The organism is Xanthomonas sp. 60 (genome assembly GCF_011761925.1).
The window spans coordinates 524,935-613,932 of record NZ_JAASQW010000003.1 but is presented as its reverse complement, the minus strand read 5'-3'; the positions used below and the strand labels follow the sequence as shown (position 1 = coordinate 613,932).

Below are 88,998 nucleotides of genomic sequence, written 5' to 3'. Positions count from 1 at the left end.
CGGCCCGGGGGGGGCCGGGGGGGGGGGGGGGGGGGGGGGGGGGGGGGGGGGGCCCCCCCCCCGCCCCCCCCCGCCCCCCCCCCCCCCCCCCCCCCCCCCCCCCCCCCCCCCCCCCCCCCCGACCCGCCCCCCTCGCATCAACACCCAGCCGACGCCTCTGCTGTTGCTGTCGCTGTTGCTGTTGCTGTCGCCCCGCTCAAAGCGGGCCGCCGGGCCGCAGGCCCGGCATCCTCACCCCTCACCGCAGCGCGCGGCCCCAATACCCCAGATCGCGCCGTATCTGCAGATTACGAACCACACTCCCCAGCGGCTTGCGCCGCAGCGTACCCAACCGCCCCGCCAGGAAATCCTCCGTCGCCGCGATCACCCGCTCACTCGAACGCCCATCGCGGAACGGATGGATCGTCCCCGCATACCGCGCAATCTCCGCCTGCAGCGCAGGCTCCGGATGCAGCGCGCGCTGCAGCATCGCCGGCAGCGCCTGCGGATCATCGAAATCGATCATGTGCGGCTGCGGCACACGGTTGCGGAACGTCACCACCGGCTTGTGCTGCACGATGAACTCCGAAACGATCGACGACGTATCCGAAACCAGCACGTCCGCCGCCCGCTGCGCCGCCATCACCTGCTCGGGCTCCACGAACCGCGCATTTGCACCGGCCAGCGCGCGATAACGCTCGAACAGCGCCGGCGCGCACTTCGGGTGCAGCGTGAGCAGCCAGTACCGCCCGCCCGCCGCGATGTCCGCCGCGATCGGCTCCAGCAGATGCGGCGCCGCACTCAGGCGCTCGGTGAACGTGGAACCAAACAAGACCACCGGCCGGCCCTGCGCCGGCGCACGCAGCGCAGCGCTCTGGCCATCGTCATCGCGGAACAGCGGATCCAGCTTCGGCCAGCCCGTCTCCACCACCGCGAAATGTCCCTGCTGCGCCGCCATGGCCTGGAACGGCCCGGTGGTGGCCGGCCCCTGCGTGCAGTACAGATCGAACATGCCACGCACGCGGAAATGCCCACGCGCACTGTCGCGCTTCTGCACGTTGAAGCCATGGAACACCTGCACCTTCGCCCCGGACAGGAACGTCGGCACCCAGTTGGCGGCGCTGAGCACCGCCTGCGGACGCATCGCCAGCGCCTCGCGCAGGCCGACGGTGCGGACGCCCGGTAGTTCACTACCCGCCGCGCCACCTTCAAACCACGCCGCCACCGAATGACCGGATGCGTGCAACGCCTGCGCCAACGGGGCGAGAATAGGAAGCGCATAGCGCTCCGTCGCAAACAACAGGTACCCGGCCATCATGTCCTCCACGACCGTCCACACCGAACGGCCTCGCATCTCGGCCTGCATTATCGCGTTCAACGAGGCCGGACGCATCGGCGACTGCCTGGCTTCGCTGGCATTCTGCGATGAGATCGTGGTGGTGGATTCGCATTCCAGCGATGCCACCGTCGCCCTGGCCGAGGCCGCCGGCGCACGCGTGCTCCAGCGCCGGTTCGAGGGCTTCCGCAGCCAGAAAGCGTTCTGCGTGGAACAGGCCACGCATGACTGGGTACTGTGCCTGGATGCCGACGAACGGGTCAGCCCCGAGCTGCGCGCGGCCATCGAAGCGGCGCGGGATGGGGGATTCAGCGGCCACCACGGCTACCGCTTCGCGCGGCTTTCAGAGTACTTCGGCCGTTTCCTGCGCCACGGCAACGCCTATCCCGACCGCGTGCTGCGCCTGTTCGATCGTCGCCACGGCGGCTGGCGCGGCAAGCGCGAGATCCACGAAGCGGCCAGCATCGATGGCCCCGTGGGCACCCTGCGCGGTGACCTCATCCACTACCCCTACCGCTCACTGCAGCAGCAGCTGGCGAAGACCGAAAAGTACGCCAGGATGATGGCCGAGCACGAATACAGCCGCGGCAAGCGGGCCACCCTGGCCAAGCTGGTGCTGGCGCCGGCCTGGCGGTTCTGGCGGGGCCTGCTGCTGCGCGGCGGCTTCCGCGATGGCTGGCACGGGCTGGTGTACGCCTACGTGCGCGCCAACTACGTCCGCCAGAAGACCATCATGCTGTGGATGCTCCAGCACGGCCAGCCGGTGGCCGATCCACCGCTGGACCTGCCGACGGATCAGCCGGGCCGCGACGCGACGCGTTGATGGCGCAGCCCGTCCAGCCGTGACAGGCCGGCCAGCGCGCCGACGATGGAGGCGTAGAAGCTGGCCGTGATCTGGTGCGCGAACATGGACTGGGTCAAGCCGCACAGCACGTAGCACAGCACGATCAGCAGACCGGCAGCGGCCGGACCGCGGAAGGTGGCACGGCCGCTGCGCCGGTGCAGCCACAGGAACAGCGCCGCCGGCACGCCATAGACCGCCAGCAGCAGCAGCACGCCCGGCGCACCCTGCGTGGCCGCCCATTCGGCGATATCGTTGTGTGCATGGCCCAGATGGCAGCGCTGCTCGGCCGGATCCTCCCGGCACATCGGCAGGCGCTGCATGGCGTCGTCGAAGTGCCCGATCCCCACCCCCGTGAGCGGATGCTCGGTGAAGGTTTCCCAGGCCACCTGCAGGCGCTCCACGCGGGCGCCGGCGGACGAATCCGTATCTCCGCGCTCCATGCGCTGCACATCGCTCTGCAGCTCGGTCAGGCGCATCTGGTGACGCAGCTCGGGCATGGCCAGCACGGCGCCGGCGCCGCCAGCCAGCAGCAGCACCAGCAGGCCCATGCGCAGCCGCAGGCTGCCCCAGCGCACGCTGAAGACCAGCGCCAGCACCACCGCGAGCAGGGCGATGAACACGCCGCGGCTGCCGGTCAGCACGATGGTGGCGGCACCGGCGCAGACGCCGGCGATGACCGCCGCCCATGCCGCGCGCCCGGAAGGACGGCAGAACAGCAGCACCACCATCAGCATGACCACGATATCGGCCAGCACGATCGCATTGGTGTGCAGGTCCGCGCGCGGCGCGCCGCCAAGGACCTGGACCAGTGACAGTACGAACACCGCAAGCAGCCCGGCCAGCGCACCGCCCCACAGCCAACGCCCCTGCAGGCGCAGCGCACACACCCACAGCGCGATCCAGGGCATCACCACCAGGCGCGAGCGGTTGTCCACATCACGCAGGCCATGGTCGAAATACAGCACCGAAGCGACCGCGGCGGCGATCACCACCACGGTCAGCCAACCCAGCACGCTGGCGGCGCGGCCGGCCTCCGGGCGTGCCCGCCACAGCAAGTCCGGCACCAGCAGGGTGCTCAGCAGCAGCAGGACACCGAACGGCAGCAGGTTGGCCGGCGCCGTAATGGTCAGCGCGGCAAGACACACCAGCCCGACCTGGCCCATCCCGCGCGCGACGCGGCCACGCGTGCCTCCCGGGAGTGGCAGCACGGCAACGCGGGTGGCGAAGGAAGGATCGGGGGCGGTCACGGGCGCGGGGGCTGAGGTCGGGGCAGACGGCGGATTCTGTGGGCGGCAAGCATAACCGGGCCTGTCCGTCGCCGGCGTAACGCGTCGGCGTCAGTCGTCGGCATCGCGCGCGTGCAGTTTCTTCTCCAGCGCCAGCTCGGCCGCGCTTGGCACGCAGGGCCCGATGACCGCCTTCGCCGGCACCAGCCACCAGCGGCGACGGTTGGCGATGCCTGCCAGTTCGGCCTGCGTGCGGTCGATGCAGCCCAGCACGGCCGGTTCCTGCACCAGCAGCCAGCGGCGCTCGGGCGCCTGGGCCTGCCAGGCGACCGCATCGCGCAGCTGGACGCCCCATTTCACCTGGAAACCGAAGGTCACCGCCGGGCGGTCGGCCATCAGCAGGTTCTGCTCTTTCCAGGCTACCAGGGCCAGTTCCTCGTCCGCGCCGATCCGCTTGCCCACCGCCTGCATCAGGCCACGGGCCGAGCTCGAATCATTCAACAGCGGATAGCCGACCAGGCTGTACAGCAGCCAGATACCGGTCAGTGTGGAGATCACCGCGATGTGTGCGCGGCGGCGGCCCCAGCCAATCAGGCTCACAAGCCCCCACGCCCCCATCGCCACGGCGGCCCACGCCAGTGAATCGGTCACGGTGCGGTCAATGCCGCGCGAGCCGATGAGCCGTTCCTCGAAGCCCGGCTGCCCGGTGAGCATGGCAATGCCCAGGTACAGCGTGATCGCCACCAGCAGTGCGGCAAAGCCGGCCAGCACCCATTGCACGTCGCGCCGGCGCAGAAGACCCGGCAGCAGCGGTCCCAGCGCCAGGCAGAACATCGGCAGCGCGGGCAGGATGTACACATCGCGCTTGCCGTGCGGAATGGAGAAGAACAGCACGATCAGCGCCCACCAGGCGAGCAGCACGAGGTAGCGCGGGTCGCGCCGGCGCAGGCGCCGCCACCAGGCCGGCAGCGCCCATGGCACGACCAGGACCGCCGGCAGCCACATCGAGGGCATGGTCGCCAGGAAGTACCACCACGGCTGGTGGTGGTCCCATGACTGCGCATAGCGCTTGGCGGTCTGCCGGAACAGGATGTCGTTCATGTAGGCCCGGTACTCGCCCGAGCCGGTGGCAAGGGCCGTGACCACCATCGGCACCAGCCACAGCGCGATGGCCAGCAGGAACATCAGCGGCGCCACCCAGAACTTCCACGAGCGTGCATGCAGCGCGACCCTGCGCCAACCGCAGGCGGCGGCCACCACCGCCGGCAGGATCATCAGCAGCGCCAGCACGCCCACGCCCTTGGTGATGACGCCCAGCCCGGCGGCGAACCAGCCCAGCCACCACCAGCGCCAGGCCGGCCCGAGCAGCAGGTGGCGCAGCAGACCGTAGTTGGCCAGAGTGATGAAGAACACGATCAGGGGATCGATCTGCGCCTTCTTCGACTGGAACGTGAAATGCAGCGCGAACAGCAGCGCCCAGGCCGCATAGAGGCCGACGCGGCGGGTCCACAGCCGGCGCCCGAGATCATGCACGCAGGCCAGCGTGCCCAGCGCGGCGAGCATCGAGGGCAGCAGGAACGCGATCCGCCAGTTGCCGAACAGGCTGTACAACGTGGCCTGCCACCACATGAGCATGGGCGGCTTGTCCGAATACAGCTCCAGTCCGCGGTGCGGGAACAGCCAGTCCCCGCTTTCGACCATCTGCTTGGCGACCAGCGCAAAGCGCGGCTCGTCCGATGGCCATGGGTCGCGCAGGCCCAGCCCGGCGCCGAGGACCAGCAGCGCCATCACGATCAGAAGCCAGGTTTCGCGGGACGCGCGTGTCTTGAGCATGGGGACCGCGAGGAAAAAAGAAGGAATCAGGCGCTTTTTAGCAGACGCGCGTAGAAAAATCCGTCGCCCCCGTGCCCACCCGGCAGACGCTGGCGCCCCACGCCCTCACAATCCGTACCAAATGCGTCACCGAGCGCATCCGCTTCCGCATCGGCATGCCACTTCAGGAAGCCCTGCACCTGGTCCACGTTCTCGGCGCGCAGGATCGAGCAGGTGGCATACACCAGTACGCCGCCAGGACGCAGCATGTTCCAGCAGGCTTCCAGCAGGCGCGCCTGGATGCCGACCAGGGTCGCGATGTCATCGGCGCGGCGGTGGAACATCACGTCCGGCTGGCGGCGGATGATGCCGGTGGCCGAGCACGGCGCATCGAGCAGGATGGCATCGAACGGGACGCCGTCCCACCACGCACCGGGGTCGCTCGCGTCGGCGGCCTTGAGCTGCGCGTGCTCGCCCACGCCGGTGCGGTTGAAGGTGTCCTTGACCCGGGCCAGGCGCCGCGCATCGATGTCCAGCGCCAGCAGGCGCAGCGATGGATCGCGCTCCAGCAGGTGCGCGGACTTGCCGCCGGGCGCGGCGCAGGCATCCAGCACGCGTGCGCCGGCCGGCGGTGCCAGCGCGTCGGCCGCGCACTGGGCCGAGAGGTCCTGCACGGAGAGGGCGCCTTCGTTGAAGCCGGGCAGCTGGTTCACCGCAACGGGCGTGGCCAGCCGGACCGCATCGGGAGACACCTCGGTGCCTTCGGCGGCGATGCCCGCAGCCTCCAGCGCGGCCAGCATCTGCGCGCGGCCGCCCTGCTGGCGGTTGACCCGCAGCCACAGCGGCGCCGGCTGCAGGCTGGCGGCGAAGATGCCTGCGGCCTGCTCCGGCCAGTCACGCTCGATGGCTTCGGCCAGCCAGGCCGGGAAGGCATCGCGCGGCGGCTGCGGCGGAAATCCTTCGCGCTGCGCGCGGCGCAGGATCGCGTTGACCAGCCCGGCCTGGCGATCGCGGCCGAGGCCACGCGCGGCATCCACCGTGGCCGACAACGCCGCATGCGCGGGCAATTCGAGCGCATCAAGCTGCGCGAAGCCGACCATCAGCAGCGTGCGCAGGTCGGCGTCGCGCGCTGCCAGCGGCTTCTGCATCCAGGCGGCCAGCGCGGCGTCATAGGTGCTGCGACGGCGCAGGACCGAAAAGCACAGCGCTTCCAGCAGCGCCCGGTCGCGGGTATCGGCGAGCTTGGGCAGCGCCCAGGCCAGTTCGGCCTTCAGCGAGCGTCCGCGGGTGAATACCTGGGCCAGCACGCGCGCGGCCAGCATGCGCGTGGCGGCGCCGGGGGCAGCCTTGGACAGCTGCAGATCGTTCTCCTTCGCCACCTGGTCAGGCCCCTGCCTGCAGGTCACGGCGCGCGTTGAGGTAGTCGGCGGCGGTGATCGCCTTGCCGCCCTCGCGCTGCAGCACGCGCAGCCGCAGCGCGCCCTGGCCGCAGGCGATATCGATGCCTTCGCGGCCGGCGCCGATCACCGTGCCCGGTGCCTGGCCGCCATTGTCATCCAGCGCCACGGCCCCATGGATGCGCACGCGTTCGCCGGCCAGCTGCGCTTCGGCGATGGGCCACGGGTTGAAGGCCCGCACGGTGCGCGCCAGCGCCTGCGCATCACCGTTCCAGTCCAGCCGTGCCTCGGCCTTGTCGAGCTTGTGCGCGTAGGTCACGCCTTCGGCCGGCTGCGGCCGCGCGATCGGCTTGATGCCTGCGCGCAGCAGGCCCAGGCCATCGGAGAGCACCTGCGCCCCCAGTGCGGCGAGCTTGTCGTGCAGCTGGCCACCGGTATCGGTGGCGGCGATCGGCAGTGACTGGTCCAGCAGCACGGGGCCGGTATCCAGGCCGGCCTCCATCTGCATCAGGCACACGCCGGTCTGTACGTCGCCCGCCTGGATGGCGCGCTGGATCGGCGCGGCACCGCGCCAGCGCGGCAGCAGCGAGGCGTGCACGTTCCAGCAGCCGTAGGTGGGCATGTCCAGCACCGCACGCGGCAGGATCAGTCCGTAGGCCACCACCACCATCAGGTCCGGCTGCAGCGCGCGCAGCTGCGCCTGGGCGGCGGCGTCCTTCAGTGTTTCCGGCTGGAAGACCGGGATGCCACGCGCCACCGCCTCCAGCTTGACCGGCGAAGGAGCCAGCCCGCGGCCGCGGCCCGCCGGGCGATCGGGCTGCGTATACACCGCCACCACTTCGTGATGGCGCGCAGCCGCGCGCAACGATGACACCGCGAACTCCGGCGTACCGGCAAAGACAATCCTCATGGCTACCCCACTTGCAGATGGACGTGCAGACGAAACTTCGGCGCCGGTGAGCGGCGCCGGACAACCCACGCCGGCGGCATGGGCAGGGTGGCCGCGCGCGGCGGCCGTGCTGGAATCAGGCCACGTGCCTGCGCTGCTTGGCCAGCTTCTTGCGCACCATCTCGCGCTTCAGCGGCGAGAGGTAATCGATGAACAGCTTGCCGTCCAGGTGGTCCATCTCGTGCTGCACGCACACCGCGAGCAGGCCGTCGGTGGACAGCGCCTGCGCCTGCCCCTGGCGGTCCAGGTACTTCACGGTGATGGTGTCGGCACGGTGGACGTCGGCGAAGATGCCGGGGACCGACAGGCAGCCCTCCTGGTACACCTGGCCGCCGTCCTGGGCGACGATTTCCGGATTGATGAAGACCATCGGCTGGTCTTTGCCTTCGCTCACGTCGATGACCATGAAGCGCTTGTGCACGTCCACCTGGCTGGCGGCAAGGCCGATGCCGGGGGCGTCGTACATCGTCTCGAACATGTCATCGAGCAGGGTCTGGAATGCCGGCGTGGTCACCTCGGCGGCATCGATCGTCGCAGCCTTGGTGCGCAGGCGCGGATCGGGGAATTCGAGGATGGGAAGCAGGGCCATGGGGAGTCATCGTCTGGGGAGGGCCGGTCAGGACCGGCGGTACGGCGCAGATTCTATCGCCAACGCTTGCCCTGCGCCCCGGTTTCTGGACTATAGTGCGGCAACCTGTTGGGGAATCAGGGCTGACCACTCTTATGTTGCTACGTATCCGCACGGTCGTCGCCGCGGCGATGTTGACCGTTGCCGCCTATGCTACCGCTGTTGAAGTGAATGGCGGGCACCCCGCCACCTATGTCGTGCAGAAAGGCGACACGCTGTGGGACATCTCCGCGCGGTTCCTGGAGAAGCCCTGGCTGTGGCCGGAAATCTGGCAGGCCAACCCGCAGGTGGCCAATCCGCACCTGATCTATCCGGGGGACGTGCTGAGCCTGGCCTATCTGGACCGCGTCGTCGGTTCGGTGCAGCAGGGACCGCGCCGGGAAGCGCCGATCAATGCCATTCCGCTGTCGGAAGTCGAGCCGTTCCTGAAGGAGCTGAGCGTCGTGGACCGCATCGACCACCTGCCCTACGTGGCCGGGCTGGAAGATGACCGCCTGCGCGCCACCAGTGGCCAGGTCGCCTACGTGCGTGGCCTGGAACAGGCCCAGGTGGGCCAGCGCTACGCCGTGGTGCGACCGACCGTGAGCTATGCACTGCCCAAGCCGACCGAGGATCTCGACCCGAACGGTCGGGTGACACCGGGCAGCGGCAACCTGTGGAAGAACTACAGCGTGCCGGTGAAGCGGCCGGCGCAGCACCTGGGCTATGAACTGGCCAAGGTGAATGTCGGCACCGTCACCCGCCTGGCCACCGGCAACGCCGATGTGGTCTCGCTGGCGCTGCAGGCCAACGGCGATGGCCGCGAAGTCCGGCCCGGCGACCGGCTGGTCCCGGTGGAAGCCACCCCGTACGACCTGCAGTTCGTGCCGCACATTCCGGCGCCGGGCGTGGACGGCCTCGATGTGCGCGTGCTGGCGGTGACCGACATGTTCCTGTCAGGGGGCCCGCGCGATGTCATCGCGATTTCCGCCGGACGCGTGCAGGGCGTGGACAACGGCACCGTGTTCTCGCTCTGGCGCCAGGGCAGCCATGTCAACCACCGCATGAAATATCCGAACTCTTCGCGCATGGATACCTCGCGCGTGGACGGGGCGGGCCGTCTTTCGCTGCCGGACGAATACGCCGCGCACGCGATGGTGTTCCGTACCTTCGACGACGTCAGCTACGCGCTGGTGATGAAGGGCGTGAAGCCGGTGCTGGTGGGATACGGCGCACGCCATCCCGATGCGCAATGACGATGTGGCGTGACGCCGCCGTCCGGTAGGCCCCCGCCGGTGGCGGGCGCGTCCTGCCACCGACAGCACACTACGACGGCGCCCTAGGGCGCCGTCCTGGTTTGCGGCGCACGCTGGGTGCATGGACGACCGCGCTGCCCTGATCACTCTCATCCTCGCCAACGGCGCCCTGGGGCCCCGGCATCGCCTGGCTTTCCACGAGACGGGCCCGGTGCAGGCCCTGCGTGCGGGGCCCACGCTGTGGAAGGCCGTTGGCTGCACGCCGGCGCAACGCGCCCGGCTGGCCCAGCCCGATCACGCAGCCATCGACCGCACCCTGCGCTGGCTGGACCAGCCCGGCCACCACCTGCTGCCATTGCCCGCCCTGCCCCTGCCCCTGCGCCAGATGGCCGAAGCACCGCTGGCGCTGTTCGTGCACGGCGATCCCGGCCATCTGGCGCAGCCACTGGTGGCCGTGGTCGGCAGCCGCTCGCCCACCCCCAGCGGACGCGCGCTGGCGGGCGAGTTCAGTACCGCCTTCGCCCGCACCGGGCTGACGGTGCTCAGTGGCCTGGCGGCGGGGATCGACGGTGCCGCCCACGAAGCGGCGTTGAATGCCGGGGGCACCACGGTGGCGATCGTCGGCAATGGATTGGACGAGGTGTATCCGCCGCATCACCGCCATCTGCAGGCCACCATCGCCACGCGGGGCGCGGTGGTCAGCGAGTACGCACCGGGCACGTCCTCGCGGCCGGCGCACTTTCCGGCACGCAACCGGCTGGTGGCCGCACTGGGCCTGGCCACGCTGGTGGTGGAGGCGGCAATGCGCTCGGGCGCGTTGATCACCGCCCGGCTGGCGGCCGAGGCCGGGCGCGAGGTCTGCGCCATTCCCGGTTCAGTGCGCAATCCCCGTGCGCAGGGCTGCCACAGGCTGATCCGCGACGGCGCGGCCCTGGTGGAGACGCCGGAGGAGGTTTTCACGCTGCTGGCCCCGGCGCTGTCGCGTGATTTCCCGGCGCTGGCCGCAGGCGACTTGCAAAAACCGGTCACCGGCCCCACTGAACGGGGACGGCAGCACGCACTGCCGCCCTCCCTGGCTGGCAACGCCGACTACCAGTGCTTGTGGAAAGCACTGGATCACGACCCAACCCCTATGGATTGCCTGATCCGTCGCAGCGGATTGACGGCTGTGCAGCTGTCCTCCATGCTGCTGGCCATGGAACTGGCGGGGATCGTGGTCTGTGAACACGGCCGCTACTGTCGAAACCCGGGTTTCCCAACCTCCACAGCGTCGAAGACGCAGGCCGAGGGGCAATGAAAGAAAGCATTCTGGACGTCCTGCTGTACCTGTTTGAACACTATTTCAGCGAGGACGCCGACCTGATCAGGGACCGCGACTCCCTGCAGAACGGCCTGATCCAGGCCGGGTTCAGTCCGACCGAGATCGCCAAGGCATTCGATTGGCTCGATGTGCTGGCCGCGCAGCGCCCGGCCATGTCCGCAGGCCGTGTGGACGGTCCGGTGCGCGTCTACCACGGCCCGGAACTGGACAAGCTGGATGTGGAGTGCCGCGGTTTCCTGCTGTACCTGGAACAGCACGGTATTCTGGATGCGGACCAGCGCGAGCTGGTGCTTGACCGCGCGATGGCCCTGGACCAGGACGAGCTGGACCTGGATGACCTCAAGTGGGTGGTGCTGATGGTGCTGTTCAACCAGCCCGGCGCCGAAGCGGCGTACGCCTGGATGGAAACCCAGATGTTCCTGGACGAGCCAGAACCGCTTCACTGACCGTACACTTGCCCCCTTGCGCATACAGGGGGCGTTTTCGTGAGTGAATGGTTTCATGCCGAGGGCAATCGCCAGCTCGGCCCGGTGTCGCGTGAGGAAATCCAGGCGCTGTATACCGCTGGCCGGATCAGCCTGCAGACGCTGGTCTGGCGCGACGGCATGGCCAACTGGCAGCCGCTGCGCAGTGTCGCCGGTGAATTCGACCTCGTCGACCGACTGGTACCGCCGCCCCTGACCGACACGGCCGCGCCCGTGCCACCGCTGCCCCCGGCGGCGCCGGTCGCCGCGCCGCCGGCGCCGATGCCGGCCCCCGTTGCCGTGCCCAGGAAAGGGCTGTCCGGCTGCGCCATCGTCGCCATCATCGGCGGCGCGCTGCTGCTGGTGCTGGTGCCGATCGGCGCGATCCTGGCGGCCATCGCCCTGCCCGCTTACGACGATTACGTGGTCCGCGGCAAAGTGGCCGAGGCGGCCATCGCCGTGCAGATGCTCAAGCCCCAGGTGGAAACCTTCGCCGCCGCCGAGGGCCGCTGCCCGACCAGCGCCGATCCCGGTTTCCCCGAACGCGACGGCCTGCGGGCGCAGGGGGTCTCCAGCCTCCAGCTGGGCCGCTTCGACAGCGGCAACTGTGGCATCGAAGCGACGCTGGAGGTCGGCAAGCCGGCCGTGGATGGCGACCTGCTGTGGCTCGAATACGACGCTGATGCGGCACACTGGGCATGCAGCGGCGAAAGTGCCGACAAATACCTGCCTGCGGGCTGCAAGGGCTGATCCCTGCGCATCACCGCATGCAATGACGTTTTCCAAGGACGACCCACAGGGGATGATGATGAAAGAGTGGTATTACGCAGAAGGCCAGCAGCGACAGGGGCCCGTGGCTGAAGAGGAACTCCGGCACCTGTTCCAGCGCGGCCAGCTGACCCTGGATACGCTGGTCTGGAGCGAAGGGATGGCGCAGTGGGCCGAACTGCGCACCAAGGTCGAGGAACTGCAGCTGCAGACGCTGGCCACGGCCGCGACGGCGTCCGAGACCGGTGGTGGCATTGATCTGCGCGGTGATTACGCGGCCATCGACAACGCCACCGCGCCCCTGCCGGGCGCCGGCCCCCTGAGCAGCTCGCCCTACACCGCACCGGCGTCTTCGGTGGGCTATGCGGCAGGCCCGCTGCAGGGCGGCGCGGTGGTCTACGCCGGCTTCTGGAAGCGCGTGGCGGCCTACCTGATCGACTACGTCATCCTCCTGGCGGTGTCGATGATCGTCAGCGTCATCACGGCCGTCGGCGCACTGGCGGGCGGCTCGTCGTCGTCGGCGGAGATCGCCGGGCAGATCATCGGCGGCCTGATCGGCTTCGTCATCGGCCTGGCCTATTACGGTTGGTTCCATGCCAGCACCGGCGGTGCGACGCCGGGCAAGATGGCCATCGGCATCAAGGTGGTGCGCAGCTCCGGCGAACGCATCAGCCTGGCGCGCTCCATCGGCCGCTACTTCGCCACCATCCTGAGCGGCCTGATCCTGGCGATCGGCTACATCATGGCGGCCTTCACCGAGCGCAAGCAGGCCTTGCATGACATGCTGTGCGACACGGTGGTGGTCGACAAGTGGGCCTTCACCGACCAGCCGCACCTGCAGCGCCAGGAGCTGGGCACGGTGACCGTGGTCGTGCTGGTGATCGGCGGGATCGGCTTCTTCGGCCTGATGGCAGTGCTGGTGGCTGCACTCGGCATGATCGCCAGGATGGCGGGCTGAACCTGACCGCCACGTGTCGTGACCGCTTGACAGGGCGGTCACGGCGTGATTCCTCTAATAAAGAGAAAAGCTGAACGCCCGGCCCACCCCCGGGCGTTCGACTTATTCAAATCGTTACGGCTGCTTCACTAATGCGGCCATTTGCTCCACCCTAACGGCCCCTTCCCGGCCGTGCGCACAGAACCGGACCCCCATGCCCAAGCACCTGCTCATCGTCGAATCGCCCGCCAAGGCCAAGACGATCAACAAATACCTCGGCAAGGACTACACCGTCCTGGCCTCGTATGGGCACGTGCGTGACCTGATTCCGAAAGAAGGCGCGGTCGACCCGGACAACAACTTCGCGATGCGTTACGACGTCATCGACAAGAACGAAAAGCACGTCGACGCGATCGCCAAGGCCGCCAAAGGCGCCGACGACATCTTCCTGGCGACCGACCCGGATCGCGAGGGCGAGGCGATCAGCTGGCACATCGCCGAGATCCTGCGCGAGCGCGGGCTGGTCAAGGACAAGCCGATGCAGCGCGTGGTCTTCACCGAGATCACCCCGCGCGCCATCAAGGAAGCGATGAACCAGCCGCGCGCGATCGCCGCCGACCTGGTCGATGCCCAGCAGGCCCGCCGTGCGCTGGATTACCTGGTGGGCTTCAACCTGTCTCCGGTGCTCTGGCGCAAGGTGCAGCGTGGCCTGTCCGCGGGCCGCGTGCAGAGTCCGGCGCTGCGCATGATCGTTGAACGCGAAGAAGAAATCGAAGCCTTCATCGCACGTGAGTACTGGTCCATCGGCGCGGCCTGCGCGCATCCTTCGCAGCCGTTCAATGCCAAGCTGGTCAAGCTCGACGGGCAGAAATTCGAACAGTTCACCGTCACCGACGGTGACACCGCCGAAGCGGCGCGCCTGCGCATCCAGCAGGCCGCGCAGGGGTCGCTGCACGTCACCGACGTGGTCAGCAAGGAGCGCAAGCGCCGCCCCGCCGCGCCGTTCACCACCTCCACGCTGCAGCAGGAGGCTTCGCGCAAGCTGGGCTTCACCACGCGCAAGACGATGCAGGTGGCGCAGAAACTCTATGAAGGCGTGGCCATCGGCGAGGAAGGCACCGTCGGCCTGATCTCGTACATGCGTACCGACTCGGTGAACCTTTCGCAGGACGCGCTGGCGGAGATCCGCGATGTGATCGCGCGCGACTTCGGCATCGAATCGCTGCCTGACCAGCCCAACACCTACACCACCAAATCCAAGAACGCGCAGGAAGCGCATGAGGCCGTGCGCCCCACCTCTGCGCTGCGCACCCCGGCCCAGGTGGCCCGTTTCCTGACCGATGACGAGCGCCGGCTGTACGAGCTGATCTGGAAGCGTTCGGTCGCCTCGCAGATGATTCCGGCCACGCTCAACACCGTCAGCGTGGATCTGTCGGCAGGCAGCGAGCACGTCTTCCGCGCCAGCGGCACCACCGTGGTCGTGCCCGGATTCCTGGCCGTGTACGAGGAAGGCAAGGACACCAAGGGCGCCGACGACGATGACGAAGGCCGCAAGCTGCCGGTGATGAAGCCCGGCGACCGCGTGCCGCTCGAGCGCATCGTGGCCGACCAGCACTTCACCCAGCCGCCGCCGCGCTTCACTGAAGCGGCGCTGGTGAAGGCATTGGAAGAATATGGCATCGGCCGTCCCTCGACCTATGCCTCGATCATCCAGACCCTGCAGTTCCGCAAGTATGTGGAGATGGAAGGCCGCAGCTTCCGCCCGTCCGATGTCGGCCGTGCGGTGTCCAAGTTCCTTTCCAGCCACTTCACCCAGTACGTGGACTACGACTTCACCGCCAAGCTCGAGGATGAGCTCGATGCGGTGTCGCGCGGCGAGGAGGACTGGATCCCGCTGATGGCCCGTTTCTGGGGCCCGTTCCGGGACCTGGTGGAAGAGAAGAAGGAATCGGTGGACCGTGCCGAGGCCAGTGGCGCGCGCGAGCTCGGCACTGACCCCAAGACCGGCAAGCCGGTGAGCGTACGCCTGGGACGCTTCGGACCGTATGCGGCCATCGGCAGTACCGCCGAAGATGCCGAGGAAAAGCCGAAGTTCGCCTCGCTGCGCCCCGGCCAGTCGATGCACACCATCAGCCTGGAAGATGCGCTGGAACTGTTCCTGATGCCGCGCGCCCTGGGCCAGGACAAGGACGAGGATGTCAGCGTGGGCATCGGCCGCTTCGGTCCGTTCGCCAAGCGCGGCAGCACCTATGCCTCGCTCAAGAAGGAAGACGACCCGTACACCATCGATCTGGCCCGTGCCGTGTTCCTGATCGAGGAAAAGGAAGAGATCGCGCGCAACCGGATCATCAAGGAATTCGAAGGCAGCGAGATCCAGGTGCTCAATGGCCGGTTCGGCCCGTACCTGAGCGATGGCAAGTTCAACGGCAAGATTCCCAAGGACCGTGAGCCCGCCTCGCTGACGCTGGCCGAGGTGCAGCAGCTCATGGAAGAGACCGGCAAGCCGGTGCGCAAGGGCTTCGGTGCGAAGAAGGCGGCCAAGAAGACGGCCGCCAAGAAGGAAGCGGCGCCGAAGAAGGCCGTGGCCAAGAAGATCCCGACCAAGAAAGCTGCGAAGAAAGCGGTCAAGAAGGTGGCAAAGAAGGCTGTGAAGAAGGCCGTCAAGAAGGCGGTGAAGAAGGCCGCTCCCGCCACCGGCTGAGCTGCCCAGCTTGCCGGCCTGCGGGCCGGCACGGGCACCGCTACCGCGTGCGCCAGCATGGCGCGATAATGCGCGCCACCGGCCGGTTGCACCGGCTCTGCTGCGGGTTGCCGCGATGAAAGAACTGACACTCGACGCCGCCGTCCTCGCCCTGCGCGCGGGCGGTCTGATCGCCTATCCGACCGAGGCCGTCTGGGGGCTGGGCTGTGACCCCCGCCAGGGCCGCGCCGTGCAGACACTGCTGCGGCTCAAACAGCGTCCGGAGGCCAAGGGCATGATCCTGGTGGCTGCCGAGCTGGAGCAGCTGCACGGCTGGGCACGCCTGGACACGTTGCCCGATGCGCGCCAGCGCGAGGTCCTGGCCAGCTGGCCGGGCGCCAACACCTGGATCCTGCCGGCAGGGCCGCTGGCACCGTCCTGGGTGACCGGTGAGCACAGCGGCCTGGCCGTGCGCATCAGCGCGCACCCGGTGGTGGCCGCGCTGTGCCGTGCCTGGGGCGGACCGCTGGTGTCCACCAGCGCCAACCTCGCCGGCGAACCCCCTGCGCGAACCCGCCAGGCGCTGGATCCGCGCCTGTTGCCGGAACTGTCGGGATGGCTGGCGGGCGAGACCGGCGGCCTGGCACAGCCGACGCCGATCCGCGACGCGCTCAGCGGGAACGTGCTGCGGTTCTAGTCAGGGGCACCGGCCCGGCTCCGCGCCTCGCGGACTGGCGCGGACCCCGGCCGATGCCGCACGATGGCGGCATGGACCTGCCTCCCTTGCTTCTGGCCACGCTGGTCGCCCTTGCCGGGCCCGTGGCCGCGGCCCCGCCCGCGGCGGGCAATGTGCGCATCTACCGCTGCGTGAGCAGCAGCGGCGCCGTGGCGCTGCAGGACGCGCCGTGCACCGCCGGTCGCCAGGAACAGCGCGACATGCAGCGCCCACAGGATCCGCCCGCGCGCACGGCCAGCAGCAGCGAGCGTGCATCGCCGGCGGCGCCCACCTCCCAGGCACCGCGCGACATCCGCCATGTCTACGTCCAGCCCCCCCGCCCGATGTACGAGTGCATCCCCGAGGACGGCGAGGCTTACATCAGCGACAGCAACGAAGGGAACCCGCGCTGGGTGCCCCTGTGGACCACGGCCTGGGTTCCCGGGCACAGCGGTGGCGGCGGTTGGCAGGCAGCGCCGCATGGCCGTCCCGGCGGCGCGCACGGTCGACCACCGCAGGTGGGTATCGGGGTCGGGGTCAGCGTGCCGGCCGGCAACATCCTGGTCCGCGATGCCTGCCATGCCCTGCCCCAGCAGGAGGTCTGCGCGCGCCTGCGCGACCAGCGCTGGACGCTGGACCGGCGCTACAACAGTGCCTTGCAGGGCGAACGCGACGCGATCCTGCGCGAGCAGCGGGGCATTGACGCACGCCTTGGCCAGGACTGCGCCGGTGGCTGAGGCGTGGCAGGTCGATACAATCGCCCCATGACCCCGTGCATGCGCCCGCTGCTGCTGACCTGCCTGCTGCTTGGCGCCGCACGGCCGGCGAGCGCCGAGGAGGCCATCGTGTTCCGCTGCACCGACGAACAGGGCACGGTGACCGTGCGTGACCGCCCGTGCCCCTCCGGCCACGCGCAGATCATCCAGCGCCGCGGTGCGTCGGCCAACGCGACCACCACCACGGCGCTGGGCGAAGCGCCTGCCGCCGCGGTGCTGGACAGCCGGGCCCCGCCCACCGCCCCAGCGATGGACGTGGAGGGCGGCGCGGAGGGTCTGCTGGACAGCGATGTCCTGCGTGCACAGGAGGCCGCCCGCTTGGCCGACGGTCCGCCCCGCCCGCCGCTCCCGGAGATCTATCGCTGCGTTTCACGCGAGGGCAGCCAGTACCTGCACGAACGCGAGCCGGCACCCCCGCGCTGTGCGGACATGTCGATCAGTGGACTCGGCGGCAGTGTCGCCCCGGACAACGCGGCCAGCTGTGAAGTGGTCCGCGATGCGTGCGAAGCCCTGACCCTCGAGCAGCGCTGCGGCGCCTGGCAGCAGCGGCTGCGCGATGCACGGGGACGCGAGCGCTTCGCGCTGCCGGAGAACCAGATCGAGGCCGCCAATGAGCGCCTGCGGATCGAGGCCGTGCTGGGCGCCAGCAACTGCCCGGTGCCGTGACCGGCTGCGTGGCGGGCAGCGTCAGAACCCGTAGCGCAGGAAGCCGCCGTCCACGGCGATGCATTCACCGGTGACATAGCTGGCCGCCGGCAGGCACAGGAAGCCCACCGCCGCGGCCACTTCCTCGGGCTCGCCGATTCGGCCCATCGGGGTCCGCTCGATCACCTGCTCGTAGTAATCCGGGTCCGACAGCGGCCCGGAGGTCCGCCGCGTGCGGATGTACCAGGGCGCCACGGCATTGACCCGGATCCCGTCCTCGGCCCATTCCACGGCCAGGTTGCGGGTCAGCTGGTGCATCGCCGCCTTGGTCATGCCGTACACCGCGCCGCTGCGGACGTGGGTGAGCCCGGAGACACTGCCCACATTGACGATCGCCGAGGAGGCGTGCCGGGTCAGCAACGGATGCGCATAGCGCGAGAGCTCGAACGCGGAGAACAGATTGGTCTCGAAGATGCCACGCCACTCGTCCTCGGTGTACTCGATGGCCGGCCGGGTGATGTTGCCGCCGGCATTGTTGATCAGCAGGTGCAGCCCATCGGCGTGGTCTTCAACCCAGTCCAGGATCTGCCGGCGATCATCATCATCGGAAACATCCGCGGCCAGCGCGTGGATGGCGCGCCCGGGATGTTCATCGGCCAGCTCGTCGCGGGCGCTTTCCAGGGCATCGATGTCACGGCCGACGATCATCAGGTCCGCACCGAAGCCAAGCAGCTCCCGTGCGATGGCCAGACCGATGCCGGCACTGGCGCCGGTGATGAGGGCGGTCTGTCCATCCAGCCGCCAACGCTGCGCAGTCACGTGTGTCTTCTCCTGCGGGGCAATGCCCGTTTCAACCAGCGCAGAGCATAGCGCCGGACACAGGAAACGGAGGCAGAAAAAAGGGCGAAGGCCATGCACGGCCCCCGCCCTGTTTGTTCAATCCGGCATCAGAAGCCGCAGAAGCAGTACGCCAGCGACTTCACCGGGGCACCCTTGCCCTGCTCGCGCGCGGCGTTCTCGACAAAGCGCAGCTGCGTGTCGACCTCCGGCATCGCGCGTGCCAGGAGCGTGCGCGCCAGGCCCGATTCGGACAGCATCCAGGCACCGGCACGGCTGCCGGCGAAGCCGCCGAGGAACTGGGCGAACGGCGTGGCCGGCTTGTCGATGTAGCGCACGCGGAATTTGTCGGCGCCACCGAGTTTGGCGCGCGCGGCGGCATCGGCCACGGCGTCGGCCTGGCCACCGAAGGCATCGACCAGGCCGCGTTCCTTCGCCTGCGCACCGGACCACACGCGTCCGCGCGCCACGTCGTCCACCGCCTCGACCGTCTTGTTGCGGGCCTCGGCGACGCGACCGGTGAAATCGGCGTAGCCCTTGTTGATGACCGACTGGATCACCTGGCCGACCGCCGGGTCCAGCGGCTTGGTCATGTCGAACGCACCGGCGAACCGCGTCGTGCCGACGCCGTCGGTGTGCACGCCGATCTTGTCCAGCGCGCGCGTCACGTTCGGCACCATGCCGAAGATGCCGATCGAGCCGGTGATCGTCGAGGGGTCCGCATAGATGCGATCGGCATTCATGCTGATCCAGTAACCGCCGGAGGCGGCCAGGTCACCCATGGACACCACCACCGGCTTGCCGGCGGCCTGCAGGGCCACCACTTCGCGACGGATCTGTTCGGAGGCGAACACCTCGCCACCCGGTGAGTTCACGCGCAGCACGACCGCCTTGACGTCGCTGTCCTCGCGCGCTTCGCGCAGCAGGGCCGAGGTCGACTCGCCGCCGATCCGGCCGGCCGGCAGGTCGCCGCCGCTGATCTCGCCCGAAGCCACCACCACCGCCACCTGCGGACGCGCATCCACCGGGCTGCGGCGGGTGTCGACCACGCTCTGGTAGGCGTCCAGATTGATGCTGCGGAAGCCGTTGTCGGCATCGCTGTCGGCGACACCGCGTTCGGCCATCAGGTCTTCGAACTCTTCGCGGGTCTTCAGCGCCGTGACCAGTTTCTGCTGCAGCGCGAAGCGCGCCAGGTCGCCGCCGGCGGCCGCCACGCCTTCGGGCAGCGTGTCGATGCCGGCCGCCAGCTGCGCCGCATCCAGGCCACGGGCCTTGGCCACGTCGTCGAGGTAGCGCTGCCACACGTCGGTCATCCAGTACAGATCGGCTTCCTTGGCGTCGGCCGAAGCCGCGTCCAGCACGTAGGGTTCGGCAGCGGACTTGTACTCGCCCACCTTGAACAGGTGCACGTCCACGCCGAGCTTGTCCTGCAGGCCCGCGCGGAAGTACTGGCGGTAGCGGCCGAGGCCTTCCAGCAGCACCGCGCCCATCGGATCCAGGTAGATCTCGTCGGCCTGCGCGGCGAGCAGGTACTGCGCCTGGCCCATGCCATCGCTGTAGGCCACGATCTGCTTGCCGGAGGCACGCAGCGCCTGCAGCGAGGCGGCCACTTCACGCAGCGAGGCGAAGCCCGACGGCTGCAGCTTGTCCAGCTCCAGCACCACGCGCTCGATCTTCTTGTCCTCGCGCGCCGCGTCGATGACCCGGATCAGGTCACGCAGCTGGATTTCCTCGGCGTTGTTGTCGCCCATCGCCTTGGCGAAGGCGCGGCTGACCGGATCGGCGGTGAACTGCTCCACCAGGCGGCCTTCCGGCGCGATCACCAGCGTGGTGCGGTCCTGCAGCGACGTGCCGGACTTCGCACCCATGCCCGCCGCCACGACCAGCCCGATCAGGATCAGCAACAGCAGGCCGAAGAACAGCAGGTTGAGGATCAGCCTGCGGGTGAAGTTCATCACGTCCCACAGCCCGATGAAGAAGCTGGCGACAGGATTGCGGCGCGCCGGGGGCAGCGGTGGCACGGTGTGGGTCATGAAAAGCTCCGGTGGGCGGCTTGCCGTGGGGTGCAGGGAGAGGACGCCGGGAAACCCGTCGCCAGTGACGTCAGCATAGCGGTTGCCATGCCGCGCGGCATCGGACACAAGTCAGGGGGCCCTGCGATGCATCCCTCACAGCGGCGCGCCGGCGCCCCGGGGATGCGGATCGACCAGGCCCTGGCCGACACGCTGGCTGCTGCGCCGCAGCCGCCAGCCCATCATCACGGCGGCGGCGGTGAGGCCGACGATCAGGCCGATCCACATGCCCTGCGGCCCCATGCCCAGCCCGAGGCCGAGCCCGGCGCCCAGCGGCATGCCCAGACCCCAGTACGCGAACATGGCGATGAACATGGGCACGCGGGTGTCCTTCAGGCCCCGCAGAGCGCCGGCCGAGAGCACCTGGATGCCGTCCGGGAACTGGAACGTGGCCGCGTAGAGCAGCAGCGTGGACGCCAGTCCGGCCACGGCAAGATCCTCGGTGTACACCCCGACGATCGCATCGTGGCCCAGCAGCAGGATCAGAGCCGAAAGCGTCTGCGTGCCCATGATGATGGCGTAGCCGGCCCACGTGGCACGTCGCACGCCGACCCCGTCGGCGCGGCCCACCGCATGCCCGACACGCACGGTGGTGGCCTCGGCCACGCCCATCGGAATCATGAAGCACAGCTGTGCGACGTTGATCGCGATCTGGTGCGCGGCGGCCTCGTTGGCCCCCAGGCGCCCGATCAGCAGCGCCGTGACGATGAACAGGCCGCCCTCCATCAGCACGGTGATGCCGATCGGCAGACCGGTACGCAGCAGATCACCGATGGCGCGCCAGCGCGGCCCTTCGAAGTGGCTGAACAGCTGCAGGTGAGCAAAGCGCCTGGTACGCCACAGATACGCCGCAAAGCACAGCACCTGCAGCCACATCATCACCGCCGAGGCGATGCCCAGGCCTTCGGCGCCCAGCTCCGGGAATCCGAGCTTGCCGTTGGCCAGGACATACCCCATGGGTGCCAGCACGACCAGTCCGCCAAAGCCGATCAGCATCGTCGGCAGCGTCCAGTGCATGCCCTCGCTGAGATAACGCATGCAGAAGTACAGCGTCATCGCCGGCCCGCCCCAGCGCACCGCGTGCAGGAACGCGGTGGCGCCCGGCACGATGTCCGGCGCGATGCCGAAGGCGGGCAGCAGCGGCGGCACCACGGTGAGGAACAGGAACATGATCAGGCCCAGGCCGAGCGCCAGCCACAGCGCCTGGCGGAACAGCGGGCCGATCTCGCGTTCGCGGCCGCCGCCATGCAGCTGCGAGACCGAGGCGGTAAGCGAGATCAGCGTGCCGATCGGGATCAGCATCGGCAGCCACAGCAGCGCCGTGCCGATGGTCACCGCGGCCAGCGTATGGGTGCCATGGTGGCCGGCGATGACGTTGTCGACGAAGGAAATCAGGCCGGTGGAAACATGGCCGAGCACCAGCGGAAGCGCGAGGATGCCGGTGGCCCGCAGTTCCTTGCGGAAACGCGGGCTGGAAGACGCATTGGACATGATGAGGCGAAACGGCAACAACGGCTGCGCGCGAAGGGCACAGACACCGGGCTGCGGGGCGCCATCTTAACTGCGTGCGGGCGCAAAGCCCATGCAGGGACGCTCGCGCCACGCCGTGCCGCAGTGGCCTGCGGCACGTGCCATCACGCGCGTGCAGCCCTCAACGGCCGACCTGCTGCGTCAGCCAGGCATCACGCTGCGGGGCGGGTATGGCCAGGAACGTCGCGCGCACGCTGTCGCGCTGCTGGGGCGGGGTGCGCTGTGCGACAAGGGCCAATTGCGCCACCTGGGCCGGAGTGAGCTGCTGCAGCACTGCCAGCGTCGCCGCGCGCTGGTCTTCGGGCACGAACCCGAACATCCCCTGCAGGCGGCCGAAGTACTCACCCAGCAGCGGCCCCAGGCGCCAGCCGTCGCGGAACGACTGGTCCTGTGCAGTGAAACGTTCGCGCAGGGCCTGCTGCTGCGAAGGCGGCAGCGCGGCGAAGCGTGCAGCGGCCTCGCGCACGCGGCGCTGCGCATCCGGGCCCATCGCACGCCAGGCCGTGTACTGGGCGCGGCGCTGGCGCTTCTGCTCCGGACTCAGCTGGTCCCAGCGCTGCGCAGGCACCGCCATGCCCTCACCGGTGTCGGGCAGGCCGGGGCCGGGCAGTGCCAGCGCGGTACGGTCGGGGGCAGCCGTTGCAGCAAGGGGCAGCAGGGCGCAGAAAGCGAGGGAATAAAGAAGGGCGTGTCGCATCGTGCGTGAAGCATACACCGCGCAGGTCAGGGGGCTTTCCGCGCGCGTCCGGCGCGTGCCGACGCGGCGATCATTCGTCCGCCGCCGAGGTTTCCAGCGCCGCCGCCATGGGCTCGGGCCGGCTCGGGCGGGGTTCGGATTCGTCCACCGGCAGCGGACCGCCGGCGGCATACCATGCGTGCAGATCCGCATCGGCCAGCTGCGCATGGTCGGGATCAGCCAGCAGCGCGGCATCGTCGGCGGCCATCGCGTCGGTGCCCGCGGCGGCCACGGTGGGCGCCGGCGTATCAAGCACCTCGGTTCGTACCGGACCGGCCTCGCCCACCGCGCCGGCCGGCACGTCGGCGGGCGCATCGCTGCCACGCCCCTGCCAGTAGCGCCACCCCAGGCCGACCAGCAGCAGCACGAGCACGGTGCCCAGCAGGATGACCGGACCGCGCCAGCGCCGCTGCTGCGAAGGACGCCGGCGCGGACGCGACGGCGCCGATGCAGGCCGCTCCTCCGCCGGCGCCCGCCAGCTCCTGGCGGCCTCTTCGCGGCGCCCGGCGGCGACCGGCTGCTGCAGCTCCTTCAGCCGCTGCGCGGGCAGCTCACGGATCCGCTGCTGGACCTGTTCGGCCAGTGCGCGCCAGGCGGCGGCATCGGGCGCGCCGTCGGCGGTGCGTGGGCACGCCTCGGCCAGCGCCTGCTGATAGTCCTCGACATCGGTGCCCAGCACGCGCGCGGCGGTGTCCTCGTCCAGTCCCCCGCCGACGCGCAGCAGGAAGGCCAGGCGGATCGCCGGGGCCAGCGAGCCCAGATGCGCCAGTGGCCCGGGCCATTGGCCGGTGGGCGTCTCGCGCAAGGCCTGGCGCGCCGCCAGCAGGGTCCAGAAGCGGGCCGGCCACTGCGCCATGGTGAGGTCTGTCGCTACGGCGGCGAACGCCCGCATGACAGCGACCAGTGCCTGCTCGGCGCGCGCGGCGTCGCCTGTCTGCAATTCGGCGACCACCAGCGCACGGCGCTCGACGCCGCGCAGGAAGGCAGTCAAGGCACCAGCGGCGGTGGGTGAAACGGGTTCGGTCGGTGCCGTCATCAGGTGCTCCAGAAAATCACGCGGAATGATACCGGCTGGCTATCGGCATGGCGGGGCCCTTGCGCATTCCTGCGGTTCGTGGTGCACGTTGTGCACAGCGGCATGTCCGGGGCAGCCACGGCGAGCCTGCGCGGGGCCTTCACCGCGTTTCTACGGGGTTTAACATTCAAGCCTTTGAATCCGCTGGATTTTTTATTGTGGCGATTTTTTGACCATACCGGGCCCGGTCGTTTCGCAATCGACACTTGGCGGCTTCAACCTCCGCTAACACACAGAGTTATCCACACAAGATGTGGATAACCCCGAATCTCCAAGCGGGCTGCATATTTAGCGCAGGTTCAACTGGCGGGCACGCCTGTTCAGCCAGCCGGGCGGGGCGGGCTGGGAGGAAGGGCGGCCCGTTACACTGGGCCCATGCTGCCCTCCACCCTGCGCGTCGCCCTGCCCCTGCCCCTGCCCCAGGTGTTCGATTACCTGCCGCCAGACGGCGTCCCGCCGGGCGAGATCGTGGGCTGCCGGGTGCGGGTGCCGTTTGGCCCCCGGGAGTTGATCGGCATGGTGGTGGGGACCGGCGAGGCCCTCGAAGGGGTGAGCCTGCGCCAGGCGCTGGCCTGGCTCGATCCGGTGCCGCTGCTGCAGGGTGAACTCTGGCAAAGCCTGCAATGGCTGGCGCGGTACACGCACGCCGCGTTCGGCGACGTGGTGGCCACCTCGCTGCCGGGTCCGCTGCGCCACGGCGAACCGCTGCCGGATACGCATCAGTGGGGCTGGCAGCTCACCCCGGCCGGCCACGCGGGCCGGGAGGGACTGCGTGCCGGCAGCCGTCCGCGGCAGCTGGCCGAACTGCTGGCCGGGACGATCGTGGATGAAGAAGTCATCAGCGCGCGCATGCCGGACTGGCGGGCTGCCGCGCGCAGCCTGGCCAAGCGCGGGCTGGCCGAGCGCATGGCGCTGAGCGTGGCACCGCGCCTGCCGCACCCGGTCCCCGGCCCTGTGCTCAACGAGGAACAGGCCGCGGCCGTGGCGGCGATCACCGGCGCCGCGGGCTTTGCGCCGTTCCTGCTTGATGGCGTGACCGGCAGCGGCAAGACCGAGGTCTACCTGCAGGCCATCCTGCACTGCCTGCAGCAGGGGCGTCAGGCCCTGGTGCTGGTGCCGGAGATCGGGCTGACGCCGCAGACCCTGGCGCGCTTCCGCGGGCGCCTCGGGCTGCCGGTGCACGCGCTGCACTCCGGCCTGAGCGACAACGAACGCGCGCGGGTATGGGCGGCCGCCGCGCGCGGCAAGGCGCGGGTCATCGTCGGCACCCGCTCGGCCATCTTCACCCCGCTGCCCGAAGCCGGCCTGCTGATCGTCGACGAAGAGCATGACAACAGCTACAAGCAGCAGGATGGCATCCGTTACCACGCGCGCGATTTCGCCCTGGTGCGGGGCAAGGCACTGGGGGTGCCGGTGGTGCTGGGCAGCGCGACGCCGTCGCTGGAATCGCTGCACAACATGCACGCCGGGCGCTTTGCCCACCTGCGCCTGAAACAGCGCGCCGGCGAGGCACGGCCGCCGCGGGTGCGCATCCTGGACGTGCGCAAGCGGCCGCTGCGCGATGGGCTGTCTCCAGAGGTGCTGGAAGGCATCGCCGAGCACCTGCGCAACGGCCAGCAGGTGCTGGTGTTCAAGAACCGCCGCGGCTACGCGCCGGTCCTGCTGTGCCATGACTGTGGCTGGACAGCGCCGTGCCAGCGCTGCGATGCCCCGATGACCGTGCACGGCGCGGGTCGGCGACTGCAGTGCCATCACTGCGGCGCCCGGCAACCGGCACCGCTGGCCTGCCCGGCCTGTGGCAGCCTGGCGCTGCAGCCGCAGGGCATCGGCACCGAGCGCCTGGAAGAGCACCTGGTGCAGGCCTTCCCGGATGTGCCGGTGCTGCGCATCGACCGTGGCACCACCGCCCGCCGCGATGCGCTCGAGCAGACCCTGGCCTCGCTCGGTGAGCAGCCGGGGATCCTGGTCGGGACACAGATCCTGGCCAAGGGCCACGACCTGCCCAAGCTGACGCTGGTGGTGGTGGTGGGCATCGATGAAGGGCTGTTCTCGGCCGACTTCCGTGCCTCGGAGAAACTGGCGCAGCTGCTGATCCAGGTGGCCGGACGTGCCGGACGTGCGCGCGATCCCGGCGAGGTCTGGCTGCAGACCCACCACCCCGGGCACCCGTTGCTGGAGACACTGGTCAACGGCGGCTACCACCCGTTCGCGGCGGCAGAACTCACCCAGCGCCAGGCCGCCGGCTTCCCGCCGTTCGCCCACCTGGCGCTGCTGCGCGCCGAAGCGCAGCAGGTGGAGCATGCCAACGCGTTCCTGCTCGCCGCGCGCGCGCTGCTGGGCGAGCAGCCGCATCTGGACGCTTTCGGCCCGATGCCTGCGCCGATGCCACGGCGCGCCGGTTACCAGCGCACGCAGCTGCTGCTCTCCAGCGCGCAGCGGCCTGCGCTGCACGCGGTGCTGGACCACGTGGTGCCGCTGCTGCACGCGCTGCCGGAGGCGCGACGCGTGCGCTGGTCGCTGGATGTGGATCCGATGGATCTTTACTGAAGGACAGCGCGCGGCACCCGCGCGCGGCGCCTCAGCTCATGCCGGTCATCACGCCGCGCCGGTACGCGGGGCGCTGCTGCAACCGTGCATACCAGTCAGCAAGGTGCGGCAGGTCCGGCCGCTGGATCGGCATTTCAAACCACGCGTACACCAGCGAGCCCAGTGGAACATCACCCATCGCGAAGGTGTCACCCGACAGCCACGGTTGCCGCGCCAGCGTGGCATCGGCCATGGCCAGCAGATCCCCGGCCTTCACCAGCGCGGCGTTGATGCGGGCCTCGTCGCGGTCGGCGGGCGCGGTGCGCATCACGCCCCAGATCAGCTCGCTGTACAGCGGCGCCATGCGCGAGGTGGACCAGTCCATCCACTTCTCCGCCTGTGCGCGCTGCATCGCATCTTCCGGATACAGCGTGCCCAGCGCGTACCGGGCCGACAGGTACCGCACGATGGTGTTGGATTCCCACAACGGGAGCCCGTCGATCTCCACCACCGGCACCAGGCCATTGGGGTTCAACGCCTGGTAGTGCGCGGTGCCGGTGCCACCAAAGCGTCCGCCGACCTCGAACGATTCATACGGCACGCCCACCTCTTCGGCGCACCACAGCACCTTGCGCACGTTGCTGGAATTGCGGCGGCCCCAGATCTTCAGCATCGTTGTTTTCCTGCAGCAGCATGCGCCTGTGCCGGCGCGGTGGCGTTACGATACGCCGATCGGATTGCCGTGGTGCCTTGTGCACGCTGCCATGGTGATCAGCGCCCGGTTTTCTTCGGCAGTGCGCGCACGTAGGACGACTTTCCGTCCTTCTTCAACTCGAACAGTCCGATGGCGGCAAGCAGATCGCTGAGCTTGCCGTATCCGTAATTGCGCGAGTCGAACGAGGCCTGGTTGCCGATCTGGCTGCCCACCGGACCCAGGTGCGACCAGCCGTCTTCGCCTTCGGCTGACGCCACCGCGCGGCGCAGCAGGTTGACCAGCCGGGTATCCCCGCGCATCTCCGCGCCACTGCGGCGTGGCCGCGCTTCGGTGCCGCTCTCCGGGCCTGCGTCCTCGCCGGGCACGGCCTCGGCCAGCGGCGCATGCGGTTGCCCGAGTGCCTCCACGTAGGTGAATTTCGAACACGCGTTGACGAAAGGTTCGGGCGTTTTCTTCTCGCCGAAGCCGTAGACCTTCACGCCCTCGGTCAGCAGACGCATCACCAGGGGAGTGAAGTCCGCATCGCTGGACACGATGGCGAAACCATCGAGGTTGCGCGCATACAGCAGGTCCATCGCATCGATGACCATCGCCATGTCCGAGGCATTCTTGCCGCGGCTGTAGTCGAACTGCTGGATCGGGCGGATCGCGTACTCGTGCAGCACGGCTTCCCAGCTTTTCAGGTTCGGACTCTTCCAGTTGCCATACGCGCGGCGCACGTTCGCCACGCCGTGGCGTGCGACTTCGGCGAGCACTTCTTCGATCTTCGACGCGGGCGCATTGTCGGCATCGATCAGCAACGCGATGCGCTTTTCCGGCTCGGACATACCTGCTCCAGGCTGACGGGGAATCAGGGACAGTATGTTCCACCGGGGCGTGGCCGGGGATGGCATGCGATCATCCCCCTGCCCCCTTTTTCCATTGGAGCCACGCGACATGTCCCGCGAGCGCACCCCCCACCTGGTCATCGTCGGCGGCGGTTTCGCCGGCCTCTGGGCGACCCGCGCCCTGGCCAGCGAGCGCATCCGCATCACCCTGATCGATCGCCGCAACCACCATCTGTTCCAGCCGCTGCTCTACCAGGTCGCCACTGCGGGCCTGTCCGCACCGGACATCGCCGCGCCCCTGCGGCATATCCTGGGCCACCAGCACAATGTGGAAGTCCGGCTGGGCGAAGTCACCCGCATCGAAAAGCAGGCGCGCAGCGTGCACCTCGCCGATGGCAGCGTGCTGGCCTATGACAGCCTGTTGCTGGCCAGTGGCGCGACCCATGCGTATTTCGGCAACGACCAGTGGGCCAAGGATGCGCCGGGCCTGAAGACCCTCGATGATGCGATCGCGCTGCGGCGCAAGCTGCTGCTCGCGTTCGAATACGCCGAGGCCGAGCCGGATCCTGCGAAGAAGGCGGCGTGGCTGAGTTTCGCGGTGGTCGGCGGCGGTCCCACCGGCGTGGAACTGGCCGGCACGCTGGCCGAAATCGCGCGGCATACGCTGCGCAACGAGTTCCGCCATATCGATCCGGCCAGCGCCAAGGTGCGCCTGGTCGAAGCCGGGCCACGCGTGCTCTCCTCGTTCCCCGAAGTGCTCTCGCTGAAGGCACGGCGCCAACTGGAGAAACTCGGCGTGGACGTGCTGACCGGCACGCCGGTCAGCCACATCGACAACCAGGGCTTCCAGCTCGGCGAGACCTTCATCGCCGCGCGCACCGTGGTCTGGGCAGCGGGCGTGGCGGCCTCGCCGCTGGGGGCCACGCTGGAGGTACCGCTGGACCGCGCCGGCCGCGTGCAGGTCCTGCCCGACCTCACGCTGCCGGGGCATCCGGAGGTGTTCGTTGCCGGCGACCTGGCGGCCCTGAGCCAGGCGGACGGTCGGCCGGTGCCGGGCGTGGCACCGGCAGCCAAGCAGATGGGCCGGCACGTGGCCGAGACCGTGCGCGCGCGCCTGCACGGCAAGGCGGCACCGGGCGCCTTCGTCTACGCCGACTACGGCAACCTGGCCACCATCGGGCGCATGGCCGCGATCGTCCACCTTGGCCGGCTGCAGCTCTCCGGCGTGCTCGCGTGGTGGTTCTGGCTGGCCGCGCACGTGATGTTCCTGATCGGTTTCCGCAACCGCATGGTGGTGCTGCTCAACTGGGCGGTGGCGTACTGGAGCTACCAGCGCAGCGCGCGGATCATCTTCGGCAACGCACGCCCGCCCAGGGATCCACCCGCCGAGCGCTGAGTACGGGCGCTGCCCTGTCGGTGTGGCGGCCGGCCTAGAGGCCGAACCATGCCAGCTTCTTCGCACGCGGCTGCTGTTTCAGTTCCCACTCGGCGCGCGAGGCGTCCGAACGGCCGGCATACTGCCGCACCGCGAGGATCCGCAGCGGCGGCCGGGCGCGCGTGTAGCGCGCCCCCCTGCCCGCCTGGTGGGCGGCGAACCGGGCGTCCACGTCGGTGCTGATACCCGCGTAGTAACTGCCGTCGCGGCATTCGAGCAGGTACAGGAACCAGGGCGTGGGCGCGGTGGACATGGCCGTGATTATCGCTCACCCGCCGCAGCGGCTACACTGGCGCCCGGATGCAGGAGAGAGGTGCCACACAGGCACCCGCCGAAGGCGCAGGCTCCCATGATCGCTCAGGCCGGTGGAGTTGGACTCCATCAACCATGCATCCCACTCGCCGAGCTGGAGAGAGGTCCACCCGGACCCGCCGAAGGGGCACGCGGAACACGCTTCCGCTGAACTCTCAGGCAAAAGGACAGCGGGAGCGGCACCGGTCACGCCATCGCCTCGCTGCCCCCGCAGCGAAGCGGCAGCGCGCGGCCGGCCATCGCCTGTCCGGAGCCTGCCCCCATGCTGTTGTCCATCATCTATCTGATCGCTATTTCCGCCGAAGCCATGACCGGCGCGCTCTCGGCCGGCCGCCGCCGCATGGACCTGTTCGGCGTGGTGATGATCGCCTGCGTGACCGCCCTGGGCGGCGGCTCGCTGCGCGACATCATCCTCGGCCATTATCCGCTGGCGTGGGTGCAGCACCCCGAGTACCTCGGCTTCACGGTATGCGCGGCGCTGGTGGCCACCTGGCTGGCACGCTGGATGCACCACTTCCGCCGCACCTTCCTGGTGCTCGATGGACTGGGCCTGATCGCCTTCACCCTGATCGGCTGCTCGATCGCGCGCGAGGCGGGGCATGCCACCGCGATCGTGCTGATCGCCGGCATGTTGACCGGTGCCTTCGGCGGCGTGCTGCGCGACATCCTGTGCAACGAAGTCCCGCTGATCTTCCAGAAGGAGCTCTACGCGATCATCGCCCTGCTGACCGGCGCGGCCTACCTGCTGCTGCTGCACTGGGGCGTGGCCGACAGCACGGCGATCCTGTGCTGCCTTGGTGGCGGCTTCGCGCTGCGCCTGCTGGCGATCCACTTCCGCTGGGAGATGCCGAAGTTCGTGTACCACGACGAGGTGCACTGAGCACCCCGTCCGGTGGGCGCCGCGCTGCGTACGACCGGCAGCGCAGCGCCTGCGGGCTCACGCCGCTTCGGCGGCCGGTTCGGGCACCGTGACCGTGCCGGAGGCGATCGCGCGCCGGGCGCGCACGGCGGCGGCGAGATCTTCCAGCACGCGCTCGGTCGTGGTCCAGTCGATGCAGCCATCGGTGATGCTCTGGCCGTGCACCAGGGGCTGGCCAGGCAGCAGGTCCTGGCGGCCGCCGACCAGGTTGCTCTCGATCATCACCCCCACGATGCGCTGCTCGCCGCGCGCCATCTGCTCGGCGATATCATCGACCACCCGCGGCTGGTTGTCCGGGTTCTTCAGGCTGTTGGCATGGCTGGCATCGATCATCAGGCGCGTGGGCAGGCCGGCCTTGGCCAGCACCTGGCAGGCGTCACCGAGGCTGGCCGCGTCGAAGTTGGGGACCTTCCCGCCACGCAGGATCACATGGCAGTCCGGATTGCCGGCGGTGGCCACGATGGCGGTGTCGCCCTGCTTGGTGACTGACAGGAAATGATGCGGGTTGGACGCCGCGCCGACGGCATCGGCGGCGATCTTGATGTTGCCATCGGTGCCGTTCTTGAACCCGACCGGACAGGACAGGCCCGACGCCAGTTCGCGGTGCACCTGGCTCTCGGTGGTGCGCGCCCCGATCGCGCCCCAGGCCACCAGATCGGCGATGTACTGCGGCGAGATCACATCGAGGAACTCGACCCCGGCCGGCAGGCCGAGCTTGTTGATGTCCCGCAGCAGGCCGCGGGCGATGCGCAGCCCCTTGTTGATGTTGAAGCTGCCGTCCAGGTCCGGGTCGTTGATCAGCCCTTTCCAGCCCACCGTGGTGCGCGGCTTCTCGAAGTACACGCGCATGACGATCTCCAGCTCGCCGGCCAGGGCATCGCGCAGCGGCTTGAGCTTGTGTGCGTACTCGATGGCCGCGGCCGGATCATGGATGGAACAGGGGCCCACCACGACCGCAAGGCGGTCGTCGTGGCCGTGCAGGATGGCGTGCAGCGCATCGCGCGAGGCGGTAACGGTGGCTGAGGCCTCGTCATCGCACGGCAGCAGGGCCAGCAGTTCGGCAGGCGAGGTGAGCGGTTCGATCTTGCGGATGCGCAGGTCGTCGGTGAAGGGGGGCATGGCGGGGGATCTCCAGAGGTGGGGGTCCCAGCGCGGCGGCATCAAAAAAGCCGCCAGGTGCGCTGGCGGCTTTCGGGAATGCGTCTGAAAACGTTCTTCAGGGTGAATGCAGTCCTTCCTCCGCCTGGGGCTTCGGAAAGTAATACCAGACGTAAAAGCTGGCGCGGGCTGCGTTCATGGGATGCAGTGATAACACAGCACCCGCGGCGCTGCCAACTGTTGCATCGGCAACTGCGCGCCCGACCGCGACCACCCTGCACGCGTCCAACGAAAAACCCCGCCGTTTCCGGCGGGGTCTTCCGATCATGCAGCAACGGCAGGATGCGTTGGACTTAGAAGTCCATGCCGCCCATGCCACCCATGCCGCCCATGCCACCGGCGCCGCCCATGGCGGGCTCTTCCTTCTTCGGCGCCTCGGCCACCATCGCTTCGGTGGTGATCATCAGGCCAGCGATCGAAGCGGCGTTCTGCAGCGCCGAACGCGTCACCTTGGTCGGATCCAGGATGCCGAACTCGACCATGTCGCCGAACTCGCCGTTGCCGGCGTTGTAGCCGAAGTTGCCGGTCCCTTCCTTCACCTTGTTCAGGATCACCGACGGCTCTTCACCGGCGTTGGCGACGATTTCGCGCAGCGGGGCTTCCATGGCGCGCAGGGCGATCTGGATGCCGTGGGTCTGGTCTTCGTTGGCGCCCTTCAGCTCGCCAACAGCCACCAGCGCACGCACCAGGGCAACGCCGCCGCCCGGGACCACGCCTTCTTCGACGGCTGCGCGGGTAGCGTGCAGGGCGTCTTCAACGCGGGCCTTCTTTTCCTTCATCTCGATTTCGGTCGACGCGCCGACCTTGATCACCGCAACGCCGCCGGCCAGCTTGGCCACGCGCTCCTGCAGCTTCTCGCGGTCGTAGTCGGAGGAGGTGTCCTCGATCTGGGTCTTGATCTGGGCAACGCGTGCCTGGATTGCCGCAGCATCACCGGCACCGTCGATGATGATGGTGTTTTCCTTGGAGACCTGCACCTTCTTGGCGCGGCCCAGGTCGTTGATCGTCGCCTTCTCCAGCGACAGACCCACTTCCTCGGAGATCACGGTGCCGCCGGTCAGCACGGCCATGTCTTCCAGCATCGCCTTGCGACGGTCGCCGAAGCCCGGCGCCTTGACGGCCACGACCTTGACGATGCCACGGATGGTGTTGACCACCAGGGTCGCCAGCGCTTCGCCTTCGACTTCTTCCGCGACGATCAGCAGCGGCTTGCCGGCCTTGGCCACGCCTTCCAGCACGGGCAGCAGGTCGCGCACGTTGGAGATCTTCTTGTCGTGCAGCAGGATGAACGGGTCATCCAGGTCGGCGGTCTGCGCCTGCTGGTTGTTGACGAAGTACGGGGACAGGTAGCCGCGGTCGAACTGCATGCCTTCCACGACGTCCAGTTCGTTGTCCAGGCCCGAGCCTTCCTCAACGGTGATCACGCCTTCCTTGCCGACCTTCTTCATCGCTTCGGCGATGATGTTGCCGATCGACTCGTCGGAGTTGGCCGAGATCGTACCGACCTGGGCGATGGCCTTGTCGTCGGCGGTGGGCTTGGAGATGTTCTTCAGCTCGGCGACGGCGGCCTTGACGGCCTGGTCGATACCGCGCTTGAGGTCCATCGGGTTCATGCCGGCTGCGACAGCCTTGGCGCCTTCGCGGATCAGGGCCTGGGCCAGCACGGTGGCGGTGGTGGTGCCGTCACCGGCGTCATCATTGGTGCGGGAAGCGACTTCCTTCACCATCTGCGCGCCCATGTTCTCGAACTTGTCGGACAGTTCGATTTCCTTGGCGACGGACACGCCGTCCTTGGTGATGGTCGGGGCACCGAAGCTCTTCTCGAGCACGACGTTGCGGCCCTTCGGACCCAGGGTGGACTTCACGGCGTTGGCGAGCACGTTGACGCCGCGCACCATGCGGGCGCGGGCATCTTCACCGAAACGAATATCTTTGGCAGCCATTGCGATTACCTCATTGGTTGCGCCGGACGCGGTCCGGCGGCTTGTGTTTTAACGGGATCTACGATGAAACAGGTCGCGCGGACGCAGCTCAGCCGATGACGGCGAGCACGTCGTCTTCGCGCAGGACCTTGTATTCCACGCCGCCTTCCTTGTAGCTGCTGCCGGCGTACTGGCCATAGATGACCTTGTCACCGACCTTCAGCGAGGGCGCGCGCACGCTGCCGTTGTCCAGCGCCTTGCCCGGGCCGACGGCCACGACTTCGCCCTTGGTGGACTTTTCCTTGGCGGAATCCGGAATCAGGATGCCGCCGGCGGAGACTTCCTCGGCTTCGATCGGCTTGACGACTACGCGGTCATGCAGCGGCTTCAAGTTGCTCATGTGAGACCTCTCAAGTTGTTGATTGTGCTGAAAAAGTCCGGCGATTTTAGCAGTCGAACCAGGCGACTGCCAGAATCGCGCGTGAAAAAACCCGACGGATCGGGACAGACCAAGAGATGGAGCCCTGGGCGGAGGTTTCAAGGGCTGCCGAGCAAAAATTTTCCGGCGGGTCGCAGGGAGGCGCCCCCCCCCCCTGCACACCACACGGGGTCTGTGGCGGAGCGGTGCCCGTGGAATGGCTGATTCCGCCAATCTGTAACGCAAACGCCTTACAGTCGCGGCGGGGGGACCATCCAACAAGGGAGTTGTTCGATGCGAGTGCTGTCACCGCTTGCCGTTGCGTGCCTGTTGGCACTGACGGCCACGTCGGCGCGGGCCGATGTATTCATCAACGAGTTGCATTACGACGACAGCACGCCGGCCGGCGATGTCGGCGAAGCGATCGAGGTCGTGGCGACCGCCGGCGAAGACCTCTCCGGCTACCGGCTCCATCTCTACAACGGCAGCACGCCTTCAGCGGCCACGGTCTATGCCAACACGGCCGTGCCTGCCGGAACCGCGGCCGGTTGCGGCAGTGCCAGCATCGCCGTGGTCAGCTACCCCAGCAACGGCCTGCAGAACGGCCCCAACGATGGCGTCGCGCTGGTCGATGCGGCCGGCCGGGTCGTGCAGTTCCTGAGTTACGAAGGCACGCTCACCGCGGCGGGCGGACCGGCGGCGGGCATGACCAGCCAGAACATTCCGGTCGCCGAAAGCAACAGCACCGCTCCCGGCACCTCCCTGCAGCTGACCGGCAGCGGCAGCCAGTACGCGCATTTCACCTGGGCACCGTCGGCTGCGCAGACCTTCGGTGGCTGCAACGCGGGCCAGTCCTTCATCGGCAGCCCGGGGACCGGCGGCCCCAACACGCCGCCGTCGGTCAGCACCACGGTGCCGGCGCAGGGCAGCAGCACCTTCCCTGCGGCGGGTGATCTGGAGGTGGTGTTCAGCGAGAACGTCACCCTGGCCAGCGGCGCCTTCGCCCTCACCTGTGGCCGTTCCGGCAGTGTGTCGTTGAGCCACCCCGGCAGCGGGCGCACGGTGAAGGTTTCCACCAGCACCGCCCTGGTGGCCGGTGAGGCCTGCCGCTTCGATATCCGCGCCAGCCGCATCAGCGACGACCAGGGCGCACGCCCGGCCGCCGATTCGCGCATCGCGTTCACGGTCGCCAGCACCACGACCCCCGATCCGGGCAATCCCGGCAATCCCGGCGCCTATTACCGGCGCGTCAACACCTCCAGCCCCGGCCAGCTGCGCTGTTCGCTGCATGAAACCATCAAGGGCCACACGGTGTATCCGTACAGCGGCTCGGGCACGAACACGTGGACGATCCTGGAGATCGCCGACGAGGATCCGAACAACCCCAACCGCATCCTGGATGCGTACCGCAACCGCAGCTATGCGAAGGTGACCGACCGCGCCGGCACCGGCGGGGGCCTGACGTACAACCGCGAACACACCTGGCCGAACTCGCTGGGCTTCCCCAGCACCTCCGGTGACAAGGGACTGCCGTACGCGCCCTACACCGACACCCACATGCTCTATCTCACCGATGCGCAGTGGAATGCCGATCGCGGAAACAAGCCCTTCGCCCGATGCGACGGCAACTGCGGCGAGCGCGCCACCGAAGCGAACAACGGCCAGGGGGGCGGTAGCGGCGGCTACCCGGGCAACAGCAACTGGGTGCGCACACCGGACGGCAGCCAGGGCACTTTCGAGGTGTGGGGCAAGCGCAAGGGCGACATCGCGCGCGCGGTGATGTACATGGCCATCCGCTATGAAGGCGGGCAGGATGCCGCAACCGGCCAATCCGAGCCCGATCTGGAGCTTACCGATGACCGCAGCCGGATCGTGCGCACCACCAGCTCACCGGCCTACATGGGGCTGCTGTCCACGCTGATGGACTGGCACCTGGCCGATCCGCCGACGGACGCCGAACGTGCCCGCAACGAGGTGATCTACAGCTTCCAGGGCAACCGCAATCCGTTCATCGACCACCCGGAATGGGCCTCGCCCGCACTGTTCACTTCGTCGCGTCCGGCCAGCTGCCAGTTGGCCAACTGACCCACTTTTGAGACGTGTCCTATGCCCCGGTCCGGTCTGCGGACCGGACCGGGGCTCTATACTCGGCGGTGATGTCCACCCCCGATGCCATCCTGCTGATTTTCACCACCTGTCCGGACGCCGCGAGCGCCGAGCGCATCACCCATGCCCTGGTCGACGAGCGCCTTGCGGCCTGTGTCACGCGCCTGCCCGGCGCCCGCTCCACCTACCGCTGGCAAGGCCAGGTGATTTCGGACGACGAACTGCAGCTGGTGGTCAAGACCACCGCGAGCCGCCTCGATGCGGCCATGGGGCGGCTGATCGAACTGCACCCGTATGAACTTCCGGAATGCGTGGCGGTCCAAGCGCGGTCCGGCATGCCGGCCTATCTTGACTGGATCCGGGCGCAGACCCGGGAGGAACCCTGCTGATGATTCCAGGACTGCTGGCGCGGCTGCGCCATTGCCTGCCGCTGTGTGCGCTGCTGCTTTTCTCCCTGCCTGCCTGGGCAGTGAGCGAGAAGGACCTGCTGCCGGTGGACGAGGCCTTCGCGCTGACGGCCAGCGCGGTGGAGCGCGACCAGATCCAGCTGCGGTGGAAGATCGCGCCGGGCTACTACCTCTACCGACACCGCACCAGCGTCAAGGCCGATCCGGTGTTCAACGCCGGTACGCTGCAGCTGCCTGCGGGCGATGCGCACCACGATGATTTCTTCGGCGAGGTGGAAACCTACCGCCAGCAGCTGGTCGGGACCCTGCCCGGCACGCCGGACAGCGGCGCGTCCACGGTCAGCGTGGAAGTCCGTTTCCAGGGCTGTGCCGATGCCGGCGTGTGCTACCCACCGCAGAAGCGTGTGCTGCAGGTGCGCCTGCCGGGGGGAGCGGGCACCGCCTCGCCCGGCCTGCCCGCGCGTGGGCCCGCTGCCGGTCCGGGCAACCCGCTGGCAGCAGCGGCCAACGCAGGCGGCCTGCGCCTGCCGGGCGTGGGCGCCGGCAATCAGGCGCTGCCGCTGCCGTCGGAACAGGCGTTCGGCTTCGAGGCCGTGGTCGGCGACGGCAACACGGTGCTGCTGCGCTTCAGTCCGGCACCGGGGTATTACCTGTATCGCGATCGCACCTCGCTCAAGGTGGAGGGCGCCAATGGCGTGCGTCCGGGCGCGCTGCAGTGGCCCGCCGCGCGCTCGCACCGCGATGAGCATTTCGGCGATGTGGCCGTGTTCTTCGATCCGGTGGACGTCACCCTGCCGCTGCAGCGCACGCGTGCACAGGCGCTGGACGCCACGCTGGTAGTCACCTTCCAGGGCTGCCAGAGCGAGGGCATCTGCTATCCGCCGATGACCCGCCGGGTGAAGCTGGCGCTGCCGGTGGGCACGGTCTCCACCGCGCTGGCGGCCGATGCCGGGGTGCCGGCCACTACCGACGCCCGCGCCGGCGCCGCCGGATCCAGCGGCACCGTGGCGCAGCCTTCGGCGCGTCGGCTGCTCCCCACCATTCCCAACGAACCGCCCGCAGGTACCGACGGCGCCGCGCTGCCCGACGCGACCGCCAGTGCCGCCGCGCCGAGTCCGGATGCCAGCGCCGACAATGCCCGGCGCACCCGCCCGCCGATTCCCACGGGTCCCTCGCAGCTGGCCGTGGTGCTGCTGCTGGCGCTGGCCGGTGGCCTGGTCCTCAACCTCATGCCCTGCGTGCTGCCCATCCTGTCGCTGAAGGTGCTGGGGGTGGCGCAGAGCGGTGAGAGCCGGCAGCACGCGCGCTCGCATGCGCTCTGGTACACCGCCGGCGTGCTGGTGGCGTTCGCGGCGATCGGTGCGCTGGTACTGGCGCTGCGTGCGGCCGGTCAGGCGGCGGGCTGGGGTTTCCAACTGCAGCACCCGTGGTTCATCGCCGCGCTGGTGTACCTGATGTTCGCCGTCGGCCTGAGCCTGTCCGGGGTCTTCACCCTGGGCGGACGCCTGGGTGGCGTCGGCCAGTCGCTGGCTTCGCGCAGCGGCCCGGTGGGCGATTTCTTCACCGGTGTGCTGGCCTGCGTGGTCGCAAGCCCGTGCGTGGCGCCGTTCATGGGTCCGGCCCTGGCGTATGCCTTTGCCGCGCCTGCCGCGCAGTCGCTGCTGGTGTTCCTGATGCTCGGCTTCGGGCTGGCGCTGCCCTTCCTGCTGATCGGTTTCGTGCCGTCGCTGGCGCGCCGCCTGCCGCGTCCGGGCGCGTGGATGGAGACGCTGAAGAACGTCCTGGCATTCCCCATGTATGCCACCGCGCTGTGGCTGCTGTGGGTGCTCGGCAAGCAGCGTGGCGTGGATGCCATGGCGCTGGTGCTGGGCGGGCTGGTGCTGCTCGCCCTGGGCCTGTGGTGGCATGAACGCAGCCGCTGGCGCAGCCAGCGCGTCGGTGCTGCGCTGGCGGGCGTGCTGGTGCTGGCGGCGCTGCTGCCGGTGTGGGGCGTGAGCCGCCTCTCCCCGCCTGCCGCGCCGGCCAGCGAGGTCTCCGGGGAAAACGTGGTGGCCTATTCGCCGGCGCTGCTGGACCGCCTGCGCGCCGACAACCGCGTGGTGTTCGTCAACATGACCGCGGACTGGTGCGTGACGTGCAAGGCGAACGAGCGTGCGGTGCTCTCGCGGCCAGGCTTCGCCGACATCCTCAAGCGCACCAACGCGGTCTACATGCGGGGGGACTACACCAACGTGGATCCGCAGATCACCGCCTTCCTCGACGAACACAATGCCGTGGGCGTGCCGCTGTACGTGGTCTACGGGCCGGGGGCGCCCCCGACGGTGCTGCCCACCGTGCTGACCCAGGCCCTGGTGGACGAAGCGCTGCTGCGCACGGCGCGCTGATGAAGCGCCGGCCGGCACTGCTGTGGGCGGCGGTGCTGGCGGGCGGGCTGGGGCTCTGGGCCGGCCACCGTCTGGGTCCGGTGCCGGCGCAGCAGAGCGCCCGCACGGCCGCGGCGGCGCCGGTCGAGGCGGCCGCCATCGGGCAGCCGCTGCCCGCACTGGTACTGCCGGACCTGCACGGCACGCCGGTGGACCTGCGCGGATTCGCCGGTCGGCCCTTGCTGATCAACGTGTGGGCCAGCTGGTGCGGCCCCTGCGTGGAGGAAATGCCCGAGCTCGCCCGCTTCGCCGCCACCCAGGGCGCGCAGGGCGTGCAGGTCGTCGGCCTTGCGCTGGATACGCCGGAGGCGGTGCAGGCCTTCCTGGCGCGCGTGCCCGTGGACTACCCCATCGTGCTGGACACGCCGGGGCCGGCCGACGCCAGCGTGCGCCTGGGCAATGCGCAGGGGTTGCTGCCGTACAGCGTGCTGGTGGACGCCCAGGGACGGCTGGTCAGGCAGCGCGTCGGCCCTTTCGAGCCCGGTACGCTGGACGCCTGGACGCGCTGACCGTTCGGCGCCGAAGGTCGCGCGGGGTGCAGCGCCGGGGGCGATGTTCGACGCGGCCGGGTTGACCGCCGCGCATGGCGCCGACACAATTGCGACTTATTCTCATTTGACGCGGGCCGCGTTCCGGCGCCCGCGCTGGCCATGCTCAAGACCGTTCTGTTCCAGGTGCACTGGTTCCTTGGCATCACGGCCGGCACCGTGCTGGCGGTGATGGGCCTGAGCGGTGCCCTGCTCTCGTTCGAAGACGAGATCCTGCGCGCGGCCAACCCGCCGTTCGCAGCTGTGGCCGAGCAGCACGCGCAGGGTCGTACGCCATTGCCGCTGGACACGCTGGTGGCCTCGCTCACGTCAGCAGCGCAGACGCCACTGCAGCGCCTGCGCGTGGATGGCACCGGCATGCGGCCTTCAGTGGCACGTTTCGAAGGGGGCCGTGAGACCTGGATCTACTTCGACCCGTACAGCGGCCATCGCTTCGAGACACTGCGTGGCCAGGCGCTGTTGGACTTCACCGAGGACCTGCACCGGCGGCTGGTGGCCGGTGACGCCGGACAGCGGGTGACAGGCATCTGCGCGGTGGTCCTGGTGTTCTTCGCGCTTTCCGGCCTGTACCTGCGGTGGCCACGGCGCTGGCACTGGCGGAGCTGGCTGGCCGTGGCGTGGCACCACCGCGGTCGCAGCTTCCTGTGGAGCCTGCATTCGGTGATCGGCACCTGGGTGCTGCCGGTGTACCTGCTGCTGGCCTTGACCGGCCTGTGGTGGTCGTTCGATACGTACCGCGACGGACTGACCCGCGCGCTCGGCGGGGGCACCCAGGCCCCAGTCACCCTGCCCTCCGGCGCCACCGGGCTCGACCTGCAGCGCGTGCAGGCGGCCTTGTACGCCCTGCCCGGCGTACGCGCCGGCTACATCGATTTGCGGCTGCCGGCACGTGCGGGGCAGCCGTTGACCGCACGCGTGCGCGGCACCGGCAGCCCCTACCACGACCGCGCCACCGACACGCTGCAGCTGGATCCGCACAGTGGCGCGGTGCTGCGGCACGAGGCCTACGCCGGCATGTCCGGCGGCCAGCGCGTGCTGTCCAGCATGTTCGCGCTGCATTCGGGACGTTTCTTCGGGCTTGGCGGACGGGTGATCGTGATGCTGTCCAGCCTGGGCATGCTGCTGTTCTTCGTGACCGGCTGGCTGCTCTACCTGGACCGGCGCGGCAAACAGCGCGCGGCACGTGCATCGCGCCTCGCGCTGGCACCGGCGTCCGTGCACGGTGGCGATGCGCCGGCGTGGCTGGTGTCCTATGCCAGCCAGAGCGGACAGGCCGAACGGCTGGCCTGGCATGCCGCCGGCCAGCTGCAGGCAGCGGGCATGGCGGTGCAGGTGCAGCCATTGGCGCACGTGGATGCCTCGCGCCTGGCAGGCGCGCAGCGTGCGCTGTTCGTGCTCAGCACCTTCGGTGACGGCGATGCGCCGGACAGCGCGCGCGTCTTCGAGCGCAAGGTGCTGGCACGCGCGCAGGCCTTGCCGCAGCTTGGCTACGGCATGCTCGCGCTGGGCGATCGCCAGTACGCCCAGTTCTGTGGCTTCGCACGCCGTGTGGACCAGTGGCTCGGGCAGCAGGGTGCGGCTGCGTTGTTTCCCTGCGTGGATGTGGACGGCGATGATTCCCGGGCGCTGCAGCAGTGGCAGCAGCAGCTGGCCACGCTGACGGGCCTGCAGCCGGTCGTTCCGCTGGACAGCCCCGGGGCCACGCTGCAGCCGTGGACGCTGCAGCAGCGGCGCCTGCTCAACCCGGGCAGCCAGGGTGGACCGGTGTGGGAGATCAGCCTGCTGCCGCCTCCGGGCGTGGCGTGGCGTGCCGGCGATATCCTGCAGGTCATGCCACGCAACGCCGCTGCCCGCGTGCGGGCGGTGCTGGACGCGGCGGGCATCGATGCGGAGGCGGTGATCGAGCTGCACGGTGAACGCGTGCGTGCCGCCGATGCCGCGGCACAGTGCATGCTGCCCGACGAACAGGACGCCGCGACGGTGCACGATGCTGCGCGCTGGCTCGGCGAACTGCCACGGCTGCCACCGCGCGAGTACTCCATCGCCAGTGGCAGCGGCGAGGCCACGCTGCAGCTGGTGGTGCGGCTGGTGCATGATGCCGCAGGCGTGCCGGGCGCCGGTTCCGGCTGGCTGGCGCTGCACGCCCCTGAAGGTGGTGCGATCCAGGCCCGCGTGCGCCGCAACAGCGGTTTCCACCGCCACCCGGCGCAGCCGCTGATGATCCTGATCGGCAATGGCACCGGCATCGCCGGGCTGCGCGCACTGCTCCGCGAAGCACAAGCGCAGGGTGCGCATGGTCACTGGCTGCTGTTCGGCGAGCGCCGCCAGGCCGACGACGCGCTCTATGACGCCGAGCTGGCCGGCTGGCGCCGCAGCGGTCATCTCGCGCGCCTGGACCGCGCATGGTCGCGCGACGGGCAGACCCGCCTGTACGTGCAGGACCTGCTGCGCGCGGCCAGTCCGGCGCTGCGCCATTGGGTGGCCGAGGGGGCCTGCCTGTATGTGTGCGGTTCGCTGCACGGCATGGCGCAGGGCGTGGACGACGTACTGCGCGAGACACTCGGCGAGGACATGGTGGAGGAACTGCTGGCCGAGGGCCGCTATCGCCGCGATGTGTACTGAGCCTGCCAGGGTCCGGCGCCGGGCGCCCTGCCCGGCACCGCGTGCGCTCAGATGAACATCCCGCCGGAGGCCTCTACGCGCTGGGCGTTGATCCAGCGCGTGCCCGGCGACATCAGCGCCACCACCGCCGGACCGATGTCATCCGGCTGCCCGGCCCGCCCGAGTGCCGTTGCCGAGGCCACCATCGCGTTGACCTCGGCGTTGTCGCGCACGCGGCCCCCACCGAAATCGGTTTCGATCGCACCGGGGGCAAGGGTATTCGCACTGATGCCACGAGCACCGAGTTCCTTGGCCAGGTAGCGCGTGAGCACCTCCACGCCGCCCTTCATCATGGCGTACGCCGAGCTGCCGGGAAGCGCGAAGCGGGCCAGTCCGCTGGAGATGTTGAGGATGCGGCTGCCCTCGGCCAGCAGGGGCAACAAGGCCTGGGTCAGGAAATAGGGGCCCTTGAGGTGCACGGCGACGAGGTGATCGAAGGCCTCCGGCGTGGTCTCGGCGAACGGCGCGTAATGCCCTTCGCCCGCGTTGTTGACCAGGCCGTCCAGGCCGGTGCGGTCCCAGGCCTGCAGCTGGGCGCGCACGGCCGCTGCGAAGGCCGCGAAACCTGCGCTTTCGGCAGCGTCCAGCGGCAGCGCCGCCGCGCGACGACCGCGGGCCTGGATCGCGGCCACCACCTCTGCGGCGGCGGCTGACTGGCGGCGGTAGGTCAGTACGATATCGGCCCCGTCCTCGGCCAGGGCCAGGGCGGCGTTGCGGCCGAGGCCACGGCTGCCACCGGTGACGAGGACGGTACGCGGCGTGGTGGAAACAGGCATGGGACACTCCGGACACGGATGGGAGTGGTCAGCCTATTGGTCTTGCGTGAAGTGATAAACCGACCGATTCTGATATGACTGTTCATTCCCGCGGACCAATGCATGAGCCGGCTCGAGGAACTCCGGATCTTCCTCCACGTGGCCGAGCGGGGTTCGTTCACCCGAGCCGCGGAGAGCCTCGGCCTGCCCAAGGCCAGCGTGTCGCTGGCCATCCAGCGGCTGGAGGCCGCGCTGGCGACCCAGCTCCTGCACCGCACCACCCGGCGCGTGCAGCTGACCGCCGATGGCGCCCAGCTGATGCAGCGCGCGCGCGACCTGCTCGACGATGTGGAAGCCCTGCAGGGCATGTTCCGCCGCGACGTCACCGAGCTGCGCGGGCGTCTGCGCGTGGACATGTCCAGCGGACTGGCGCGCCACCTCGTGCTGCCCGCCCTGCCCGCGTTCCTGGCGCGACATCCCGGGCTGGAGCTGGAACTGAGCGGCACCGACCGGCGCGTGGACGTGGTGCGCGAGGGCTTCGACTGCGTGGTGCGGGTGGGTGCGCTGGATGACAACACACTCGTCGCACGCCCGCTGGGCCACCTGGACGTGGTGAGCTGTGCCAGCCCGGCCTATCTGCGCGCCCACGGCACGCCACGCACGCTGCAGGATCTTGCCGGGCACCAGCTGGTGCACTACGTGACCGCGTTCGGCCAGCGCCCGCTGGGCTTCGAGTACTTCGATGGCCAGCAGTACCGGACGCTGGCGATGGCCGGCACGGTGACCGTCAACAGTGGCGATGGCTATACGGCCGCCGCGCTCGCCGGGCTGGGCATCATCCAGGCACCGCGCCTGGGCGTGCGTCAGGCCCTGCACGAGGGCACGCTGGTGGAGCTGCTGCCGCACCTTCCGCCCGAGCCGATGCCGGTCACGCTGCTGTATGCCCAGCGGCGCCACCTGCCGACCCGCATGCGCGTGTTCATGGACTGGCTCGCTGCGCTGTTCGAGCAGGCCGTGCGCGCGCACTGACCCTCAGGCCGGCTGCAACCGCGCGGGGCCAGCGCGCAGGCGGAACGCCGCCACCGCATCGGCCAGCACCTGCGCCTGCCCTTCCAGCGCCCGCGCCGCCGCGCTGGCCTCTTCCACCAGTGCGGCGTTCTGCTGGGTGCTGGCATCCATCTGCAGCAGGGTCTGTCCTACTTCCTCGATGCCCGTGCGCTGCTGCACCGAGCTGCTGCGGATGCCTTCCATCAACCCTGCCACGTCCTGCACGCTGCACTGCAGTTCCTCCATCGTGGTGCCGGCCAAGGCCACCGCCTGCCGTCCCTGCCCGACCTGGTGCACGGAATCCTCGATGAGCGCCTTGATCTGCTTCGCCGCGTCGGCACTGCGCTGGGCGAGGTGGCGGACCTCACTGGCCACCACCGCGAAGCTGCGCCCCTGTTCGCCGGCACGTGCTGCTTCCACGGCTGCATTCAGGGCCAGGATGCGGGTCTGGAAGGCGATGCCATCGATCAACGCGGTGATTTCGGCGATGCGCCGCGAGGCCCCTGAAATATCCTCCATCGCGCTGCGTACCTGACCCACCGCGGCGTGCCCGCGCGCGGCGACCTCGGTGCTTGCGTGCACGCGGACGGTGGCCTGGCTGGCCGCATCCGCGTTGCCCGCCACGGTGTCGGTGAGCGCCTGCATGGCCGCAGCGGTCTCCTCCAGGCTGGCGGCCTGCCGCTCCGTGCGGAGGGAAAGATCTTCGTTGCCCGCCGTGATCTCGCCAGCGGCTTCGCCGATGGCCGAGGCGGCCTGCTGGATGCGAGCCACCATGCCCGCGAGCTGGTCCACGCTGGCGTTGGCATCGTCGCGCATGCGTGCGAACACGCCGTCCATGTCACCGTGCATGCGGGCCCTGAGATCGCCACGCGCCAACGCGGACAGCAGGCGCTGCAGCTCGCCGAGGTTGCCTTCGAAGGTGGCGAGCAGGTGGTTGATGCTCGCCGAAAGGCGATGCACGAATCCCTGCTTGCCCTCCAGCGGAATGCGGCCGGCCAGTTCACCCTGCGCGGCGGCATCCACCAGCGCGGCGACTTCGGTTTCCAGCAGGACTTCCAGCGCGCGGCTGCGCCATTCCACCACGGTGCCCAACGCCTGTCCGTCGTCGGCGTTGATGGGCGTCGATACCAGCTGCCAGGGCGTGCCCGCATGCTGCACGTCGAACTGCTGCTGGCGCTGGACCGGCCTGCCCAGCGCGCCATGCAGTCCGGCGGCCGGATGGCCGATCACATCGCCGCTGTCGGCCTCCAGGATGGCCAGCATGGCTGGATTGGCGTGGGTGACGCGCCCCTGCGGATCGACCACCAGCAAGCCGGTGGACGCGCTGTCCAGCGCCTGCCGCGCACGCGCATTGTCACGCGCCGCCTCGCGTTCGCGCCCGATGCGCGTGCGCAGCTGCACCTGCATGTGACCAAGGCGCTGTGCCAGCTGTCCGATCTCATCGTGCGGGTTGTGCACGCGCAGCACGGTGTCCAGGCGATCCTCGGCGATGTCTTCGGCAAAGCGCAGCGTGTCCTGGATCGGCCGGCGCACGGCGCGCCGCACGCCCAGCAGTGCACCGATCAGCACCACCGCCACCGCCAGCAGGGTGGCTGCGAACAGCAGGCCCAGACGCGCCGCCTGGACCTGCTGCTGCTCGCGCACGTGCTGCAGATGGCCTGCCTGCACACGTTCGAACCCCTGCAGTGCCGGTGCGAGGCCGGCGGCGGTGTCCGCCAGAGACTGCGCTTCCACGTCCAGCCCCACGCGTGCGGCGGTGTAGGCAAGCAGGGCCGCCTGGTAGTCATCCATGCGCTCGCGCAGCGGTGCCTGCTGCGCCGCGGGCAGTGCACCCAGCGCGAGGTCGAACGGCAGCTTTTCCTCGCTGGCGCGGTCAGCGTGCGCCGAGTCGCCGCTGAGCAGCAGCAGGCTCTCCTGTCGACGCATCCGCTGTACGTGCAGGGCGAGGATCGGACGTGCCGTTGCATCCACCGCCTCCTGCAGCGCCACTGCAGCCCGTTCCAGGCGCGCGGCCAGGGCCTCATCGCCACGCCCCATTTCGTCGACACGCGCATTCAGGGCCGCGATACCCTCGGCGAACGCTGCGACCTGCACGTTGACCTGGGCGAGCGCCGCGCTGGCCGGCGCTTGCATCGGCACCTGGCGCAGGCGGGCCAGCGTGTCCTGCAGACGCTGCTGGGTCTGTACCAGCGCCTGGCGGTCGGTGGCCTCATACGTCCGGGCGTACTCGGTCTGCAGGCGTCGCGCGTCCGCCAGCTCCACGCTCAGCGTGGCCGCGAGCGCTGCCCCGTGCTGGTACGCCGCGAAGGTCTGCGCGGCGCGCTCGCCTGCGTGGCGGGTCCATCCGTAGACCGCAGCCACGGTCAACAGACCCAGGCCACACAGCAGCAGCGTGAGCGTGATCCGACCGCCGACCGTCATCCGCGTGGCGATGTGCCCGGGCACCCGCCGGCGCAGGGTGGCCGCCCAGCCGGAAAGGCGCGGGGGCCACAGGGTGGGAACCGGTGCTGCAGCAGACATGCGGAACTCCGTGACAGATGGCGTGTGCTCTCGCCAGCGGCGCTGGCTGCCCACCTTGTATCGATCATCGAAGACGCGCGCATGACAGCCCCCGTGATGGACGCACCTGCCAGCGCGCCACCGCGAGCCGGCACGGATCGCAGTGGCGCGGACGGGTTGTCCGTGGCACGGGGTGGCAGTGCGCGCGGGAGGCGCTGCCGCTCACCGCCGAACGCGTTGGCCTGTCACGGCTCGCGTGGACGGGTGTCCACCGCGCCGGCGCCCTGCCCTGCCCCGAGCTCGGCACCGGTCGCCGGATGCGCCTCCGGGTTGGACAGCGTGCGCAGCGACATCTGCTCCACGGCGGCCTGCTCGCGGTCGCTGAGGCCTACCGAGAAACCGCCATCGCCGCCGTCCAGCGCGGCCTGCTCGTCGCGGTCGGTCACCTGCTCCCACAGCTCGCCGCTGTTCCAGCTGCCATCGACATCGCCGTCGCCCTGCGACATGTTCATGTACAGATCGGTGAACGCCGGATCGCCCGGCAGCTTGCCCGGCGGGAAGTTCGGCTTGATGCTGTACAACGCTTTCTCGAAGGACTTCTGGTGCGCGATCTCGCGTGTCATCAGGAAGCGAAGCGCGTCCTTGATGCCGGGATCGGTGGTGACATTGATCAGCCGCTCATAGACGATCTTGGCGCGTGCCTCGGCGGCGATGTTGGAGCGCAGGTCGGCGGTCGGCTCGCCGATGCTGTCCACATAGGCCGCCGTCCACGGCACGCCGCTGGAGTTGACCAGCGCCGGACCACCGCCGTAGAGGATCTGTTCGGTGTGGCTGGTGCTGTTCTGGCCGAGGTTGCGCATGTCTTCCACTTCCAGCATGCCCTCGGACTGCACCGCCTTCGGGCCCTGGTTGAGCATGGCGATGATGGTGCCGATGATCTCCAGGTGGCTGATCTCCTCCGTGGCGATGTCAAAGAGCAGGTCCTTGCGACCCGGATCGGTCTCACCAATGGCCTGCGTGAAGTAGCGCATCGCAGCGGCAAGTTCGCCCTGCGGCCCGCCGAACTGCTCGAGCATGAGGGTGGCCAGCTGCGGGTTGGATTCCTGCACGCGGACGGTATACATGAGTTTTTTGTGGTGCATGAACATCGAGGAGGATCTCCGCTTTCAGCGCTTGGCTGTCATAGGGTGGCTTCGTCACGCCGGAGGGCGCGGTGACGATGGCTTCCGCGTTCTGCAACGTCTCCAGGCTGCATCCGCTTGCCGAACGCGGCGTTGCGTCGGCTGTTCCCATGCTGGGCCTGTGGCGATCAGCGCACCGTGTGGGGATGTGAGGGACCGCCGTGCGTTACGCGACGTGATACCGACGCAGCGGTAACAAGCCGGTGCACGGCCGATACCGGCAGCGTGCCGCGCGCTGCCGACCGCCGCGATCAGGGCGCGGAGGCTTCGAACGCGCGCAGCAGCGGCAGCGGATCGTACGCACCGTCGGCCCCGTAGATGCCCCAGTGCAGGTGCGGCGGCGTGCCTTTCGCATTGCCGGTGTCGCCCACGTAGCCCAGTACGGTGGTGGTGTCCACCACCTCGCCACGGGCGATGCCCTCGCGCCAGTCCTCAAGGTGTGCGTAGTAGTAACGTTCCTGCGCAGGGCCCAGCACCCAGACCTGGCGGCCGCCGAGACCGCTGTCGCGCACATCGGTGACGATGCCCACCGTGGCACTGCGTACAGGGGTGCTGCGTGCGGCGAAGATGTCCACCCCGGCATGACGACGGTCGCGTCCACGCGGAGCGCCGAAGGTATCGGCCACCTGCCGCGCGGCCACACCCTCCACCGGCACCGGCAGGGCGGTTGGCGGCGGCATCCGCGCAAGCGTCCACATCATCCGTGGCGACTCCGCCACCGGGCTGTTCCACAGAACGCCCAGCGCCAATGCGATGCCGGCGAGTACGAACAGACGGACCACCCAGCGACGCAGGCGCCAGGCGAAGGAACGCCGCGCTGACTGGCGTTGGCTGGGGAGAGAGCCGGGGTCTGGCTGGGGATGGGTCACGGCGGGCAGGGATACGCATGCGGGGCATGCCAGCATTGCCCGCCGCACATCAACACACTGTGGGCGGACTCACCGGCGCTTCAGGAAAATGGGGACAGGTGGGCGGCGAGATACCAGGCGCGCACCTCCTCGGGCAGCCACGGCAGCGGGTCGATGCCCAGCGCCTGGTAGCCATCGAGATGATCGCGCAGCCCCACCGCAGCCCGCGCGTGCAGGGCGCTGTGCAACAGCAACTGAGGGTCTGGCAGCTGCGCTGACGACCAGGCATACAGCCGATCCACGCGCTGCTGCATCACCGCGTGCAGCCACGCGCGCAGTCCGTAGACAGGGTAGCCGCCCTCGGCCAGCGCGCGCACGGCCTCGCCAAGCGCCAGGTTCGCCCCACGCACCCACTCGGTCTTGCCGCCCGCGCGCACCTCCACAGTGAGCGGGGATGGCGCCCGGTGCAGCCTGAGCGGCCGCCGCAGGGCCAGTTCCAGGTCACGCGCATCGCGCTGCGTTTCAGCCTGCACCACCGCACCGGCATCGAGATCGAAGAACTCGAACCAGCGCCGGTGCAGTTCGCTGATGCGGCGCAGCGGATCCCGCGAGAAGCCGATCTTGCCGTAGTCCTCCCACGCACACGGGAACACATAGGTGAACCAGCGCCCGTCGGTCGCGGGGCCCGCTTCGTGCGCCTGCTCGCTGCTCATGCGTCGGCGGGCACGCCGTCCACGTAGCGTGGCTGGCAATGCGGGCAGAAGAACGTGCGCCGCCGGGTCAGTCCGAGGTACTGCTTGGACAGGGGACCGCCGCAGCCTGGACAGGTACGGCGCGTGTGCACCTGCCAATGCTGCTTGAGCTCGAAGGCGCGCTTCCATTCCAGGAAGTCGAAACTGTACTGGCGCGCCTCCTTGATCAACCGGCCCAGCAGCCGCGGGGGAAGGTCGCCCACCTGTGTCTGTGGATGCACGCGGATCCGGTACAGGACTTCGTTCTTGATGATGTTGCCCACCCCCGAAAACAGCGTCTGGTCCAGCAGCGCATCACAGACCAGCGTGGTCGGCTGTGCCTTCAGGCGCCGGCGGGCAAGACGGGGATCCCAGCGCTCGTCCATGACATCGCTGCGCCAGTCGTAGTGGTCCTGCAGCGGGCCCTCGAGGAACGTCACCGAGCAGGTGTAGAAGTTCAGCTCGCCATTGTCGAACTGAAGCGACAGGCGAGCGGGGGTCGGCTTGCGTTCGTCGATGCGCCAGCTGCCGAACATCAGCAGATGGATGCGCACACTGAACCCGCTGAACTCCAGCAGGAAGTGCTTGCCCCAGCTGTGCACGCCCATCAGGCGACGCCCCTGCAACCGGGCGAGATCCTGCTTGGCATTGCCAATGGCACTGCGCACGGTCCTGCGGCGGAAGTGCGCGGCGGCTTCGCGCAGCAGCACGATGGACGGGCCTTCAGGCATGATCGTTCTCCAGCAGGCGTTGCAGGTGCAGCGCGTTGCCCGTGGCCATGCCATGGGCGGTGTTGTCGAAGATCACCCAGGGCACCTGGCCGGGCTGCCGCGCCTGGCGCACCTGTTCGGCGAGTGACTCGAGCGCGGGCGCAGGATAGGCGCTGTAGTAGATGCGTGGGCTGCCATGCCAGCGCCAGTAGGCGCAGCCGATATCGGCGGCCGGCGCGGCGCCTGCGGGATGGCGGGGTGGATCGGCCGCAACCCGCGAGATCGCATGCCGCTGCAGCAGGTCCACGGCCGCCGGCGTGAACCAGCTCGCGTGGCGCGGCTCGCAGGCCATCGGGACGGGCGTGCGCCGCCGCAGCATGGCGAAAAAGGTCGTGGCCACGCGCGCATCGAACGCCAGCCCGGGCGGCAGCTGCAGCAGCAGCGCACCGAGGCGATCCCCGAGATGACCCGCTTCAGCAAGGAAGCGGTCCAGCAGCGGACCTGCCCCACGCAGCCCGGCCTCATGCGAAATGGTCTTCGGCAGCTTCACCGAGAAGCGGAAGCCAGCGGGTACGGTGGCTGCCCAGCGTGCGTAGGTGGCAGGCCGATGCGGGCGATGGAATGAAGAGTTGATCTCCACGCAGCTGAAACGTGTGGCATAGCGTGCGAGCGCGGATTCGCCTTCGCCGAAGTTGTTGCGGTCCTCGGCGGGAATCGACCAGCCTGCACAGCCCACATGGATCCGGTTCACCACGGGTATCACACTCCTGCTGCAGTGGCCCCCAGCATCCGGCGACGGCCGTGAGGTGCGGGCGAAGCCTGGATCAGGCCAGCGTACACGCCACCGGCGTTGACTCCACCCTGACCCCTGGATGGCCATGCTGCCACCATGCGCCCGCCTCTCTACCACCACGGCACCGTGCTGCCACGTGCGTTCTACCAGCGGCACCCCGTGCTTGTTGCACCCGACCTGTTGAACAAGGTGCTGGTGCGGGCCGATGGCCGTGCCGCGCGCATCGTCGAAGTGGAAGCCTACGGCGGACACGAGGATGCCGCCGCCCACACCTACCGTGGCAGGACCGCCCGCAATGCCACGATGTTCGGCGAGGCCGGCCATCTCTATGTCTACTTCACCTACGGCATGCACTGGGGCAGCAACGCGGTCTGCGGAGAGGTAGGCGAAGGCCTGGGCGTGCTGCTGCGTGCCGCCGAGCCGCTGCAGGGGCTGGACGCCATGCGCGCGTCCCGGCCTGCCGCGCGCCGGGACGTTGATCTGGCCAGCGGGCCCGGCAAGCTGTCACAGGCCTTCGGGATCACGCGGGTATTCGATGGCGCCGACTTGGTCGAGCGGGATGCCGGCATCACCGTGGTCTGCGATGGCGTGCCTCCGCCGGCCGACCCGGTGGTCGGTCCGCGCGTGGGCATCAGCAGGGCGGTCGACTACCCGTGGCGCTGGCACGTGGCCGGCAATCCGCATGTCTCGCGCACGCGTCCCGGCGCGGCGGCCGCTTCGCCCCGCGTGCGTCAGCGCGGCCTCAAGCCGTCTGGCTGACGTCGCCACGCGTCCTGTCTTCCGGACGGAATGCCCAGGGGGAACGACCCTGGCTGGCTGGACCCACTCTTTACAGGCCGGTGGTCGCGGATTTGGCCTTCTTCCAGGCGGTTTCGAATTCGCGGGCGGTGATGCCGTCCTCGTTGTCCAGGTCGAACCAGGACAGCGGCTGGTCGGCCAGCGCGAAGCGGTCGTCGCTGGAGCCGGTCCGGTCACACCACACCTGCACGGTGCGATACACCTCCACCTGCCGCACGATCACCTCGCCCTGCGCCTCCAAGTAGACCGTGCCCTTGCCGAGATTGGATTCGGCCGGGTGCTTGAAGTACTTCTTGGCGGTGCTCATGGGGGCGGTCCTGCAGGGTCCAGTGTCAGGGCGCGACTATACCGTGCGCCGGCGGCTCAGCGCCGCCGCGAGGTGGCCCGTGGCTGCAGCGCATCCAGGACACCGGCATTGCGCCGCGCCCAGTCGTAGATCAGTTCGATGGGTTCCACCAGCTGCATCCCGAGGGCGGTCAGCGTGTAGTCCACCGAAGGCGGCACGGTGGGGTGCTCGGTGCGCAGCACCAGGCCGCTGCCCTCCATCTCGCGCAGGGTCTGGATCAGCATCTTCTTCGAGATGTTGGGCAGGCTGCGGTGCAGCGCATTGCTGCGCACGCTGCCGCCGTGGCGCACCGCGAGGGTGTGCAGCACCATCGATGTCCACTTGGTGCTGAACAGTTCCAGCACCCGCCGTGGCGCGCAGTCCTCGCGCCATTCTTCGTCCGGGCTGCCCGCCTTCATTGCGTGGTTACCATTTGGTGCCTTCTTTCGTGCGGCGTGGACCTATCCTACCGTGTCCCTCTGTCTACAGAAGGAACACGCCCATGACAAACAAAGCACTCATCGTCGGCGCCACCGGCATCGTGGGACGCGCGCTCGGCCGCCAACTGCTCGATGCCGGCTGGGACGTCCACGGGCTGGCACGCAATCCGTCCAGCCTCGGCGAAGGCGTGCACGGCGTCAGTGCCGATCTGCACGACGCAGAGGCCACGCGCGCGGCCCTCGCCGGTCTTGCGCCCTCCCACGTCTTCATCACCACGTGGTCGCGCCAGGCCAACGAAGCCGAGAACATCCGGGTCAACGCGGCCATGGTGCGGCACCTGCTGGATGCGGTGCGGCCGGCCGGTTCGGTGGAGCACGTGGCCCTGGTGACCGGCCTGAAGCATTACCTCGGTCCGTTCGAGGCCTATGCGCAGGGCACGTTGCCGCAGACCCCCTTCCGCGAAGAGCAGCCACGCCTGGACGTGGACAACTTCTACTATGCGCAGGAAGACGAGGTGTTCGCGGCGGCCGAACGGGATGGCTTCAGCTGGAGCGTGCACCGCCCGCACACGATCATCGGCGCGGCCGTGGGCAATGCCATGAACATGGGCACCACCTTGGCCGTCTACGCAACGCTGTGCCGGCACACCGGGCGGCCGTTCCGCTTTCCCGGCTCGCAGGCCCAGTGGGAGGGCCTCACCGACATGACCGACGCACGGCAGCTGGCACGGCACCTGCTGTGGGCCACGCAGACGCCGGCCGCCGCCAACCAGGCCTTCAACGTGGTCAACGGCGACGTGTTCCGATGGAAGTGGATGTGGGGCCGGATCGCCGAGTGGTTCGGGCTGGCGCCGGCGCCGTTCACCGGCGAGCTGCAGCCGCTGGAAAGCCAGATGGCCGACGACGCGGCCCTCTGGTCCGCGCTGGCCGCCGATCAGGGACTGGTCGAACCGGATATCCATCGGTTGGTCTCACCCTGGCATACCGATGCCGATCTGGGCCGGCCGCTGGAAGTGGTCACGGACATGTCCAAGAGCCGCCGCATGGGTTTCCTGGACTATCAGCCGAGCGATGACGCGTTCTTCGACCTGTTCACGCAGCTGCGCGCTGACCGCCTCATCCCCTGACGTACCCCCGCCCCCCGCCGGGCTCACCGCGCATGCTGGGTGAGCAGCCATCGACGCGCGGTTTCGCGGCCGTGCGCATCGTCGCGAAGCCGGCTGATGGTCACGTCCGGTTCGACAGCGGCCCCGTACGCCTGCCCGCTGCGATCCACGAACCGCATGGTGGTCAGCATCAGTTCGGTTCCATCGTGCAATGCGAGCGTGCTGTTGCCGGTGGAATGGCCTGACGTGGGCCGGCCGAAGCTGCGCGTGCGGGGCCGGCCCCGGAACGCCACCGCCACGGCTTCGCCGGAACTTGCCGTACGTTGCGAGGTCAGCACCGCGACCGGGACCGCACCCAGGTCAGGCAGGTGCCGCGCCTCGGGCAGCACATCGATCCGCCAGGGGCGGCGATGCTGGTCGCGGTCCTCGAATGCGCCCACCGGCTGGCCGCGGAGCAGTGGCTCCAGTCCTTCCAGCATGGGCCACATGTTGCCGCCGCCATTGCGGCGCAGATCGACGATCCACGCCTTCGCACCGGCGCGGGTGCCCGCCGCCAGGGCGGAGAGGATGGATCCTGCGTAACGCTCACGCAGCGCACGGTCACCACCGGTGAAACCCGGCACCTGGAGGTGGCCGACCTGCCCCGGCAGCAGGGTCCACGTCGCCGCCGTGTAGCCTGCGCGGGCCCGGTCGGGCACCGCCGCCGCGAGCTCGGGGCGCAGCAGGAAGCTGTGGCCATCGCCCAGCTGTTGCAGCACCTTGCGGATGGCCCGGCGCGCCTCGCCACTGCTGGCGCCGGCTGCCGGACGCCAGCGCTCCCGTGCATCCCCGGGCAGGCGATCGGCATTGAGCGCCCGACGCTGGATCAGGTCGAACGCTTCGTCATAGAGCGCCATGCCCGTGGGGGCGTTCGCACCTTTCACCAGACGCAGCCCTTGGATCGAAACCCGGCCATGCGCCGGCAGGCGCAGGGTAATTTCGACCAGCCGCGCACGCGGCGCCACGTCGACGGAAAGTGCGATCCGGGCAGGGCGCTGCGCCGCAGTGATCCGTTGCTGTGTGCGATCCACCCGGCGCCATCCATCCCAGGTCGCGAGCGCGACCTGCAGCGTGCTCGCTTCCGCCAGCGCCAGCTGATCCGCCTGCAGTTCCAGGCGCTCGGCGCGGCCACGACTGCGCTGCATCGCATAGCCGACGCTGCAGGGCGTGTCTCCCGCGACGAATTCAATCATCGCCCCATGCGCGTGCTGGGGTGATCCACCAACGGAGCTCTGCAAGCAGCGGCCCACCTTCATCTGCGGACCTTCGCGCCAGGGCCTGGGTATCAGTTCCGCGATATGCGCGGCGGCAGTGACCAGCAGGAAGGCAGCGACGAAGCCCGCTGCCCACCACCCCCGCTGTGATGAGATGCCTCCTTGCCGGCCTGCCTCCATGTCCTGCCCGTTCCCTGCGGAATACGCTGCGTCGAGGCGTGCAGTCTATTACCCGGCGATGGTGAACACCGAGCCCGAATCCACGCGCAGGCCCGCACCGTTGATGAAGCTGGCACGTTCCGAGCACAGGAACAGCACCGCTGCGGCCACTTCCTCGGGCCGTCCACGGCGCTTGAGCACCATGCCCGGCCGCTCTTCGTCCAGGAAGGTCGCCACGGCCTGGTCGAACGACATGTCCTTTTCGCGTGCGCGTTTTTCCATCATCGCGTCCGTCATCGGGGTATGGATGAAGGCGGGAGAGACGGTGTTGGTCAGCACGTTGTCAGCGCCATAGGCCTTGGACAGGCCCTTGGCCAACGTCAGGATGCCGGCCTTGGACGCACAGTAGGCCAGCTCGTCGGTATAGGGCTGCACGGCATCCTCGGAAGCGAACAGCACGATGCGGCCCCAACCGCGCGCGCGCATGGCCGGCACGGCTTGCCGGCACATGCGCACCGCACCCATCAGGTTGATGTCGAGCGTCTCGAGCCAGCCTTCATCGCTGACCTCCAGGAAGTCGCCGGTCGCCCCGGTCACGCCCGCCGCATTGACGTAGATATCCGGCTCGCCCAACGCCTCGCGGACCGTGCGCCAGATCCGCGCGACATCCTCCGCGCGGGTGACATCGCCGGCCACGGCGATCACTTCACCCAGCGGCTGCAGCTCGGCGAGGGCTTCATCCAGCGTGCCGTCGGCCTTGTCGGTGATGGCAACGCGCACACCTGCACCGAGCAGTTGCCGCGCGGTCTCCTTGCCCATGCCCGAGTCTCCGCCGCTGACCAGTGCAATGCGTCCTTCGATACCCAGATCCATGCCAGTCTCCTGTTGAAGTGAGGGAATACGTTCAAAGTTCGCGACGCGCCGCCAGGAACCGGTCTGCCGTGCGCAGGCCGAGCGCCATCTGGGTCAATGCCGGATTGGCAGCCAGGGCACTGGGGAACGTCGAGTTGTCACAGATGTACAGGTTGGGCACCTCGAAGCTGCGCCCATCGGCATCGACGACCGCCTGCTCCGGGTGGGTACCCATCCGGCAGGTGCCGAGCGTGTGCGCCGAGCGCGCAGCAGCGAACACGTTCGCGCCGCCTGCCGCCGTGCAGATGGCTTCCAGCGTGCGCCGCGCATGGGCATCCAGCGCCTGCTCGTTGGGTCCGTAGCTGAAATCGATGCGGGCCTTGCGGTGGCCGAACCGATCGCGTTCGTCGGCCAGGTAGAGACGGTTCGCGGGCTGCGGCAGGCACTCGCCATTGATGCCGATCCCAGCCAGGTGGCGATAGCGCGAGAGCACGGACACCAGCGGCGCACCCCAACGTTGCGCGCCGCGCGCGAGGGTGTTGGCGAGTGTCACCGGCTGCACGCCCAGGCTCTGGATGAGGTAGCCGCCGACGAAGTCCGCATCGCCTGCACGCACCATGTCTTCGCAGATCGCCGAAGACGGGTAGCCCCGGTTCATGCACATGTCGGCCTCGAACTCGCCCCAGACCTGTGTTGCCACGTGGGCCATGAAGCTCCGGCCGACCTGTCCGTTCGCATTGGCAAGGTCGAGGTTGAGCAGCAGGCGCGGGGTTTCCACGCCGCCGGCACACAGGAACACCGCCGCACACGGTTGCCGCAGGCGCTCGCCGTCCTGCTGGTAGACAACGCCGGTTACATGCCCGCGGGCATCGCGCTCGATATCCACCACGCGGCTGCGGCACTGGAACACCGCACCGTGCGCGCGAGCGTGCGGCAACCACGTGGTCGCCGTGCCGACCTTGGCCCCGTTGGCACAGCCCTGGTGGCAGGCACCACAGTTGTTGCAGGCCCGCCGCGTGCCCCAGTGCGGTTGCGCCCTGTCACGCGTCACCAGCGCGGCGGGGGCATCGGTGCTGGTCAGCCCTACCATGGCGCAGCCCCGGTGCATGGCCTCGGCCGGTGCGTTGCGGCGTGCCGGTTGATAGTCGTAGCGTCGCTGCGGATCCCACGGGTAATGAGCCGGTCCGGACACGCCGATGAAGCGCTCCACCTCCTGCAGGTAAGCGACCAGCTCTGCGTGGCCGATGGGCCAGTCATTGCCCTGCCCGGTCAGCGTGTGCAACTGGAAGTCGCGTGGATCCGGACGGGGACAGAAGGCGCCCCAATGCAGCGTTGACCCACCCAGCCCGGTGCCCGAATTGTTGGCACCGAAGGCCGTGGGGGTGGCGCCGCCGCTGAGCCGTTCTTCCATCCAGTAGATATCAGTGGTGAGTTCGTCGGCGAGGTGGTCATCGGGCGAGAACGCATTGCCGGCCTCCAGCACCACCACACTCAGACCTGCCTGTGCCAGGCGTGCGGCCAGCGGCCCGCCACCGGCACCGCTGCCCACGATCACCGCGTCCACGGTCTGCAACGGCACCGCGCTCATCGGCGCGACTCCGTCACAGGCAGTTGCCAGGGATCATGGCGATCGGCCGTGGTGCTGTCGTAGCCCGGGCTTTCGGCGCCCGCCCCGCCTACCGCGAAGCCGTCGTACCCGATCGCCGCGAAGGTGGTCGGTAGGCTCATCCACACCCGTGCGATCTCTGCGCGCGCGTCTTCGAACCAGCGCGCCAGCGCGGCCGGCGACAGTACGGTGGACGCATCACCGGCAGGCTCGCCGGCGGCGATGCGCTGCAGCCAGGCCTCCTGCACGCCGGGGCCCTGCTCGACGAAGCCTCCGGCAAGTCTGTCCAGCGTGTCCAGTCCCTGCGCCCACGCCATGGCATCCGGGGGCAGGTCCGCAAAGCGCCAGCCATCGCCGGGGCCCTGCGCGAGCGAGACATCGATGCGACGGGCGATGGACGGCTCGGCACCTGCCGTGTCCAGCACCCGGTCCACCACCGCCGCCAGCACCTGCAGCGCGCGTGCATTCAGCACGCCCGGTGCCGAGGCCGCCGGACCGGCATGCCGCTCCAGCAAGCGGCTGCGCATCCTCGGCACGACGCGGGGTGCATTGAGCAGGTCGACGAAAGACGCGGGCAGTTGCTGTGTCCGGGTCGCCTCGACGAAGCGGTTGATGTGCTGCGCCAGCACATGGGGCTGCTCGCAGGGGATGAGATGGGCGGCGGCTTCGATCACCGCCACGTCGGCGCGGTCATAGTGCGGAGCGTTCAACGCACGCTGGTTGGGCTCACCGAGGTCGCCATCGGCGGCCCCTGCAAGGATCAACGCCGGCACCCGCAGCAGCCCCACTGCGGCACTCACATCCTCGCGGCTGCCGTGGCGCAGCCAGTGCGTCCAGGCGATCGGATCACAGCGCATCACGTCCTCCACCGCCTGCGTCAACACAGGCTCGGGCAGTGGTTGGGCCGTGTTGTCAGCCACGAAGGTGTGCGCGTGCTCGCGCGAAAGTCCACCTTGTTGCGCCCATGCCAGCATCTGCGCCCGGCGCCTGGCGTCCATGGGCTCGGGCGACGGCGGTGACGCCGCGACCAGGATCACCCCTGCAAGGCCTGCCAACCCCTGCCTGCCATCACGCGCGTATGCGGCCACCTGCGTGGCGATCTTTCCCCCCATGCTGTGGCCGATGGCGTACCAGCACGGGGGAGCACGGCGCGCGACCTCGTTGGCAAACCACTCGGAAAGGGCCGCGGTGCCCAGCACATCGCCGGCAAGGGTGCCACCGAAGCCGGGCATGTCGAGGGCCACGCACGTGTAGTGGTCGTCGAGCAATGCGGTGACGCGCGCCCACTCGGTGCGGCTGGCACCGAGGGAATGGAGGAGGAAGAGAACTGGACGCTGCATGCGGGCCTCGGAAGATCAGGCGCGCAGCATGAGCGAGGGCCACGTCCAGACCGCGTGGACGCTTTCGTGAAGAAGCTGGCACGAAGGCGCGAACCGGGCTGTGCCAGGACGCCCCACGCAGGGCGCCAAGGCCACCACGAGCCCTTGCGGGGCGTGCCCTCAGTGCCCTCAGCCGACGCCGGTAGGCCCTTCCAGCACCAGGCGCACTTTCCTGAGCAGCTGCTGTCTGGTGTAAGGCTTGTTCACCACTTCAAACTCGCTGCCACCGGCATCGGTACGTTCCAGGCCGGCTTCGGCGTAGCCGGTGGTGAGCAGCACTTTGATCTGCGGCATGCGCCGGCGGACTTCCCGCGCGAGCACCACCCCGTTCATGCCGCCGGGCATGATGAGGTCACTGAACAGCAGATCGAAGGTTTCTCCCTTGTCCAGCAGGGCCAGCGCCTCCCGGCCACTGCCGGCGATGGCGGTGGCGTAGCCGCCGGCCTGAAGCAGCATCTCAGCCAGCGCGGCCACGTCCTCCCGGTCCTCGACGATGAGGATCCGCTCGGAGCCCCCCCGATCCATGGCCATGTTCGACGGCGCCGCGTCCCGGCCGACGGCGTCCTCGGTCGCCACGAAGTACAGGCTGACGGTGGTGCCCACGCCCACCTCCGAGGCGATGCGCACGGTACCGCCGGACTGTTTGACGAAGCCGTACACCATGGACAGTCCCAGGCCGGTGCCGCGCCCTTCGTCCTTGGTGGTGAAAAACGGGTCCATCACCCGGCCAAGCGCTTCGGGCGCGATGCCGCTGCCGTTGTCGGCCACCGACACGCACACGAACCGTCCGGCGGGGAGCTGGTCGAACGAGCCGGCCTCATCAGCGCTCACCATGACGTTGCGGGTGCTCAGCGTCACTACCCGCGGCGCGCGATCCTGCATGGCATCGCGTGCATTGATGAGCAGGTTCAGGAGCGCGACCTCGGCCTGGGTGGGGTCCAGGCGGCAGTTCCACAGGCCCTGCGCCAGGTCGGTCTTCAGTTCCACCTCACCCCCCAGGCGCTGCGCGGCCAGTTCGGCCATCGAACTCACCAGCGCATTGGCGTTGACCGTACGCCCTTCGAGCTTCTGCCGTCGCGAGAAGGCCAGCAGCTGCTGCGTCAGGGTCGCCGCACGGGTCGCCGCCGCCTGCGCCTGCGTGGCCGCGCGCCGCACCATCGAGCCGCTGGGGAGATCGCTTTCAGACGAGCCGGTGATCATCTCCAGGTAGCCGGACATCACCTGCAGGAGGTTGTTGAAATCGTGGGCGATACCGCCGGTGAGCTGCCCCAGCGCCTCCATCTTCTGCGCCTGCCGCAGCGAATCCTCGGCATCGCGGCGGCGTGAAACGTCCAGCTGGGAACCGAAGAAATACACCAGCCTGCCGTCATCGTCGAAGACCGGCGAAACAAACAGGGCGTTCCAGAAGGTCGAGCCGTCCTTGCGGTAGTTGAGCACCTCCGTGGCGACTTCGCGCGTTTCGCGGATGCCGGCACGCACTTCCGAGATCGAATCCTGGTTGGTCTCCGGACCCTGCAGGAAACGGCAGTTGCGGCCGATCAGTTCGTCCAGGGCATAACCGGTCATCTCGACGAACGCGCGGTTGGCGAAGATGATGGGGTTATCCGGCTGGTGCGGATCGGTGATGATCATCGGCATGCGCGTGGTTTCCACCGCGCTGAAGAAAATATCCGACCGCTTGTCACCGACGCCTGTGGTGGCCGTACTGCGCACGGCCGGCGACGGGAAACCCTTGAACTGATCATTCGACATGGAGGTCCTTGCACGGGGCCGGAAGCATTGCGTAGGGGCGGACCGGCGCGGCATCCCAGCGGCGGTCCGAACAGGGGTGTGGATGATACCAACGCATCACAGCACGACAGGCGACGCGGGAATGTCTACGCGCGCGGCGACCGGAGCAGGTATGGGGGCGCAGGCACCGCTAGGGCATCAGCAGGCGCACGAGTGTCAGCAGCCAGCCATCCTTGATGGCCAGCGAGACGGCCAGTTCCAGCAGCGCCACCAGCACCAGCGTGCTGCGCCAGCCGAGGCGGCTGGCCGCCCAGAAGCCGCACAGCGTGAACAGGCTGTCGGCCAGCGAATTGACGATGCTGTCGCCAAAGTAGTCCGGTGCAACGCTGCCCGCGTTGGAGAGCAGCGCGATGAGCGCCTGCGTGTTCTCCACCATTTCCCAGACCGTGCTGCTGATCAACGCCACCAGCGCCCGGTCGCGCAGGCGCCACTGCGGGCGCATCCACGCCAGCACCATGGCCACCGTCATGCCGAAGCCCAGGTGCAGCAGCGAGTACCAGTCGGCGATGTGCTGTGAATTGTGCGGGGTGCCCAGGGGTGGCCACAGGAACGTATCGCCCCCGCTGCACAGCAGCGGGCGTTGCATCCAGACCAGCCAGACCACGTGCACGGCCACCAGCGCCACTGCGCTGCGCCGCCGCCGCTGGAAGGTCCATTCCACGGCGCTGTTGGGCCAGCCGTAGGCCGGGCGGCCGAGGTCGGGCACGCCGCTCATGGGGCACGCCGTGCGTGGCGTGGCCGACCGTCACCCGGGGCCTGCGCGCGGCTGCTACGCTTGGCCCCTTCCCGCCCTTGTCCTGCGCGCCCGTGAGCCTGCCCATCAACACGCTTGTTTTCCTGGCCACCCTCGCTGCGATGGAAGGCGTGGCCGCGCTCGTGCATCGCTACATCATGCACGGCTGGGGCTGGGGTTGGCATCGTTCGCACCACGAGCCGCGCCACGGAACCTTCGAGCGCAACGACCTGTACGCGGTGTTCTTCGCAGGCATCGCCATCGCCCTGATCTACCTGGGCTCCCAGGGCTGGCATCCGCTGGAGTGGATCGGTGCCGGAATGACGGCCTACGGCCTGCTGTACTTCGTCGCCCACGATGGCCTGGTGCACCGTCGCTGGCTGTTCCGCCATGCCCCGCGCAGCGGTTACCTGAAGCGGCTGTACCAGGCCCATCGCATGCACCATGCGGTGGAAGGGCGGCATGGTTGCGTGTCCTTCGGCTTCCTGTGGGCACCGAAGATGGAGACCCTGAAGGCCGAACTGCGCCGCCTGCACGGTGGTCCGGTGCGGCGCGCGGCGGCGGACGCGGACGACCGCGCCGACTGACCCGCGCTGTCCCGGCGCCGTCCCCATCAGTCGGCCCGGGAGGTCCGCTGCCACAGCTCGGCCGAGCGTGAGCGGGGGACGTCCGGCGCACGGCGTGCGCGGTAGGCCAGCGCCCCGCCGGTGCCCAGCATGCGCAGTTTCTGCAGTGTCGAGGTGGACACGCGCTGGTCCCACGCGCGCGGTCCGAGTGCCCTGACCTGCAGGCCGATCTCGCGGTAGACGTCGTGGGCCGTGGCCACCGCCCAGGCTGAGCGCGGTGGCAGCGCGGCGATGCCCAGGCGGGCGGAGGCGTAGTAGGCCTCGGCTGTCTCCACCAGGCGCGCGGCGATCACCGCCAGCCCCTCGCGGTTGGCCGGATCACCGAGTGTCGCGCGCTCCAGACCGAGTTCGTCCAGCCATTGCTGCGGCACGTAGCAGCGGCCCGCCGCGGCATCCTCCACCAGATCACGCGCGATGTTGGTCAGCTGGAAGGCCAGCCCCAGATCACAGGCGCGGTCGAGCACCACCGGATCCTTCGCCCCCATCACGTGCGACATCATGATGCCGACCACGCCGGCCACGTGATAGCAGTAGCGCAGGGTGTCCTGCAGCGTGGCGTAGCGCTGTTCCTGCACGTCCATCGCGAACCCGTCCAGATGCTCGGAAGGGTAGCGCGCCGGAATCTGGAACTCGCGCACCACCTCCTGCAGGGCAGCGAAGGGAAGCTCGTCGATGTCGGCCCCACTGCAGGCCTGCGCGGTATAGGCACGCAGTCGCCGCAGCGCCTGCTGGCCGTCGCCACGCCGTGCAGCATCCTGGTCATGGCCGAGCGTCTGCCCGTCCACCACGTCATCGCAGTGGCGGCACCACAGGTACAGCAGCGTCGCACCGCGGCGGGTGCGCGCGTCGAACACGCGCGAGGCCGCGGCAAAGCTCTTCGAGCCGCGCGCGATGGTCTGCCGGGCATGGGCCTGGAGCGTATCGCTCATCGTTCCAGCGTCTCCAGCATCAGCCCGGCGGTGGCCTTGGCCGAGGCCACCACGCCGGGCACGCCCGCGCCGGGATGCGTGCCTGCGCCAACGAGGTAGAGGTTGGGCAGTACGCTGTCGCGGTTGTGCGGACGGAACCAGGCGCTCTGGGTCAGCACCGGCTCGAGCGAGAACGCTGAACCCTGGTGCGCATTGAGCGTATCGCGGAAGTCGAAGGGGGTGATGTAGCGACTGGTCACCAGATCCTCGCGCAGGCCCGGGATGTAGTGCTTTTCCAGATAATCGAAGATGCGGTCGCGGTAGCGCGGGCCTTCCACGTCCCAGTCGATGTCCGCGTTGCCCAGGTGCGGCACCGGTGCCAGCACGTACAGGCTGCTGCAGCCCTCCGGCGCGAGCGAAGGATCGGTCACGCACGGGTTGTGCAGGTAGAGCGAGAAGTCCTCGGCCAGCGTGTCGCCGTTGAAGATCTCTTCGATCAGCCCCTGGTAGCGGTTGCCGAAGCAGACCGTGTGGTGGCGCAGATCCTGGTGCACGCGGCGCAGCCCGAAATACAGGACGAACAGCGACATGCTCGAACGTTTTCCCGCCAGCCTGCGGCCTTCGGAAACGCCGCGCGGGTGATGGCCCAGCAACCTGGAATAGGTGTGCACCACATCGGCATTGGAGGCCAGCATGTCCAGTGCGATGTGCTCGCCGCCCTGCAGCGTCACGCCGGTGGCACGGCCGGCGTCGACCTCGATGCGCGCCACATCAGCATTGACTTCCATGCGCCCGCCGAGATCGGTGAACAGCTGCACCATGGCGCGGATCAGCGCACCGGTGCCGCCGCGCGGGAACCACACGCCCCACTCGCGTTCGAGGGCATGGATCAGGGTATAGATCGAAGACGTGGCGAACGGGTTGCCCCCCACGAGCAGCGAGTGGAACGAGAACGCCTGCCGCAGATGATCGTCCTTGATGTAATGCGAGACCATGCTGTAGACGCTGCGCCAGGCCTGCAGGCGCGCCAGTTCCGGTGCTGCCGCAAGCATGTCGCGGAAGGAGAGGAACGGCACCGCGCCGAGCTTGAGGTAGCCGGCCTCGAACACCTTGCGCGAGTACGCCAGGAAGCCGCGATAGCCTTCCACGTCGTCCGGATTGAGCGCGCGGATCTGGCGTTCGAGCGCGTCCTGGTCGTTGACATAGTCGAACTGCGTACCGTCTTCCCAGCCAAGCCGGTAGAACGGATCGACCGGCAACAGTTCCACGTAGTCGGACATGCGGCGACCGGCGAGCGTGAACAGCTCCTCCAGTGCGGACGGATCGGTGATGACGGTCGGGCCGCCATCGAAGATGAAGCCCTCGTCTTCATATACGTAGGCACGGCCGCCGGGTTTGTCGCGGCGTTCGAGCAGCGTGGTCTGGCAGCCGGCGGCCTGCAGGCGGATGGCCAGTGCCAGGCCGCCGAAGCCGGCACCGATGACGACGGCGCGCTTGGGGGAACTCATTCAGGGCTTCCTTTGCAGTGAGGCGTGAGAAGCCAGCAAGGCGCTGCAGGCTTCGGAAACGGGGACCGGCGGCTTGCCGGACAGGATGCGCAGCTTGTCGCGCAGGGTCGGGTGGCCGGCGTAGAACCGCTCGATCAGCGGCTCCGGCAGGCCGTAGAAACGCTGCATCACCTGCCAGCGGTCCTGGGGCCTGCCGGCCAGGAACAGCATGCGGTTCAGACCGCGGAAGAACCCGTGACGACGCCAGCAGGCGCGCGCGTGCGCCTGGATGGCGCTGGACAATGCGGGAGCGTCCAGGCGTTGCTGGCCCGCCACCAGATCGGCCAGCCGTACCGCCTCGGGCAATGAAAACCCCGTGGTGGGATGGAACAGGCCTGCGCGCAGGCCGCTGCACGGCTGCCCGGCGCGCTCCCGCCAGAACGCGTCCGGGTCACCGGCCAATGTGATCGGCAGGACGCCATGCTCCTCGCGCAGCAGCTGCGCGTCCTGCCAGCCGTGGGCCTGCAGGTATGCTGCGATGTGCGTTCGCAAGCGCGGCAGGTCGACGCCGGCGCCGTCCACGTAGTGCGTGTCCTCCACCAGCAGTACGTCCCCGGCGAAGGGCAGCACGTAGACGAAGCGGTAGCCCTCGCCCTGCGCCACGTCGGCGTCCATGATCACCGGTCGGGTGAGTCCGTGCGGCGTCCGGGTGCGCAGCACCTGGCCGAGGAAGCTCTGGTAACCGAGGGTGAGGTGCGGGCCCGGGCGTTCACCGCGGCCGTCGATCACCGCCATGGCATCGAGCCGGCGCCCGTCGGCCAGCATCACCGACGTCGGCGCGACGCTGCGAACGTCCGTGCTGCACACCAGGTCGTCGCCGAGCGCGGCCTGCAGCCGGGAGGCGAACACTTCGGAAAGAACGCTCGCGTAGCCGCCGCGCAGGGTCCGCTGGTAGCGCGGGAACCGGACCGTATAGCCCTCCCACCGATGCGAGACCAGCGGCGCGATGAACGCGCGCTGCTGCGGTGTCAGGTCACTGTGGTGGAAGGACCAGGTGTGGTTGCCACCGGGCACGTCGCCACGCTCCAGCAGCAGCACGCGCAGCTCCGGACGCACCTGCTTCAAGCGCAGGGCGATCAGCCCGTTGGCCAGGCCCGCGCCCACCAGGATCAGGTCGTACGGCGCGCGCATCAGGCCGCGTGTGCGTGCTGGGGTACGCCGTGGACGGCGACCTGTTCGATGATGTCGGCCGCTCGCTCGGCACCGCCGGCCGCGGCGATCTCGGCGCCGAGCCGGCGTGCATTGGCCGCGAACGCCGGCTCATCGAGCAGCCTGCGCAGCAGCGTGCCCAGGGTGCGCGAGGATGCCCAGCGCGGCGAGGCCTTGAGGCCGGCGCCGGCATGTACCAGGCGCGCCGCCACGCCGGGCTGGTCGAAGGCGATGGGCAGCGCCAGCACCGGCTTGCCCGCGGCACAGGCGTCCAGCGCGGTGTTGAGCCCTGCATGCGAGATCACCGCGTCGGCCCGCGCCAGCACCGCCTGCTGGGGCGCGAAATCGGTGACCCAGACCCGGCCCGGCACGCGCAGGGCGCCGGCTTCACGATCGGTAAGCCCACCGCAGTGGGCGATCAGCACCTGCACCTCGGCGTGCTGGCAGGCCCGTGCGATGCGTCCCAGCAGCGCGCGGCGCTGCCCCTGCAGCGTGCCCAGCGAAGCGAACACGAACGGCCGCTGCGCTGACAGGCCCAGCTCAGGCATCACCTGCACGTGCGCCCGCCGCAGCGGACCCACGGCATGGAAACCCGCAGGCAGCGCCTGGCGTGGAAAGTCGAATGACGGGGTGGTCTGGCTGATCTGCGCGAGGGGCGAGAGGCATTCGTGCAGCGCACCGCGCGGCGTGATGCCGAACGCCTGCGCATGCGCCTGGATGACACGCGCGTGGGCGCCCATCATGTGGTCGTAGACCTGCGTACTGGCACGCTGCACTTCATGGTCGCGCGGTGTCGCCGCATAGCCCCACGGCATCACCGGCAGGGGAATGCCGGGCTCGCGGTTGATCGGCAGTGCGCAGGCCACGGACACGCAGGGGATTCCCAACGCCTCCGCAACGAGCCCACCGGCCGCCTCCATCTGATCACACACCAGCAGGTCCACGCCGGCATCGCGCAGCGCCTGGGGCAGTTCGCGGCACAGCATGTCCGTGGCCGCGGCCATGTCCTGGATCACCCGGCGCAGGCCCAGGGGCGAGCCCGGGGACGCCGCCCGCCGGAGCACCGCCGGCAACGATCCGCTGGGGTGGGAGCGCATGCCGATGGCCTGGAAGCCGATGGCCGGATCATCCAGCAGCGCGGCGGCATCGGGCTGGTGGAAGAACGTGACCTGATGGCCACGCGCCCTGAGCACGTGTGCCAGCGCCTCCAGTGCGCGCCAGTGGCTTGGAAACGCGGGCGCGGTGAACCCGATATGGCGCTGTGGTGCGTGCACCGCCGGACCACTCATCCGCCCACCTCTCCCGGGACTGCGGCCAGACGCAGCGGCGCCTGGCGCAACGCGGCCAGGTCGGCACTGCCGGTGCAGAAGCACGCGATGCGCAGCTGCTCGATGATCACCTGGAAGTGGTCCACCACCGCATCGCTGGAATGCAGCGCACTGGTGAGCACCGAGGCCGCCTGGCCCACGATGTCCGCCCCGAGGCGGATCGCCTTGGCCGCGTCCACGCCATCGCGGATGCCGCCGGAGGCGATGATCGGGATCGTGGGAAGGGCCTGCCGCACCTCGCGGACAGCCTCCGCCGTCGGGATGCCCCAACCGCTGAAGGCCAGTGCCACGGCGCGGTCATGCGGGTCACGGGCACGCTCACCCTCCACCGCCGCCCAGCTGGTTCCACCCGCGCCGGCGACATCCATCACCGCCACGCCGGCCTCCACCAGTTGCCGCGCCACCCGCGCCGAGAGACCTGCGCCGACTTCCTTGGCCACCACGGGCACCGGCAGCGCGCGCGCGACCCGGGCGATGGCATCGAGCAGCCCCCGCCAGTCGCGGTCACCGCCGGCCTGCACCGCCTCCTGCAGGGGGTTGAGGTGAACGATGAGTGCGTCGGCCTGGATCATGTCCACGGCGCGCAGTGCCGCCTCGATGCCCTGATCGCCGCGCAGCTGCGCGGCACCGAGGTTGGCGAGCAACGCAACGTCAGGACCATGGCGACGCAGTTCGCGGGTCAGGCCATGGTCCACGCCGGCTTCCAGCGCAACGCGCTGCGAACCGACGCCCAGCGCGATGCCCAGCGCCTGCGCCGCTTCCATCAGGTGGATGTTGATGCGCGAAGCACGCAGCGCGCCGCCGGTCATCGAGCTCACCAGCAGCGGCGCGCGCAGGCGCCTGCCAACGAGCCGGGCGCTCAGGTCGATGGCATCCAGTGACAGCTCGGGCAATGCGCAATGCTCGAAGCGGTAGTGCTCGAACCCGGTGGTGGTGGTGGTGGCCGCCCGCGCCGGATCCAGCACCACGTCCAGGTGATCATTCTTGCGCCGGACCATCTCCGCTACGTCCTGCAACGGGCCCGCTTCCTGCACGCCCGGAGCCAGCGTACTCACATCCCACCGAACAGATGCAGCACATAGGTGCGCAGCCGGCTGTCGGGACCGTAGGCACTGCCGAGCAGCTCGCAGGCCGCTTCCACGTGTCCCGCCAGACGCTGGCGGACCTCCGCCGGACCGAGCAGCTCGACCAGCGTGCCCTTGCCCGCGTCCTGCCCGCCATCCTTGCCACTGATGGCGCTGTCCAGGTTGTCCTTGAGATCATCCAGCAGCTGGAACGCGTGGCCAAGCTGCAGGGCGGCATTGCGCAGCTGGCGCTGGGTGACCTCGTCGGCACCGGCCGCGATGGCCGACATCTCCATCGCGGCGCCGAACAGCGCGCCGGTCTTCAGTTCATTGGTCAGTGCCACGTCTTCGGGCGACTGCTCCGGGGTGCTGCGCAGATCGCGCAGCTGTCCGCAGGCCAGCCCCTGGTTGCCGATCGAAGTGGCCAGCACGGCCACCAGCGCCGCACGTTGCTGCGGCGAGACACCTTCGACTTCCGCCGTGAGCTGCAGCGCACGGCTGAGCAGGGCGATGGAGGCCAGGATGGCCGCGTCCTCGCCGTGCACGCGGTGCACGGTCGGCTGGCCGCGGCGCAGCTGCGCATCGTCCATGCAGGGCAGGTCATCGAGGATCAACGATGCGCCGTGCACCAGTTCCACCGCACAGGCCAGGTCGATGACGCACGGATGGTCCTGCCCCAGCTCGGAGGCGGACATCACCAGCAGGATCGAACGCAGGCGCTTGGCCGGTGCCAGGACCAGGCCATGCATCGCGCTGGCAATGGCATCACGCGGATCGGCGGGGCGCGGCAACAGTTCCGCCAAGCGCTCCTGCACAAGCGCGACGATGGCTCCAGGTGCAGGGCAGGTACTGGCGGGCCGCAGTGGGCTCGATCCCGGTTCACCACTGCCGTGCAGCCAACGAATGCTCGCGGCCTCAATCATTGCGCTGACCCCATCAGGTATGACGTTCACTTTCACATGCATTGCGTGAAGACTGCTTGACAGGTTCTACAGCAAAGCGATGCCCACGGAAATGCTTTTCAGATGCACCTGGATGAATGCCGCGGGCCGGTCCGACCCGCGGCACCCGGTTCAGCCCGCCGGCGCCGGGGTGGGCGCTGCGCCCGCCGCTGCCGGGTCTGCAGCCGCAGGTTGCGCGGGCGCCGCCGGCGGGACCGGGGTGGTCGGCACCACGCGCCAGATGGTATTGGCCAGGTCATCGGCCACCAGCAGCGCGCCGCGCGGATCCACGGCAACGCCAACCGGGCGGCCGCGGGTCTGGTCCTTGTCGGTGCGGAAACCGGTGACGAAGTCGATCGGTGCTCCGGCCGGACGACCATTCTGGAACGGCACGAAGACCACCTTGTAGCCCACCGGCGGATTGCGGTTCCAGCTGCCATGCATGCCCACGAAGGCACCGTCGGCGAACTGCGCGCCCATGGCCGGCCCGGAGAAACTCACGCCCAGCGCGGCCACGTGCGAACCCAGCGCATAGTCGGGTGCCAGGGCCTTGGCCACCTTTTCCTTGTTGTGCGGCATCACGCGGTTGTCCACGGTCTTGCCCCAGTAACTCCACGGCCAGCCGTAGAAGCCACCCTCCTGCACCGAGGTGAGGTAATCGGGCACCAGGTTCGGGCCGATCTCATCGCGCTCGTTCACCACCGACCACAGCGTGCCGGTGCCGGGCTGGATCGCCAGCGCGGTGGGGTTGCGGATGCCGGTCGCGTAATCCTTGTGCGCGCCGGTCTGCGCGTCGATCTGCCATATACGGGCACGGTCGACCTCCACGTCCAGCCCGCGCTCGCCGACATTGCTGTTGGACCCGATACCCACATAGAGGAAGCGGCCGTCTGCACTGGCGGTCATCGCCTTGGTCCAATGGTGGTTGATCGCCGAAGGCAGCGCGGTGAGCACGCGCGGCTCGCCACTGGCACGGGTCTGGCCCGGCTGGTAATCGAAGGCTACCACCTCATCCTGGTTGGCCACGTACAGCGTGTTGCCGATCATCGCCAGGCCGTAGGGCGCATTGAGGTTCTCAGCGAAGACGGTCTTGATTTCATAGACGCCGTCACCGTCGCCATCGCGCAGCAGGGTCAAGCGGTTGCCACTCTTGACCTTGGTATTGCCCTTGGCCTTGATCGGCGCGGCGATGATGTCCTTGGGCTTGAGCTTGGGCGCATTGCCGCCGCGTCCCTCGGCCACCAGGATGTCCCCGTTGGGCAGCACCAGCATCTGCCGCGGGATCGCCAGGTCGGTGGCGATCGCCGAAACCTTGTAGCCCTGCGGCACGGTCGGCACCTGGTCGCCCCAGCTGTCCGGCTTGGCGATGACCATGCTTGGCAGCAGGCCCCGTTCGGGTTCGGGAAGATTGGGCACATTGCCATGCTGGGCCAGGTCGGGTGCTTTGCCACAGGCCGCCAGGGCCAGCGCAAGAGTGGAAACCACGAGGGTGGTGCGGACAGGGCGGTTCATCGAATGTCTCCGGCGGTACGCAGGCTGGCAAAACCGATCACCGTTGCGACCAGCGCGAGAAGGGTCAGCAGCACCGACAGCCACAGGCCAGCGGGCATCACGGCGAAGTTGTCGCGCGCATGCTGAAGATTGTCGATGAAGCCCAGTACCCAGATCGCGCCCAGGATCAGCGTGTAAGGGAGGCGTCGGCTGCGGCGCGCCTGACCGATCAGCGCTGCGATCAGCGCCAGGGTGGTCATCACCATGGCGGCGACCAGCAGCCACGACGCGAAGTTGGCCCACTGGATTTCATAGGTGGTGTAGAACGCGTAATCCGAAAGGAGCGCGCACAGGAAGAGCGGCAGGACACCGCCCAGTGCGGCGGCGTGCACCGGATGGATCGGCCGGCGCACGGTATAGACGGGAGTGGATGACATGGCGGATTCTCGGGAGCATCAGAAGAGACGTCCCACGCTGCCATGACCCGCCGGGGGAGCGCGTGAAGCACGCCTGCCGGCCGCGCGCCCGTCCCGGCAGCGGGCCGGTTACTTGCCCAGATGCCTGCGCACCGCCGCTGAGGTCGGTCCTACGGCGGCAACGGCTTTTCGCAGCACGTCGGCGGACACGCCAAGCGTCCTGGTCCAGTACTGCAGTTCGTAATCTTCATTCACGTTGATGCGGTCACGGTCCGGACGACCGCTTTGCTGCTTGTCATCGCTCATTGCAAACGCTCCCGGGCCCGTGGCCCCTGCAAGGTCCCGGGGCGCGGAGGCGCCCCGGCAGGTGTTACTTTTTCGCTTCCACGCCGGGCGTGGCGTCGCGCACCATGAACTCTTCGGTGATGTCGGGCAGGTGCGCGGCCAGCCAATCGGCCATGGCTTCCTCCTGTACGAGAATCTGCTCGCACACGCGTGCGGTTTCTGCATCCCCGGCGGTCTTCGCCGCCGCGATCAGGGCGGTGTAGGACGCGATCTCGAAATGCTCGAAGACATAACCGGCCATCGCGCCCTTCACGATCTCGTCGGAGGCGGTCATGCCGCCGACTGCCTGGCCCAGCGCCGCCATCTTTCCCATCACGTCCTTGAACGCGGAGGGTGATCCGCCCAGGCGCTTGATGCAGCCTTCGAGCAGCGTACGCTGGCCGATGGTCTCGTCGATGTGCTGCTCGATGCGGGCCTTGAGCACCGGATAATGCTCGATGCGCGAGGCCTGCCCCTTGAGCATCGTCTCGGCCTGCTGCTCCATCGCGTGAGCGTCGCGCAGCCAGTCGAGAAGGTGGTCCTTGTGCTCAGTCATGAGTGACTCCGTCGATCATCGTGCGGGCCTCCACCGTAGCGTTGGGGACATGGGCGGCGGGCGAGAACGCCGTGACGGCCAAGCGAACGCGGCAGGCTCAAGCCAACAGTCCAAGCAGCGAACGGTGCGTGGCCACCCCCGCCAGTGCGCCTTCGCCGATGGCCAGCGCGATGTTGCCTGCAAAGCGCGCCGCATCGCCGCAGGCGAACACGCCCGGCACCGTGGTCTGCTTGGAGGAATCGGTGGTGATGCATCCGGCGTTCTCAGCGCCACAGCCCAGCTGCCTGGCGATCGGCGAGGACAGGGTGGCTTCGGGATGCAGGAACAGCGCCTGCAGCGGCAACGCGCGGCCATCGGCCAGCTCGGCGGTCGCATGCCCGCTCACACCCAGCAGGGCACTGCGTTCCAGGGTCGTGCCCAACGCCGCAAGCGCGTCGCTGAGGCCGGCCCACGCCGCGTCTGCACCGTCGCCGCGATGCAGCAGGGTGACGCGCCCCCACTGCGACAGCGCTGTCGCGTGTTCCAAAGCATCCTCGCCCGGCCGCACCAGGAAGCCGAGCTCGCCCCCGCAGATCTCATACCCGTGGCAGTACGGGCAATGCAGCACCGAACGTCCCCAGCGCTCGGCCAGCCCGGGCACGTCAGGCAGGTGATCGGTCACCCCGTGGGCGAGGATCACGCGCTTGCCCCTCACCACCCCACCCGAGGCGCAGGTGAGGGTGAACCCCTCGCCCTCCGAGCCCTCTGCCGAACGTGCCTGGTCCTCGATCCACTGCACGCGCTCATAGGCGAGCAGCTGCCTACGGCCGGTTGCCAGCAGATCGCCGGGAGGCGCCCCGTCCCACCCCAGGCAGCCATGCGCCACCTCGGCGGCCCGATTGCGTGGCCGTCCGGCATCGATCACCGCCACGGTCCGGCAGGCCCGCGCCAGCTGCAGTGCTGCCGACATTCCAGCAAAGCTGCCGCCGACGACCACGGCGTCGAAAACGGAAGGGCGGGCGGTGTCCGGGGTAGAGCGCATCGGTGACGTCCTGGATGGAAAGGCGCCGGTGGCGCATCGAACACGCCAGGCAGTCCCCTGTTCTGCGCGATGGCGCGTGGACGCCCCGTGCACGCGCGGCGATGCCCGTGCACTGGCCCCTCACGACGGCGCTTGGCCGCGAACGCTTTTTTATGCGTTGTGTACTCGCCGCCGCCGCCACCGGCATGGCGACTTTACGGCGCGCACCTCGAGAATTCGCGGACCGGCGGACGGTTTCCGCCAGGACGCCTGCAATGACCCGTATCGCTTCCACTGCACGCCATCTCGCGCTGCCGATCGCCCTGTCCGCCCTGTGCAGTGGCGGGGCCTCGGCCGCCGAGGTCACCGGCTCCAGCGCCTTGACCTCCGATTATGTCTGGCGCGGCACCAGCCAGAGCAACGAAGACCCGGCCGTGCAGGCCGGCCTGAAGGTCGCCGGCACGCACGGTTTCTATGCCCAGGCGTGGGGCTCGAGCGTTGAATTCGCACCGCAGACGCGTGCCTCCACCGAGATCGACCTGACCGCCGGGTGGTCGGGCGCGCTGACCGCCGATGCCGCGCTGGACCTGAGCGTGACACGCTACCTCTACCCTTCCGCCGCCGCCGACCTGGATTGGACGGAGGTCTCGGCCACGCTGACCTGGCGTGAGCGGTACTGGGTCCAGATCGCGCACGCCAACGATGCCCTCGCCAGCGGCGCGACGGGCACCTATGCGCAGATCGGCGCGCGCGTTCCGCTCAACGAGCGAATCCGCCTGGAGGGCGCCGCTGGCCACTACCGGCTTGCCCGCACCAGCGGCTACGCCGACTACACGCACCTGCAGCTCGGTGCGGTCTGGGCCGTCGCCGCCCCCTTCGAACTGCGCCTTACCCTGCACGACACCGACGCGGCAGCCGAGCGCGATTTCGGCACGTGGGCCGGCACGCGGGTGGAAGCGGCGGTGCAGGCCACGTTCTGAGTGCACGTTCCCACAGTGCTGCAGCCCCCCGTGTCTGCGGTGCTGAACGATGTCCGCCTGGGCGGGGGCCGCCTACGGTGACACCTGCTTCGTCGGGCGCGCGGCGTCTGCTTCCATCAGCGCCTTGCGCTGCGCCGCGTGCCAAGCGTCCCCGGCAGCGCGCGCACGGGCATCGGCGTCCCGGTTTTCCCGGTCGATCTGCTGATACGCCGCCCAGACCTCCGGGGTGATGGTGTGCAGCCGGTTGTCCGGACGCAGGGCGATCGAGAAAGGCGCCGCCATGGCGACGGTGAAGTTGTCGAACAGCCATTGCCTGCGCTCTCCCGGCGAGGCGTGCAGCAGTGCGGGCGCGGCGTACTGCTGCATGGGCAGCCTGAGCTCGGCGAGGGGGGAATCGGTGGAGATCCGCACGAGCCGCACCACCCGCTGCCCGCTGTCGCGCTCGTCGTTGTACAGGGCCACGACATCGCCCTCGATCCACAGCACCTGCCAGTACCGTGTGATCGGATATACCTGGAATGGTTGCTCCCTGACCAGCAACAGATTGTCCGCTTGGTCATACAGCACCCGCCAGCCACGGGGTGCTGGTCGGGGTGAACAGTCCACCGAGCCTTCGACGATCTTCTCCAGCACGGCCTTGCCCGCGTGCACGGAAAGCCGCGTGGTCCAGCAGCGCGCGCCCTCCCCGACATGCGATGCCAGCAGGACGGCCTGGGTGTCGAGCGCGATGGCATCGCTGTGGACGAAGCGCTCACCCTCCGTTTCCGGCGCCTGCAGCAGGCGCGAGAATCCTGCATCGGAGAGTTTTTCGCCGTCGAGGTAGATATCGTAGGTCGTGTGGTGGCGATAGTCGCTGGTGGTGATGTCCAGCGTACTGCGGGTCACCGCCACCACCTTCAGCGTGTCCGAGGCAAGCACGGTTTCCTGGCGGGTCCGCGCGCAGCCTGTCGCCACCAGCAGGGCGACGACCAGCAGCATGGCCTTTCGGATAAGGGAGCCTGCTCGGGTGATCATGGCGGCGCAGCCTGTCGAAGGAAGATCGTGCCCGGGCAAGCATATCCGGTGCCGGATCTGTTCCATGGCCTGCCCCACCCGCCAGCCGCTCACGGCGGCAACGCGCTGGCGGCACGCCGGCAACCGCCGAACAGGCATGGATTTCAAACGGACAATTGAAACGCGCGTAACTTCGCCGAACTGGACTTCAATTACATGATCCGCCAGACTGCCGCCCTCTCCCGTCGCGCGGTCTCCATGGCAAAGCTGCTCGTCCTGCACGGTCCCAACCTCAACCTGCTCGGCACCCGCGAGCCGGGCGTGTACGGCCATACGACGCTGGCCGCCATCGACCAGGCCCTGCAGGCCCAGGCCGCCGCCGCCGGCCATACCGCCGAGAGCCTGCAATCCAATGCCGAGCACGTGCTGGTGGAGCGCATCCAGGCCTCGCGCGGCGATGGCACCGCGTTCATCCTGATCAATCCCGCGGCCTTCACCCACACCTCCGTGGCCCTGCGCGATGCGCTGGCGGCGGTGGACGTGCCGTTCATCGAGATCCATCTCTCCAACCCGCATGCGCGCGAGCCGTTCCGGCAGCACAGCTACTTCAGTGACAAGGCCGTTGGCGTCATCTGTGGTTTCGGCGCCGACAGCTACCGTTATGCGATGGACGCCGCCGTGCGGCGGTTGTCCCACGCCTGAATTCCCTCGACGGGCGCGCCCGCGCCGGTTGTTACCCAGACAGTCAAACCTCAAGAGGCCCCCATGGATCTGCGCAAAATCAAGAAGCTGATCGACCTGCTGGAAGAGTCGAACCTTGCCGAAATCGAAATCAAGGAAGGCGAAGAATCCGTGCGCCTGTCGCGCGCTCCGGTAGGTACCTTCGCGCAGATGGCGCCGACGCAGGTGATGGCCTCGCCGTCGGCCCCTGCCGCGCCAGCCGCTCCGATGCCGATGCAGTCCCCCACCGAAGCCTCCACCGGCGGCGGCAGCGCCAAGCCGGCCAATGCCCTGCCGGACGGCCACGTGCTGCGTTCGCCCATGGTCGGCACGTTCTATGCGTCGTCCTCACCGGACAAGCCAGCCTTCGTCACCCTTGGCCAGCAGGTCAAGGAAGGCGAGACCCTGGCGATCATCGAGGCCATGAAGATGTTCAACCCCATCGAAGCCGATGCCTCTGGCACGATCGTCGCCATCCTCGGCGAGAACGGCCAGCCGGTGGAGTTCGATCAGCCGCTCTTCGTGATCGGCTGAGGGGCAGACCATGCTCGATAAAATCGTCATCGCCAACCGAGGGGAAATCGCGCTGCGCATCCTGCGCGCGTGCCACACCCTGGGCATCCGCACGGTGGCCGTCCATTCGACGGTCGACCGCAACCTCAAGCACGTGGCCATGGCCGACGAGTCGGTCTGCATCGGCCCGGCCCCGTCGCCGCAGAGCTACCTCAACATCCCCGCCCTGATCGCCGCGGCGGAAGTCACCGACGCCCAGGCCATCCACCCGGGCTACGGCTTCCTGTCCGAGAACGCGGACTTCGCCGAGCGCGTGGAGCAGTCCGGCTTCGTGTTCATCGGCCCGAAGGCCGAAACCATCCGGATGATGGGTGACAAGGTCGAAGCCATCCGTGCCATGAAGGCCGCCGGCGTGCCGTGCGTGCCCGGCTCGGGCGGTCCGCTGGGCGATGACATCGTCGCCAACACCCGCATCGCCCGCGAGATCGGTTACCCGGTCATCATCAAGGCCGCAGGTGGCGGCGGTGGCCGTGGCATGCGCGTGGTGCATGCCGAAGCGTCCCTCAAGACCTCCATTGAGACCACCAAGACCGAAGCCAAGGCCGCGTTCGGCAATGGCGAGGTCTACATGGAGAAGTTCCTGGAGAATCCGCGCCACGTGGAAATCCAGGTACTGGCTGACGGCCAGGGCAACGCGATCCACCTGGGCGAGCGTGACTGCTCGATGCAGCGCCGCCACCAGAAAGTGGTGGAGGAAGCACCTGCACCGGGCATCAGCGCCGAGCAGCGCGAGCAGATCGGCAAGGTCTGCACCGAGGCCTGCGTCCGCATCGGCTACCGCGGTGCGGGTACCTTCGAGTTCCTCTACGAGAATGGCCAGTTCTACTTCATCGAAATGAACACCCGCATCCAGGTGGAGCATCCGGTGACGGAGATGGTGACCGGCATCGACCTGGTGGTGGAGCAGCTGAAGATCGCCGCTGGCCAGAAGCTGTCGATCAAGCAGAGCGACATCGTGCTCAACGGCCACGCCATCGAATGCCGCATCAACGCGGAAGATTCGGAAACGTTCGTGCCCAGCCCCGGCCAGATCACCGCCTTCCATGCACCCGGCGGCCCCGGCGTGCGCGTGGACACGCACATCTACGCCGGCTACCGCGTTCCGTCGAACTACGACTCCATGATCGGCAAGCTGATCGTGCACGGACCGGACCGCGAGACCGCCGTTGCCCGCATGCGCGTGGCACTGAGCGAGATGGTGGTGGACGGCATCAAGACCAACGTGGCCCTGCAGCAGCGCATCATGCGTGACAAGGGCTTCCAGGCCGGTGGACAGAACATCCATTACCTGGAAAAGCGGCTGGCCGAGCGCAAGACGAAGTCGATCGCCCTGACCTGATCGCAGCCCGCCTGCATCGGGATGGAAACCAAAACGCCGGGCCCTTGGGCCCGGCGTTCGTTCATTCGTGGAGCCGATCGTGAAGCCGTCAGTCCGCGGCGGGAATCTGGCTGCCTGGCACCGGGCGTACGCCGTTGGGTGAACTGGGGTCCACGATCACCATCGTTTCGGTGGAGCCGTCCGGCCAGACCACCTGGAAGGTGCTGCCGGCCGGCATCGAAGAAAACGGCAGGCCACTGGTCGCCCGGTACACCGCAGCCACCTGGCTGGCGCCCGCCGCACGCGTCTCGTGTGCGGACTGCACGCGGGTGAGTTCCACCTTGGAGAGCAACCGGTAACGGTCCTCCTGCGTGTCGACCATCAACAGGCCGACGGCACCCGCGGAATAGGCGAAAAACAGCGCCACCCAGAACCAGAACTTCGCGCCATGCAGCAATCGACGGTACTTCATCGATCAGTCCTCTTTCCTGTCAGTTGCTCAACCCACTCGGTCATTTTCTCAGCACCCTGCCGCGATACCGCAGCGTCGTACACAAAATCGGTGAATCCCTGGCCGGCATCCTGGCTGCAGATGCCGCCGTTGGCACAGTAACTGTTCATCAGCACGCTGCCCGGCCCGCAGGCCATGCCCAGATCGCAGGCGGCCACGCGCCACGCCAACTCACTCAGCGCCTCGCCCGCCACCAGGCCGACCAACGCCTGATCGCCAGCCGCACGCAGCCCCATTGCCGGGGCCAGTGCCATGAACGCTTCCGGATCGCGCGAGGCACGCACACGCTGCACCAGGCTGCGCCGATAGTCGTCGCCCTCCTCCAGCGGCTGGCCATCGGCCATCAGGGACGCTTCGGCGGCGAGGTTGCCGCCCAGCGCCGCCTGGCGCCGCTGGGTGAACACCAGCGCATGGCCGAGGTTGTCGCTGGGCACGAAGCCTGCGCAGCGGTCGGCCACGCGCGAACGCGCCGCCACCATGGCCGACGCTCCCCCGGAACCGAGCGTGGCCAACGCCGCGCTGTCGCGCTGGTAGCCACCTGCATCGTTGGCGTAGGGGCTGCAGTAATCGTAGACCCGGCTGAGCACCCAGCGGGCCTCCACGTTGCCGGCATCGGCCTGCACACGCAGGCGCTGCGCCAAGGCATGCAGATCGGTATCACCTTCAAGGTCGGCGCGCAGGTCCAGGGGCAGCCCCGAGGGCAGCATGCGCCCAGGCTCGCGGCGGCTGCCTGGCCCGTTCGACGACGCCATCGCCAGCGGTCCCAGTGCCATCGGCGCATCCCCCTGCGCGCCGCTGGCCGCGAATGTTTCCGACGGTCCGGCGCCTTGCGCCAGACGCTCGCCCACGCGCAGTCCGGCCAGGCCGAGCAGCGCCACGGCAGGCACGACCAGCAACCAGGTTTTCACCGCAGGCGCGAAGGCCATGGCTGACGTCGGCAACGGAAGAGATGCCCTAGTCTATCAACAGGCAAAGGATGACAGCGGGCACCGGCTGCATCTCATCGCCGCCAGAGATTCGTGCCTCGATGGCGGGCATCGTCTAGCATGCTCGCTTTCGCCGACCGAGCCTGCTGCGACCATGCCGTTCCTGGAACTCACCCTGCGCTGCACCGAAGCCACCCAGCCCCGTTACGAGAACGCCCTGGAAGACGTGGGCGCTCTGGCGGTCACGATGCTCGATGCCGAGGCCGACACCAGCAACGAGCAGGCCATCCTCGAACCCGGTGTGGGCGAGACCCCGCTGTGGGACACCCTGGTGCTGAGCGCGCTGTTCCCCGCCGAGACCGATGGGCTGGTGCTGCTGGCCGCGCTGGAGGCCTTCGACGGCGGCCTGGACTGGTCCACCGCGAGCTTCCGTGCCGTGCAGGACGAGGATTGGGAGCGTGCCTGGCTGGACCAGTTCCAGCCCATGGCCTTCGGCGAACGCACCTGGATCGTGCCGTGGAACCACGCGCTTCCCGAGGCCGCGCAGGCGGCCGACGCGGCGATCGTGCGGCTTGATCCGGGCCTGGCGTTCGGCTCGGGCACCCACCCCACCACGGCCCTGTGCCTGCGCTGGCTGGATGGGCTGGCCGCCGAGGGGCGCCTGCAGGACCAGACCGTGCTCGATTTCGGCTGCGGTTCGGGCATCCTGGCGCTGGCCGCGCTGAAGCTCGGCGCGGCGCGGGCCATCGGCGTGGACAACGATCCGCAGGCGCTGATCGCCACTGCGGACAATGCCGAGCGCAACGGCGAGCAGGCACGCATGCAGGTGTTCCTGCCACAGGACGAACCGGCCGCCACCTACCCCATCGTGGTCGCCAACATCCTCGCCTCGGCGCTGGACGCCCTCGCCGACCTGCTGGCGGCGCGCGTGGCGGCCGGTGGCCGCATCGCCCTGTCGGGCATCCTGCAGGGCCAGGAAGGCGAGCTCCTGCACCGCTACGGTGCGTGGTTCGATGACCTGCAGGCCGAACAGGACGGTGACTGGATGCGCATCACCGGCGTCCGCCGCGCCTGATCCGGGTGAACGTGCTTGAATAGGGCTCGACCCGAGCCCGCTGCCGACATGTCCGAGCCGAACCCACCCCGCCGCCCCCTGGCCACCTTCCTGCGCGCCGCACCGCCCGATGCGCCGGCCGAGGGGCGGACCGTGGCTGGCGACATCACCGCGCCTCCGGCGGCGCATGATGGCGCGGACGCCGGCGCAGCCGTGGCCGCGGACCCCGCTGCGAGGTCCGTCGAGCCCCTGCAGGCGCCCCCGGAAGACGAGCACGTCCCGCTCACTGGCGCGGCCGCCACGCCGATCCCCGAGCCGCCACCGGCGTCCGCCACCGAGCCGGTGTTCCTGCGTGCACCGGCGCCGTCAGCGCCGGTGCCGCGTTGGCAGTGGGGCGTCATCGCGGGGCTGATGGCGCTGCTGCTGCTGCAGATCGCCGTGGCCGACCGCGAGCGGCTGGCCGCCGATGCCGCCACGCGGCCGTGGATCGCGGGCCTCTGCGGCGTGCTGCGCTGCACGCTGCCGCCCTGGCACGAGCCCGCCGCCTACACCATGATCAGCCGCGAGATCCGCCCCGTCCCCGGCCAGAGCGGCACCCTGCAGGTGCAGGCCGCCATCCGCAACGACGCGCGCTGGGCACAGGCGTGGCCGGCGCTCCGGCTGACCCTGTCCGATGCCGACGGGCGGGTGATCGGAAGCGGCGTCTTCAGTCCCCGCCAGTACCTGCCGCAAGGCATGGACGGCACCGGCCATCTGGAGCCCGGCCAGAGTGCCCAACTGGCCTTCCAGGTACGTGAGCCGGCGGCGTCCACCGTGGCCTTCACCTTTGATTTCCTCTGAGCCGGCCGCCCCGCCGCGCCGTGCAGGCCGGCCCGGCTCGCGCTAGACTGGCCCACTCCACCTTCATCGCCCGGGCGCATTCGCGCCGGCCACCTGATCGGGATCTCCCTTGAACGCAGTGCTCTCTCGTCCTGACGCCAGTCGTGGCGCTTCGCGGCCGCCGCTCCGCGAACATGTCGCCCAGTCCGTCCGCCGCTACCTGCGCGACCTCGATGGCTGTGATGCGGACGATGTGTACGAGATCGTGCTGCGCGAGATGGAGATTCCGCTGTTCGTGGAAGTGCTCAACCACTGCGAAGGCAACCAGAGCCGCGCGGCGGCGATGCTGGGCATCCACCGCGCCACCCTGCGCAAGAAGCTCAAGGAATACGGCATCAGCGCCTGATCGGCGCGGCCGGCGGCGGTGCCACGGTCGCCGTGGCACGCGGCAGATTGCGGCGCGAGCGCCTACACTATCGGCCCCGTCTGCTGCCGTTGCCCTGTTCCCATGAGTGCTGACCTGCTGCCCGTCCGTCGGGCCCTGCTTTCCGTTTCCGACAAGACCGGCCTGATCGAGCTGGCCACTGCCCTGTCCGCGCGCGGCGTGGCGCTGCTGTCCACCGGCGGCACCGCCAAGGCACTGCGCGAAGCGGGCCTGGCCGTGCAGGACGTGGCTGACGTTACCGGCTTCCCGGAAATGATGGATGGCCGGGTCAAGACGCTGCATCCGAAGGTGCATGGCGGCCTGCTGGGCCGTGCGGGCACCGACGATGCGGTGATGGCCGAGCATGGCATAGCGGCCATCGACCTGCTGGTGCTCAATCTGTACCCGTTCGAATCCGTCACCGCCCAGGCTGACTGCGTGCTGGAAGATGCCGTGGAGAACATCGATATCGGTGGCCCGGCGATGCTGCGTTCGGCGGCCAAGAACTTCGCCCGCGTGGCCGTGGCGACCGATCCTTCGCAGTATGCGGACCTGCTGGCCGAACTGGACGCCAATCAGGGCCAGCTCTCGGCGGCACGGCGCTTTGCGTTGTCGGTGGCCGCGTTCAACCGCGTCGCCCAGTACGATGCCGCGATCAGCAACTACCTGTCCGCCGTCGCTTCGCGCGAAACCGCCGTGCCGGTGCGCAGCGAGTACCCGGCGCAGATGAACTCCACCTTCGTGAAGGTGATGGACCTGCGCTACGGCGAGAATCCGCACCAGAGCGGCGCCTTCTACCGTGATCTGTACCCGGTGCCCGGCACGCTGGCCACGTTCCAGCAGCTGCAGGGCAAGGCGCTGAGCTACAACAATCTCGCCGATGCGGACGCCGCGTGGGAGTGCGTGCGCCAGTTCGACGCGCCGGCCTGCGTGATCGTCAAGCACGCCAATCCGTGCGGCGTGGCCGTGGGCGCCGGTACCGGCGATGCCTACGAACTGGCCTATGCGACCGATCCGACCAGCGCGTTCGGCGGCATCATCGCCTTCAACGTACCGCTGGACCTGCCTACCACGCAGGCGATCCTGGACCGCCAGTTCGTCGAGGTGCTGATCGCACCGGAGTACGCTCCGGACGCGCTCGAATACGCGCAGAAAAAGGCCAATGTGCGCGTGCTGCGCATCCCGCACGGGGCCGGCCTGAACAACTACGACACCAAGCGCGTGGGCTCGGGCCTGCTGCTGCAGTCTTCGGACAACCGCGGCATGACCCGTGCCGGATTGACCGTGGTCAGCCAGGTCGCGCCGACCGAAGCGCAGTTCAACGACCTGCTGTTCGCCTGGAAGGTGGCCAAGTTCGTGAAGTCCAACGCCATCGTCTATGCCAAAGACAACCGCACCATCGGCGTCGGTGCCGGCCAGATGAGCCGCGTCTACTCGGCGCGCATCGCCGGCATCAAGGCCGCCGACGCGAACCTGGTGGTGGAAGGCTCGGTGATGGCCTCCGATGCTTTCTTCCCGTTCCGCGATGGCATCGACGCGGCCGCCGGCGCCGGTATCAAGGCGGTGATCCAGCCGGGCGGTTCGATGCGCGACAACGAGGTGATCGCCGCGGCCGACGAACACGGCCTGGCGATGGTGTTCACCGGCGTGCGCCACTTCCGCCACTGAACCGCATGACGAAGCCGGGCCCTGCCCGGCTTTTCTTTCAAGCATCCGAGAAACCTGTCCCATGAAGATCCTTGTCATCGGCTCCGGCGGCCGCGAACACGCCCTGGCCTGGAAGCTCGCCCAGTCGCCGCAGGTCAGCGAAGTGCTGGTCGCCCCCGGCAATGCAGGTACCGCCACCGAGCCCAGGTGCCGCAACGTACCGGTCAAGGTGGATGACCTCGACGGGCTGCTCGCACTGGCACAGCGCGAAGCCATCGCCGTGACCGTGGTGGGGCCGGAAGTGCCGCTGGTGGCCGGCGTGGTGGACCGTTTCCGCGCGGCGGGCCTGCGCATCTTCGGACCCACCGCGGCCGCCGCGCAGCTGGAAGGCAGCAAGGCCTACGCGAAGGACTTCCTCGCCCGCCACGCCATTCCCACCGCGTTCTACGCAGTGCATACGGAGGTCGAGCCGGCGCTGGCCTATGTGCGCGAGAAAGGCGCGCCGATCGTGGTCAAGGCCGATGGCCTGGCGGCCGGCAAGGGCGTGATCGTGGCGATGTCGCTGGAAGAGGCCGAGGCGGCCGTGCGTGACATGCTCTCGGGCAACGCGTTCGGCGATGCCGGTGCGCGGGTGGTGATCGAGGAATTCCTCGAAGGCGAGGAAGCCAGTTTCATCTCCATGGTCGATGGCACGCACGCACTGCCGATGGCCACCTCGCAGGACCACAAGCGCGTGGGTGATGGTGATACCGGCCCCAACACCGGCGGTATGGGCGCCTATTCGCCGGCACCGGTAGTGACGCCGGAGGTGCACGCACGGGTCATGCGCGAAGTGGTCGAGCCGACCGTGCGGGGCATGATCGCCGACGGCATTCCGTTCACCGGATTCCTCTACGCGGGCCTGATGATCGATGCCAGCGGCGCCCCGAAGGTCATCGAGTTCAACGTGCGATTCGGTGATCCGGAAACGCAGCCGGTCATGCTGCGCCTGCAGTCGGACCTGCTGGATCTGGTGCAGGCGGCCATCGATGGGCGGCTGGACCAGGTGCAGGCGCAGTGGGACGCACGTCCCTCGCTCGGCGTGGTGCTTGCAGCCCGGCCCTACCCTGAGGCAGCCATCACCGGCGATGTGATTTCGGGGCTGGACGCCGTGCCGTCGACGGCCAAGGTGTTCCATGCCGGTACGGCGCTGGATGAGCAGGGCAACGTGGTCAGCGCCGGCGGCCGCGTGCTGTGCGTGGCGGCGCTGGGCGGGAGCGTGGGCGAGGCGCAGGCCAATGCCTATGCAGGCGTGGCGGCAGTGACGTGGGCCAACGCGTTCCACCGCACCGACATCGGCTGGCGTGCGATCGCGCGCGAGCCGCATTGACGCCGACCTGCTCCTGAGGCAACGAAAAAGGCCCCGCACTGCGGGGCCTTCTTCTACGACGCAGGCTGCGCTCAGGCAGTAAAGAGCGCCTTCATCTTCTTCAGCGCGTTCGCTTCGACCTGGCGGATGCGTTCGGCAGAAACGCCGTACTCGTCCGCCAGTTCCTGCAGCGTCACCTTGCTGTCAGCGTCCAGCCAGCGGCGGGCGATGATGTCACGCGAGCGCGCATCCAGTTCGGCAAGGCCCTCGCGCAGCAGCTGCAGCTGGTTGTCTTCGCTGTCCATGCGCTCGTAAGCGGCCGACGGATCTTCATCGCTGGACATCAGGTACGCTGCCGGCGACGGCGGTGCATGGTCATCGTCCTCGTCACTGGGCGCATCGAAGCCGACGTCGCGACCGGACAGACGCGACTCCATCTCCAGCACTTCGCGCTCGGAGACATTGAGGTCGTTGGCCACCGCAGTGACTTCGGCCGCGTTCATCCAGCCCAGGCGCTTCTTCGAGCGGCGCAGGTTGAAGAACAGCTTGCGCTGCGCCTTGGTCGTGGCGACCTTCACGATGCGCCAGTTCTTCAGGATGAACTCGTGCATCTCGGCACGGATCCAGTGCACGGCGAAGGACACCAGCCGCACGCCCATGTCCGGGTCGAAGCGCTTGACGGCCTTCATCAGGCCGATATTGCCTTCCTGGATGAGGTCGCCCAGCGCCAGCCCGTAGCCGTTGTAACCACGGGCCACGTGCACCACGAAGCGCAGGTGGGAATGCACCAGCTCGCGCGCCGCATCGAGTTCGTTCTGATCACGGAAGCGACGTGCCAGGTCCTGCTCTTCATCGACCGTCAGCACCGGGATCTGGTGCACGGCACCGATGTAGGCGTCCAGCGAACCGAGCGCACTGGGAATCGGAAGATTGTTTGCCACAAGGGCAGTAGAGGTCATCTGGCTCATAGGTCCCATCTTAGCAGTCTGATACTTGGACTGCTAAAGCTTGAAAAAGTTCCAGCGTTCCGGTGGTAGAACGATGGCGGTAACTACCCCACTACCCTACGCCCTCATGATGACAATGGCGAGCCCGCCCTTCGGATCTGTTTTTTCTATATGAATCAACTGCTTGGGATCTATCCAAGGCGTTTTGGACGTCACGGGCAGCTGAACGACCAGGTGGACTGCCCTGTTCAGCCCGAAGGCGTTGGCCGACGTTCAGCGCCCTCCCCATGAGCGGTCAGTAGTAGCCCGCCAGATTCACGAAGAATCCCTTCTGGTCGTACTTCAGTTCGGTCAGGTTGTCGCTGAACCCGGTGAAGTTGTAGCCCGCACCGACCTTGAAGTTGTCTCCGATCCTGCGGTCCACGCCAAGCAGCCAACCTTTCCGCACGCCGCCGTCGCGCACTTTCAACCAGCGGTGTTCGGCCAGCCCTTCCCATTTCTCGAACAGGCGATAGCGCAGCTGCAGCGCCGCGAAGTCCGCGCGGCTGTCCAGCCAGGCGCCTTCGCCCCGGCCCGTACGGTAATCGCCCCAGCGCGAGGCGAGCTTGCCGGCGACCTCCCAGCGGTCGGTGAGCTGGCGGATGCCCTCCAGCGAGACCACCTGCGAGCGCTGGTCATACAGGTTGCCGCCTTCCTGCCCCAGCGACGCCACGTCATAGAGATAGGTGAACTTGCCGAAGGCAGCCCAGCGCGTGCTGTCATGCGGTCGCCACGCAAAGCCCATGTTGGTCTCCACCAGCCTGGCATCGGCCAGTGGATTGATGCGGTCGCGGGTGTCGGCGTAGTTGGCCCTTACCGCCACGCGCCAGTCTTCGTTGACCCGATACAGCAGACGGTTGGTGGTGACCCACTGCTCGCGCTGCTCGGCACCGGAATCGTGCCGGTACTCCAGCTTGCTGCTCCATTGGGTCGCCGCATCGGTGCGCCCGCCACTCACGCTGTAGGCACGACGGTCGATGCGGCCGAGCCTGGATTCCAGCTCGCCATCCATCACCGTGAAGCCCAGGTTCCAGCCCTGCGCGGGATAGAAATCCATGCCGAAAGTGTGCACCAGGCCGGCGCTGTCCTGGCGGCGATCCTTCAGGTACTGGCTTTCGTTGTAGACATTGACCTGGTTGCTCACGCGCCAGCGCTGGCCCAGCGTCCAGCCACTCTGCAGGCCGGTATCGAACAGCGGATCGGTGCCGGTGCGGTCGCTGCTGTAGCTGTAGGCACCGTACAGGCTGTGATCCGGCGCCATGCGGTATTCGGCGTCAACCTTGCCGCCATGGCCACGGCTGCCGCCGCTGACCTCGGCCCCCACACTGCTGCGGTCACCGAACAGGTAGCGTGCGCCGAGCGTCAGCAGGTCGTTGTTCTCGTAAGCGCCACCATCGTCGTCCACGGTCACCTGGCCGGTGCCATACAGCTCCCACGAGGCGCCGAAGCGCTGCCGGTACCCAAGCGCGGCCAGCAGCGCCTGGACCGTCTGCAGGCTCTGCTCTTCGCGGACGCGGCGCAGCTCGGCGCTGAACTGCCCATCGTTGCCGAGCCGCCATTCTCCGGTCAGCTGGGTCTGTTCCAGCGCCAACGCGCCCTGTTCGGTGCGGCTGTGCCGGCCATACAGGCTCAGGTCGTCGGTGAAATAGCCCAGGAACTCCGCGCCGTATTCCTTGATCGCCGCACCGGTATCGCGCCGCGCCACCGAGAAGCCGGCATCCACGTCGCGCCACCAAGCGCCCACGCTCCAGTCCTGTTCCGTCCAGCCCAGTTCACGCAGGTTGGCCCGGGCCTCCACGGCCGTTGCGCTGCCGGAACGCCGCCCTTCGTACGGGTTGCGCCGGATGAAACTGAGACCGCCGTTGTCCGAGAAGAACACCGGCGCTGCGGTTGCATCGGTCTGCGTGTGCTCCACCTTCACGTAGGTGCCGCGCCCGGCCTGCAGGGTCAGGTCCGCGCCTTTGAGCGTGTAGTTCTCCCCGCTGCGGTTTTCTTCCACCCACGTGCCACCCACGGCCACGTGGTCGCCCAGCCACTGCCGGCCGCGCGCACCGAGCGTGACGTCGTCGCTGCTGAAGCCGAGCGGCACGTACTCGTAGTCCACCAGCAGCAGCTGGTCGTAACCATCCAGTGGCATGTCGCGGGTGATGCTGCGGACGTTCTCGCGGGTGAGCATGGCCAGGGGGCGGGTCAGGATCAGGCGGCCCTGCAGGTTGTCGATCTCGTAATCCACGCCCTCCTGCAGCGTCGTGCGCGTTTCGGTGCGCCCCGTGGTGCGGTCGCGCACTTCCAGTACCACCTGCTCCGAGCCGGGCAGTACATCGGTGTGGCGCAGGTAATACAGGCTGCCGCCGGTGCCGAGGAATTCGCTGTGCCCGGGAGCGGACTGGGCTTCCGAACCGAACACCTTCAGCTGCGAACGCGCCTCTCCCAACGGCGTGGCGTCCAGCGAGCGCCAGTTCAACGCACCACCGTACAGCGAGCGCACGTACTGCCCGTATTCGGTGCCGGTGATACCGGTGGCGTAATTGCCCCACAACGCCTGGCTCTGGTCCCAGTCCACCCGCAGGTACAGGCGGCCCTGCGTGTCCACATCGCGCCAGGTGAGGGAGTCATCGCCGTACACGGGGTAGTACAGGTCAGGGTCAAGGCGGCGGAACACATCCTGCGGATCGGCTTCCCAGAAATCGCGGAACAGGTTGGAGAGTTCACGGTCCTGGGTATCGGCCTGCGCGGTCAGCAGGTATTTACCACGCATTTTTCCCTTGAGGTAAAACGCCAGCCGGCCCTCGCTGAGGAAGCTGTCATCATCGCGGTCGTCGAGTGCGAGCGGCTGCACATTGCCGCTGGCACTGTTGCTGGACAGCGTGACATCGGCGATGCCCACCGCGAACAGGTAACGCCCCGTGACCGCCACGTCGAGCTGCCGCTGTGCGGCTGGTGCATCGCGCGATTCCACCTGGACGTCATAGCGATGCTCACCCACCGGCTCCAGGAACTCGGCGGCGAACTTCTGCTCCAGATCCACCGGGAAACTCTGCCCGTTGATCGTCACCCGGCTGTTCGGCGCCAGGCCCCGGCCATACACCCGCACGCGCGAACCGTGGATGGGAATGTTCTGCAGCCGGAGCATGCTCTGGCCGTACACCGACGTGCTGATCTGCAGGTCCTGCGCGTTGGCCCCCTCAAGTGCCTGGCCCAGGGTCTTCTGTACGGTCTCGCGCACCACCTGCAGGCCACGGTCGAAATCGGCCGGTGTCACCAGCTGGATGCGCTGCACGTGGGTCTCGTCGAACGCGCCCCCGGCGCCGTAGGCACGGGCAACGTAGATCAGATCATCACCGGTGCGCAGCTTCACCTGCTCTGGCACGCTGCCATCCCATTCGGCGTCGGCCACGTAGCCGGTGGGCAGGGTGATGCGGGCCAGCGGCGTGACCAGGTCGGTATCGCTGCCGCGGTAAAGCGTGACCTCCAGCGTTTCAATGAAGGCCGCGTAGTTGTTGTAGCTGTGGAAGCGCAACGGACGCACGATCCGGCCATTTTCCAGCGGCACCGTGGCCGCAGCCTGTACGCTGAGGCTTGGCGGCACCATGCTCGGGTCTTCGGTGGCCCACACCACGCCGCCGTTGGGCAGTTCGGCCATGAAACCCCCGGCCTGCGATGCACCGTCGGGCCTGGCCGGTGGCAACGGGTCACGCGTGCCGGCCATGGACGAAGGCGCCGACGGTCCGGCACTGCGGATGTGCAGCAGCATGGCCTCGCCGGCATGGCAGGTATCACCGTCGCACTGCGGCGGTGCACTGGCCGCCCGCGCTGCCGCCGCTGGCTGTGCGGATACCTGCAGCGGCAACCCCATCAGCACACTGCCAGCGAGCAGCAACAGTCGGCATGCGTTCCCGCGAAACATCTTCGTGTCCATGTCAGCGCCCCTCCTCACCTGGACCACCGGCGCCGCGCGGATCATCCACGCGGACGTTGTGCAGCACCTGCTCGTCCTTGCCGGA

At 68.8% G+C, this 88,998-nt stretch carries 80 protein-coding genes and 2 riboswitches (1 of these 82 only partly in view); of the genes, 31 read left to right on the top strand and 49 right to left on the bottom strand.

Going from position 1 to position 88,998, the window contains the following annotated elements; all coding sequences use genetic code 11:
* Positions 1–238 precede the first annotated feature (238 nt).
* Positions 239–1,297, bottom strand: coding sequence for a CDP-glycerol glycerophosphotransferase family protein (locus FHY09_RS09635; protein WP_208407751.1), 1,059 nt, complete (start codon positions 1,295–1,297; stop codon positions 239–241).
* Between FHY09_RS09635 and FHY09_RS09630 the strand changes: the two genes are divergently transcribed.
* Positions 1,296–2,138: a glycosyltransferase family 2 protein gene (locus FHY09_RS09630; RefSeq protein ID WP_166926544.1), complete on the top strand. Its 843-nt coding sequence runs from the start codon at positions 1,296–1,298 to the stop codon at positions 2,136–2,138. The two genes, FHY09_RS09635 and FHY09_RS09630, sit on opposite strands and share 2 nt — an antisense overlap.
* Here the strand turns inward: FHY09_RS09630 and FHY09_RS09625 are convergent.
* The 5 genes from FHY09_RS09625 to def form a co-directional block, all read right to left on the bottom strand.
* Positions 2,111–3,322 carry an O-antigen ligase family protein gene (locus FHY09_RS09625; protein WP_166926615.1) on the bottom strand — a complete coding sequence of 404 codons (1,212 nt, stop codon included), beginning with the start codon at positions 3,320–3,322 and terminating at the stop codon, positions 2,111–2,113. The two genes, FHY09_RS09630 and FHY09_RS09625, sit on opposite strands and share 28 nt — an antisense overlap.
* Positions 3,323–3,496: 174 nt before the next feature.
* Positions 3,497–5,218, bottom strand: a complete 1,722-nt coding sequence (locus FHY09_RS09620) for an ArnT family glycosyltransferase (RefSeq protein ID WP_166926541.1) — start codon at positions 5,216–5,218, stop codon at positions 3,497–3,499.
* A 26-nt stretch (positions 5,219–5,244) separates the two neighbouring features.
* Complete coding sequence (gene rsmB, locus FHY09_RS09615; RefSeq protein WP_208407749.1) at positions 5,245–6,519, bottom strand: 16S rRNA (cytosine(967)-C(5))-methyltransferase RsmB; 1,275 nt, start codon at positions 6,517–6,519, stop codon at positions 5,245–5,247.
* A gap of 61 nt (positions 6,520–6,580) precedes the next feature.
* A complete protein-coding gene (gene fmt / locus FHY09_RS09610) occupies positions 6,581–7,504 on the bottom strand; it encodes a methionyl-tRNA formyltransferase (protein ID WP_166926537.1) in 924 nt (307 codons plus the stop codon).
* Between the two features lie 115 nt (positions 7,505–7,619).
* Positions 7,620–8,132: a peptide deformylase gene (gene def / locus FHY09_RS09605; protein WP_166926535.1), complete on the bottom strand. Its 513-nt coding sequence runs from the start codon at positions 8,130–8,132 to the stop codon at positions 7,620–7,622.
* 134 nt (positions 8,133–8,266) lie between these two features.
* Here def and FHY09_RS09600 point away from each other — a divergent pair, with 134 nt between their 5' ends.
* From FHY09_RS09600 to FHY09_RS09560, 9 genes are all read left to right on the top strand, one after another.
* On the top strand, positions 8,267–9,406 hold the full coding sequence (locus FHY09_RS09600; protein ID WP_166926533.1) for a LysM peptidoglycan-binding domain-containing protein: 1,140 nt from the start codon (positions 8,267–8,269) through the stop codon (positions 9,404–9,406).
* Between the two features lie 121 nt (positions 9,407–9,527).
* Entirely contained in the window at positions 9,528–10,703 is a 1,176-nt protein-coding gene (gene dprA, locus FHY09_RS09595) for a DNA-processing protein DprA (protein WP_166926532.1), read from the top strand.
* Positions 10,700–11,173: a DUF494 family protein gene (locus FHY09_RS09590; protein WP_166926530.1), complete on the top strand. Its 474-nt coding sequence runs from the start codon at positions 10,700–10,702 to the stop codon at positions 11,171–11,173. Before dprA ends, FHY09_RS09590 begins: the two co-directional genes overlap by 4 nt.
* A 39-nt stretch (positions 11,174–11,212) precedes the next feature.
* Complete coding sequence (locus FHY09_RS09585; protein WP_166926528.1) at positions 11,213–11,941, top strand: GYF domain-containing protein; 729 nt, start codon at positions 11,213–11,215, stop codon at positions 11,939–11,941.
* A 58-nt stretch (positions 11,942–11,999) separates the two neighbouring features.
* Positions 12,000–12,917 (top strand): RDD family protein, encoded by a 918-nt coding sequence (locus FHY09_RS09580; RefSeq protein ID WP_166926611.1) that lies wholly within the window; start codon positions 12,000–12,002, stop codon positions 12,915–12,917.
* A 193-nt stretch (positions 12,918–13,110) separates the two neighbouring features.
* Positions 13,111–15,597 (top strand): DNA topoisomerase I, encoded by a 2,487-nt coding sequence (locus tag FHY09_RS09575; protein WP_166926526.1) that lies wholly within the window; start codon positions 13,111–13,113, stop codon positions 15,595–15,597.
* A gap of 115 nt (positions 15,598–15,712) precedes the next feature.
* Entirely contained in the window at positions 15,713–16,273 is a 561-nt protein-coding gene (locus tag FHY09_RS09570) for a Sua5/YciO/YrdC/YwlC family protein (RefSeq protein ID WP_166926524.1), read from the top strand.
* A gap of 71 nt (positions 16,274–16,344) precedes the next feature.
* Entirely contained in the window at positions 16,345–17,028 is a 684-nt protein-coding gene (locus tag FHY09_RS09565) for a DUF4124 domain-containing protein (protein WP_456362757.1), read from the top strand.
* Between the two features lie 39 nt (positions 17,029–17,067).
* Entirely contained in the window at positions 17,068–17,733 is a 666-nt protein-coding gene (locus FHY09_RS09560) for a hypothetical protein (protein ID WP_166926522.1), read from the top strand.
* A gap of 21 nt (positions 17,734–17,754) precedes the next feature.
* Here FHY09_RS09560 and FHY09_RS09555 read toward each other — a convergent pair whose 3' ends face one another.
* The 5 genes from FHY09_RS09555 to FHY09_RS09535 all read right to left on the bottom strand — a co-directional run bounded on the left by FHY09_RS09555 (position 17,755) and on the right by FHY09_RS09535 (position 23,923).
* Positions 17,755–18,531 carry an SDR family oxidoreductase gene (locus FHY09_RS09555; protein WP_166926520.1) on the bottom strand — a complete coding sequence of 259 codons (777 nt, stop codon included), beginning with the start codon at positions 18,529–18,531 and terminating at the stop codon, positions 17,755–17,757.
* 128 nt (positions 18,532–18,659) lie between these two features.
* On the bottom strand, positions 18,660–20,582 hold the full coding sequence (gene sppA, locus FHY09_RS09550; RefSeq protein WP_166926518.1) for a signal peptide peptidase SppA: 1,923 nt from the start codon (positions 20,580–20,582) through the stop codon (positions 18,660–18,662).
* 135 nt (positions 20,583–20,717) lie between these two features.
* Positions 20,718–22,112, bottom strand: a complete 1,395-nt coding sequence (locus tag FHY09_RS09545) for an MATE family efflux transporter (RefSeq protein WP_166926516.1) — start codon at positions 22,110–22,112, stop codon at positions 20,718–20,720.
* A gap of 160 nt (positions 22,113–22,272) precedes the next feature.
* Positions 22,273–22,848, bottom strand: coding sequence for a DUF3106 domain-containing protein (locus tag FHY09_RS09540; RefSeq protein ID WP_166926514.1), 576 nt, complete (start codon positions 22,846–22,848; stop codon positions 22,273–22,275).
* 70 nt (positions 22,849–22,918) lie between these two features.
* Positions 22,919–23,923 carry a hypothetical protein gene (locus FHY09_RS09535; protein ID WP_166926511.1) on the bottom strand — a complete coding sequence of 335 codons (1,005 nt, stop codon included), beginning with the start codon at positions 23,921–23,923 and terminating at the stop codon, positions 22,919–22,921.
* A 414-nt stretch (positions 23,924–24,337) separates the two neighbouring features.
* Between FHY09_RS09535 and FHY09_RS09530 the strand changes: the two genes are divergently transcribed.
* Positions 24,338–26,509 (top strand): primosomal protein N', encoded by a 2,172-nt coding sequence (locus tag FHY09_RS09530; protein ID WP_166926509.1) that lies wholly within the window; start codon positions 24,338–24,340, stop codon positions 26,507–26,509.
* Positions 26,510–26,540: 31 nt separating this feature from the next.
* Here FHY09_RS09530 and FHY09_RS09525 read toward each other — a convergent pair whose 3' ends face one another.
* Together FHY09_RS09525 and FHY09_RS09520 are read right to left on the bottom strand one after the other, a co-directional pair.
* Entirely contained in the window at positions 26,541–27,161 is a 621-nt protein-coding gene (locus tag FHY09_RS09525) for a glutathione S-transferase (protein ID WP_166926507.1), read from the bottom strand.
* A gap of 98 nt (positions 27,162–27,259) precedes the next feature.
* Positions 27,260–28,030 (bottom strand): NYN domain-containing protein, encoded by a 771-nt coding sequence (locus FHY09_RS09520; protein ID WP_166926505.1) that lies wholly within the window; start codon positions 28,028–28,030, stop codon positions 27,260–27,262.
* A 109-nt stretch (positions 28,031–28,139) separates the two neighbouring features.
* Here FHY09_RS09520 and FHY09_RS09515 point away from each other — a divergent pair, with 109 nt between their 5' ends.
* Positions 28,140–29,426 (top strand): NAD(P)/FAD-dependent oxidoreductase, encoded by a 1,287-nt coding sequence (locus FHY09_RS09515; protein WP_166926503.1) that lies wholly within the window; start codon positions 28,140–28,142, stop codon positions 29,424–29,426.
* A 34-nt stretch (positions 29,427–29,460) separates the two neighbouring features.
* Here the strand turns inward: FHY09_RS09515 and FHY09_RS09510 are convergent, their stop codons facing one another.
* On the bottom strand, positions 29,461–29,718 hold the full coding sequence (locus FHY09_RS09510) for a GIY-YIG nuclease family protein (RefSeq protein ID WP_166926501.1): 258 nt from the start codon (positions 29,716–29,718) through the stop codon (positions 29,461–29,463).
* Positions 29,719–29,758: 40 nt separating this feature from the next.
* Positions 29,759–29,854: riboswitch (glycine riboswitch) on the top strand.
* Between the two features lie 7 nt (positions 29,855–29,861).
* Positions 29,862–29,958, top strand: a riboswitch (glycine riboswitch).
* Positions 29,959–30,039: 81 nt separating this feature from the next.
* Between FHY09_RS09510 and FHY09_RS09505 the strand changes: the two genes are divergently transcribed.
* On the top strand, positions 30,040–30,657 hold the full coding sequence (locus FHY09_RS09505; RefSeq protein WP_166926499.1) for a trimeric intracellular cation channel family protein: 618 nt from the start codon (positions 30,040–30,042) through the stop codon (positions 30,655–30,657).
* Positions 30,658–30,714: 57 nt separating this feature from the next.
* Here FHY09_RS09505 and FHY09_RS09500 read toward each other — a convergent pair whose 3' ends face one another.
* The 3 genes from FHY09_RS09500 to FHY09_RS09490 all read right to left on the bottom strand — a co-directional run bounded on the left by FHY09_RS09500 (position 30,715) and on the right by FHY09_RS09490 (position 34,176).
* Positions 30,715–31,815, bottom strand: a complete 1,101-nt coding sequence (locus tag FHY09_RS09500; protein ID WP_166926497.1) for a 3-deoxy-7-phosphoheptulonate synthase — start codon at positions 31,813–31,815, stop codon at positions 30,715–30,717.
* Between the two features lie 332 nt (positions 31,816–32,147).
* Positions 32,148–33,797, bottom strand: coding sequence for a chaperonin GroEL (groL, locus tag FHY09_RS09495; RefSeq protein WP_166926495.1), 1,650 nt, complete (start codon positions 33,795–33,797; stop codon positions 32,148–32,150).
* Positions 33,798–33,885: 88 nt separating this feature from the next.
* Positions 33,886–34,176, bottom strand: coding sequence for a co-chaperone GroES (locus FHY09_RS09490; protein ID WP_166926493.1), 291 nt, complete (start codon positions 34,174–34,176; stop codon positions 33,886–33,888).
* Between the two features lie 312 nt (positions 34,177–34,488).
* Between FHY09_RS09490 and FHY09_RS09485 the strand changes: the two genes are divergently transcribed.
* The 5 genes from FHY09_RS09485 to FHY09_RS09465 all read left to right on the top strand — a co-directional run bounded on the left by FHY09_RS09485 (position 34,489) and on the right by FHY09_RS09465 (position 42,300).
* On the top strand, positions 34,489–36,279 hold the full coding sequence (locus FHY09_RS09485) for an endonuclease (RefSeq protein WP_166926491.1): 1,791 nt from the start codon (positions 34,489–34,491) through the stop codon (positions 36,277–36,279).
* A 71-nt stretch (positions 36,280–36,350) separates the two neighbouring features.
* On the top strand, positions 36,351–36,689 hold the full coding sequence (cutA, locus tag FHY09_RS09480) for a divalent-cation tolerance protein CutA (RefSeq protein WP_166926489.1): 339 nt from the start codon (positions 36,351–36,353) through the stop codon (positions 36,687–36,689).
* Positions 36,689–39,091: a protein-disulfide reductase DsbD domain-containing protein gene (locus FHY09_RS09475; protein WP_166926487.1), complete on the top strand. Its 2,403-nt coding sequence runs from the start codon at positions 36,689–36,691 to the stop codon at positions 39,089–39,091. The genes cutA and FHY09_RS09475 overlap by 1 nt, the downstream gene beginning before the upstream one ends.
* The gene (locus FHY09_RS09470) at positions 39,091–39,639 is read left to right on the top strand and encodes a TlpA disulfide reductase family protein (protein ID WP_166926485.1); all 549 of its coding nucleotides are present in this window, start codon (positions 39,091–39,093) and stop codon (positions 39,637–39,639) included. The genes FHY09_RS09475 and FHY09_RS09470 overlap by 1 nt, the downstream gene beginning before the upstream one ends.
* A gap of 141 nt (positions 39,640–39,780) precedes the next feature.
* Positions 39,781–42,300 (top strand): sulfite reductase flavoprotein subunit alpha, encoded by a 2,520-nt coding sequence (locus tag FHY09_RS09465; protein ID WP_166926483.1) that lies wholly within the window; start codon positions 39,781–39,783, stop codon positions 42,298–42,300.
* Between the two features lie 47 nt (positions 42,301–42,347).
* On the opposite strand, the gene FHY09_RS09460 is transcribed toward FHY09_RS09465, so the two are convergent.
* A complete protein-coding gene (locus FHY09_RS09460) occupies positions 42,348–43,115 on the bottom strand; it encodes an SDR family oxidoreductase (protein WP_166926481.1) in 768 nt (255 codons plus the stop codon).
* 102 nt (positions 43,116–43,217) lie between these two features.
* On the opposite strand from FHY09_RS09460, the gene FHY09_RS09455 reads away from it, so the two are divergent.
* Positions 43,218–44,123, top strand: a complete 906-nt coding sequence (locus tag FHY09_RS09455) for a LysR family transcriptional regulator (RefSeq protein WP_166926479.1) — start codon at positions 43,218–43,220, stop codon at positions 44,121–44,123.
* 3 nt (positions 44,124–44,126) lie between these two features.
* On the opposite strand, the gene FHY09_RS09450 is transcribed toward FHY09_RS09455, so the two are convergent.
* The 6 genes from FHY09_RS09450 to FHY09_RS09425 form a co-directional block, all read right to left on the bottom strand.
* Positions 44,127–46,661: a methyl-accepting chemotaxis protein gene (locus tag FHY09_RS09450; protein ID WP_208407679.1), complete on the bottom strand. Its 2,535-nt coding sequence runs from the start codon at positions 46,659–46,661 to the stop codon at positions 44,127–44,129.
* Between the two features lie 224 nt (positions 46,662–46,885).
* On the bottom strand, positions 46,886–47,788 hold the full coding sequence (locus FHY09_RS09445; protein ID WP_166926459.1) for a manganese catalase family protein: 903 nt from the start codon (positions 47,786–47,788) through the stop codon (positions 46,886–46,888).
* A 284-nt stretch (positions 47,789–48,072) separates the two neighbouring features.
* Positions 48,073–48,726 carry a M23 family metallopeptidase gene (locus tag FHY09_RS09440; protein ID WP_166926456.1) on the bottom strand — a complete coding sequence of 218 codons (654 nt, stop codon included), beginning with the start codon at positions 48,724–48,726 and terminating at the stop codon, positions 48,073–48,075.
* Between the two features lie 44 nt (positions 48,727–48,770).
* Positions 48,771–49,382 carry a GIY-YIG nuclease family protein gene (locus FHY09_RS09435; protein ID WP_166926454.1) on the bottom strand — a complete coding sequence of 204 codons (612 nt, stop codon included), beginning with the start codon at positions 49,380–49,382 and terminating at the stop codon, positions 48,771–48,773.
* Positions 49,379–50,131 (bottom strand): DNA-formamidopyrimidine glycosylase family protein, encoded by a 753-nt coding sequence (locus FHY09_RS09430; protein ID WP_166926452.1) that lies wholly within the window; start codon positions 50,129–50,131, stop codon positions 49,379–49,381. Before FHY09_RS09430 ends, FHY09_RS09435 begins: the two co-directional genes overlap by 4 nt.
* Positions 50,124–50,870 (bottom strand): DUF72 domain-containing protein, encoded by a 747-nt coding sequence (locus tag FHY09_RS09425; RefSeq protein WP_456362767.1) that lies wholly within the window; start codon positions 50,868–50,870, stop codon positions 50,124–50,126. Before FHY09_RS09425 ends, FHY09_RS09430 begins: the two co-directional genes overlap by 8 nt.
* A gap of 129 nt (positions 50,871–50,999) precedes the next feature.
* Here FHY09_RS09425 and FHY09_RS09420 point away from each other — a divergent pair, with 129 nt between their 5' ends.
* Positions 51,000–51,662, top strand: coding sequence for a DNA-3-methyladenine glycosylase (locus tag FHY09_RS09420; RefSeq protein WP_166926448.1), 663 nt, complete (start codon positions 51,000–51,002; stop codon positions 51,660–51,662).
* Between the two features lie 70 nt (positions 51,663–51,732).
* Here FHY09_RS09420 and FHY09_RS09415 read toward each other — a convergent pair whose 3' ends face one another.
* Positions 51,733–52,008, bottom strand: coding sequence for a hypothetical protein (locus FHY09_RS09415; protein ID WP_166926446.1), 276 nt, complete (start codon positions 52,006–52,008; stop codon positions 51,733–51,735).
* Positions 52,009–52,064: 56 nt separating this feature from the next.
* On the bottom strand, positions 52,065–52,445 hold the full coding sequence (locus tag FHY09_RS09410) for a winged helix-turn-helix transcriptional regulator (RefSeq protein ID WP_166926444.1): 381 nt from the start codon (positions 52,443–52,445) through the stop codon (positions 52,065–52,067).
* An 83-nt stretch (positions 52,446–52,528) separates the two neighbouring features.
* On the opposite strand from FHY09_RS09410, the gene FHY09_RS09405 reads away from it, so the two are divergent.
* Entirely contained in the window at positions 52,529–53,593 is a 1,065-nt protein-coding gene (locus FHY09_RS09405; RefSeq protein ID WP_166926441.1) for an SDR family oxidoreductase, read from the top strand.
* 23 nt (positions 53,594–53,616) lie between these two features.
* Here FHY09_RS09405 and FHY09_RS09400 read toward each other — a convergent pair whose 3' ends face one another.
* From FHY09_RS09400 to FHY09_RS09375, 6 genes are all read right to left on the bottom strand, one after another.
* Positions 53,617–54,804, bottom strand: a complete 1,188-nt coding sequence (locus FHY09_RS09400) for a S41 family peptidase (protein ID WP_166926439.1) — start codon at positions 54,802–54,804, stop codon at positions 53,617–53,619.
* 249 nt (positions 54,805–55,053) lie between these two features.
* Positions 55,054–55,857 carry an SDR family oxidoreductase gene (locus FHY09_RS09395; RefSeq protein ID WP_166926437.1) on the bottom strand — a complete coding sequence of 268 codons (804 nt, stop codon included), beginning with the start codon at positions 55,855–55,857 and terminating at the stop codon, positions 55,054–55,056.
* A gap of 31 nt (positions 55,858–55,888) precedes the next feature.
* Positions 55,889–57,424, bottom strand: coding sequence for a GMC family oxidoreductase (locus FHY09_RS09390; RefSeq protein WP_166926435.1), 1,536 nt, complete (start codon positions 57,422–57,424; stop codon positions 55,889–55,891).
* On the bottom strand, positions 57,421–58,782 hold the full coding sequence (locus tag FHY09_RS09385; RefSeq protein ID WP_166926433.1) for an alpha/beta hydrolase: 1,362 nt from the start codon (positions 58,780–58,782) through the stop codon (positions 57,421–57,423). The genes FHY09_RS09390 and FHY09_RS09385 overlap by 4 nt, the downstream gene beginning before the upstream one ends.
* 168 nt (positions 58,783–58,950) lie before the next feature.
* Positions 58,951–60,573: a histidine kinase famiy protein gene (locus FHY09_RS09380; protein ID WP_166926431.1), complete on the bottom strand. Its 1,623-nt coding sequence runs from the start codon at positions 60,571–60,573 to the stop codon at positions 58,951–58,953.
* A gap of 169 nt (positions 60,574–60,742) precedes the next feature.
* Positions 60,743–61,327: a DUF2585 family protein gene (locus FHY09_RS09375; RefSeq protein ID WP_166926429.1), complete on the bottom strand. Its 585-nt coding sequence runs from the start codon at positions 61,325–61,327 to the stop codon at positions 60,743–60,745.
* A gap of 92 nt (positions 61,328–61,419) precedes the next feature.
* On the opposite strand from FHY09_RS09375, the gene FHY09_RS09370 reads away from it, so the two are divergent.
* Positions 61,420–61,932 (top strand): sterol desaturase family protein, encoded by a 513-nt coding sequence (locus FHY09_RS09370; RefSeq protein ID WP_166926427.1) that lies wholly within the window; start codon positions 61,420–61,422, stop codon positions 61,930–61,932.
* Between the two features lie 26 nt (positions 61,933–61,958).
* On the opposite strand, the gene FHY09_RS09365 is transcribed toward FHY09_RS09370, so the two are convergent.
* The 11 genes from FHY09_RS09365 to FHY09_RS09315 all read right to left on the bottom strand — a co-directional run bounded on the left by FHY09_RS09365 (position 61,959) and on the right by FHY09_RS09315 (position 72,716).
* Positions 61,959–62,900, bottom strand: coding sequence for a phytoene/squalene synthase family protein (locus FHY09_RS09365; protein WP_166926425.1), 942 nt, complete (start codon positions 62,898–62,900; stop codon positions 61,959–61,961).
* Positions 62,897–64,387 (bottom strand): phytoene desaturase, encoded by a 1,491-nt coding sequence (locus FHY09_RS09360; RefSeq protein WP_166926423.1) that lies wholly within the window; start codon positions 64,385–64,387, stop codon positions 62,897–62,899. The genes FHY09_RS09365 and FHY09_RS09360 overlap by 4 nt, the downstream gene beginning before the upstream one ends.
* Positions 64,388–65,557, bottom strand: a complete 1,170-nt coding sequence (crtY, locus tag FHY09_RS09355) for a lycopene beta-cyclase CrtY (protein WP_166926420.1) — start codon at positions 65,555–65,557, stop codon at positions 64,388–64,390.
* Positions 65,557–66,864 carry a glycosyltransferase gene (locus FHY09_RS09350; RefSeq protein WP_166926418.1) on the bottom strand — a complete coding sequence of 436 codons (1,308 nt, stop codon included), beginning with the start codon at positions 66,862–66,864 and terminating at the stop codon, positions 65,557–65,559. Before FHY09_RS09350 ends, crtY begins: the two co-directional genes overlap by 1 nt.
* On the bottom strand, positions 66,861–67,958 hold the full coding sequence (fni, locus tag FHY09_RS09345; protein ID WP_456362756.1) for a type 2 isopentenyl-diphosphate Delta-isomerase: 1,098 nt from the start codon (positions 67,956–67,958) through the stop codon (positions 66,861–66,863). The genes FHY09_RS09350 and fni overlap by 4 nt, the downstream gene beginning before the upstream one ends.
* Entirely contained in the window at positions 67,955–68,770 is an 816-nt protein-coding gene (locus tag FHY09_RS09340; RefSeq protein ID WP_166926416.1) for a polyprenyl synthetase family protein, read from the bottom strand. The genes fni and FHY09_RS09340 overlap by 4 nt, the downstream gene beginning before the upstream one ends.
* A 270-nt stretch (positions 68,771–69,040) precedes the next feature.
* Positions 69,041–70,420: a PQQ-dependent sugar dehydrogenase gene (locus tag FHY09_RS09335; protein WP_166926414.1), complete on the bottom strand. Its 1,380-nt coding sequence runs from the start codon at positions 70,418–70,420 to the stop codon at positions 69,041–69,043.
* Positions 70,417–70,836 carry a DUF2231 domain-containing protein gene (locus FHY09_RS09330; RefSeq protein ID WP_166926412.1) on the bottom strand — a complete coding sequence of 140 codons (420 nt, stop codon included), beginning with the start codon at positions 70,834–70,836 and terminating at the stop codon, positions 70,417–70,419. The genes FHY09_RS09335 and FHY09_RS09330 overlap by 4 nt, the downstream gene beginning before the upstream one ends.
* A gap of 108 nt (positions 70,837–70,944) precedes the next feature.
* Entirely contained in the window at positions 70,945–71,121 is a 177-nt protein-coding gene (locus FHY09_RS09325; RefSeq protein WP_166926410.1) for a DUF3606 domain-containing protein, read from the bottom strand.
* 64 nt (positions 71,122–71,185) lie between these two features.
* Positions 71,186–71,695 carry a DUF892 family protein gene (locus FHY09_RS09320; protein ID WP_166926408.1) on the bottom strand — a complete coding sequence of 170 codons (510 nt, stop codon included), beginning with the start codon at positions 71,693–71,695 and terminating at the stop codon, positions 71,186–71,188.
* A gap of 97 nt (positions 71,696–71,792) precedes the next feature.
* On the bottom strand, positions 71,793–72,716 hold the full coding sequence (locus FHY09_RS09315) for an NAD(P)/FAD-dependent oxidoreductase (RefSeq protein WP_166926407.1): 924 nt from the start codon (positions 72,714–72,716) through the stop codon (positions 71,793–71,795).
* A 254-nt stretch (positions 72,717–72,970) separates the two neighbouring features.
* Here FHY09_RS09315 and FHY09_RS09310 point away from each other — a divergent pair, with 254 nt between their 5' ends.
* Complete coding sequence (locus FHY09_RS09310) at positions 72,971–73,675, top strand: TorF family putative porin (RefSeq protein ID WP_166926405.1); 705 nt, start codon at positions 72,971–72,973, stop codon at positions 73,673–73,675.
* Between the two features lie 72 nt (positions 73,676–73,747).
* Here the strand turns inward: FHY09_RS09310 and FHY09_RS09305 are convergent, their stop codons facing one another.
* Positions 73,748–74,653: a hypothetical protein gene (locus FHY09_RS09305; RefSeq protein WP_166926403.1), complete on the bottom strand. Its 906-nt coding sequence runs from the start codon at positions 74,651–74,653 to the stop codon at positions 73,748–73,750.
* 273 nt (positions 74,654–74,926) lie between these two features.
* On the opposite strand from FHY09_RS09305, the gene aroQ reads away from it, so the two are divergent.
* The 3 genes from aroQ to accC all read left to right on the top strand — a co-directional run bounded on the left by aroQ (position 74,927) and on the right by accC (position 77,300).
* Positions 74,927–75,370, top strand: coding sequence for a type II 3-dehydroquinate dehydratase (gene aroQ, locus FHY09_RS09300; RefSeq protein WP_166926603.1), 444 nt, complete (start codon positions 74,927–74,929; stop codon positions 75,368–75,370).
* A 63-nt stretch (positions 75,371–75,433) separates the two neighbouring features.
* Positions 75,434–75,922, top strand: a complete 489-nt coding sequence (gene accB / locus FHY09_RS09295) for an acetyl-CoA carboxylase biotin carboxyl carrier protein (RefSeq protein WP_166926401.1) — start codon at positions 75,434–75,436, stop codon at positions 75,920–75,922.
* Between the two features lie 10 nt (positions 75,923–75,932).
* Positions 75,933–77,300: an acetyl-CoA carboxylase biotin carboxylase subunit gene (gene accC, locus FHY09_RS09290; RefSeq protein WP_166926399.1), complete on the top strand. Its 1,368-nt coding sequence runs from the start codon at positions 75,933–75,935 to the stop codon at positions 77,298–77,300.
* Between the two features lie 88 nt (positions 77,301–77,388).
* Here accC and FHY09_RS09285 read toward each other — a convergent pair whose 3' ends face one another.
* Positions 77,389–77,751, bottom strand: coding sequence for a hypothetical protein (locus FHY09_RS09285; RefSeq protein WP_166926397.1), 363 nt, complete (start codon positions 77,749–77,751; stop codon positions 77,389–77,391).
* Entirely contained in the window at positions 77,748–78,716 is a 969-nt protein-coding gene (locus tag FHY09_RS09280; RefSeq protein ID WP_166926395.1) for a hypothetical protein, read from the bottom strand. Before FHY09_RS09280 ends, FHY09_RS09285 begins: the two co-directional genes overlap by 4 nt.
* Positions 78,717–78,870: 154 nt before the next feature.
* Here FHY09_RS09280 and prmA point away from each other — a divergent pair, with 154 nt between their 5' ends.
* From prmA to purD, 5 genes are all read left to right on the top strand, one after another.
* Positions 78,871–79,791 carry a 50S ribosomal protein L11 methyltransferase gene (gene prmA, locus FHY09_RS09275; protein WP_166926393.1) on the top strand — a complete coding sequence of 307 codons (921 nt, stop codon included), beginning with the start codon at positions 78,871–78,873 and terminating at the stop codon, positions 79,789–79,791.
* 48 nt (positions 79,792–79,839) lie between these two features.
* Positions 79,840–80,610 (top strand): DUF3426 domain-containing protein, encoded by a 771-nt coding sequence (locus FHY09_RS09270; RefSeq protein ID WP_166926391.1) that lies wholly within the window; start codon positions 79,840–79,842, stop codon positions 80,608–80,610.
* Positions 80,611–80,719: 109 nt separating this feature from the next.
* A complete protein-coding gene (gene fis, locus FHY09_RS09265) occupies positions 80,720–80,995 on the top strand; it encodes a DNA-binding transcriptional regulator Fis (RefSeq protein ID WP_166926389.1) in 276 nt (91 codons plus the stop codon).
* A 102-nt stretch (positions 80,996–81,097) separates the two neighbouring features.
* Positions 81,098–82,681: a bifunctional phosphoribosylaminoimidazolecarboxamide formyltransferase/IMP cyclohydrolase gene (purH, locus tag FHY09_RS09260; RefSeq protein WP_166926387.1), complete on the top strand. Its 1,584-nt coding sequence runs from the start codon at positions 81,098–81,100 to the stop codon at positions 82,679–82,681.
* A gap of 61 nt (positions 82,682–82,742) precedes the next feature.
* Positions 82,743–84,029, top strand: a complete 1,287-nt coding sequence (gene purD, locus FHY09_RS09255; RefSeq protein WP_166926384.1) for a phosphoribosylamine--glycine ligase — start codon at positions 82,743–82,745, stop codon at positions 84,027–84,029.
* A gap of 71 nt (positions 84,030–84,100) precedes the next feature.
* Here purD and rpoH read toward each other — a convergent pair whose 3' ends face one another.
* From rpoH to FHY09_RS09240, 3 genes are all read right to left on the bottom strand, one after another.
* Complete coding sequence (gene rpoH, locus FHY09_RS09250) at positions 84,101–84,976, bottom strand: RNA polymerase sigma factor RpoH (protein ID WP_166926381.1); 876 nt, start codon at positions 84,974–84,976, stop codon at positions 84,101–84,103.
* Between the two features lie 274 nt (positions 84,977–85,250).
* Positions 85,251–88,901, bottom strand: coding sequence for a TonB-dependent receptor (locus FHY09_RS09245; RefSeq protein WP_166926377.1), 3,651 nt, complete (start codon positions 88,899–88,901; stop codon positions 85,251–85,253).
* Positions 88,902–88,914: 13 nt separating this feature from the next.
* On the bottom strand, positions 88,915–88,998 hold the 3' end of the coding sequence (locus FHY09_RS09240) for an Ig-like domain-containing protein (RefSeq protein ID WP_166926374.1). Its footprint extends 11,772 nt past the window's final position; only the last 84 of its 11,856 coding nucleotides appear in the window; its start codon lies beyond the right edge, outside the window; it ends in the stop codon at positions 88,915–88,917.

What these genes read in the sequence shown, in the direction of transcription:
- FHY09_RS09630 (WP_166926544.1), top strand. Translation starts at nt 1,296, where the DNA reads ATGTCCTCCACGACCGTCCACACCGAACGGCCTCGCATCTCGGCCTGC.
- FHY09_RS09635 (WP_208407751.1), bottom strand. Translation starts at nt 1,297, where the DNA reads ATGATGGCCGGGTACCTGTTGTTTGCGACGGAGCGCTATGCGCTTCCT.
- FHY09_RS09625 (WP_166926615.1), bottom strand. Translation starts at nt 3,322, where the DNA reads ATGGGCCAGGTCGGGCTGGTGTGTCTTGCCGCGCTGACCATTACGGCG.
- FHY09_RS09620 (WP_166926541.1), bottom strand. Translation starts at nt 5,218, where the DNA reads ATGCTCAAGACACGCGCGTCCCGCGAAACCTGGCTTCTGATCGTGATG.
- rsmB (WP_208407749.1), bottom strand. Translation starts at nt 6,519, where the DNA reads ATGCTGGCCGCGCGCGTGCTGGCCCAGGTATTCACCCGCGGACGCTCG.
- fmt (WP_166926537.1), bottom strand. Translation starts at nt 7,504, where the DNA reads ATGAGGATTGTCTTTGCCGGTACGCCGGAGTTCGCGGTGTCATCGTTG.
- def (WP_166926535.1), bottom strand. Translation starts at nt 8,132, where the DNA reads ATGGCCCTGCTTCCCATCCTCGAATTCCCCGATCCGCGCCTGCGCACC.
- FHY09_RS09600 (WP_166926533.1), top strand. Translation starts at nt 8,267, where the DNA reads ATGTTGCTACGTATCCGCACGGTCGTCGCCGCGGCGATGTTGACCGTT.
- dprA (WP_166926532.1), top strand. Translation starts at nt 9,528, where the DNA reads ATGGACGACCGCGCTGCCCTGATCACTCTCATCCTCGCCAACGGCGCC.
- FHY09_RS09590 (WP_166926530.1), top strand. Translation starts at nt 10,700, where the DNA reads ATGAAAGAAAGCATTCTGGACGTCCTGCTGTACCTGTTTGAACACTAT.
- FHY09_RS09580 (WP_166926611.1), top strand. Translation starts at nt 12,000, where the DNA reads ATGAAAGAGTGGTATTACGCAGAAGGCCAGCAGCGACAGGGGCCCGTG.
- FHY09_RS09575 (WP_166926526.1), top strand. Translation starts at nt 13,111, where the DNA reads ATGCCCAAGCACCTGCTCATCGTCGAATCGCCCGCCAAGGCCAAGACG.
- FHY09_RS09570 (WP_166926524.1), top strand. Translation starts at nt 15,713, where the DNA reads ATGAAAGAACTGACACTCGACGCCGCCGTCCTCGCCCTGCGCGCGGGC.
- FHY09_RS09565 (WP_456362757.1), top strand. Translation starts at nt 16,345, where the DNA reads ATGGACCTGCCTCCCTTGCTTCTGGCCACGCTGGTCGCCCTTGCCGGG.
- FHY09_RS09560 (WP_166926522.1), top strand. Translation starts at nt 17,068, where the DNA reads ATGCGCCCGCTGCTGCTGACCTGCCTGCTGCTTGGCGCCGCACGGCCG.
- sppA (WP_166926518.1), bottom strand. Translation starts at nt 20,582, where the DNA reads ATGACCCACACCGTGCCACCGCTGCCCCCGGCGCGCCGCAATCCTGTC.
- FHY09_RS09545 (WP_166926516.1), bottom strand. Translation starts at nt 22,112, where the DNA reads ATGTCCAATGCGTCTTCCAGCCCGCGTTTCCGCAAGGAACTGCGGGCC.
- FHY09_RS09540 (WP_166926514.1), bottom strand. Translation starts at nt 22,848, where the DNA reads ATGCGACACGCCCTTCTTTATTCCCTCGCTTTCTGCGCCCTGCTGCCC.
- FHY09_RS09535 (WP_166926511.1), bottom strand. Translation starts at nt 23,923, where the DNA reads ATGACGGCACCGACCGAACCCGTTTCACCCACCGCCGCTGGTGCCTTG.
- FHY09_RS09530 (WP_166926509.1), top strand. Translation starts at nt 24,338, where the DNA reads ATGCTGCCCTCCACCCTGCGCGTCGCCCTGCCCCTGCCCCTGCCCCAG.
- FHY09_RS09525 (WP_166926507.1), bottom strand. Translation starts at nt 27,161, where the DNA reads ATGCTGAAGATCTGGGGCCGCCGCAATTCCAGCAACGTGCGCAAGGTG.
- FHY09_RS09520 (WP_166926505.1), bottom strand. Translation starts at nt 28,030, where the DNA reads ATGTCCGAGCCGGAAAAGCGCATCGCGTTGCTGATCGATGCCGACAAT.
- FHY09_RS09515 (WP_166926503.1), top strand. Translation starts at nt 28,140, where the DNA reads ATGTCCCGCGAGCGCACCCCCCACCTGGTCATCGTCGGCGGCGGTTTC.
- FHY09_RS09510 (WP_166926501.1), bottom strand. Translation starts at nt 29,718, where the DNA reads ATGTCCACCGCGCCCACGCCCTGGTTCCTGTACCTGCTCGAATGCCGC.
- FHY09_RS09505 (WP_166926499.1), top strand. Translation starts at nt 30,040, where the DNA reads ATGCTGTTGTCCATCATCTATCTGATCGCTATTTCCGCCGAAGCCATG.
- FHY09_RS09500 (WP_166926497.1), bottom strand. Translation starts at nt 31,815, where the DNA reads ATGCCCCCCTTCACCGACGACCTGCGCATCCGCAAGATCGAACCGCTC.
- groL (WP_166926495.1), bottom strand. Translation starts at nt 33,797, where the DNA reads ATGGCTGCCAAAGATATTCGTTTCGGTGAAGATGCCCGCGCCCGCATG.
- FHY09_RS09490 (WP_166926493.1), bottom strand. Translation starts at nt 34,176, where the DNA reads ATGAGCAACTTGAAGCCGCTGCATGACCGCGTAGTCGTCAAGCCGATC.
- FHY09_RS09485 (WP_166926491.1), top strand. Translation starts at nt 34,489, where the DNA reads ATGCGAGTGCTGTCACCGCTTGCCGTTGCGTGCCTGTTGGCACTGACG.
- cutA (WP_166926489.1), top strand. Translation starts at nt 36,351, where the DNA reads ATGTCCACCCCCGATGCCATCCTGCTGATTTTCACCACCTGTCCGGAC.
- FHY09_RS09475 (WP_166926487.1), top strand. Translation starts at nt 36,689, where the DNA reads ATGATTCCAGGACTGCTGGCGCGGCTGCGCCATTGCCTGCCGCTGTGT.
- FHY09_RS09470 (WP_166926485.1), top strand. Translation starts at nt 39,091, where the DNA reads ATGAAGCGCCGGCCGGCACTGCTGTGGGCGGCGGTGCTGGCGGGCGGG.
- FHY09_RS09465 (WP_166926483.1), top strand. Translation starts at nt 39,781, where the DNA reads ATGCTCAAGACCGTTCTGTTCCAGGTGCACTGGTTCCTTGGCATCACG.
- FHY09_RS09460 (WP_166926481.1), bottom strand. Translation starts at nt 43,115, where the DNA reads ATGCCTGTTTCCACCACGCCGCGTACCGTCCTCGTCACCGGTGGCAGC.
- FHY09_RS09455 (WP_166926479.1), top strand. Translation starts at nt 43,218, where the DNA reads ATGAGCCGGCTCGAGGAACTCCGGATCTTCCTCCACGTGGCCGAGCGG.
- FHY09_RS09450 (WP_208407679.1), bottom strand. Translation starts at nt 46,661, where the DNA reads ATGTCTGCTGCAGCACCGGTTCCCACCCTGTGGCCCCCGCGCCTTTCC.
- FHY09_RS09445 (WP_166926459.1), bottom strand. Translation starts at nt 47,788, where the DNA reads ATGTTCATGCACCACAAAAAACTCATGTATACCGTCCGCGTGCAGGAA.
- FHY09_RS09440 (WP_166926456.1), bottom strand. Translation starts at nt 48,726, where the DNA reads ATGCTGGCATGCCCCGCATGCGTATCCCTGCCCGCCGTGACCCATCCC.
- FHY09_RS09435 (WP_166926454.1), bottom strand. Translation starts at nt 49,382, where the DNA reads ATGAGCAGCGAGCAGGCGCACGAAGCGGGCCCCGCGACCGACGGGCGC.
- FHY09_RS09430 (WP_166926452.1), bottom strand. Translation starts at nt 50,131, where the DNA reads ATGCCTGAAGGCCCGTCCATCGTGCTGCTGCGCGAAGCCGCCGCGCAC.
- FHY09_RS09420 (WP_166926448.1), top strand. Translation starts at nt 51,000, where the DNA reads ATGCGCCCGCCTCTCTACCACCACGGCACCGTGCTGCCACGTGCGTTC.
- FHY09_RS09415 (WP_166926446.1), bottom strand. Translation starts at nt 52,008, where the DNA reads ATGAGCACCGCCAAGAAGTACTTCAAGCACCCGGCCGAATCCAATCTC.
- FHY09_RS09410 (WP_166926444.1), bottom strand. Translation starts at nt 52,445, where the DNA reads ATGAAGGCGGGCAGCCCGGACGAAGAATGGCGCGAGGACTGCGCGCCA.
- FHY09_RS09405 (WP_166926441.1), top strand. Translation starts at nt 52,529, where the DNA reads ATGACAAACAAAGCACTCATCGTCGGCGCCACCGGCATCGTGGGACGC.
- FHY09_RS09400 (WP_166926439.1), bottom strand. Translation starts at nt 54,804, where the DNA reads ATGATTGAATTCGTCGCGGGAGACACGCCCTGCAGCGTCGGCTATGCG.
- FHY09_RS09395 (WP_166926437.1), bottom strand. Translation starts at nt 55,857, where the DNA reads ATGGATCTGGGTATCGAAGGACGCATTGCACTGGTCAGCGGCGGAGAC.
- FHY09_RS09390 (WP_166926435.1), bottom strand. Translation starts at nt 57,424, where the DNA reads ATGAGCGCGGTGCCGTTGCAGACCGTGGACGCGGTGATCGTGGGCAGC.
- FHY09_RS09385 (WP_166926433.1), bottom strand. Translation starts at nt 58,782, where the DNA reads ATGCAGCGTCCAGTTCTCTTCCTCCTCCATTCCCTCGGTGCCAGCCGC.
- FHY09_RS09380 (WP_166926431.1), bottom strand. Translation starts at nt 60,573, where the DNA reads ATGTCGAATGATCAGTTCAAGGGTTTCCCGTCGCCGGCCGTGCGCAGT.
- FHY09_RS09375 (WP_166926429.1), bottom strand. Translation starts at nt 61,327, where the DNA reads ATGAGCGGCGTGCCCGACCTCGGCCGCCCGGCCTACGGCTGGCCCAAC.
- FHY09_RS09365 (WP_166926425.1), bottom strand. Translation starts at nt 62,900, where the DNA reads ATGAGCGATACGCTCCAGGCCCATGCCCGGCAGACCATCGCGCGCGGC.
- FHY09_RS09360 (WP_166926423.1), bottom strand. Translation starts at nt 64,387, where the DNA reads ATGAGTTCCCCCAAGCGCGCCGTCGTCATCGGTGCCGGCTTCGGCGGC.
- crtY (WP_166926420.1), bottom strand. Translation starts at nt 65,557, where the DNA reads ATGCGCGCGCCGTACGACCTGATCCTGGTGGGCGCGGGCCTGGCCAAC.
- FHY09_RS09350 (WP_166926418.1), bottom strand. Translation starts at nt 66,864, where the DNA reads ATGAGTGGTCCGGCGGTGCACGCACCACAGCGCCATATCGGGTTCACC.
- FHY09_RS09335 (WP_166926414.1), bottom strand. Translation starts at nt 70,420, where the DNA reads ATGAACCGCCCTGTCCGCACCACCCTCGTGGTTTCCACTCTTGCGCTG.
- FHY09_RS09330 (WP_166926412.1), bottom strand. Translation starts at nt 70,836, where the DNA reads ATGTCATCCACTCCCGTCTATACCGTGCGCCGGCCGATCCATCCGGTG.
- FHY09_RS09325 (WP_166926410.1), bottom strand. Translation starts at nt 71,121, where the DNA reads ATGAGCGATGACAAGCAGCAAAGCGGTCGTCCGGACCGTGACCGCATC.
- FHY09_RS09320 (WP_166926408.1), bottom strand. Translation starts at nt 71,695, where the DNA reads ATGACTGAGCACAAGGACCACCTTCTCGACTGGCTGCGCGACGCTCAC.
- FHY09_RS09315 (WP_166926407.1), bottom strand. Translation starts at nt 72,716, where the DNA reads ATGCGCTCTACCCCGGACACCGCCCGCCCTTCCGTTTTCGACGCCGTG.
- FHY09_RS09310 (WP_166926405.1), top strand. Translation starts at nt 72,971, where the DNA reads ATGACCCGTATCGCTTCCACTGCACGCCATCTCGCGCTGCCGATCGCC.
- FHY09_RS09305 (WP_166926403.1), bottom strand. Translation starts at nt 74,653, where the DNA reads ATGCTGCTGGTCGTCGCCCTGCTGGTGGCGACAGGCTGCGCGCGGACC.
- aroQ (WP_166926603.1), top strand. Translation starts at nt 74,927, where the DNA reads ATGGCAAAGCTGCTCGTCCTGCACGGTCCCAACCTCAACCTGCTCGGC.
- accB (WP_166926401.1), top strand. Translation starts at nt 75,434, where the DNA reads ATGGATCTGCGCAAAATCAAGAAGCTGATCGACCTGCTGGAAGAGTCG.
- accC (WP_166926399.1), top strand. Translation starts at nt 75,933, where the DNA reads ATGCTCGATAAAATCGTCATCGCCAACCGAGGGGAAATCGCGCTGCGC.
- FHY09_RS09285 (WP_166926397.1), bottom strand. Translation starts at nt 77,751, where the DNA reads ATGAAGTACCGTCGATTGCTGCATGGCGCGAAGTTCTGGTTCTGGGTG.
- FHY09_RS09280 (WP_166926395.1), bottom strand. Translation starts at nt 78,716, where the DNA reads ATGGCCTTCGCGCCTGCGGTGAAAACCTGGTTGCTGGTCGTGCCTGCC.
- prmA (WP_166926393.1), top strand. Translation starts at nt 78,871, where the DNA reads ATGCCGTTCCTGGAACTCACCCTGCGCTGCACCGAAGCCACCCAGCCC.
- FHY09_RS09270 (WP_166926391.1), top strand. Translation starts at nt 79,840, where the DNA reads ATGTCCGAGCCGAACCCACCCCGCCGCCCCCTGGCCACCTTCCTGCGC.
- purH (WP_166926387.1), top strand. Translation starts at nt 81,098, where the DNA reads ATGAGTGCTGACCTGCTGCCCGTCCGTCGGGCCCTGCTTTCCGTTTCC.
- purD (WP_166926384.1), top strand. Translation starts at nt 82,743, where the DNA reads ATGAAGATCCTTGTCATCGGCTCCGGCGGCCGCGAACACGCCCTGGCC.
- rpoH (WP_166926381.1), bottom strand. Translation starts at nt 84,976, where the DNA reads ATGAGCCAGATGACCTCTACTGCCCTTGTGGCAAACAATCTTCCGATT.
- FHY09_RS09245 (WP_166926377.1), bottom strand. Translation starts at nt 88,901, where the DNA reads ATGTTTCGCGGGAACGCATGCCGACTGTTGCTGCTCGCTGGCAGTGTG.